Source organism: Streptomyces puniciscabiei (assembly GCF_006715785.1).
GTDB classification, from domain to species: domain Bacteria; phylum Actinomycetota; class Actinomycetes; order Streptomycetales; family Streptomycetaceae; genus Streptomyces; species Streptomyces puniciscabiei.
In genome coordinates, this window is sequence record NZ_VFNX01000001.1 from 4,865,195 (window position 1) to 4,977,395 (window position 112,201).

The 112,201-nt window shown below is 71.6% G+C and carries 109 protein-coding genes, 1 tRNA gene and 1 riboswitch (2 of these 111 cut by a window edge); of the genes, 52 read left to right on the forward strand and 58 right to left on the reverse strand.

The window, feature by feature from the left end:
• On the forward strand, nt 1-742 hold the 3' portion of the coding sequence (locus FB563_RS22485; protein ID WP_055704161.1) for an oxidoreductase. The gene continues 89 nt to the left of window position 1, outside the view; only the last 742 of its 831 coding nucleotides appear in the window; its start codon lies beyond the left edge, outside the window; the stop codon is at nt 740-742.
• Nucleotide 743: 1 nt separating this feature from the next.
• On the opposite strand, the gene FB563_RS22490 is transcribed toward FB563_RS22485, so the two are convergent.
• Nucleotides 744-1,301: a hypothetical protein gene (locus FB563_RS22490; protein ID WP_055704162.1), complete on the reverse strand. Its 558-nt coding sequence runs from the start codon at nt 1,299-1,301 to the stop codon at nt 744-746.
• Nucleotides 1,302-1,441: 140 nt separating this feature from the next.
• Between FB563_RS22490 and FB563_RS22495 the strand changes: the two genes are divergently transcribed.
• Nucleotides 1,442-2,215, forward strand: coding sequence for an IclR family transcriptional regulator (locus tag FB563_RS22495; RefSeq protein WP_055704163.1), 774 nt, complete (start codon nt 1,442-1,444; stop codon nt 2,213-2,215).
• On the forward strand, nt 2,212-3,060 hold the full coding sequence (locus FB563_RS22500; RefSeq protein ID WP_055704164.1) for an SMP-30/gluconolactonase/LRE family protein: 849 nt from the start codon (nt 2,212-2,214) through the stop codon (nt 3,058-3,060). The genes FB563_RS22495 and FB563_RS22500 overlap by 4 nt, the downstream gene beginning before the upstream one ends.
• Before the next feature lie 210 nt (nt 3,061-3,270).
• Here FB563_RS22500 and FB563_RS22505 read toward each other — a convergent pair whose 3' ends face one another.
• The 3 genes from FB563_RS22505 to FB563_RS22515 are packed head-to-tail and all read right to left on the reverse strand — an operon-like array spanning nt 3,271 to nt 6,537.
• Nucleotides 3,271-4,674, reverse strand: a complete 1,404-nt coding sequence (locus tag FB563_RS22505; RefSeq protein WP_107100509.1) for an FAD-dependent oxidoreductase — start codon at nt 4,672-4,674, stop codon at nt 3,271-3,273.
• Nucleotides 4,667-5,866, reverse strand: a complete 1,200-nt coding sequence (locus FB563_RS22510; RefSeq protein WP_055704177.1) for an MAB_1171c family putative transporter — start codon at nt 5,864-5,866, stop codon at nt 4,667-4,669. The genes FB563_RS22505 and FB563_RS22510 overlap by 8 nt, the downstream gene beginning before the upstream one ends.
• A 23-nt stretch (nt 5,867-5,889) precedes the next feature.
• On the reverse strand, nt 5,890-6,537 hold the full coding sequence (locus FB563_RS22515) for a hypothetical protein (RefSeq protein WP_055704165.1): 648 nt from the start codon (nt 6,535-6,537) through the stop codon (nt 5,890-5,892).
• Between the two features lie 309 nt (nt 6,538-6,846).
• Between FB563_RS22515 and arfA the strand changes: the two genes are divergently transcribed.
• Nucleotides 6,847-8,367, forward strand: a complete 1,521-nt coding sequence (gene arfA, locus FB563_RS22520; protein WP_055704166.1) for an arabinosylfuranosidase ArfA — start codon at nt 6,847-6,849, stop codon at nt 8,365-8,367.
• On the opposite strand, the gene FB563_RS22525 is transcribed toward arfA, so the two are convergent.
• Nucleotides 8,368-11,325 (reverse strand): glycoside hydrolase family 35 protein, encoded by a 2,958-nt coding sequence (locus tag FB563_RS22525; RefSeq protein ID WP_055704167.1) that lies wholly within the window; start codon nt 11,323-11,325, stop codon nt 8,368-8,370.
• 76 nt (nt 11,326-11,401) lie between these two features.
• Between FB563_RS22525 and FB563_RS22530 the strand changes: the two genes are divergently transcribed.
• From FB563_RS22530 to FB563_RS22550, 5 genes are all read left to right on the forward strand, one after another.
• On the forward strand, nt 11,402-11,860 hold the full coding sequence (locus tag FB563_RS22530; RefSeq protein ID WP_055704168.1) for an RrF2 family transcriptional regulator: 459 nt from the start codon (nt 11,402-11,404) through the stop codon (nt 11,858-11,860).
• Nucleotides 11,861-11,992: 132 nt separating this feature from the next.
• On the forward strand, nt 11,993-12,643 hold the full coding sequence (locus FB563_RS22535) for a DUF4360 domain-containing protein (RefSeq protein ID WP_055704169.1): 651 nt from the start codon (nt 11,993-11,995) through the stop codon (nt 12,641-12,643).
• 288 nt (nt 12,644-12,931) lie between these two features.
• Nucleotides 12,932-14,365: a family 2B encapsulin nanocompartment shell protein gene (locus FB563_RS22540; protein WP_055704170.1), complete on the forward strand. Its 1,434-nt coding sequence runs from the start codon at nt 12,932-12,934 to the stop codon at nt 14,363-14,365.
• A 376-nt stretch (nt 14,366-14,741) separates the two neighbouring features.
• Nucleotides 14,742-15,617 (forward strand): geranyl diphosphate 2-C-methyltransferase, encoded by an 876-nt coding sequence (locus FB563_RS22545; RefSeq protein ID WP_234357579.1) that lies wholly within the window; start codon nt 14,742-14,744, stop codon nt 15,615-15,617.
• An 11-nt stretch (nt 15,618-15,628) separates the two neighbouring features.
• Complete coding sequence (locus tag FB563_RS22550; RefSeq protein WP_107100510.1) at nt 15,629-17,032, forward strand: FAD-dependent oxidoreductase; 1,404 nt, start codon at nt 15,629-15,631, stop codon at nt 17,030-17,032.
• 114 nt (nt 17,033-17,146) lie between these two features.
• Here FB563_RS22550 and FB563_RS22555 read toward each other — a convergent pair whose 3' ends face one another.
• From FB563_RS22555 to FB563_RS22595, 9 genes are all read right to left on the reverse strand, one after another.
• The gene (locus FB563_RS22555; RefSeq protein WP_142218859.1) at nt 17,147-17,902 is read right to left on the reverse strand and encodes an intradiol ring-cleavage dioxygenase; all 756 of its coding nucleotides are present in this window, start codon (nt 17,900-17,902) and stop codon (nt 17,147-17,149) included.
• Nucleotides 17,903-18,101: 199 nt separating this feature from the next.
• Nucleotides 18,102-19,838, reverse strand: a complete 1,737-nt coding sequence (locus FB563_RS22560; protein WP_142218860.1) for a pyridoxal phosphate-dependent aminotransferase — start codon at nt 19,836-19,838, stop codon at nt 18,102-18,104.
• A 102-nt stretch (nt 19,839-19,940) separates the two neighbouring features.
• Nucleotides 19,941-21,113, reverse strand: coding sequence for an aldose epimerase family protein (locus FB563_RS22565; protein ID WP_055708547.1), 1,173 nt, complete (start codon nt 21,111-21,113; stop codon nt 19,941-19,943).
• Nucleotides 21,114-21,257: 144 nt separating this feature from the next.
• Nucleotides 21,258-22,499, reverse strand: a complete 1,242-nt coding sequence (mmsB, locus tag FB563_RS22570) for a multiple monosaccharide ABC transporter permease (RefSeq protein ID WP_055708546.1) — start codon at nt 22,497-22,499, stop codon at nt 21,258-21,260.
• The gene (gene mmsA, locus FB563_RS22575) at nt 22,496-24,058 is read right to left on the reverse strand and encodes a multiple monosaccharide ABC transporter ATP-binding protein (protein ID WP_142218861.1); all 1,563 of its coding nucleotides are present in this window, start codon (nt 24,056-24,058) and stop codon (nt 22,496-22,498) included. Before mmsA ends, mmsB begins: the two co-directional genes overlap by 4 nt.
• A 44-nt stretch (nt 24,059-24,102) precedes the next feature.
• A complete protein-coding gene (gene chvE, locus FB563_RS22580; protein WP_055709676.1) occupies nt 24,103-25,212 on the reverse strand; it encodes a multiple monosaccharide ABC transporter substrate-binding protein in 1,110 nt (369 codons plus the stop codon).
• A gap of 37 nt (nt 25,213-25,249) precedes the next feature.
• Nucleotides 25,250-26,221 (reverse strand): hypothetical protein, encoded by a 972-nt coding sequence (locus FB563_RS22585; RefSeq protein WP_055709675.1) that lies wholly within the window; start codon nt 26,219-26,221, stop codon nt 25,250-25,252.
• A gap of 150 nt (nt 26,222-26,371) precedes the next feature.
• Nucleotides 26,372-27,376, reverse strand: coding sequence for a zinc-dependent alcohol dehydrogenase (locus tag FB563_RS22590; RefSeq protein WP_055709674.1), 1,005 nt, complete (start codon nt 27,374-27,376; stop codon nt 26,372-26,374).
• Nucleotides 27,373-28,530, reverse strand: a complete 1,158-nt coding sequence (locus FB563_RS22595; protein WP_055709673.1) for a mandelate racemase/muconate lactonizing enzyme family protein — start codon at nt 28,528-28,530, stop codon at nt 27,373-27,375. The genes FB563_RS22590 and FB563_RS22595 overlap by 4 nt, the downstream gene beginning before the upstream one ends.
• 200 nt (nt 28,531-28,730) lie before the next feature.
• Here FB563_RS22595 and FB563_RS43525 point away from each other — a divergent pair, with 200 nt between their 5' ends.
• Complete coding sequence (locus FB563_RS43525) at nt 28,731-29,726, forward strand: SCO2400 family protein (protein ID WP_142218862.1); 996 nt, start codon at nt 28,731-28,733, stop codon at nt 29,724-29,726.
• Between the two features lie 244 nt (nt 29,727-29,970).
• On the forward strand, nt 29,971-31,125 hold the full coding sequence (locus FB563_RS22605) for a serine hydrolase domain-containing protein (RefSeq protein ID WP_055704085.1): 1,155 nt from the start codon (nt 29,971-29,973) through the stop codon (nt 31,123-31,125).
• A gap of 67 nt (nt 31,126-31,192) precedes the next feature.
• On the opposite strand, the gene FB563_RS22610 is transcribed toward FB563_RS22605, so the two are convergent.
• Nucleotides 31,193-31,612, reverse strand: a complete 420-nt coding sequence (locus tag FB563_RS22610; protein ID WP_055704084.1) for an organic hydroperoxide resistance protein — start codon at nt 31,610-31,612, stop codon at nt 31,193-31,195.
• A 109-nt stretch (nt 31,613-31,721) separates the two neighbouring features.
• Entirely contained in the window at nt 31,722-32,756 is a 1,035-nt protein-coding gene (locus tag FB563_RS22615) for an NADP-dependent oxidoreductase (protein ID WP_055704083.1), read from the reverse strand.
• Between the two features lie 89 nt (nt 32,757-32,845).
• Between FB563_RS22615 and FB563_RS22620 the strand changes: the two genes are divergently transcribed.
• Together FB563_RS22620 and FB563_RS22625 are read left to right on the forward strand one after the other, a co-directional pair.
• The gene (locus FB563_RS22620) at nt 32,846-33,283 is read left to right on the forward strand and encodes a MarR family winged helix-turn-helix transcriptional regulator (RefSeq protein WP_055704082.1); all 438 of its coding nucleotides are present in this window, start codon (nt 32,846-32,848) and stop codon (nt 33,281-33,283) included.
• A gap of 43 nt (nt 33,284-33,326) precedes the next feature.
• The gene (locus tag FB563_RS22625) at nt 33,327-34,136 is read left to right on the forward strand and encodes an EI24 domain-containing protein (protein ID WP_055704081.1); all 810 of its coding nucleotides are present in this window, start codon (nt 33,327-33,329) and stop codon (nt 34,134-34,136) included.
• Here FB563_RS22625 and FB563_RS22630 read toward each other — a convergent pair.
• Nucleotides 34,104-34,742: a LysR family transcriptional regulator gene (locus FB563_RS22630; protein ID WP_055704080.1), complete on the reverse strand. Its 639-nt coding sequence runs from the start codon at nt 34,740-34,742 to the stop codon at nt 34,104-34,106. The two genes, FB563_RS22625 and FB563_RS22630, sit on opposite strands and share 33 nt — an antisense overlap.
• Before the next feature lie 41 nt (nt 34,743-34,783).
• On the opposite strand from FB563_RS22630, the gene FB563_RS22635 reads away from it, so the two are divergent.
• Nucleotides 34,784-35,170, forward strand: coding sequence for a RidA family protein (locus tag FB563_RS22635; protein ID WP_055704079.1), 387 nt, complete (start codon nt 34,784-34,786; stop codon nt 35,168-35,170).
• A gap of 12 nt (nt 35,171-35,182) precedes the next feature.
• On the opposite strand, the gene FB563_RS22640 is transcribed toward FB563_RS22635, so the two are convergent.
• Nucleotides 35,183-35,764 carry a TetR/AcrR family transcriptional regulator gene (locus tag FB563_RS22640; RefSeq protein ID WP_055704078.1) on the reverse strand — a complete coding sequence of 194 codons (582 nt, stop codon included), beginning with the start codon at nt 35,762-35,764 and terminating at the stop codon, nt 35,183-35,185.
• A gap of 107 nt (nt 35,765-35,871) precedes the next feature.
• Here FB563_RS22640 and FB563_RS22645 point away from each other — a divergent pair, with 107 nt between their 5' ends.
• Both FB563_RS22645 and FB563_RS22650 read left to right on the forward strand, forming a co-directional pair.
• Nucleotides 35,872-38,310, forward strand: coding sequence for a glycoside hydrolase family 3 protein (locus FB563_RS22645; RefSeq protein ID WP_055704077.1), 2,439 nt, complete (start codon nt 35,872-35,874; stop codon nt 38,308-38,310).
• A 133-nt stretch (nt 38,311-38,443) separates the two neighbouring features.
• Nucleotides 38,444-39,385 (forward strand): hypothetical protein, encoded by a 942-nt coding sequence (locus FB563_RS22650; RefSeq protein ID WP_107100504.1) that lies wholly within the window; start codon nt 38,444-38,446, stop codon nt 39,383-39,385.
• Here the strand turns inward: FB563_RS22650 and FB563_RS22655 are convergent.
• Entirely contained in the window at nt 39,382-40,353 is a 972-nt protein-coding gene (locus FB563_RS22655) for an aldose epimerase family protein (RefSeq protein ID WP_055704075.1), read from the reverse strand. The genes FB563_RS22650 and FB563_RS22655 overlap by 4 nt on opposite strands.
• A gap of 25 nt (nt 40,354-40,378) precedes the next feature.
• Nucleotides 40,379-41,272, reverse strand: a complete 894-nt coding sequence (locus tag FB563_RS22660; RefSeq protein WP_055704074.1) for an SGNH/GDSL hydrolase family protein — start codon at nt 41,270-41,272, stop codon at nt 40,379-40,381.
• Nucleotides 41,273-41,548: 276 nt separating this feature from the next.
• Here FB563_RS22660 and FB563_RS22665 point away from each other — a divergent pair, with 276 nt between their 5' ends.
• Nucleotides 41,549-42,043, forward strand: a complete 495-nt coding sequence (locus FB563_RS22665; protein ID WP_055704073.1) for a DUF3145 domain-containing protein — start codon at nt 41,549-41,551, stop codon at nt 42,041-42,043.
• Between the two features lie 78 nt (nt 42,044-42,121).
• On the opposite strand, the gene fabF is transcribed toward FB563_RS22665, so the two are convergent.
• The 5 genes from fabF to fasR all read right to left on the reverse strand — a co-directional run bounded on the left by fabF (nt 42,122) and on the right by fasR (nt 47,092).
• A complete protein-coding gene (gene fabF / locus FB563_RS22670) occupies nt 42,122-43,393 on the reverse strand; it encodes a beta-ketoacyl-ACP synthase II (protein ID WP_055704072.1) in 1,272 nt (423 codons plus the stop codon).
• Nucleotides 43,394-43,480: 87 nt separating this feature from the next.
• Nucleotides 43,481-43,729: an acyl carrier protein gene (locus FB563_RS22675; protein WP_018545314.1), complete on the reverse strand. Its 249-nt coding sequence runs from the start codon at nt 43,727-43,729 to the stop codon at nt 43,481-43,483.
• Between the two features lie 82 nt (nt 43,730-43,811).
• Nucleotides 43,812-44,843, reverse strand: a complete 1,032-nt coding sequence (locus FB563_RS22680) for a ketoacyl-ACP synthase III (RefSeq protein WP_055704071.1) — start codon at nt 44,841-44,843, stop codon at nt 43,812-43,814.
• A 10-nt stretch (nt 44,844-44,853) separates the two neighbouring features.
• Complete coding sequence (locus tag FB563_RS22685) at nt 44,854-45,786, reverse strand: ACP S-malonyltransferase (protein WP_055704070.1); 933 nt, start codon at nt 45,784-45,786, stop codon at nt 44,854-44,856.
• An 88-nt stretch (nt 45,787-45,874) separates the two neighbouring features.
• A complete protein-coding gene (fasR, locus tag FB563_RS22690) occupies nt 45,875-47,092 on the reverse strand; it encodes a fatty acid biosynthesis transcriptional regulator FasR (protein WP_055704069.1) in 1,218 nt (405 codons plus the stop codon).
• Between the two features lie 73 nt (nt 47,093-47,165).
• Between fasR and FB563_RS22695 the strand changes: the two genes are divergently transcribed.
• Nucleotides 47,166-47,819 carry a pirin family protein gene (locus tag FB563_RS22695; RefSeq protein ID WP_055704091.1) on the forward strand — a complete coding sequence of 218 codons (654 nt, stop codon included), beginning with the start codon at nt 47,166-47,168 and terminating at the stop codon, nt 47,817-47,819.
• A 78-nt stretch (nt 47,820-47,897) separates the two neighbouring features.
• Here the strand turns inward: FB563_RS22695 and FB563_RS22700 are convergent, their stop codons facing one another.
• Together FB563_RS22700 and FB563_RS22705 are read right to left on the reverse strand one after the other, a co-directional pair.
• On the reverse strand, nt 47,898-48,728 hold the full coding sequence (locus tag FB563_RS22700) for a serine hydrolase domain-containing protein (RefSeq protein ID WP_055704068.1): 831 nt from the start codon (nt 48,726-48,728) through the stop codon (nt 47,898-47,900).
• 19 nt (nt 48,729-48,747) lie between these two features.
• Nucleotides 48,748-49,224 carry a GNAT family N-acetyltransferase gene (locus FB563_RS22705; protein WP_055704067.1) on the reverse strand — a complete coding sequence of 159 codons (477 nt, stop codon included), beginning with the start codon at nt 49,222-49,224 and terminating at the stop codon, nt 48,748-48,750.
• Nucleotides 49,225-49,320: 96 nt separating this feature from the next.
• Between FB563_RS22705 and FB563_RS22710 the strand changes: the two genes are divergently transcribed.
• Both FB563_RS22710 and FB563_RS22715 read left to right on the forward strand, forming a co-directional pair.
• A complete protein-coding gene (locus tag FB563_RS22710; RefSeq protein WP_055704066.1) occupies nt 49,321-49,785 on the forward strand; it encodes a MerR family transcriptional regulator in 465 nt (154 codons plus the stop codon).
• Nucleotides 49,782-50,798 (forward strand): aldo/keto reductase, encoded by a 1,017-nt coding sequence (locus FB563_RS22715; protein ID WP_055704065.1) that lies wholly within the window; start codon nt 49,782-49,784, stop codon nt 50,796-50,798. Before FB563_RS22710 ends, FB563_RS22715 begins: the two co-directional genes overlap by 4 nt.
• Before the next feature lies 1 nt (nt 50,799).
• On the opposite strand, the gene FB563_RS22720 is transcribed toward FB563_RS22715, so the two are convergent.
• The 3 genes from FB563_RS22720 to FB563_RS22730 all read right to left on the reverse strand — a co-directional run bounded on the left by FB563_RS22720 (nt 50,800) and on the right by FB563_RS22730 (nt 53,648).
• Complete coding sequence (locus tag FB563_RS22720; RefSeq protein ID WP_055704064.1) at nt 50,800-51,645, reverse strand: DUF4429 domain-containing protein; 846 nt, start codon at nt 51,643-51,645, stop codon at nt 50,800-50,802.
• Nucleotides 51,646-51,711: 66 nt separating this feature from the next.
• On the reverse strand, nt 51,712-52,929 hold the full coding sequence (locus FB563_RS22725; protein WP_055704063.1) for an alpha/beta hydrolase: 1,218 nt from the start codon (nt 52,927-52,929) through the stop codon (nt 51,712-51,714).
• Nucleotides 52,930-53,012: 83 nt separating this feature from the next.
• Complete coding sequence (locus FB563_RS22730; RefSeq protein WP_055704062.1) at nt 53,013-53,648, reverse strand: TetR family transcriptional regulator; 636 nt, start codon at nt 53,646-53,648, stop codon at nt 53,013-53,015.
• A gap of 66 nt (nt 53,649-53,714) precedes the next feature.
• Between FB563_RS22730 and FB563_RS22735 the strand changes: the two genes are divergently transcribed.
• Entirely contained in the window at nt 53,715-55,334 is a 1,620-nt protein-coding gene (locus FB563_RS22735; protein ID WP_055704061.1) for an MFS transporter, read from the forward strand.
• Nucleotides 55,335-55,574: 240 nt separating this feature from the next.
• A complete protein-coding gene (locus FB563_RS22740; protein ID WP_055704090.1) occupies nt 55,575-55,880 on the forward strand; it encodes a hypothetical protein in 306 nt (101 codons plus the stop codon).
• Between the two features lie 114 nt (nt 55,881-55,994).
• On the opposite strand, the gene FB563_RS22745 is transcribed toward FB563_RS22740, so the two are convergent.
• Together FB563_RS22745 and aceE are read right to left on the reverse strand one after the other, a co-directional pair.
• Entirely contained in the window at nt 55,995-56,738 is a 744-nt protein-coding gene (locus tag FB563_RS22745) for a potassium channel family protein (protein ID WP_055704089.1), read from the reverse strand.
• A gap of 88 nt (nt 56,739-56,826) precedes the next feature.
• The gene (gene aceE, locus FB563_RS22750) at nt 56,827-59,574 is read right to left on the reverse strand and encodes a pyruvate dehydrogenase (acetyl-transferring), homodimeric type (RefSeq protein WP_055704060.1); all 2,748 of its coding nucleotides are present in this window, start codon (nt 59,572-59,574) and stop codon (nt 56,827-56,829) included.
• Between the two features lie 416 nt (nt 59,575-59,990).
• Here aceE and FB563_RS22755 point away from each other — a divergent pair, with 416 nt between their 5' ends.
• From FB563_RS22755 to FB563_RS22780, 6 genes are all read left to right on the forward strand, one after another.
• Nucleotides 59,991-60,428 (forward strand): DUF3052 domain-containing protein, encoded by a 438-nt coding sequence (locus tag FB563_RS22755; protein ID WP_055704059.1) that lies wholly within the window; start codon nt 59,991-59,993, stop codon nt 60,426-60,428.
• 133 nt (nt 60,429-60,561) lie between these two features.
• Nucleotides 60,562-61,020, forward strand: a complete 459-nt coding sequence (locus tag FB563_RS22760) for a peroxiredoxin (RefSeq protein WP_055704058.1) — start codon at nt 60,562-60,564, stop codon at nt 61,018-61,020.
• A gap of 148 nt (nt 61,021-61,168) precedes the next feature.
• Nucleotides 61,169-61,744 (forward strand): TerD family protein, encoded by a 576-nt coding sequence (locus FB563_RS22765; protein WP_055704057.1) that lies wholly within the window; start codon nt 61,169-61,171, stop codon nt 61,742-61,744.
• A gap of 107 nt (nt 61,745-61,851) precedes the next feature.
• Nucleotides 61,852-62,430 (forward strand): TerD family protein, encoded by a 579-nt coding sequence (locus FB563_RS22770; RefSeq protein WP_055704056.1) that lies wholly within the window; start codon nt 61,852-61,854, stop codon nt 62,428-62,430.
• A gap of 154 nt (nt 62,431-62,584) precedes the next feature.
• Nucleotides 62,585-63,724 carry a DUF475 domain-containing protein gene (locus FB563_RS22775; RefSeq protein ID WP_055704055.1) on the forward strand — a complete coding sequence of 380 codons (1,140 nt, stop codon included), beginning with the start codon at nt 62,585-62,587 and terminating at the stop codon, nt 63,722-63,724.
• Between the two features lie 152 nt (nt 63,725-63,876).
• Nucleotides 63,877-64,611, forward strand: a complete 735-nt coding sequence (locus FB563_RS22780; protein ID WP_055704054.1) for a TerD family protein — start codon at nt 63,877-63,879, stop codon at nt 64,609-64,611.
• A 117-nt stretch (nt 64,612-64,728) separates the two neighbouring features.
• On the opposite strand, the gene FB563_RS22785 is transcribed toward FB563_RS22780, so the two are convergent.
• Nucleotides 64,729-65,457 carry a TerD family protein gene (locus FB563_RS22785; protein WP_055704053.1) on the reverse strand — a complete coding sequence of 243 codons (729 nt, stop codon included), beginning with the start codon at nt 65,455-65,457 and terminating at the stop codon, nt 64,729-64,731.
• 188 nt (nt 65,458-65,645) lie between these two features.
• Here FB563_RS22785 and FB563_RS22790 point away from each other — a divergent pair, with 188 nt between their 5' ends.
• The 3 genes from FB563_RS22790 to FB563_RS22800 are packed head-to-tail and all read left to right on the forward strand — an operon-like array spanning nt 65,646 to nt 70,127.
• Complete coding sequence (locus FB563_RS22790; RefSeq protein ID WP_055704052.1) at nt 65,646-66,812, forward strand: HpcH/HpaI aldolase/citrate lyase family protein; 1,167 nt, start codon at nt 65,646-65,648, stop codon at nt 66,810-66,812.
• A gap of 34 nt (nt 66,813-66,846) precedes the next feature.
• A complete protein-coding gene (locus FB563_RS22795; RefSeq protein WP_055704051.1) occupies nt 66,847-69,294 on the forward strand; it encodes a phosphoribosyltransferase in 2,448 nt (815 codons plus the stop codon).
• Nucleotides 69,294-70,127 (forward strand): HAD family hydrolase, encoded by an 834-nt coding sequence (locus tag FB563_RS22800; protein WP_055704050.1) that lies wholly within the window; start codon nt 69,294-69,296, stop codon nt 70,125-70,127. Before FB563_RS22795 ends, FB563_RS22800 begins: the two co-directional genes overlap by 1 nt.
• Before the next feature lie 83 nt (nt 70,128-70,210).
• Here the strand turns inward: FB563_RS22800 and FB563_RS22805 are convergent, their stop codons facing one another.
• The 4 genes from FB563_RS22805 to FB563_RS22820 all read right to left on the reverse strand — a co-directional run bounded on the left by FB563_RS22805 (nt 70,211) and on the right by FB563_RS22820 (nt 73,366).
• On the reverse strand, nt 70,211-70,429 hold the full coding sequence (locus tag FB563_RS22805) for an FmdB family zinc ribbon protein (protein WP_079048528.1): 219 nt from the start codon (nt 70,427-70,429) through the stop codon (nt 70,211-70,213).
• 9 nt (nt 70,430-70,438) lie between these two features.
• On the reverse strand, nt 70,439-70,969 hold the full coding sequence (locus FB563_RS22810) for a DUF4383 domain-containing protein (protein WP_055704049.1): 531 nt from the start codon (nt 70,967-70,969) through the stop codon (nt 70,439-70,441).
• 100 nt (nt 70,970-71,069) lie between these two features.
• Nucleotides 71,070-72,521 carry a nucleoporin Nup88 family protein gene (locus FB563_RS22815; RefSeq protein WP_055704048.1) on the reverse strand — a complete coding sequence of 484 codons (1,452 nt, stop codon included), beginning with the start codon at nt 72,519-72,521 and terminating at the stop codon, nt 71,070-71,072.
• A 74-nt stretch (nt 72,522-72,595) separates the two neighbouring features.
• Nucleotides 72,596-73,366 (reverse strand): DUF4097 family beta strand repeat-containing protein, encoded by a 771-nt coding sequence (locus tag FB563_RS22820; RefSeq protein ID WP_055704088.1) that lies wholly within the window; start codon nt 73,364-73,366, stop codon nt 72,596-72,598.
• Between the two features lie 234 nt (nt 73,367-73,600).
• On the opposite strand from FB563_RS22820, the gene FB563_RS22825 reads away from it, so the two are divergent.
• Nucleotides 73,601-73,672: transfer RNA gene (locus FB563_RS22825), tRNA-Val, on the forward strand.
• A gap of 35 nt (nt 73,673-73,707) precedes the next feature.
• Here FB563_RS22825 and FB563_RS22830 read toward each other — a convergent pair.
• Nucleotides 73,708-74,049 (reverse strand): hypothetical protein, encoded by a 342-nt coding sequence (locus FB563_RS22830; protein ID WP_055704047.1) that lies wholly within the window; start codon nt 74,047-74,049, stop codon nt 73,708-73,710.
• Between the two features lie 131 nt (nt 74,050-74,180).
• On the reverse strand, nt 74,181-75,095 hold the full coding sequence (locus tag FB563_RS22835; protein ID WP_199832710.1) for a ketopantoate reductase family protein: 915 nt from the start codon (nt 75,093-75,095) through the stop codon (nt 74,181-74,183).
• Nucleotides 75,096-75,188: 93 nt separating this feature from the next.
• Between FB563_RS22835 and FB563_RS22840 the strand changes: the two genes are divergently transcribed.
• Together FB563_RS22840 and FB563_RS22845 are read left to right on the forward strand one after the other, a co-directional pair.
• Nucleotides 75,189-75,419, forward strand: coding sequence for a DUF2277 domain-containing protein (locus FB563_RS22840; RefSeq protein ID WP_199832709.1), 231 nt, complete (start codon nt 75,189-75,191; stop codon nt 75,417-75,419).
• Between the two features lie 298 nt (nt 75,420-75,717).
• Nucleotides 75,718-76,173, forward strand: coding sequence for a DoxX family protein (locus FB563_RS22845; RefSeq protein ID WP_055704045.1), 456 nt, complete (start codon nt 75,718-75,720; stop codon nt 76,171-76,173).
• A 69-nt stretch (nt 76,174-76,242) separates the two neighbouring features.
• Here FB563_RS22845 and FB563_RS22850 read toward each other — a convergent pair whose 3' ends face one another.
• On the reverse strand, nt 76,243-76,776 hold the full coding sequence (locus FB563_RS22850) for a superoxide dismutase family protein (RefSeq protein ID WP_055704044.1): 534 nt from the start codon (nt 76,774-76,776) through the stop codon (nt 76,243-76,245).
• Between the two features lie 246 nt (nt 76,777-77,022).
• Here FB563_RS22850 and FB563_RS22855 point away from each other — a divergent pair, with 246 nt between their 5' ends.
• Nucleotides 77,023-77,634 (forward strand): DedA family protein, encoded by a 612-nt coding sequence (locus tag FB563_RS22855; RefSeq protein WP_055704086.1) that lies wholly within the window; start codon nt 77,023-77,025, stop codon nt 77,632-77,634.
• A 76-nt stretch (nt 77,635-77,710) separates the two neighbouring features.
• On the opposite strand, the gene FB563_RS22860 is transcribed toward FB563_RS22855, so the two are convergent.
• Complete coding sequence (locus tag FB563_RS22860; RefSeq protein WP_055704043.1) at nt 77,711-78,355, reverse strand: HNH endonuclease family protein; 645 nt, start codon at nt 78,353-78,355, stop codon at nt 77,711-77,713.
• Nucleotides 78,356-78,750: 395 nt separating this feature from the next.
• On the opposite strand from FB563_RS22860, the gene FB563_RS22865 reads away from it, so the two are divergent.
• Nucleotides 78,751-79,332 carry a TMEM165/GDT1 family protein gene (locus tag FB563_RS22865; protein ID WP_055704042.1) on the forward strand — a complete coding sequence of 194 codons (582 nt, stop codon included), beginning with the start codon at nt 78,751-78,753 and terminating at the stop codon, nt 79,330-79,332.
• A 204-nt stretch (nt 79,333-79,536) separates the two neighbouring features.
• On the forward strand, nt 79,537-80,205 hold the full coding sequence (locus FB563_RS22870) for an HAD family hydrolase (protein ID WP_055704041.1): 669 nt from the start codon (nt 79,537-79,539) through the stop codon (nt 80,203-80,205).
• A 21-nt stretch (nt 80,206-80,226) separates the two neighbouring features.
• Here FB563_RS22870 and FB563_RS22875 read toward each other — a convergent pair whose 3' ends face one another.
• The gene (locus FB563_RS22875; protein WP_244329031.1) at nt 80,227-81,189 is read right to left on the reverse strand and encodes a peptidoglycan-binding domain-containing protein; all 963 of its coding nucleotides are present in this window, start codon (nt 81,187-81,189) and stop codon (nt 80,227-80,229) included.
• Between the two features lie 140 nt (nt 81,190-81,329).
• Between FB563_RS22875 and FB563_RS22880 the strand changes: the two genes are divergently transcribed.
• Nucleotides 81,330-83,369 (forward strand): MDR family MFS transporter, encoded by a 2,040-nt coding sequence (locus FB563_RS22880; RefSeq protein WP_055709789.1) that lies wholly within the window; start codon nt 81,330-81,332, stop codon nt 83,367-83,369.
• On the opposite strand, the gene FB563_RS22885 is transcribed toward FB563_RS22880, so the two are convergent.
• On the reverse strand, nt 83,362-83,868 hold the full coding sequence (locus tag FB563_RS22885; protein WP_055709788.1) for a GNAT family N-acetyltransferase: 507 nt from the start codon (nt 83,866-83,868) through the stop codon (nt 83,362-83,364). The genes FB563_RS22880 and FB563_RS22885 overlap by 8 nt on opposite strands.
• Nucleotides 83,869-83,920: 52 nt before the next feature.
• Here FB563_RS22885 and FB563_RS22890 point away from each other — a divergent pair, with 52 nt between their 5' ends.
• The 4 genes from FB563_RS22890 (at nt 83,921) to FB563_RS44150 (ending at nt 86,599) form a co-directional block, all read left to right on the forward strand.
• Nucleotides 83,921-84,643: a helix-turn-helix transcriptional regulator gene (locus FB563_RS22890; RefSeq protein ID WP_055709792.1), complete on the forward strand. Its 723-nt coding sequence runs from the start codon at nt 83,921-83,923 to the stop codon at nt 84,641-84,643.
• A gap of 59 nt (nt 84,644-84,702) precedes the next feature.
• On the forward strand, nt 84,703-85,113 hold the full coding sequence (locus tag FB563_RS22895) for a nuclear transport factor 2 family protein (protein WP_055709787.1): 411 nt from the start codon (nt 84,703-84,705) through the stop codon (nt 85,111-85,113).
• A 77-nt stretch (nt 85,114-85,190) separates the two neighbouring features.
• Nucleotides 85,191-85,841, forward strand: coding sequence for a hypothetical protein (locus FB563_RS22900; RefSeq protein WP_055709786.1), 651 nt, complete (start codon nt 85,191-85,193; stop codon nt 85,839-85,841).
• Between the two features lie 5 nt (nt 85,842-85,846).
• Nucleotides 85,847-86,599: a hypothetical protein gene (locus FB563_RS44150; protein ID WP_234358045.1), complete on the forward strand. Its 753-nt coding sequence runs from the start codon at nt 85,847-85,849 to the stop codon at nt 86,597-86,599.
• On the opposite strand, the gene FB563_RS22910 is transcribed toward FB563_RS44150, so the two are convergent.
• Entirely contained in the window at nt 86,588-87,016 is a 429-nt protein-coding gene (locus FB563_RS22910) for a DnaJ family domain-containing protein (RefSeq protein WP_079049080.1), read from the reverse strand. The two genes, FB563_RS44150 and FB563_RS22910, sit on opposite strands and share 12 nt — an antisense overlap.
• A gap of 115 nt (nt 87,017-87,131) precedes the next feature.
• On the opposite strand from FB563_RS22910, the gene FB563_RS22915 reads away from it, so the two are divergent.
• A complete protein-coding gene (locus tag FB563_RS22915; protein ID WP_055709785.1) occupies nt 87,132-87,524 on the forward strand; it encodes an FHA domain-containing protein in 393 nt (130 codons plus the stop codon).
• Nucleotides 87,525-87,551: 27 nt separating this feature from the next.
• On the opposite strand, the gene FB563_RS22920 is transcribed toward FB563_RS22915, so the two are convergent.
• The 3 genes from FB563_RS22920 to proP form a co-directional block, all read right to left on the reverse strand.
• Nucleotides 87,552-88,223 (reverse strand): O-methyltransferase, encoded by a 672-nt coding sequence (locus FB563_RS22920; RefSeq protein WP_055709784.1) that lies wholly within the window; start codon nt 88,221-88,223, stop codon nt 87,552-87,554.
• Between the two features lie 47 nt (nt 88,224-88,270).
• Nucleotides 88,271-89,398, reverse strand: coding sequence for a DUF2330 domain-containing protein (locus tag FB563_RS22925; RefSeq protein ID WP_055709783.1), 1,128 nt, complete (start codon nt 89,396-89,398; stop codon nt 88,271-88,273).
• 155 nt (nt 89,399-89,553) lie between these two features.
• The gene (gene proP / locus FB563_RS22930; RefSeq protein WP_055709782.1) at nt 89,554-90,927 is read right to left on the reverse strand and encodes a glycine betaine/L-proline transporter ProP; all 1,374 of its coding nucleotides are present in this window, start codon (nt 90,925-90,927) and stop codon (nt 89,554-89,556) included.
• A gap of 390 nt (nt 90,928-91,317) precedes the next feature.
• Between proP and FB563_RS22935 the strand changes: the two genes are divergently transcribed.
• Nucleotides 91,318-93,351: a bifunctional glycosyltransferase 87/phosphatase PAP2 family protein gene (locus tag FB563_RS22935; protein WP_142218864.1), complete on the forward strand. Its 2,034-nt coding sequence runs from the start codon at nt 91,318-91,320 to the stop codon at nt 93,349-93,351.
• A gap of 81 nt (nt 93,352-93,432) precedes the next feature.
• Here the strand turns inward: FB563_RS22935 and FB563_RS22940 are convergent, their stop codons facing one another.
• Nucleotides 93,433-94,602, reverse strand: coding sequence for a steroid 3-ketoacyl-CoA thiolase (locus tag FB563_RS22940; protein WP_142218865.1), 1,170 nt, complete (start codon nt 94,600-94,602; stop codon nt 93,433-93,435).
• Nucleotides 94,603-94,839: 237 nt separating this feature from the next.
• On the opposite strand from FB563_RS22940, the gene FB563_RS22945 reads away from it, so the two are divergent.
• Nucleotides 94,840-96,075: a cytochrome P450 gene (locus tag FB563_RS22945; protein ID WP_055710217.1), complete on the forward strand. Its 1,236-nt coding sequence runs from the start codon at nt 94,840-94,842 to the stop codon at nt 96,073-96,075.
• Nucleotides 96,076-96,255: 180 nt separating this feature from the next.
• Here FB563_RS22945 and FB563_RS22950 read toward each other — a convergent pair whose 3' ends face one another.
• The 6 genes from FB563_RS22950 to FB563_RS22975 all read right to left on the reverse strand — a co-directional run bounded on the left by FB563_RS22950 (nt 96,256) and on the right by FB563_RS22975 (nt 102,611).
• Nucleotides 96,256-96,669 carry an aggregation-promoting factor C-terminal-like domain-containing protein gene (locus FB563_RS22950; protein WP_142218866.1) on the reverse strand — a complete coding sequence of 138 codons (414 nt, stop codon included), beginning with the start codon at nt 96,667-96,669 and terminating at the stop codon, nt 96,256-96,258.
• Nucleotides 96,670-97,033: 364 nt separating this feature from the next.
• Nucleotides 97,034-97,873, reverse strand: coding sequence for an ECF transporter S component (locus FB563_RS22955; protein ID WP_055709813.1), 840 nt, complete (start codon nt 97,871-97,873; stop codon nt 97,034-97,036).
• A 23-nt stretch (nt 97,874-97,896) separates the two neighbouring features.
• Nucleotides 97,897-99,657: an ABC transporter ATP-binding protein gene (locus FB563_RS22960; protein ID WP_142218867.1), complete on the reverse strand. Its 1,761-nt coding sequence runs from the start codon at nt 99,655-99,657 to the stop codon at nt 97,897-97,899.
• Complete coding sequence (locus FB563_RS22965; protein ID WP_107100767.1) at nt 99,654-100,769, reverse strand: CbiQ family ECF transporter T component; 1,116 nt, start codon at nt 100,767-100,769, stop codon at nt 99,654-99,656. Before FB563_RS22965 ends, FB563_RS22960 begins: the two co-directional genes overlap by 4 nt.
• Nucleotides 100,759-101,403 (reverse strand): SCO2322 family protein, encoded by a 645-nt coding sequence (locus FB563_RS22970; protein WP_055709400.1) that lies wholly within the window; start codon nt 101,401-101,403, stop codon nt 100,759-100,761. Before FB563_RS22970 ends, FB563_RS22965 begins: the two co-directional genes overlap by 11 nt.
• A complete protein-coding gene (locus FB563_RS22975) occupies nt 101,400-102,611 on the reverse strand; it encodes an SCO2321 family membrane protein (protein ID WP_055709401.1) in 1,212 nt (403 codons plus the stop codon). The genes FB563_RS22970 and FB563_RS22975 overlap by 4 nt, the downstream gene beginning before the upstream one ends.
• Nucleotides 102,612-102,742: 131 nt before the next feature.
• A riboswitch (cobalamin riboswitch) is annotated at nt 102,743-102,813 on the reverse strand.
• Nucleotides 102,814-102,912: 99 nt separating this feature from the next.
• Here FB563_RS22975 and FB563_RS22980 point away from each other — a divergent pair.
• Nucleotides 102,913-103,593: a phosphotransferase family protein gene (locus FB563_RS22980; RefSeq protein ID WP_055709402.1), complete on the forward strand. Its 681-nt coding sequence runs from the start codon at nt 102,913-102,915 to the stop codon at nt 103,591-103,593.
• Here FB563_RS22980 and FB563_RS22985 read toward each other — a convergent pair.
• Nucleotides 103,590-104,042: a nuclear transport factor 2 family protein gene (locus tag FB563_RS22985; RefSeq protein WP_055709403.1), complete on the reverse strand. Its 453-nt coding sequence runs from the start codon at nt 104,040-104,042 to the stop codon at nt 103,590-103,592. The two genes, FB563_RS22980 and FB563_RS22985, sit on opposite strands and share 4 nt — an antisense overlap.
• Nucleotides 104,043-104,092: 50 nt before the next feature.
• Nucleotides 104,093-105,124 (reverse strand): Strvi_7410 family MBL fold metallo-hydrolase, encoded by a 1,032-nt coding sequence (locus FB563_RS22990; RefSeq protein ID WP_055709404.1) that lies wholly within the window; start codon nt 105,122-105,124, stop codon nt 104,093-104,095.
• Between the two features lie 112 nt (nt 105,125-105,236).
• Between FB563_RS22990 and FB563_RS22995 the strand changes: the two genes are divergently transcribed.
• The 3 genes from FB563_RS22995 (at nt 105,237) to FB563_RS23005 (ending at nt 107,847) form a co-directional block, all read left to right on the forward strand.
• Nucleotides 105,237-106,688 (forward strand): aldehyde dehydrogenase, encoded by a 1,452-nt coding sequence (locus tag FB563_RS22995; RefSeq protein ID WP_055709405.1) that lies wholly within the window; start codon nt 105,237-105,239, stop codon nt 106,686-106,688.
• A gap of 3 nt (nt 106,689-106,691) precedes the next feature.
• On the forward strand, nt 106,692-106,925 hold the full coding sequence (locus FB563_RS23000; RefSeq protein WP_055709406.1) for a ferredoxin: 234 nt from the start codon (nt 106,692-106,694) through the stop codon (nt 106,923-106,925).
• 61 nt (nt 106,926-106,986) lie between these two features.
• Nucleotides 106,987-107,847, forward strand: coding sequence for a tetratricopeptide repeat protein (locus FB563_RS23005; protein WP_055709407.1), 861 nt, complete (start codon nt 106,987-106,989; stop codon nt 107,845-107,847).
• Here the strand turns inward: FB563_RS23005 and FB563_RS23010 are convergent.
• Nucleotides 107,844-108,473, reverse strand: a complete 630-nt coding sequence (locus FB563_RS23010; RefSeq protein WP_055709415.1) for a TetR family transcriptional regulator — start codon at nt 108,471-108,473, stop codon at nt 107,844-107,846. The two genes, FB563_RS23005 and FB563_RS23010, sit on opposite strands and share 4 nt — an antisense overlap.
• Nucleotides 108,474-108,704: 231 nt before the next feature.
• On the opposite strand from FB563_RS23010, the gene FB563_RS23015 reads away from it, so the two are divergent.
• From FB563_RS23015 to FB563_RS23025, 3 genes are read left to right on the forward strand one after another with little or no spacing between them, the layout of a single operon-like run.
• On the forward strand, nt 108,705-110,198 hold the full coding sequence (locus tag FB563_RS23015) for a glycosyltransferase family 4 protein (protein WP_055709408.1): 1,494 nt from the start codon (nt 108,705-108,707) through the stop codon (nt 110,196-110,198).
• Complete coding sequence (locus tag FB563_RS23020) at nt 110,192-110,938, forward strand: class I SAM-dependent methyltransferase (protein ID WP_055709409.1); 747 nt, start codon at nt 110,192-110,194, stop codon at nt 110,936-110,938. The genes FB563_RS23015 and FB563_RS23020 overlap by 7 nt, the downstream gene beginning before the upstream one ends.
• Nucleotides 110,935-112,005 carry a prenyltransferase/squalene oxidase repeat-containing protein gene (locus tag FB563_RS23025; protein WP_055709410.1) on the forward strand — a complete coding sequence of 357 codons (1,071 nt, stop codon included), beginning with the start codon at nt 110,935-110,937 and terminating at the stop codon, nt 112,003-112,005. Before FB563_RS23020 ends, FB563_RS23025 begins: the two co-directional genes overlap by 4 nt.
• A 9-nt stretch (nt 112,006-112,014) precedes the next feature.
• On the opposite strand, the gene FB563_RS23030 is transcribed toward FB563_RS23025, so the two are convergent.
• A protein-coding gene (locus FB563_RS23030; RefSeq protein ID WP_055709411.1) for a hypothetical protein crosses the window boundary here: on the reverse strand, nt 112,015-112,201 show its 3' portion. The gene runs 107 nt beyond the window's last position; only the last 187 of its 294 coding nucleotides appear in the window; the start codon falls outside the window, past its right edge; it ends in the stop codon at nt 112,015-112,017.

The following is a 112,201-nucleotide window of genomic DNA, read 5'->3' on the forward strand; positions in this document are numbered from 1 at the left end:
CGGCGCGGCCCGGCGCCCCGAGGCCCTGGACGACCTGGTGGCCGCCCATCCCGACCAGGTGGAGGCGTTGCGGCTGGACGTCACCGACGTGGCGGCGATCGAGGCGGCGGTCGGGGATGTCGTGGCCCGGCACGGGCGGATCGACGTGCTGGTCAACAACGCGGGCCGTACCCATGTCGGCGCCGTCGAGGAGACGACGGACGCCGAGCTGCGCGACCTGTTCGACCTGCACTTCTTCGGCCCGGCGGCGCTCGTCCGGGCGGTGCTGCCGCACCTGCGGGAACGGCGCTCGGGCGCGATCGTGCAGATGAGCAGCATGGGCGGCCAGATGTCCTTCGCGGGCTTCGGGGCGTACAGCGCGACGAAGTTCGCCCTGGAGGGCCTGTCCGAGGCGCTCGCGGACGAGGTGCGGGAGTACGGCGTCAAGGTGCTGATCGTCGAGCCGGGCGCGTTCCGGACCTCGCTCTTCGAGGCCGACCGGGCCGGGATCAGCTCCGACACCGGGGTGTACGCCAGGGTCGGCGAGACCCGGGGTGCCGTCGCCCGCGGACACGGCAGCCAGCCCGGCGACCCGGCCAAGGCGGCCGCCCTGATCCTGGCCGCGCTGGAGGCCGAGGACACCCCGCTGCGGCTGCCGCTCGGCGACGACGGGGTGAGCGCGGTCCTGGCCCACGCCGACCAGGTCCGCGAGGAGGTCATGGCCTGGGAGAAGCGGACCCGGGCGACAACCTTCGACGTCTGACCTAGGTGATGACGGCCGTCCGCTGGAGCAGCCCCCAGGTGAACTCGGCGACCACCTCGTGCCGTACGCCGTCCGGGCCGGGGGCGGTGAAGGCGAGGCCCCACCGGGTCGGTGCCGTGCCCTCCAGGGGGCGGGCGGGGGCGAAGGCGCGGGCGGCCTCGTCGACCGTGCAGGACCAGGGGACCAGGTCCTCCAGGGTCTGCAGTCTGGGTGCCGGGGCGCCGGGTGCGCGCACCAGCCACTCGTTCCACACCGCGCCGTCCGGCCCGACCAGCACCTCGAAGCGCAGGTCGGGCCAGAGCGGCAGGGTCCAGCGCCGGGCCTCGCAGTCGACGTCGCCGAGGCGGCGGGGCAGGACGGACTCCGGCTCGCCCAGGACCGAGCGATAGCGGGCGGCGGCCGACCTGGACCTCGGCGAGCGGACCATGGCCTGCCAGCGCTTGTTCGTCTCCCGCATGTCCGCGATCGAGACGCCCAGCCGCCGGCGGGCGTCCTCGACCAGATCCGGGTTGTGGTCCGCCATGCGGCGCAGCAGGACCAGCTGGAAGTCGAGATGCATGGCCCCATGGTGCCCGGACCACCGCCGCCGTCCTTCCGACCCATTGCCCGGGCAACCCTCCATGACTAGCCTGTGTTCGTCATGCCGATCGTCTGTTGAAATCTCGAACACAGGCGCTTACCCAAGGGAGGGGGCCGGACGTGGGACGCCTCGTACCTGCCGTGACCCGGGCTCTCGACATTCTTGAGCTGTTCCTCGACGGGGACGGGACGCTCTCCGCCCCCGACATCGTGCGCAAGCTCCAGCTGCCGCGCACCACCGTGCACGAGCTGGTCACCACGCTCGCCGCACGGTCGTACGTCGTGCCCGTGCCGGGGCAGCCCGGACGCTACCGGCTCGGCGTACGCCCGTACCAGCTCGGCAGCCGGTACGCCGAGCAGCTCGACCTCGCCGCCGAGGGCCAGCAGGTGGCGCGCTCGGTCGCCGAGACCTGCGACGAGACGGTGCACGTGGCGATCCTCGAGGGCACCGACGTCATCTACATCGCCAAGGTCGACTCCACGCACGCCGTCCGCATGGTCTCGGCCGCCGGCCGCCGGCTCCCCGCCCACTGCACCTCGGTCGGCAAGATGCTGCTGGCCTCGCTGCCGGAGCCGGAGCTCGCGGCCCGCATCCCGGACGACGCCGAGCTGGCCGCGATGACCCCCAACAGCATCACCGAGCCGGCCGCCCTGCGCGAGGCCCTCGCGGAGATCCGGCAGCGGGGCATCGCGGTGGAGAGCCGCGAGTCCAACCCGGACGTGAGCTGTGTGGCCGCTCCCGTGCGCGACCGTACCGGCCAGGTGGTCGCGGCCCTGTCCATCTCCGTCCCCATGATCCGCTGGAGCGACGAACGCCGGGGCGAGCTGGAGCAGCTGGCCGCGAAGGGCGCGGCCGAGCTGTCGGAGCGGCTGGGCCACCGGGGCGCCGCGTGAGCGCCGGGTACGAGGTCGCCGTACGGGCGGAGGCGGAGCTGGGTGAGGGGCCGACCTGGGACGTGGCGACGGGCCGGCTGATATGGCTCGACATCCTGGACATGCGCGTCCACACCTACGACCCGGCGACGGGCCGGCGCACGGTGCGCACGACCGAGCAGCACGTGGGCGCGGTCAAGCCCCGCGCGGGCGGCGGCCTGGTCCTCAACCTCCGGGACGGCGTGGGCCTGCTGGACCCCGACGACACGTTCCGCTGGCTGCACCACGAGCCGGTCGCGGGCCGCCGCGCGAACGACGCCGCCGTCGCCCCCGACGGCTCGCTGTGGGCGGGCACCATGCGCTACGACGAGGCGCCGGGCGGCGGCACGCTGACCCGGCTGAACGGCGACGGCACGGCTCGGACGGTCCTGCCCGACGTCACGATCAGCAACGGCACCGGCTGGAGCCCCGACGGGCGCCTCATGTACTACGTCGACACTCCCACCCGCCGCGTGGACGTCTTCGACTACGACGGCGAGCGCGTCCACGGCCGCCGGCCGCTCGTGGAGATCGAGGAGGGCGCGGGCTTCCCGGACGGCCTGACGGTCGACGCGGACGGCTGTGTGTGGGTGGCGTTGTGGGACGGGGGAGCGGTACGGCGTTACACCCCGGGCGGTGTCCTGGACCGGGTGATCGGCCTGCCCGCGCCCCGTACGACGGCCTGCGCGTTCGGCGGCGCCGGCCTGACCGACCTGTACGTCACGACAGCCCGCACCGGCCTGCCGGCCCCGCATCCGCTGTCGGGTTCCCTGCTGGTGATTCCGGGGGCGGGACAGGGACTGCCCCAACCGGCATTCGCGGGCTGAGCGGGGCAGGGAATCGCTTGCCCGCGCGTGCGGGGTGCCGCTGCGCCCACCCGTGCCGCCTGGGGGTCCCCCCAGGCCCTTAAGGCACTGGGGGAGGCACGACTGCCCGCAGCGGCGGCGGCGCTTGGAAGGTGCCGGGGACTGCAGCGCCCCTCAGGGGCGCGGGGAACTGCGCGACCAGCCACCGCGGACCCGCAGCCGGACGACGGCCTATACCAGCCCCGCCGCTTTCCTCTCCTCCGCGGTCAACGGCGGCCCCGCCAAAGGGGGTTGCAGCGGCCCCACCGCCGCCGCGAGCAGCACACTGGGCGTCAGCAGCACGTGCGCCCCGCGCTCCAGTGACGTCACGTCGGTGACCCGGCGGGCGATGCGGCCGTTGCCCGTCGCGGTGTACATCAGCCGCCCGACGTAGGCCGAGACGAGCCTGTCCCGCACGGTCGGGCCGGAGGCCGTCGCGCCGGGGTGGAACACGTCCTGGCCGAGGGCCAGGTCCCACGCCGCGCGGACCGGACGGGCCACCGCCCGCTGCACGCGGCGCGCCAGCCCCGGCGTGCCCCAGCCGTGCCGCCGTATCACCGCGCGGAGCCGCACCGCGCTCTGTGCGGCGACGGCCAGCCCGTGGCCGTAGACCGGGTTGAACACGGCGAGCGCGTCGCCGAGGACGGCGAAGTTCTCGGGCCAGGCCGGCATGCGCTCGTAGAAGTGCCGGCGGTTGCGCGTGGAGCGGGTGACCGACACGTCGGACAGCGGCTCGGCGCGCTCCAGCAGTTCGCCCAGCAGCGGATGGCGCAGCCTGTCCCGGGCGAAGGGGATGAAGTCCTCGTTCGCGGCGCCGGGTTCGCCGCCCCGGGTGCCCTGCAGGGTGACGATCCAGCGGCCGTCCTCGATGGGGAGGAGGAAGCCGGAGCGGCCGGGACCGTCGCCGTGCGGATCGAGCTGCAGGTTGACCACCGGGAAGCCCTCCCGGGCCGCCTCGGGGGCGAGGAAGAGCCGGCTCGCGTAGACCAGGCCCGGGTCGACCTCACGGATCCGCGGCGCGGGCAGCCCCAGGTCCGCGAGCCAGTGCGGGGCCCGGGAGCCGCGCCCGGTGGCGTCGACCACGAGGCCGGCCGCAAGGGTGCGCTCGGCGCCGTCCCGCGTCCGGATCCGTACGCCGGTGACGGCCGCGTCGCTGCCGGTGAGGCCGAGCGCCTCGGTGCCGTCGAGAAGGTCGATCCGTTCGTCGGCGAGGACCTGCGCGCGGATGGTGGCGTCCAGCAGGTCCCGGCCGGCCAGGATCACATGGTGGGACTCGGGCCAGCGCCGGAACCAGCCCTGCGCGGAGAGGGCGACCACGCCGGTCGTGAAGGGATGCCGGCGGCCCCCGGCGGCCGTGAGCGCGTCGGTGATGCCCGGCAGCAGCTCCTCCACGGCCCGTACCCCGCCCGACCACAGCATGTGGGCGTGCCGGGCCTGCGGCAGACCCTTGCGGGGCTCGGGGCCCTCGGGCAGGGTGTCGCGTTCGACGACGACGACCCGGTCGGCGGACTCGGCGAGGGCGCGCGCCGCGAGCATGCCGGTGTGGGATCCCCCCAGCACGACGGCGGTTCTGGCGGGGGAGGGGGGTTCACTCATGCGCGCGCACGCTCTCTGCGGGGGCGGCCGCGCGGGCGCGTACCGCCGTGATCTCGTCGGGGTGGCGGAGGGCCTGGGACACGGCCTGGATCTCCTGGAGGAGGTACGTGGTGTCCGGGCCGGAGGGAGAGCCGGCGGCCTCGGCCTGCGGCGGCCGCTCGCCGCCGGCCGCGTCCAGCAGGGCGACGGCGGCGGCGACGGCCCTGGCCCGGCCCGGCTCGAAGCCGAGGGCGAGGGCGGCCTGGTGGGACCGTTCGCGCAGGTCCTCGTCCAGGTGCCGGGAGAGTTGCAGCAGGGCGTCGCGGATGAAGGTCTCGCGGCGGATCAGGCGCAGTTCGGCGGGGGCGTGCGGGGCGAAGGGCTCGCGTTCGCCGGTGACGGTCCGCATCAGCCGGTAGAGCGGGCCGAGCGCGCGGTGGCGCAGCCGGACGTGCCAGCGCTCGTGCAGATACTGGCCGACGTGCGGGACGATGAAGCCCACCGCGACCAGGGTGGCGGAGACGCACGCGCCGGCCGGCGCCACATTGGTGCTCAGCCAGTCCAGGTCGTGGCCGGTCCAGCGGGCCACGACGGCGGTGAGCTTGGCCGCGTCGAAGAACAGGTTCGTGGCGTAGCCGACGCCCAGCAGCCTGAGCCCCCAGCGCAGCCAGGCGTCGAGGCCGTCGGTGCGGATCCAGTTCCAGATCAGCCGGGCCGTGATCGAGCAGGCCACGGTGTGCGCGACGAGGTAGAGCAGGATCTCCTCGCGCATGAAGGGAGTGGTGGCGTAGTACGTGTCCAGGTCCCGCAGCCGCTCCACGGGCACGTCCGCGAGGGCGAAGAGCACCCACAGGGCGACGACCACGCCCGCGTAGACGGCCACCACCCAGCGGGTCACCCGGCGGGTCTGGGCCGAGTCGGAGCGGCCGTTGCGCCAGGCGATGATCAGCAGCAGCCAGGACGCGCAGAGCGCGGTCAGCAGGGAGTACACCAAGGGCGCGGAGATGTTCGGCACCCCGGTGACCCGGTTGGTCCAGGCGATGGTCCGCGGGGCCGCGAAGACGAACACCGCACAGGCGAACAGCAGCAGACCGCCGACGGCACGCAGCATCGGGTCCCGCCACATCTTGATGATGCTGGGCAGCTTGATCGCCAGCGCGGCGGTCAGGACGGCCGTGGGGATCCAGAAGGAGATGGAGACCTCGTCGAGCATCCCCGAGAGGCCGAGCGCCGAGTTCACCGAGCCCTTCCCTCTTTTCTTGACGCCCGGTTCCCTTCGTCGCGTCCGCGATAACCGAGGGTCCGCTGCACCGGGCTGAGTGACCGGTGCACCGGGCCGGGGGAGGTGCCGGAGCCGGTGAGGTGGGGGCGGAACAGGGCGGCCAGGCGGTGCCCGAAGTCGTCCGCCTCGGCCTCGTCGGCCTCCCGGGAGCCGTTGCGGGCGGCCACCGTGAGGGGAAGGTCCCGCCAGCCGGGTGCGTCGGCGAGCGCGCGGGCCGCCGCGTCGCCGGCCAGGTGGGGATGGCGGTGCCCGGTGTGCAGATGCCACAACTCATGGCCCAGGATCACCAGTTGCTGCACGGCCTCGGCTCGCTCCTCCACGATCACCAGGTCGAAGTCGGCGAACTCCAGCCACAGCCCGGTGACCTCGATCTCGTCCGGGATGCGCTCGAAGCGCACCTCGATGGGCCGTCCGCCGCGCAGTCCGCTCATCTCCTCGCACAGTGCCCGGCACAACGCCCGTACGTCGTCGGGTGTTTCGGGCCGGGCGCGGACGGCGGCGGCGAGGCCGCCGGCCAGCGTCCGCTTCGCGGCGCCCGGGCGGGAGCGGCGAAGCCGTGCGGCCAGGCGTGCCGCCCGCTCACGCGCGCCCGCGATGCCCATCGACTCCCCCTTCCGCTGGACAGAGCCTACGCGGCTGGGCGTGTCCCCGTCATGGGATGCGGCGACCGTGGTCCAAGAGAAAACCATCTATGAGCTCGTGTCCCACCCATTGACGCGGAAGCGCTTCGAATCTACGGTCCCGTTCGAAGTTGCGAGCATTATCCGGTATACCGAACAAGTGAGTTGAGCGACAGGAGAGGATCCGCGTGGGCACTACGACGCGAACGGCGACGGCACCCCGGAGCTGGGCCTGAACGAGCTGGGCCGGCGTGCCGACTGGCCGGTTGTGAAGTGATTCGAAAGGACCCCATGAGCAAGAGCACCGCGCGTTTCACCCTCGACCCGGCTTTCACCGTCGGCCAGGTCAACGCCCGTATCTTCGGCTCCTTCGTGGAACACCTCGGCCGCTGCGTCTACACGGGCATCTACGAACCCGGGCACCCCTCGGCGGACGAAGCCGGACTGCGGACCGACGTTCTGGAGTTGGTCCGCGAACTCGGTGTCACCGCGATCCGCTACCCCGGCGGCAACTTCGTCTCCGGCTACAAGTGGGAGGACTCGGTGGGCCCCGTCGAGGACCGCCCCCGCCGCCTGGACCTCGCCTGGCACTCCACCGAGACGAACCGCTTCGGTCTGTCGGAGTTCATCGCGTTCCTCAAGAAGCTCGGCCCCGAAACCGAGCCGATGATGGCGGTGAACCTCGGCACCCGCGGCGTCGCCGAGGCCCTCGAACTCCAGGAGTACGCCAACCACCCCTCCGGCACCGCCCTCTCCGACCTCCGCGTGGCCCACGGCGACAAGGAGCCCTTCGGGATCAGGCTGTGGTGCCTGGGCAACGAGATGGACGGGCCCTGGCAGACCGGGCACAAGACGGCGCAGGAGTACGGCCGGCTGGCCGCCGAGACCGCCCGGGCCATGCGCCAGGCCGACCCCGCCGTCGAACTGGTCGCCTGCGGTTCCTCCAGCCAGGCCATGCCCACCTTCGCCGAGTGGGAGGCGACCGTCCTGCAGGAGACGTACGACCTGGTCGACCACATCTCCCTGCACGCCTACTACGAGCCCACGGACGGCGACGTCGACTCCTTCCTCGCCTCGGCCGTCGACATGGAGTCCTTCATCGAGAACGTGGTCGCCACCGCCGACCACATCGGCGCGAAGCTCAAGTCCAGCAAGCGGATCAACCTCTCCTTCGACGAGTGGAACGTCTGGTACCTCTCGAAGTGGGAGGAGCACGCGAAGACCTTCGAGCAGACGGACTGGCCCGAGGCGCCCCGCCTCCTGGAGGACAACTACAGCGTCACGGACGCCGTCGTCCTCGGCTCGCTCCTCATCGCCCTGCTCCGGCACGCCGACCGGGTCACCGTCGCCTGCCTCGCCCAGCTGGTCAACGTGATCGCCCCGATCATGACCGAGCCGGGCGGCCCGGCCTGGCGGCAGACCACGTTCTTCCCGTTCGCGCAGGCGTCGAAGTACGGCCGGGGCGAGGTGCTCGACGTGCGCGTGGACTCGCCGACGTACGAGACGAAGAAGTACGGCGAGACGGACCTGCTGCACGCCACGGCCGTCCGCGCGGCCGACGGCACGGTCACGGTGTTCGCCGTCAACCGCAGCCGCACGGACGCCCTGCCGCTCGAAGTCGCCCTCGGCCGGCTGGGGGTGACGACCGTCACCGAGCACAGCGCGCTCGCGGACGCCGACCCCGACGCCCGCAACACCCGCGCCGAGCCCGAGCGGGTCGTCCCGCACCCGGTCGAGGGCACCGCCCTTCAGGACGGCACGCTCACCGCCGTACTGGAGCCGCTGTCCTGGAACGTGATCAGGCTCGCGTGATCAGACCGGCGTGACCGGCAGCCCGCCGCTCGCCCTGCCGAGCAGCGTCAGGCTCACCCGGCCCGGCCCCGACAGCGTGGTGAACTCCGAGAGGACCGCCAGCGCGAGGGTGTTGGTGCCCCGGGTGCGCAGGACGCCGTTCGGCAGGACGAAGGTGTGCTGCGGGCCCACGTTGTTGATGTACTGGCCCATGTTCCAGCCGTTGAGGAAGATCTGCGCGCGGTAGGCCCGGTACGGATCGTCCTCCAGGGTCAGGCCGACCGAGGCGTCGACGTCGGCCGGGACCGAGAGGCGGAAGCTGGTCCGGTACCAGGTCACGCCCTGGTACCGGGCGGTGCGCGGGAAGCTCACCGGCTCCCAGTCCTGGTCCCGGAACCCGGGCAGATGCCAGCCCTGCCGCTCGCCGTACAGGCCGCCGTTGTTCATCGGGCCGCGCACGGGGTCGGGGGCCGCCGCGCCCTGGATCCGCCACCTGACCTCCGGCGAGGCGCCCTTGAAGGCGGCAGCCGTCAGCCCACGGGCCACCTTGTGGGTGTCGAGCCCCTTGCCGTCCTCGTCGCGTTGCATGCGCCGGACGAGGACCGACAGCACATGCCGGCCGGGGGAGCGCAGGGAGTCACGGATCGGGAAGACGGCCGTGTCCGCCCAACTGCCCTTCCGGACGGTCGTGTCCTTGTCCGGCACCGGCATCCGGTGGGTGCCCAGCGGCTCGCCGTCCAGCCAGGCCATCAGCAGGCCCTGCGTGCCGGTGCTGTAGGCGAGGGAGATCTCCTCCAGGCCGGTCGAGCCGGTGAAGGAGCCGCGGTACCAGACGTCCCCGTAGTGGAAGCCGTAGTCGTCGGCGAAGAGGACCGGCTGACCCTCGGGGACCGGCGTGGTGCTGAACGTCGTCCTCTTGTCCGCGACCGTCCAGTCCGAGTCGTCGAAACCGGGCCCGGCCTCCGGGTTCTCCCTGCGCATCCGCCAGCCGCCCAGCTCGGGCAGCCGCACCTCGGGGGCGGCCGGCAGCAGGCCGGTGGTCATCAGGCTGCCGGACAGGGTGACCCGGGTGGGCAGGGTACGGCCGTTCCACACCAGGGTGTCGATCCCGCGCGGCCCCCACACCTCGATGGTCGTCGTCTCGGTGACGTCACCGGTCAGGTGGACCTCGGATCCGCGCAGCTCGGCCTGGCGCAGCAGCGCCGGGCCGTACACCAGCACGGTTCCGGACGGGGTGTCGTACGGGAACATGCGGACGGCGGTGGCGTCGTCGGCGAAGAGCAGCACCAGCGGGGTCTCGGTCTCGCCCTTCTCCACCAGCACCCGGGTCAGCCCGCCCTCGCCGAGCGGGACGTTCACATGCAGGTCGTCGTCGTTGTCGAAGACCCAGGCGGCCTCGGGGTCCAGCCGCATGACGTTCGGCTCCACCGGGCACTTCAGCACCAGCTCGGCCATGTCACCCAGGCGTCCCGAGAACAGGGCGACGTCCTGCCGGCCGGCCGTCAGGCACAGCATGGGTTCGGCGGTGGAGTACTTCAGCGTCCGCCTGCCCAGCTTCAGCCCGGTCGTGAGCAGCCGGGCGTCCTTGCCGGGCACCGTGATGCGCACCCGGCCCGCGTCGGTCGGCAGCTCGGTGGTGACCGCGTCCGTGCCGTCGTTGCGGGCGACGTAGACATGGGCGCCGGTGTCCGGGTTGGTCAGGTGGTAGACCTTCAGGCCCTCGGCGTGCACGTCCGCCGCCCGGTCCAGCTTGGCGAAGTCGGGCACGCGCTGGAGCAGATGGCCGAGCTGGTGCATCGGCGCGATCTTGTCCGTGACGTTCCGCGCCTCGTCGATGGCGGCGCCGTAGTCGTACGACGTGTACACGACCGGCGCGGGCAGCCAGCCCCAGGAGGTGCCGCCGAAGGTCATGTAGACGTTGTGCAGGGTGAGCCCGTTGGCCAGGTTGGTCAGGTAGAACCGGCGCTCATAGGCGGCGTCCCGGGTCCGCCGGGACTCGGCGTACCCCTTGCCGTCGAAGAAGGCACCGCCCCACGGGTCGAACCAGCCGCCGCCGAACTCCGGCACGAACCCGGGCGTGGACGGCGAGGCGCCGGCCCCGCCCGTCGGGCCGCCGGGACCGTAGTGCCCCCAGTCGGGCGGCGTGTGCGCGGGCGACGGATAGCCGTCGAAGCCGTACAGCCAGCCGCCCTTCTCCCCGCCGGTGTCGAAGGACCCGGGCACCCAGTACCCGTTCCTGCCCTTGTCGTTGTGGAACAGCGGGACGTCGATGCCGTCCGCCCGCACCTTCTTGTACAGGTGGGACATGTAGGCCCGGCCGGTGGCGTCGCCGGCGTGGGCGTCGTACTCGTTCTCGATCTGGTACAGCAGGACCGTGCCGCTGCCCTGGGTGAACAGGTGCCGGCGGGCGATCCGGTTCACCTGGGTCAGCCACTCGTCGACATGCCCCAGGTACGTCGGGTCGTCGGTGCGGGCCGTGCCCTTCGTCGCCGTCAGCCAGCCGGGGAAGCCGCCGCCGTCCACCTCGGCGTTGATGTACGGGCCGGGCCGCAGGATGACGTACAGGCCGGTCTCGGCGGCCGTGCGCAGGAACAGGTCCAGGTCCCGGACGCCGGTGAAGTCGTAGGAGCCCGGAGCGGGGGAGTGGTAGTTCCAGGCCACGTAGATGCTCACGGCGTTGTACCCGTGGGCCCGCATCTTCTGCAGCACGTCCCGCCACAGGGAGGGGCTCGGCAGCCGGAAGGGGTGCATCTCGCCGGACCACAGCACCAGCCGCCGGCCGTCCACCAGCAGCGAGTACTGGTCGTAGCCGATGGTGTGCCGGCAGCCGTCGGCGCTCGGCGGGGCGGGTGCCGGGCCGGTCGGCACACTGCGCGCCGCGTACGCCGAGGGCGCCCCGGGCCCGCCGCTGCCGCCCAGGGCGAGCCCGAGCGCGGTCGAGCCCGCCAGGGCACTGAAGGTACGTCTGCTGAGCGCCAAGGTGGATCCTCCCGGGCGATCTTACGGGGCGCGGGTGCAGGCCATTCTCCACGCGGCGACGCCCCACAATGGACCCATGAGGATCTCGGCTCGGGCGGACTACGCGGTACGGGCGGTACTGGAGCTGGCCGTACGGCAGAGTAACGGCCCGGTGAAGGCGGAGGAAATCGCCACCGCGCAGGGCATCCCGCACAAGTTCCTGGAAGGGATCCTGGGCGACCTGAGGCGGGGCGGGATCGTCGACAGCAGGCGTGGCGGAGGCGGCGGCTACCGGCTGGCGCGGGACGCGGCCGAGGTCACGGTCGCCGATGTGATCCGCGCGGTGGACGGCCCGATCGTCTCGGTCCGCGGGGAACGCCCGACGGGCCTCGCCTACAGCGGCAGCGCCGAGCCCCTGCTGCCGCTGTGGATCGCGCTGCGCGCGAACGTCCGCCGGATCCTGGAGGGTGTCACGCTCGCCGACCTCGCGGCGGACGCGCTGCCGGAGCCCGTGCGGGCGCTGGCGGCGGAACCGGCGGCCTGGGAGAACCCGTAGGGCGTGGGGTGTGAACGGTCGGTTGTGAATGGCCGGAGTTGAACCTCCCGGTGGTGACCGGCGCTTCCTACGATGCGGAGCGCTTCACAGGTTCCACACAGACCCCCCACACACTCGACCACGGGAGAAACCATGGCTGGTGGACTCCTCCTGAGCGGTGCCGTAGCCGCTCTCCTCACCACCGCGCTACCCGCTCAGTCCTCGTCACCGGTGTTCGACAACCCGCCCCCGGACAAGATCGTCATCGACGTCGCCACGGTGAACGGCTCCGGCTGTCCGGCAGGTACGGCCGCCGTCGCCGTCTCCCCGGACAACACGGCCTTCACGGTGACCTACAGCAGCTATCTCGCCCAGGCCGGCGGTGCCTCCGACCCGACCGACTTCCGCAAGAACTGCCAGCTCAACCTGGTGGTTCACGTCCCCCAGGGCTTCACCTACGCGGTAGCCAGCGCCGACTACCGCGGTTTCCTGTCGCTCCAGCCCGGCGCGAGCGCCACCCAGAAGGCCTCGTACTACTTCCAGGGCTCCTCGCAGACCGTGCCCAGATCCCACCCCTTCAACGGCCCCTACAACGACGACTGGCAGGCCACCGACAGCACGGACTGGGCGCAACTGGTCTGGGCGCCGTGCGGGGTGCTGCGCAACTTCAACATCAACACCGAGCTGCGGGTGAACGCGGGGACCCAGACCCCGGGCAAGGTCAGCTTCATGACCATGGACTCCACCGACGGCGACATCAGCACGGTGTACCACCTGGCGTGGAAGCAGTGCCCGAGCGCATAGGCGCGCCGACGCCACGCCGGTCACTCTGAGTACCTAGTGGCCGCGGGCAGTCCTCGCCGGTGAGCGGTCATCCATGGGTTGACCCGCAGAATCGTTCGACAGGGGGTGATGCGCACAGGGGGCGCGCGAGGGGCGCAGTCCGCGCCGGTCCATTGCCCTCGCGCGCCGCCTGAAGCGATCACTCAACGTGAGCGTGGCTCTGCTACTTCTGTGCACGCAGCGTGACGGCAGGACGCCGGGTCGTCCCGCTCCCACGTGCCATGCCAACGAGGAAGACGAGGTAGAGCCATGCCCCTCGACACAGTGACCGCACAGGCGGCGGGCCCGGAGTCCGAGCAGCAGCAGCGCGAGCAGCAGAGCCTCAGCACCGCGGCGGCGCGTAATCTCGCCACCACCACCAAGTCCGAACCCCAGATGCAGGGCATCAGCTCCCGCTGGGCCACCCGCATCCTGCCCTGGGTGAACGTGCCCGGCGCGACCTACCGGGTCAACCGCCGCCTCTCCTACACGCTCGGCGACGGTCGCGTGACCTTCGTGAAGAACGGCTCCAAGGTCCAGGTGGTCCCCGCCGAACTGGGCGAACTGCCGCTGCTGCGCGGTTTCACCGACAAGGACGCGCTCGGCGCGCTGGCCGACAAGTTCGTGCAGAAGGAGTTCGCCCCCGGCCAGGTCATCGTGCAGGAGGGCCGCAAGGCCGACCACGTGTACCTGATCGCGCACGGCAAGGTCGAGAAGATCAGCGAGGGCCCGTACGACGCCGAGGCCACGATCGGTCTGATGGCCGACGGGGACGCCTTCGGCGGCCAGGTGCTCGCCGGCGGTACCCGGAAGTGGGACTTCACGGCCCGTGCCATGACCGCCACGACCGTACTCGCGCTGCCGCTGACGGCGTACAAGGCGGTCGCCGACCGGCACGAGAAGCTGCGCCGGCACGTGCAGTCCATCAGCACCGACGGCGACCGCCGGCTGAACCGGTCCGGCGAGGCCGACATCCTGCTGAAGGCGGGTCACCACGGCGAGGAGACGCTGCACCAGACCTTCGTCGACTACGAACTCGAGCCGCGCGAGTACGAGTTGAGCGTGGCGCAGACCGTGCTCCGGGTGCACAGCCGGGTCGCCGACCTCTACAACGAGCCGATGAACCAGACGCAGCAGCAGCTGCGGCTGACCATCGAGGCCCTGCGTGAGCGGCAGGAGCACGAGCTGATCAACAACGCGGAGTTCGGCCTGCTCAACAACGCCGACTTCGACCAGCGGATCTCCACCTACTCGGGGCCGCCGACCCCGGACGACATGGACGAGCTGCTCAGCATGCGGCGCAAGACGCGCTGTTTCCTCGCCCACCCGAAGGCCATCGCCGCGTTCGGCCGCCAGTGCAACAAGCGGGGCCTCTACTTCGGCAGCGTCGACCTCAACGGCAACCAGATCCCCGCCTGGCGCGGCGTGCCCCTCCTGCCGTGCGGCAAGATCCCGATCAGCGACCAGGGCACGACCTCGATCATCGCCATGCGCACCGGCGAGGACGACCAGGGCGTCATCGGCCTTCACCAGACCGGCATCCCGGACGAGGTCGAGCCCGGCCTGAACGTCCGCTTCATGGGCATCAACGAGCAGGCGGTCATCTCCTACCTCGTCAGCACCTACTACTCGGCGGCCGTCCTGGTGCCCGACGCCCTCGGCATCCTGGAGAACGTCGAGATCGCCCGCACCAACGGGAGCTGACGGCGGTGTCGTCGATCTCCCGGGTCACGGCACCGACCGCGGCCCACACCATCGCGGGCCCGGTACAGGCTCTGCGGTCGGCCGGGGCGTCACCGCCGACGGGACCGCCACCGCCGGCCCGCACACCGTCCGCCGGGCCGGGAGCCGGCCCGGGGCGCCTGACTTCGGGCCGCCCGACGGGGCTCGGCTCATCGGCCGCCCACCCGGCCTTCGAAGCGGCGGCCACCGCAGGGGACCCGGCGCCGGTCGCCGGCACTTCGCCGACGTCCGAGTCCGAGACCGAGGCCGCGTCCGCGAACGCCGCCTGACACTGCGAACGCCGCCTGACCCCACGCGTTCCGCGCACCCCTGACCCCCGTCCCCCGTGAGGAACCCCATGTCCAAGATCTCCACCCAGATGGAAAGCATCGCCATGGGCGACGTCCTGCGCACCGACTACCAGAAGTCGGTCGCGGAGTACTGGAACAAGGAGAAGGACCCCGTCAACATCAAGCTCGGCGAGGTCGACGGCCTCTACCACCACCACTACGGCCTCGGCGAGTGGGACCCCTCGGTCCTCGCCGGTCCGCCGGAGAACCGTGACCAGCGCATCATCGAGGAACTGCACCGCCTGGAGACTGCCCAGGCCGACATCCTCCTCGACCACCTCGGCGACATCACCCCCGACGACCACCTCCTGGACGCCGGCTCCGGCCGAGGCGGCACCAGCTTCATGGCCAACGCGCGCTTCGGCTGCCACGTCGACGGCGTCAGCATCTCCGAGCAGCAGGTCGACTTCGCCAACGACCAGGCGAAGCAGCGCGGGGTGATGGGCAAGGTCCGCTTCCACTTCCGCAACATGCTCGACACCCGTCTGCCGACCGGATCACGGCGCGCGATCTGGACCAACGAGACGACGATGTACGTCGACCTGTTCGAGCTCTTCGCCGAGTTCTCGCGCCTGCTGGAGTACGGCGGACGCTACGTCTGCATCACCGGCTGCTCCAACGACGTCACCGGCATGCGATCCAAGGCGGTCAGCAGGATCGACGAGCACTACACCTGCAACATCCACCCGCGCAGCGAGTACTTCAGGGCACTGGCGGCGAACAACCTGGTGCCGATGCAGGTGGTGGACCTGACCCCCGACACGATCCCCTACTGGGAACTGCGCGCCAAGTCGTCCGTGGCCACCGGCATCGAGGACTCCTTCCTCACCGCCTACAAGGAGGGCAGCTTCCACTACCTCCTCATCACAGCCGACCGCATCTGAAACCAGGGCGCATGGGTGGTGCCGTACGCGCGGGACCTGCGACACCGCGCCCGGCCCGGGAGAAGACATTGAGAGCACATTGCCTTTGGGGCAAGGCCGTTGTCATCGGCGGCAGCTATGCGGGACTCGTGACCGCACGCGTACTGGCCGACTTCTTCCGCGAGGTCGTCCTGGTGGAACGGGACGCCGTCGACGAGGACACCGGCGCTCATCCGGGTGCTCCGCACGGCTACCAGGGGCACGCGATGCTGGCCAGGGGCGGGCAGATCCTGGAGCGGCTGTTCCCGGGACTGCGGGAGGAACTGAGAGAAGCGGGAGCGCCGGTATTCGACTACGGAGAGGGCATCGACTTCCTGCTGCCCGTCGGACTCGCGCCACGGCAGCGTACGGGCATCCCGGTGCAGAGCTTCACCCGCGACGAACTGGAACGCCGCCTGCGCCGCAAGGTGCTCGCACTTCCCCAGGTCACGCTGCTGCCGTCCACCCAGTGCACGGGCCTGACCAGGGACTTCGCGGGCCGGGTGAACGGCGTGACCTGCCAGTCGCAGAGCGCGAAGCCCTTCCGGCTGGCCGCCGACCTGGTCATCGACGCCTCCGGACGGTCCAGTTCCCTGGTGGACTGGCTGAACGAGCTGGGGATCGGCGTGCCGCCCAGGCGGACCGTGAAGGCGAAGGTCACCTACACGTCGATGAACTTCGACCGGCCGGCGGAGAGCCACCCCGACCACCCCGACTACTACGTCGCCCATCAGATGCTGTTCGCTCCCAGTGTGCGCCGGGCCGGGATCCTGCTCGCCGTGGAGCGCAGCCGGTGGACGTGCATGCTGTTCGGGTTCCACGACCAGCCGCCGACCGACGACGAGGGCTACCTGGCGTTCGCGAAGAGCCTGAACATGCCGCACCTGGCCGAACACATCGCCCGGCGCTCCGTCCAGGAGCCCACCCGTCGCTACACCAATGCCGACAACCAGTGGTGGCCCTTCCACGCCGTCCGGGACTGGCCGGACCGCCTCCTCGCCGTGGGCGATTCCGTGTGCGTCTTCAACCCCGTCTACGGCCAGGGCATGACGGTCGCGGCGATGGAAGCGGAGCTGCTGCAGCGCATGCTGAAGCGACACGGTACGACCGGGCGACTGGACGGCCTCGCCCGCGCCTTCCAGAAGAAGGTGGGCCGTCTGCTCCTGCTGCCGTGGACGGTGTCGACCAACTCCGACCTGATGTGGACCCCGGACGGCCAGTCCCTCGCCGCGCGCATCGCCCACTGGTACAACATGCGTCTCTTCCATGTGGCGGTGAAGGACGCGGCCGTGTGGACGCGGTTCGTCCGGGTGGTGAACATGGTGGCCTCTCCGGCCCTGCTGTTCCACCCGTTGGTGGCGCTGAAGGTCCTGACGTTCACCTCCCGGCGCGAGTGACGAAGGCCGGCCAGGCGGTGGGGGAGAGGGCGGGCCGCGGCCCGTGACGGAGCCCGCGCCGCTCGCCGAGGCGGGGCGCGGGCTCGTGCCGGCGGACTCCTCGGCCTTGCCGGCTCAGTCGGAGACTCCGAGGGTGAGGGTGCCGGTGTAGCCGGCGGAGGTCGTGCTGCCCAGGGCCGTGAGGGTGAGGAGGCCGGACGCGGCACCCCCGCCGTCGTAGACCGAGTCCTGGCCGAGCGTCGTACGCGTGACCGTGTTGGTCGAGTACGGCGACAGCCTGCCCACCGCCGCCGTGATCGTCTCCTTGAAGAACAGCTGGCCGGTGTGGAGCGTCGAGCCGCCGGTGAAGGAGCCGTCCGACGTCAGGGTGACACCGGTGTGGACCTTCACGTGGACGTGGACGCAGCGGCCCCGGTACCAGCCCGGGTAGATCGTCGTGAGGTGGGCGACCCCGCCGGCGTCGGTGAGCACGCCGCCGCGCAGGAAGGTGCCGTCGTCGGACTCGTTGTGGCCGTTGTTGCCGACGTAGCCGGAGTACTCGCCGACAGCGTCGGCGTGCCAGATCTCCACGAGGGCGTTGCTGAGCGGGGTGCAGGCCGAGTCGACGACGGTCAGCGCCAGTTTCAGCGGGATGCCCGCCTTGCCCTCCGTGACGTCGGAGCGGACGAGCGCTCCGTCGAGGTAGTAGGGGCCTTCGGTCATCTCCTTGGTGAGGGTGCAGACGGCGGCGGACGCGGCGGTCCGCGTCCGGGTGGCGGCGGGGGCCGGCTGTGCGGCCGCCGCTCCCAGGGCCAGCGCCGCGGCCGTCGTGCCACCGGCGATCAGTACGGTGCGTCGCCCGATCTCGCGGGCATCCGAAGTGTCTGTCATGGACACGGCATCGTAGGAAGGGTTCCTGTCCGCGAGCTGTCGGCCCAGCAAAGTGACGAATTGTCAAGTAACAAGTGAGACGGGCGAGTTGTAGTGAGAACCGTTGACTCGCAAATGACGAACAGCGGCGGCACCCCGAAGCTCGGCGTCGACTTGCTGCACTGGAGCACGGGGTGGCCGGTCGCCCGCTGAACCCGGCTCAGCCCGCCGCCTGGTCCATCCCCGCCGCATTCGGCCAGCTCTGCGCATTGGGCCATCCCGTGGCCGGGGCCGGGGCCAGACCCGTCGCGGGAACGGGCGTGGCCGGCGCCGTCATGCCGCGCACCTGGGCCGCCGTGAGGCCGCCTCGGGCCGGTACCCCGGGCGGAGTGGGCGCCGCCATGGCCGCGGGTGCCGGCACGGGAGCCGGGGCCGGCGCAGGAGTGGGAGCGGGTACGGGCGTCGGAGCGGGCAGCGGGGGCGGCAGCGGAGCGGGTGCCGGGGCCGGGGCGGGTGCCGGGGCCATCGGCTGCTGGGCCGGCGGCATGGGCTGCTGCTGTGGCGGTGTCACCTGGGCCGCCGCCGGCATCGGTGCCGGCTGCTGGGCCGGCGGCATCGGCTGAGGCGCCGCAGGCACCGGCATCCCGGCGCCGGGCGGGACGGCGGCGGGGAGCGGCATGCCGGTGCCGACGGCCGGGGCCGCAGGGGCGCCCAGCTCCTGCGCCTGGGCGGCAAGGCCCCGGACACCTCCCCCGTTGGTCTCGCTCACCAGCCGGTCCACCGCCGCCGTACCCGAGCTGTAGCTGGTCCCGGTGCCCAGCTCGGGTACGGCGGCTCCCCTCCTGGACCCGTAGAGCACCTGCTCCAGGCCGGACACCAGGCGACGCACGTCGACCTGGGGGCGCACCACGAGTCTCAGGAAGCGGCTGGACGAGCCGATCTTGTTGCCGCACTCGCGGACCAGGATCCGGTGCTCGGTGAGCATCCGGTCCCGGACCACCGTGCCCTCGGCGCCGACGGGAAGGCGGACGAAGAGGAAGTTCCCCTGGGAGGGGTACACCGTCAGGCCGGGCAGCGCCGACAGGTGGCTGGCCATCTCCAGGCGGTCGCGGCGGATCTGCTGCAGGCTCCGGGCGTACTCGGGGCCGTGCTCCTTCAGCATGAACACCACGTGTTCGGCGAAGGAGTTGAGGTTCCACTTCGGGAGCATCCCGCGCACCTTCCCCGCGAGCGCCGGGTTGGCGACCAGGTAGCCGAAGCGGACGCCGTGCAGACCGAAGTTCTTGCCCAGGCTGCGCAGCACCACGACGTTGGGGCGGAGCATGGCCTCCTGGACGACGCTGGGCTCGGCCTCCGCGTCGGCGAACTCCAGAAACGACTCGTCGACGATCACCAGGTCCAGGTCCGCCATCGCGTCCATGAACTGGACGACCTGCTGCCTGCGCAGATAGCCGCCGTCGGGGTTGTTGGGGTTGCAGATCACCGCCACCCGGGTGCCGCGCCGCCGGATGAACTCGGCGTACTGGGCCAGGTCCAGCGCGAAGCCGCTCGCCTCCTGCAGCGGGAACATGTCGACCCGCTTGCCGGTCTCCATCGGCTGGTCGGTCCAGCGGCCGAAGGTCGGCACCGGGACCGCGAGGGACTCGCGGACCAGGAGGTGGTCGATCCAGGTGATCAGCTCGGTGGAGCCGTTGCCCATCGCCACGCACTGCGGCGGCAGCTGCAGGAGGCCGCACAGCTCGGCGGTGACGGTGTCGGCACTGCTCGGGTAGTACGTGATGATCTCGCGCAGCCGGGCCGCCAGGTCGTCGTACATGGCCGGCGTGGGGAAGTAGGGGTTGCACGGGATGCAGAAGTCCACCGGGCCGGTTCCGTCGCCGCCCTCCCGGGTCAGCGCCGCCATCGAAGGGCTGTGGGCGGCGCCGCCGCGGAACAGCGAGGTGACGTTGCCGGCCAAAGGAACCTCCGTCTCGGGGTGGCCCGTGCGGGGGAGCACGGGCCACCCATGGATACGGAGGGGACGGCAGTGGCGTTCAACTCACCCGACGGGTGAGCCGGTTCACGCCGAGAACCGGTGGATCGTCGTCGTCCGGTACGTCTGCCCCGGCCGCAGCACCGTCGACGGGAACCTCGGCTCGTTCGGCGAGTCCGGGAAGTGCTGGGTCTCCAGGGCCAGGCCGTCGCCCTGCCGGTAGGTGTGGCCGGACTGGCCGACGAGGGTGCCGTCGAGGAAGTTGCCCGAGTAGAACTGCACACCGGGCTGGTCCGTGAGGATCTTCAGGGTGCGGCCGGAGGAGGGGTCGCGCAGGGTCACCACGTGCTCGGGCCGCGCGGTCACGCCCTTGTCGAGCACGAAGTTGTGGTCGTAGCCCTTGGCGGTGACCAGCTGCGGATGGCCGATGCGGATGTCCCGGCCGATCGGCTTGGGGTGGGTGAAGTCGAAGGGGGTGCCCTTGACCGACGCCCGCTCACCCGTGGGTATCAGGCCCGAGTCGGTGGGGGTGAACCGGCTCGCGGCCAGCCAGAGTTCGTGGTCGTAGATGCTGCCGCTGCCCTCCCCGGCGAGGTTGTAGTAGGTGTGGTTGGTGAGGTTGACGATGGTCGGCTTGTCGGTGGTGGCCACGTAGTCGATCCGCCAGTCGCCGTGCCGGGTGAGGGTGAAGGTGACCTTCGTCCTCAGCGTGCCGGGGTAGCCCATCTCGCCGTCGACGCTCGTGTAGTACAGGTGCAGGCCGACGTCGGAGCCCGCGGTGAAGGGCTCGATGTCCCACACCTTGGTGTTGAAGCCCTGCTTGCCGCCGTGCAGGCTGTTCACCCCGTCGTTGACGGACAGCTGGTACTTCTTGCCGTCCAGGGTGAACTGGCCCTTGGCGATGCGGTTGCCGTAGCGGCCGATGGTCGCGCCGAAGTAGGTCGTGCCCTTGACGTACGCGTCGAGGTTGTCGTAGCCGAGGGAGACGTTGGCGTACCGGCCGTGCCGGTCGGGGATCTCCAGGGACTGGACGATGCCGCCGTAGGAGAGGACCTTCAGGCGGGTGCCGCCGTTCTCCAGCGACCAGCGGTGGACCTTGGTGCCGTCGGCGAGTGTGCCGAAGTACTCTTTCACCGGCTTACGGCCTCCCGACGAACCCGATGAACCGGCGGCGGCCTGGGCAGTGCCCGAGCCGAGGGTGGTGGCGGCGACACCCGCGGCCGCCGCGCCTGCAATGACCGTGCGTCTGTTCAGTTCCATGACTGCGGCTCCCCTTTTTTTGGGCGCTCGTTCGCCTCCGGGGCGCTGGATGCCGGTGTCGAGAGCCCGATCGTGCTCAGCGCTTCGCGCCTCCGCGCGTTCGGTCTCTCGACACCGGCGCGCCCCTTCGGCTCACTCGCTTGCTTACGAACCGGACTTGCGCTTGTTCCACACGTCGAAGCCGACCGCCGCCAACAGGGCGAGGCCCTTGATGACCTGCTGCCAGTCGGTGCCGACGCTGAGGAGGTTCATGCCGTTGTTCAGCACGCCGAGGACGAGACCGCCGATGATGGCGCCGAGAACGGTGCCGACACCGCCGCTCATGGAGGCGCCGCCGATGAACGAGGAGGCGATCGCTTCCAGTTCGAAGCCGTCGCCCGCCTTCGGCGAGGCCGCGTTCAGACGGGCGGCGACCACCAGACCCGCCAGGGCCGCGAGCACGCCCATGTTCAGGAACACCTGGAAGGTGATGCGCTTGTCCTTCACGCCGGACAGCTTGGCCGCCGGCAGGTTGCCGCCGATGGCGTAGATGTGCCGGCCGAAGACCGAGTTGCGCATGACGTAGCCGTAGCCGCCCACCAGGACGCCGAGGACGATCAGGATGATCGGCGCGCCGTCGTAGCTGGCGAGCAGCATCGTGAGGGCGACGATCGCGGCGACCAGGGCGACGAGCTTGAGCAGGAAGAGGTTCCTCGGCACCACGTCGAGGGAGAACTCCTGCTGGCGGCGCCGGTCGCGCACCTCCTGCCACACCACGGCGGCGACCAGGACGATGCCGAGGAGCAGCGTGAGGTTGTGGTAGTTGGTGTTCGGGCCGACCTCGGGCAGGAAGCCGTTGCCGATCTTCTGCAGGCCGTTCGGGAACGGGCCGAGGGTCTGGCCCTTGAGCAGGATCTCCGTCAGACCGCGGAAGAGCAGCATCCCGGCGAGGGTGACGATGAACGACGGTATGCCGAAGTAGGCGATCAGAAAGCCCTGTACGGAGCCCGCCACCGCGCCCACCAGCAGGCACAGCACCAGGGCGACGGGCCACGCCACATGGTGCTGCACCGTCAGCACGGCCGCGAAGGCGCCCACGAACGCCGTGATCGAGCCGACCGACAGGTCGATGTGCCCGGCGATGATCACCAGCATCATGCCGATCGCGAGGATCAGGATGTAGCTGTTCTGCAGCACCAGGTTGGAGACGTTGCGCGGCAGCAGCAGGTCGCCGCCGGTCCAGATCTGGAAGAGGACGACGATCAGGCCGAGCGCGATCAGCATGCCGTACTGGCGCATGTTGCGGCGCAGGCCGCCGAGCACCAGGTGCAGCAGGCCCTCGCCGCCCGATCCGTCCTTGCCCGGCGGTGCCGCGGCCGGGCTCTTGGCGGTCACATCCGTGCTCATCGCGATACCTCTTCGTCCTTCGCCTTGTCTTTCGTCATATGGCGCATCAGCACTTCCTGGGTGGCCTCGGCCCGCGGCACCTCACCGGTCAGCCGTCCTGCGGCCATCGTGTAGATGCGGTCGCACATGCCGAGCAGTTCGGGCAGCTCGGAGGAGATGAAGACGACCGCCTTGCCCTGGGCCGCGAGCTGGTCGATGACCGTGTAGATCTCGTACTTGGCGCCCACGTCGATGCCGCGGGTCGGCTCGTCGAGGATGAGCACATCGGGCCCGGCGAAGATCCACTTGCTGAGGACGACCTTCTGCTGGTTGCCGCCGGACAGCTTGCCGACCGGCTCGAAGACCGTCGGCGCCTTGATGTTCATCGACGTGCGGAAGCCCTCGGAGACCTGCCGCTCGGCCTGCTCGTCCACCACACCCCGCTTGGCGACCTTCCTCAGCGCGGTCAGCGAGATGTTCCGGTTGATGGTGTCGATGAGGTTCAGGCCGTAGTGCTTGCGGTCCTCGGTGACGTACGCGATGCCGTGCTCCACCGCCTCCGCGACGGTCTTGGTACGGATCTCCGTGCCGTCCTTGAGGACCGTGCCGCCCGCGTACCGGCCGTAGGTGCGGCCGAAGACGCTCATCGCGAGTTCGGTGCGGCCGGCGCCCATCAGGCCCGCGATGCCGACGATCTCGCCCCGCCGGACGCTGATCGACACGTCGTCCACGACCTTGCGCTGCTGGTCGATCGGGTGGAGCACGGTCCAGTTGCGGACCTCCAGCGCGGGCGCCGCGCCCTCCTCCGGCTCGTGCGGGGTGCGTTCGGGGAAGCGGTGGTCGAGGTCGCGGCCCACCATGCCGCTGATGATCCGGTCCTCGGTCGTCTCGGGCGCCTTCACGTCGAGCGTCTCGATGGACCGCCCGTCGCGGATGATCGTCACCGAGTCGGCGACCCGGCGGATCTCGTTGAGCTTGTGGGAGATGATGATCGAGGTGATGCCCTGGTTCTTCAGCTCCAGGATCAGGTCGAGGAGTTTGCCGCTGTCCTCGTCGTTCAGGGCCGCCGTCGGCTCGTCGAGGATGAGCAGCTTCACCTCCTTCGACAGCGCCTTGGCGATCTCCACGAGCTGCTGCTTGCCCACGCCGATGTCGGCGACGCGGGTCTCCGGGTGCTCGTCCAGGCCGACCCGGCGCAGCAGTTCGGTGCCGTGCCGGAGCGTCTCGTTCCAGTTGATGAACCCGCGCGTGGCGTGTTCGTTGCCGAGGAAGATGTTCTCCGCGATGGAGAGGTACGGCACCAGCGCCAGCTCCTGGTGGATGATGACGATGCCGCGCTGCTCGCTCGCCCGGATGTCCTTGAACCGGCAGACCTCTCCCTCGAAGAGGATCTCGCCCTCGTAGGTGCCGTGCGGATGGACGCCGGAGAGCACCTTCATCAGGGTGGACTTGCCGGCGCCGTTCTCCCCGCAGATGGCGTGGACCTCGCCCTGCCGGACGGTCAGGGTGACGTCCGACAGCGCCTTGACACCGGGAAAGGTCTTGACGATCGAGCGCATTTCCAGGACGGGTCCCGCCATGGTCGTGCCTTCCAATCAGTGTGGGGTCGGGCTAAGGGGCGGGATCACTTGAGCTGGGACTCGGTGTAGTAGCCGCCCTTGACCAGGACGTCCTCGTAGTTGGTCTTGTCCACGCTCACCGGCTGGAGCAGGTAGGCGGGCACGACCTTGGCGCCGTTCGTGTAGGTCTTGGTGTCGTTGACCTGCGGCTTCTTGCCGTGCAGGACATCGTCGACCATGCCCACCGCGACCGCGGTCTCCTTGCGGCTGTCCTTGAAGACGGTCTGGGACTGCTGGCCGGCGATGATCGACTTCACCGAGGCGAGCTCGGCGTCCTGGCCGGTGATGACCGGCAGCGGCTGGCTGCTGGTGCCGTAACCGTCGGACTTCAGCGCGGAGATGATGCCGATGGAGATGCCGTCGTAGGGCGAGAGCACCGCGTCGACCTTGCCGCTCTTGTAGGAGGAGGTGAGGATGTCCTCCATGCGCTTCTGCGCGGTGGTGCCGTCCCAGCGCAGGGTGGTGACCTGGTTGAGCTTGGTCTGACTGGACTTGACGACCAGTTCCTTCTTGTCGATGTACGGCTGGAGCACCTTCATCGCGCCGTTGAAGAAGTACTGGGTGTTGTTGTCGTCGTTGGAGCCGGCGAACAGCTCGATGTTGAACGGGCCCTTCTTGCCGCTGTCCAGGCCGAGCTTGTGCACGATGTAGGTGCCCTGCAGGACGCCGACCTTCTCGTTGTCGAACGAGGCGTAGTAGTCGACGTTCTTGGTGCCGAGGATGAGCCGGTCGTAGGCGATGACCGGGATGTTGGCCTGGGCGGCCTCCTGGAGCACGTTGTTCAGGGACTTGTTGTCGATGGCGGCGATGATCAGGCCCTTGACGCCCTGCGTGATCATGTTCTCGATCTGCGAGACCTGGGTGCTCGGGTCGTCCTCGCCGTAGACCAGCTTGGTCTTGTAGCCCTTGGCCTGGAGGTTCTTGACCATGTCGTTGCCGTCGTTGATCCACCGCTCGGAGGATTTCGTCGGCATCGCGATGCCGATCGTGGCGCCCTTGACGTCGCCCGTCTTCTCCTTGCTGCCGCCCGAGCCGCTCTGACCGCACGCGGTCAGAGTGAGGGCGAGCGAGGCGGCTGCGGATATCGCGGCGAGTGCGGCTCTGCGGTTGCGCATGCTGATCAGTCCTTGTTCTTCTCGGCGTTGAGAGGGTTCACGCGTTGCTGGGGAAGCGGTGGAGCGGTCCGGGCAGCCGCGAGCCGAGCGGCGCCATGTCGCCGTCCGCGCCGTGCCGGGCGAGCAGGTCCAGGGCGAGCCGGCCGCGCCGCACCCGCTCCCGGGCGGTGTCCAGGGTCACGTCCCTGAGGTGGGTGCCCCACGGGTAGATGCCGGGTGCCCTGGACAGACCGAACTTCAGGTACAGCGGGGCGCCGCGCCGGATGAGCTCGGCGACCTCGTACATCCGGACATAGCCGCCGAGGTCGTCGGGGGCCTCGATGTACATGTCCATCGGGGCGGCGGACACCCGGCGGATCTCGGTGAGGTGATCCAGCGTCAGATCGCTGGGCACGTTGACGGAGTCGGCGCCGAGCCGCTCGTAGACGGCGTACGAGGCCGGGTTGACGGGACCGATGAGCGCCGAGACCTTCAGCGTGGTGTCGGCCGGGATGATGCCGTGCTCCCGGGCCCGGTGCAGGGTCCACAGCACGCCCTCGTCGGCGACCAGCAGGCACTTGACGCCCAGCTCGGTGGCCCGTACGGCGTCTTCGACACACCCGGCGACTGCGTCGTGGCCCCGTGCGCGCAGTCCGGCCCCCCGCGAGTCGGAGCGCACCGAGCCGCCGATGTCCCAGGTGCCGCGCGGGCCGGTGAACAGGCAGAGTTCGATGTCGCGTGCGGCGGTGGCCTCGACCATCTCGGTGATCTCGGCGTCGGTGAGCATCCACACGCCGCTGCCCTGGCTGATCCGGTGGATCGGCACGTCCAGGCGCGAGGCCTCCTTCAGGACGACGGCCAGCGCTTCGGGACCCTCGCACGAGGGGATCTCGGTGCGCCAGCGGCCGCCGCCCGGGAAGCTGTGCGCGGAGGCGTCGGCGGGGTCGAGTGCGGGCGCGCCCAGGCCGAGGGCGGTGAGTGCCTGCTCACCGGGTCGGCGGGCCGCCGTGGCGGAAGCGTCGGTCGTCACTAGCTGTCCTTCGTGTTCGAGGCGTTCGAAATATCGGACGAGGTTCGCGGCTCGAGGCGGAACACGGCCCGGGTCGTGCTGCGAAAAGAGCGGCCGTGGTGGTACGCCGGTCAGGGCGCCGTCAGGTCACGCCCTGACCGGCGTACGTCTTCAGGGGCGGAGCAGCACCTTGCCCACCTTCGGATCACCCGCCCCGACCAGCTCGATGGCCTGCGGGAACTCGGTCAGCGGCAGCTCGTGCGTGACCAGCGGCAGCGGGTCGAGCAGCCCGGCGCCGAAGACCCGCACGGTGTGCGCCCAGGCGTCCGGGGGCGCCCCGAAGACGGTGTGCACCTCCAGCTGCCGTACGACGAGATCGGTCGGGTCGAGCCCGTCCGCGCCCGGCGCCGGGATCCCGGTCAGCACCAGCCGTCCGCCGCGCCTGAGCAGCGAGGCCGCGGTGCGCGCGGCGGACGCGGACCCGGCGGTCTCGATCACCACGTCGATGTCGTCCGGGAGCTCCCGGTCCCTGGGCCGGAAGTCGGTCGCCCCGAACTGCCGCGCGAGCGCCTCCCGGTCGTTCCCGGTCCCCACCACGAGCAGCTCCGCCGGCGAGACCGCCTTCAGGAACTGCACGGCGAACATCCCGAGCGTGCCCGTGCCGACCACCGCCACCCGCTCGCCCGGCAGGGCGCGGGCCTTCAGCGCGGCGGCCGCGACGCAGGCGGCCGGCTCCAGCAGGGCGGCGGCGGTGAGGTCGGCGTCGTCCGGCAGGACGTGCAGCAGCCGGGCCGGGAGGGTCAGGGTGCCGGCCATGGCGCCCGGCTGGGTGAACCCGGTCTCCTCGTAGCCGTCGGTGCACAGGGTGGTCTCGCCCGCGTGACAGCGGTCGCAGACCTGGCAGTTGCGGAAGCCCTCGCCGACGACCTTGCGCCCGACGAGCCCCGCCGGCACCCCGGCGCCCACCTCGGAGACCGTCCCCGACCACTCGTGCCCGGGGGTGAGCGGGTAACGGACGTACCCTTCGGGCCGGTTGCCCTGGTACACCTCGCGGTCGCTGCCGCAGATCCCGACCGTGTGCACGGCCACCAGCGCCTCGCCGGGACCCGGCTCGCGCGGCGTGTGCTCCACGAGCCGGTGCCGGCCCGGGGCCTCGACGACGACGGCGGTGCTCACTTGGTCCCCTTGGGCCTGCGCTGCTCCCAGCCCTCGGCCCACAGGTCGAACCGGGCCTGCTGCTGCGGGAACTCGGCGGCCGCGTCGACGTCCAGCTCGACCCCGAGACCGGGCGCGTCGGACAGCTGGAAGTACCCGTCGACGACCTGCGGAGCCCCCTTGACCACCTTCTTGATCTCCGCGTCGGCGAAGTCGTTGAAGTGCTCCAGGATCTTGAAGTTCGGAGAGGTGAAGCCGACTTGGAGGGAGGCGGCGGTCAGCACGGGCCCGCCCACGTTGTGCGGCGCGACGAGCATGTAGTGCGTCTCGGCGGTCGCGGCCAGCTTCCGGGTCTCCCAGATGCCGCCGATGTGGCCGACGTCGGGCTGGATGATGTCCACGGCCTGGCTGTCGAACAGCTCGCGGAACTCGATGCGGTCGTGGATGCGCTCACCGGTGGCGACCGGGATGTCCACCTTGGCCGCGACCTTCTCCAGCGCCTTCAGGTTCTCCGGCGGGACCGGCTCCTCCAGCCAGGCCGGCCGGTAGGGGGCCATCTCCTTGGCCAGACGGACGGCGGTGGCCGGGGAGAAGCGGCCGTGCATCTCCAGCATCAGCTCGGCGTCCGGGCCGATGGCGTCCCGTACGGCCTCGATGAGCGAGACGGCGTACAGCGTCTGCTCGTGGTCCAGCTCGAAGTGCCCGGTGCCGAACGGGTCGATCTTCAGCGCCCTGTAACCGCGCTCCATCACCCCCTGGGCGGCCTTGTGGTAGGCCTCCGGCGTTCGCTCGGTCGTGTACCACCCGTTGGCGTACGCCTTGACCCTGTCCGTCACCTTGCCGCCGAGCAGCTGCCACACCGGCACGCCCAGCGCCTTGCCCTTGATGTCCCAGCAGGCCATCTCGACGACCGCGATGCCGGACATGACGATCTCACCCGCACGGCCGTAGTCGCCGTACTTCATCCGGCGGACGAGGTCCTCGACCGCGAACGGATCCGAGCCGAGAATGTGGTTGGCCTCGGCCTCCCGCAGATAGCCGATCAGCGCGTCGGTGTGACCGAGCATCCGGGTCTCGCCGACTCCCGTGATCCCCTCGTCGGTGTGCACCTGGACGTAGGTCAGGTTGCGCCACGGCGTGCCGACCACGTGCGTGCTGATTCCGGTGATGCGCACGGCAGTTGCCCCTCGGTTGTTCGAGATTTCGTCACACGTTCGAAATGCTGGCGTGACAGTAAGGACGGGGCGGTGGGGGTGTCAATGGGTCGAACAGGTAACGGTTTCGGCAAGCCTTTCGAGAATTCTTTCGTGTTCTACCAAACCTTCACAGGGGCGCCTAGGAACGTGACCGACGGGGAATCTAGTCTTCCGGCGTCATGGACTACTGCCACCCGTGCCAACGGCACCTCAATGGCGCCCTGGCCTGCCCCGGGTGTGGAACTCCGGCGCGCGCCGCCGCGGAAGCGCCGCCCGCGTACGCGCGCGCGGGTGCGGGCGAGACGTTGGGGTACGGGGTCCCCCAGCAGTACGAGGCCCAGCAGTACGAGGCCCAGCCGTACGGGACGCAGCAGTACGAGGGTCAGCCGTACGGGGCTCAGCCGTACGGCTCCCCGGAGTACCGCGTGCCGCAGCAGTACGAGCCGGCCGGTCCCCAGGACGCGGCCTGGACGGGGGAGCAGGAGCCGCAGGAGGAGTGGGATCCCGGAGCCGAGCCCGGCACGGAGGCCCCGTCCGTCGATGACCCCGACCCCGAAAACGATCCCGACGCCGAAACCGACCCCGACGATGAGCCGGGTGGCCGGGCCGCGCGGCGCCGGGCGCGTGGCGCGGCCGCCGTGGGCCCCGGCGACGCCGACGCCAGCCGCCGCGACCGCAAGGCCGCCGCGCACCGGCGCCGGCGCCGCCGAACCGTGCTGATCACCGCGGGGTTCGTGCTCGCCGCGGGCAGCCTCGGTCTCGCCGAGCTCGGCACGGACGCGCCCTTCTCGCCCTTCTCCAGCGGACAGCCGGATCCGGCCGGGGACACCGCGGCCGACGGCGGCACGTCCTCCCCGTCCCCCGGTGCCACGGCCGACCCGGTCTCCGACACCTCCGGCGCCACCCCGGGCGCGGCCGGCTCCGCCTCCCCGGACGCCTCCGCCTCCGCCTCCAAGTCCCCCAAGGACAAGCACTCCAAGTCGCCCGACGCCAAGGACACCGGCAAGGCCCAGCAGACCGGCGCACCGGGCTCCGGCACCACCCCCAAGGCCCCGGCGCCCACCGCCACCTCCCAGCCCGCCTCCACCCCCACCAGCGCCCCCACGACGTCGGCCCCGTCCCCGACCCCGGCGCCCACCAAGACCTGCAACCGTTTCCTGTGGTGGTGCACCTGAGCCGGTGGTGCACCTGAGCCGGCGATGCACCTGAGCCGGTGGTGCGCCTGAGTTCCGCCGCGCAGCCGCGCGCCACCCCCGCGCCATCCGCCATCCGGGGCGGCTATGACACCGGTGTGTCACCCACCGGCGCCCACGCCGGTTGAGTCGAACGAGTGCATCGCGCCGTACCGGTCTGGGGAACGTCCACAGCGGGAGCGGGCGTTGTGCCGAGGGGGAGCAGCGGCTCAGTTGAGGAGAGCGGATGACGCAGCAGATCACCGTCCACGGCGCGGTCGCCGAGGGCTTCGAGGCGGTGCGCGAGGAGTTCGCCGCTTTCGTCGCCGGGGAACGCGACGACTACGAGGGCCAGTTGTGCGCCTATGTGCACGGGCGGCGGGTCGTCGACCTGTGGGCGGGCGCGGAGGCGGACTCGCTGTACGGCGTGTTCTCGTCCACCAAGGGCGCCGCCCACCTGGTGGTCGCCCTCCTGGTGCAGGACGGCACGCTGGAGCTGGACCGCAAAGTGACCTACTACTGGCCCGAGTTCGGCGCCGAGGGCAAGGCCGCGGTGACCCTGAGAGACCTGCTGGCGCACCGCGCGGGCCTGGTCGGCATCGACGCCGGGTTCTCCGCCGAGGAGCTGGCCGACGACCGCGCGATGGCCGAACGGCTCGCCGACCAGAAGCCGTTCTGGCGGCCGGGCACGGCGTTCGGCTACCACGCGCTGGTGATCGGCGCGCTCACCGGCGAGGTGGTCCGCCGGGCCACGGGCCGCACGCTGCAGGAGGTGTACGAGGAACGGGTGCGCGCGCCGTACGGCACGGACTTCTTCCTGGGCCTGCCCGAGTCCGAGGAGCCCCGCTTCCGCTCGGTCCAGCCGATGCTCCCGACCGCCGAGCAGCAGGCCCTGCTGGACGAGCGGCCCACCGGCCCGCACAGCCTGACGTCGATCGCCTTCAACGCGCACGTCCCGGAGGCGGGCACGCTGGCCGACTACGCCAACTCCCGTCTCGTACGGGCCAAGGGCCCGGCGTCGGCGGGCGGCGTGGCCTCCGCGCGCGGTCTCGCCACGACGTACGCGGCGGCGATCAGTGAGCTGGACGACCGGCCGCCGCTGCTGAAGCCGGACACCGTCGCCGAGGTGGGCCAGATCCACTCCGTGGGCTACGACCTGGTGGCCCGCGCCCACAAGTCGTACGGCCTCGGCTTCCAGGCCACCGCCGACATGTGGCACCCGGTCCTGGGCGCCGGCGCCTTCGGCCACAGCGGCGCAGGCGGCAGCCAGGCCTTCGCCGACCCGCGCAGCGGCCTCGCCTACGGCTACACGCGGCGCCGGATGGCTTTTCCGGGAGGGGCGGCACCGGAGAACGAACGGTTCGTGCGCCTGGTGCACCGGGCGGCGCTGAGGAGCGGCTGACGCCGGAAAGAGAGGGACCGCACCCCACGTCCAAGGGTGCGGTCCCCGCAGTACGCAACGACTGCTGTCAGGCAAGCGTCACGGTGATGTTGCCCCGAGTCGCCTTCGAGTACGGGCACACCTGGTGCGCCTTCTCGATCAGCTCCCGGGCCTTGCCGGCGTCGACGTTCGGAATGCTGGCGGAGAGCTCCACGATGATCCCGAAACCCTCGTCGTTCTTGCCGATACCGACCTTCGCGGTGACGGTCGACCCGGAGACATCGGCACCCTCGGCCCGGGCGACGACGCCCAGCGCCCCCTGGAAGCAGGCGGAGTACCCGGCGGCGAACAGCTGCTCCGGGTTGGTCCCGGCGCCGCTGCCGCCCATCTCCTTGGGCGGGTTGACGACGACGTCGAGCCGGCCGTCGTCCGTGGCGACACGGCCGTCCCGCCCGTTCTCGGCGGTGGCGACGGCGGTGTACAGGACGTCGGACTGCGTGATGGGCATGCGGTTGTCCTCCTCCTCGGTCCGCCGCGACTCGCGCCCACGATCGACGACGGATTTCGGAAAGAAGTTACCGCATGCCGGAAAGATCAGGCCAGAGCCCCGCCGGGTCTCAGAGCTTGACGATCATCTTGCCGATGTTGTCGCCGCGCAGCACCCCGAGGAACGCCTCCAGCGTGTTCTCGATGCCCTCGACGACCGTCTCGCGGTACTTCAGCTCGCCCGAGGCGACCCAGGGCCCGACCTTCCGGACGAACTCGGGCTGCAGGTCGTAGTGGTCGCCGACCAGGAAGCCCTCGATGCGGCCGCGGGTCTGGATGAGCCGGGCGAGGTTCCGCGGTCCCGGCGCGGGCTCGGTGTTGTTGTAGACCGAGATCATGCCGCAGACGGCGATCCGGCCCCCCTCGCGGAGCGAGCCGATCGCGGCCTCCAGGTGGTCCCCGCCGACGTTGTCGAAGTACACGTCGATGCCGTCGGGCGCGGCCTCGCGCAGCTGCTCGGCGACCGGCCCGTTCTTGTAGTTGAACGCGGCGTCGAAGCCGTACTCCTCGACCAGCAGCTTGACCTTGTCGTCGGAGCCGGCCGAGCCGATGACCCGCGAGGCGCCCAGAAGCCTGGCGAGCTGGCCGGCCTGGCTGCCGACGGCGCCCGCCGCGCCGGACACGAAGACGATGTCGCCCTCCTTGAAGGAGGCGGTGCGCAGCAGGCCGGCGTAGGCGGTCAGGCCGGTCATGCCGAGGACGCCGAGGTAGGCCGACAGCGGTACGTCGTGGGTCTTGTCGTCGACCTTGACGGCCGGGATGACCGCCGGTCCGACCTTGACGGCGTTCTTCGCGTCCACGGCCGCGTACTCGCGCCAGCCGAAGAAGTGCAGGATGTGGTCGCCGACCTCGATGCCCTCGGCGTGGGACTCGATCACCTCGCCGACCGCGCCGCCCTGCATGACCTTGCCCAGCTCGAACGGGGCGGCGTACGACTTCGCGGCACTCATTCGGCCGCGCATGTACGGGTCCACGGAGAGGTACTTGTTCCGCACCAGCACCTGGCCCTCGCCGGGCGTCGGGACGGGGGTCTCCACGAGGGCGAAGTCCTCGGGCTTCGGCCAGCCGACGGGACGGCTCAGCAGGTGCCACTCACGGTTGGTCATGACGGGGCCTTTCTCAAATATTTCAGAACCTGAAACAACCATGCTCCTGAATATTTCATGATGTCAAGTAACCGGGTATCCTGGAGAGCATGTCCACCCCATCGCAGACCCGCCGCCCCGACGCCCTGACCATGGAGGTCGTCGAACTCATCGGTGACGTCGTCGCCCGCTTCTACGCGGACTACGAGAAGGCGGCGGGCGAGCACACGCTGACCGGACCGCAGGCCCGGCTGCTCAGCCTGCTCTCGCTGGAGCCGCTGCCCATGCGCAAGCTGGCGCAGAAGCTGAAGTGCGAGCCGTCCAACGTCACCGGGATCGTGGACCGCCTGGAGTCCCGGGGGCTGGTCGAGCGCCGCCCGGACCCGGCCGACCGCCGGGTGAAGCTGGCCGCCGCAACGGACGAGGGCGTACGCATGGCCACGGATCTGCGCGAGGGCCTCCGCTTCGCCCGCGAGCCCCTCGCCGGCCTGTCGGAGGAGGAGCGCCGCTCCCTGCGCGATCTGCTGCGCCGGATGCTGGACGCGTGAGACGGCGCGTGCCGGGCGGCGGAGAATCGGTAAAGTCCCCGCCATGCGCGATCTCGGGGTGGGGTTCGGTCATCTGCTGAAGGGCCAGCGCTGGATGGCCCGGCACGGCCGGAGCTACGGCTTCGGGCTGCTGCCCGGGCTGATCACCCTGGTGCTCTACGCGGCGGCGCTGGTCGCGCTCGCAGTGTGGGGCGAGGACGCGGTCACCTGGGCGACGCCTTTCGCGGACCACTGGTCCGGCCCCTGGCAGGGCCTGTTCCGCGGCTTCCTGACCGCCGTGCTCTTCGCCCTCGGCCTGCTGCTCGCCGTGCTGACCTTCACGGCCGTCGCCCTCCTCGTCGGCCAGCCCTTCTACGAGAACCTGTCGGAGCAGGTCGACGCCGAGGTCTCGCCCGACGGCACCGCCCCGCGCTCCCGGCTGCCGCTCTGGCGCGAACTGTGGATCTCCGCCCGGGACAGCCTGCGCGTCCTGGTGCGGGCCGCGCTGTGGGGCGTGCTGCTCTTCGCCCTCGGCTTCCTGCCCGTCGTCGGCCAGACCGTCGTCCCCGTGCTCGGCTTCTTCGTCACCGGCTTCTTCCTCACCGAGGAACTCACCGCCGTCGCCCTCCAGCGCCGGGGCGTGGAACTGCGCGCCCGGCTCGCCCTGCTCCGCTCCCGCAAGACCCTGGTCTGGGGTTTCGGCGCGCCCCTCGGCCTGGTCTTCCTGGTCCCGTCCGTCGCGGTGTTCCTGATGCCGGGCGCGGTCGCGGGCGCGACACTGCTCGCCCGGGAGCTGCTCGGGGAGGAGAGCGCGGGGGACTCCAGCCCACGCCGCACCGGCTCAGCCCGGGATCCGCTCCGCCGCCTCCCGTAGGGCCGTGACGAAGGCCCGCGCCGCCGTCGCGAGCGTGCGTCCCCGGACCGTCGCCGCGTACACCGCGCGCGGCGGCGCGTCCTCGGCGTGCACCGGCAGCAGAACGACGTCCGGGCGCACGGACGCGGCGGCCAGTGCCGGGACCAGGGTCACCCCGAGGCCGGCGGCGACGTACCCCTGCTTGGCGGTCCACTCGGCGACGACGTGCGCCACGCGCGGCCGGAAACCCAGCCGTGCCGCCGCGTCGAGAAGGGTGCCCTCGGGCCGGGAACTGCCGGCGATCCAGTCGGCGTCGGCGAGCCGCGCCAGCCGCACCGGGCCGTGGGCCGCGGCCTCGGCGTGCGGCACCAGGGCGCGGCCGGCCTCGGTGAGTCGCACGCCCCGCGGCAGCCGGTCGAAGAGCGGACCGCCGCCGAGGGCCGACTCGAGGGAGGAGATCTGCCGGGACACCGCGGACTGGGTCCAGCCCAGCGTCCGCGCGGCCACGGTGAACGAGCCGTGCCGGGCCACCTCCAGGAACACCCGCAGCCAGACGGTGGACAGGTCGGGAGGCTCGGGCGGCCCGGGGTCACCATGCGAAGTCGGGATGGCAGCGATGCTAGACATTCGCTTGTCGCATCCGGCGGGCCGCTCCTACCGTCGGCGGCATGCAGAAGACCCTGGACAACCCCGCCTGCGCACCGCAGCCCCTCAGCCCCTACTACTCCCAGGTGGCCCGCGTCGAACACGCCGACGGCAGCGCCCTGTTGTTCCTCTCCGGCCAGATCGCCGAGGGTGCCACCCTGGCCGAGCAGACCCGGGGCGTCTTCGAGACGATCGCCGCGCTGCTGAAGGCGCACGGCGCGACTCTCGCCGACGTCATCAACATCCGTACGTACCTGACCGACATCGGCAAGCTCGACGAATACGGCGCCGTGCGGCGGGAGTTCCTGACGGGGACCCCGCCGACGAGCATGACCTTCGAGGTGCCCCGGCTGTTCCGCCCTCAGGCCCAGGTGGAGGTGGAGGTCGTGGCGGCGGTACAGCCCTCGTGACGCCAACCGGCCTCAGTCCGCCCGTTCCCCCAGCAGCCGCAGGAAGTCCCGGAACGCGCCCGGCATGTCCACCGACTCCGGGTCCAGCAGCCACTGGTACTGCAGGCCGTCCATCACCGCGACGAGCAGCGTGGCGGTGCGCTCGGGGGTGAGGCCGTTCGGCAGCCGGTCGCCGTACTCGGTGCGCAGGACCGAGGTCATGGACGCGCGGACGCGGGCGTACCGCTCGGTGAAGTACGCACGCGCCGGATGCCCCTCCGTCACGCTCTCGCCGAGCAGCGCGGAGAACGTCTGGATGATCGCCGGCCGCATCGCGTTGTACTCCACCAGCGAGGCCAGCAGGTCCATCCGCCACTGGCTGTCCGGCACGGCGTCCCACCGGTCCCGCTCCTGGAGCACCGCCACCAGCAGGGCCTCCTTCGTGGGGAAATAGTGCAGCAGACCCTGCTGGGTGAGACCGACGCGCTCGGCCACGGAGGCGAGGCTCGCCCCCCGGTAACCGCGCTCGGCGATCACCTCCAGGGCCGCCCCGACGATCTCCGCGCGCCGCTCCTCGCTCCTGACCCTCGCGTTCATGACGTCACCGTACGGCATCCCCACCCGCCAAAAATAACGGCAGAGTAACGAAACCTACCGCTCTACAGGTAACGCATGCACGATGGGGGCACGCTGCACGGACGTACACACGAGGAGGCACCGCGATGGCGGGACCCCAGCCCACCCCGGCCGACACGGCCCGCGAGGCGGTCGTCGAGGCCGCTCTCGGCAAGCTCGACCTGGACGCCAAGGCGCGACTGCTGGCCGGCCAGGACATGTGGACCCTGCCCGCCCTGCCGGAGATCGGTCTCGCGTCCCTGGTCATGTCCGACGGCCCGATCGGCGTCCGGGGCGTGCGCTGGACCGCCGACGACCCCTCCGTCGCCCTGCCCTCGCCGACCGCGCTCGCCGCCACCTGGGACCCCGAACTCGCCCGCCGCGCGGGTGTCCTGCTCGCCCAGGAGGCCCGGCGCAAGGGCGTCCACGTCCTGCTCGCGCCCACCGTCAACCTGCACCGCTCCCCGCTCGGCGGACGCCATTTCGAGTGCTACAGCGAGGACCCGTACCTCACGGGCGTGATCGGCAGCGGGTATGTCACCGGCGTCCAGTCCGGCGGAGTCGGCACCACCGTCAAGCACTTCGTCGCCAACGACGCCGAGACCGACCGCTTCACCGTCAACAACCTGGTCTCCGCACGCGCCCTGCGCGAGCTGTACCTGGCGCCGTTCGAGGCCATCGTCGAGAACGCCCGTCCCTGGGGCGTCATGACCGCCTACAACACGGTCAACGGCACGACGATGACCGAGCACCACCACCTGGTCAACGAGGTCCTGCGCGGCGAGTGGGGCTTCGACGGCTTCAACGTCTCCGACTGGATGGCCGCCCGGGACACGGTGGGGGCCATCAACGGCGGCCTGGACGTGGCCATGCCCGGGCCGCGCACCGTCTACGGCGACGCCCTCGCGCAGGCCGTCCGGGACGGCGAGGTCGCCGAGGCCACCGTCGACGCGGCCGTGCGGCGCGTCCTGCGCCTCGCCGCCCGCGTCGGCGTCCTCCAGGGCGCCGAACCCGTGGTCACCGGGCTGCCGGAGACCGTCGACGGCACCGAACTGGCCCGCGAGATCGCCCGCCGCTCCTTCGTCCTGGTCCGCAACGAGCGGGACGCACTCCCGCTGAAGGGCGGCACCGTCGCCCTGATCGGCGCCGCCGCCCGCGACGCCCGCGTCCTCGGCGGCGGCTCCGCCATCGTCTTCCCGGCCCGGACCGTCTCCCCGCTGGACGGCCTCACCGCCGCACTCCCCGAGGGCGCCCTCACCTACGCCGTCGGCGCCGACCCGGCCACCGAACTCGGCGTCGCCGACCGGGGGTTCACCCTCCGAGCCGTCTGCCGCGACGCCGACGGACACGTCATCGGCACCCGCACCGCCCCGAACGGCCTGATCCAGTGGATGGGTTCGGACCTCCCCGAGGGCGTCCGCCACGACACCCTCCACACCGTCGAGCTGACCGGCACCTTCACCCCGCGCGAGACCGGCCCGCACACCTTCGGCATCAAGGGCATGGGCGCCTTCACGCTCACCATCGACGGGACGACGTACTTCGACGACGTCCAGCGCCCCGACAAGGACGACCCCTTCGAGGCCTTCTTCGGTGCCCCCGTGCCCCGCGCCCAGGCCGAACTCACGGCCGGCGAACCGGTCGACGTCTCCCTCACCCACGTCGTCCAGCTCCCCGAGGACATCCCCATGCGGGTCGTCACCTTCGCGCTCGCCCACTCCGAGCCGCAGCGCGACCCGGACGAACTGATCGCCGAGGCCGTCGAGGCCGCGCGGAACGCCGACACGGCCGTCGTCGTGGTCGCCACCACCGACCGCGTCGAGTCCGAGGGCTTCGACCGTACGGACCTGAGGCTCCCCGGCCGCCAGGACGACCTGGTCCGCGCGGTCGCCGCCGCCAACCCCCGCACGGTCGTGGTCGTCAACGCCGGCTCCCCGGTGGAACTGCCCTGGCGGCAGGAGGTCGCCGCCGTCCTGCTCACCTGGTTCCCCGGCCAGGAGGGCGGCGCCGCCCTCGCCGACGTCCTCACCGGTGCCCACGAGCCCGGCGGTCGGCTCCCCACCACCTGGGGCTCCCTCGCCGACGCCCCGGTCACCCAGGTCGTCCCCACCGAAGGCGAACTGCCGTACACCGAGGACCTGTTCATCGGCTACCGCGCCTGGGAGAAGGCCGGCCGCACCCCCGCCTACCCCTTCGGCCACGGCCTCGGCTACACCGACTGGACCTACGAGTCCCTGGTCGTCGACGGCACCACCGCCCGCGTCCGCCTGCGCAACACCGGCGAGCGGCCCGGCCGCGAGGTCGTCCAGGTCTACGTCTCCCCGGCCGAGCCCGGCCCCGGACGCCCGGCCCGCCGCCTCGCCGGCTTCGCCTCCGCCGAGGCCGGTCCCGGGGAGAGCGTCGAGGTGACCGTCGCGCTGCCGCGCCGCGCCTTCGAGAGCTGGGACGAGACGGCGAACGCGTGGTCATGTGTGAAGGGTTCGTACGAGATCGCCGCCGGAGGCTCGATCGCGGACCGCAGGCTCACCGCGCCGATTAACGTCTGATCCGGGACAAGTCCCCCACGAGCAGCCCCGGTCCGGGACCTGACCCCTGGACCGGGGCTCGCCCTCTCCGGACACGTGGATAGACTCCCGGCCCGCGAACACCGGAAGACACCGGGCACGGGGGAGAGACATCGTGTATCCAGGCCAGCAGCAGGGGCCGTACGGCCCGCAGCAGCCGACAGGGCCGTACGGGCAGCCGCCGCAGTATCAGCAGCCGTACCCGCCGCAGCAGCCGTACCCGCCGCAGGGTCACCCGCAGCAGCCATATCCGCCGCAGCAGCCGTACGCGCCACGGCCGCAGCAGCACCAACCGGCGTACCCGCCCCCACAGCCCTACCCGCCGCAGCAGCCCGCGCAGCCGCCCGCCCAGCACGTCGGCGAGGGCCGGATGCGGCTGGACCCGAACCTCACCCCCGCCCAGCGTGACCTGGCACTGCGGATCCAGGCGAAGTCCAAGCCCATGGCCTACGGCATGGTGCTCGGCATCCCGCTCACCTTCGGCGGGGTCCACTACGGCATCACCCAAAAGCCCCTCGGATTCGTCGCGGCGCTCGCCGGACTGTCCCTGCTGGCCTTCGGCGTCTTCTCGCTGATGCAGATGCAGGCCCTCAAGCGGCAGCTGCGGCTCATCACGGCGGACGCCTGGCGTTCCCCGGCCGCGCATCTGCCCGGCGCGCGGAAGGCCGCCACGCAGGCCGCGTATCTCAACGGCCTGCTGGTCCTGCTGTCCCTCGCCGCGACCGGCTATCTGCTCTACAAGGGCGCCGGCTGGGGCGCGTACGGCAACTCGCTGGGCTTCGGCGCGCTGATGCTGGGCGCGGCCCTGCCGTTCGGGATGGCGGTGGCCGCCGTGACCACCATTCCGCAGCTGCTCCAGGTGATTCCGGCCGGGGCCAAGGTGGGGCGGAGCCTTTACTCGATCATCTTCGTGCTGGCCACGACGGTGACGGGGGAGGGCATCAAGGGCCAGGACGTCGGCGCGGTCGTGGCCGGCGGCGCGACCCTGCTGATCTGCGGCGGCGCGATGTCCCTGCTGGGCAAGGCGGCCAAGCGGATGCGGGGCGAGACGCCCTAGCGGACCCCGAACCCGTACACCGTCTGCGACCTGAACACCTCACCCGGCCTGAGCACCGTGCTCGGGAACTCCGGGCGGTTCGGGGAGTCCGGGAAGTGCTGGGTCTCCAGGGCGACGCCGTCTCCCGGGGCGAAGGGTTCGGCCAGGTGGTCGGCGGTGTACAGCTGGAGGCCCGGCTCGGTCGTCGCCACGGTCAGGGTGCGGCCGGAGGCCGGGTCGTGGAGCTCGGCCACCTCCCGCGGGGTGTCGGTCACGCCCTTGTCCAGGACGAAGTTGTGGTCGTAGCCCGAGCCGACCTTGCGGGAGGCGCGGAAGTCGAACCGGGAGCCGGTGACGTCCTCCAGGGCGCCGGTCGGGATCAGGTCCGCGTCGACCGGGGTGAAACGGGAGGCGGCCAGCCGCAGTTCATGCCCGCCCGCATGGCCCGAGCCGGCCAGGTTGAAGTAGCTGTGGTTGGTGAGGTTGATCACGGTCGGGGCGTCGGTCACCGCCTCGTAGGCGATCCGCAGCGCGCCGGACGCGTCCAGGGTGTAGGTCGCCGACACCTCCAGGCGGCCCGGGAAGCCCTCCTCGCCGTGCCGGCTCACCCGGCTCAGCCGTACGCCGTGCTCGACCGGCCGCGCCTCCCACACCCGCTTGTCGAAGCCGAGCGCGCCGCCGTGCAGGGAGTTCGGGGCGTTGTTCGGCTCCAGGGCGTAGACCGCGCCGTCCAGCGGGAAGCGGGCGTGCGCGATCCGGTTGGCGTACCGGCCGACCAGGGCGCCGAGGTACGGCTCCGGGTGGGTGAGGTAACCGTCCAGGTCGGCGAAGCCGAGCACCACGTTCGCCGTCCGGCCCTCCCGGTCCGGCACCTGGACCGACCGCACGATCCCGCCGTACGTCAGGACCTCCACGCGTGTCCCGGCGCGCTCCAGCGTCCAGCGCCGGACCTCGGTGCCGTCGGAAAGTGTGCCGAAAAGTTCGCTCATGTGAAAACAGTAGGCGATGAGTGTCCTAGGCAACCGGATTGGCCGCGGTGATCGTCCGGTACGCGATCGCCGCGAGCCGCGCCTGACCGTCCCTGCTGGGGTGGAACCAGTCCCAGTGGCTGAGCTGGTCGGTGCCGAAGCGGTAGTCGTAGACCGCGTTGTTGTCGAAGCGGCAGCGGCTGTCCTTGGCGCAGACCTCCTTCAGCACCTTGTTGTACTCCACCACCCGCTGCTGCACCCGGTCCCGGCGGAGCATGGCCGCGCTGGTCAGATCGTCCGCGGCGGACAGCATCGAGGGGCAGATGCCGAGCTTCCACACCTCCTTGCCCAGCGGACTGGCCCGCCCCTCGGACCACAGCCGCTTCAGGTTCGGCACGCTCGCCACGTAGACCTGGGTCTTCGGCGACGCCTCGCGCAGGGTGCGCAGCGCCTCCTGGAAGTCCGCGCGGAAGGCGGCCACCGAGGTCATCGCCCGGGCCGAGGACCGGCAGGCGTCGTTCGCGCCCACCATCACCGTCACCAACTCCGGCTCGCGCGCCGCCGCCCGCTCCATCTGCCCGGGCAGGTCCGCCACCCGGGCGCCGGTCACCGCGTAGTTCCAGCTGTGCTCCGCCGCGCCCGCGGCCCCGAGCAGCCGCACCGCCAGGCTGTCCACCTGCGCGTCGCTGCCGGTCGCCCAGGACACCTCGGGGCAGTCCGAGAGCACCGTGCACGCGTCGAAGCCGCGGGTGATGGAGTCGCCGACCGCGGCGATCGAGCCGGGGCTGCGGTTCCACACCGGCGCCGGTCCGGCCGCGCGCGCCTTGGTGCCCTCCGGCGCGGGCGCGCTCCTGCCCCCGGCGTCGCACCCGGCGACGCCCAGCACGACGGCCGCCATGAGGCTGAGGGCGGCTCGCGCACGGCGGCTCGGCTTCCGCATCCCTGCTGATCCCCTCGTCGTCGAACCCGGTGCCACCGGGTGTGCGTATGTGCTCCCTCCCATAAGAACGTACGAGGGTTCCCGACCGGGCACCCTGGAACGGAGCACCCCCGTACAAGCGTCCCCCTGGGTGAATGGCGGGGGTTTCCTGGCACCGGGACCGACGGTACGTCACACTCCTTGCACCGTCGCAGGGTAGCCTCGCCATCAACGCGGCCGTCGTGCCACTGCCGCCAGCCAGGTCCGCAAGATGTCCCGCTCTGCCCGGAGGTTCCGGTGACGACACGTGGAGTTCTGTACGTGCACTCCGCGCCGCGCGCGCTGTGCCCGCACGTCGAGTGGGCCGTCGCCGGGGTGCTCGGCACGCGCGTCAACCTCGACTGGATCCGGCAGCCCGCGGCCCCCGGCACCTGGCGCTCGGAGTTCTCCTGGCAGGGCGAGGCGGGCACGGCCTCCAAGCTGGCCTCGGCCCTGCGCGGCTGGCACCTGCTCCGCTTCGAGGTCACCGCCGAGCCCTGCGCCACCGCCGAGGGCGAGCGTTACAGCTGCACCCCCGACCTCGGTATCTTCCACGCCGTCACCGGCATCCACGGCGACATCCTCATCCCTGAGGACCGCCTGCGGGCGGCGCTGACCCGGTCCCAGCGGGGGGAGACCGAGCTGGAGGCCGAGATCGCCAAGCTCCTCGGCAAGCCCTGGGACGACGAGTTGGAGCCCTTCAGGTACGCGGGCGAGGGCGCCCCGGTCCGCTGGCTGCACCAGGTGGTGTGAGTTCCCGCCCCCCGCGTCCTACGCATCCGGGCACGAGGAAGGGCCCCTGCCGACCGGCAGGGGCCCTTCCTCACGTTCTCAGACGGTGCGGAACGCCAGCACCACGTTGTGGCCGCCGAAGCCGAACGAGTCGTTCAGCGCGGCGATCCGGCCCTCGGCCGGAAGCTTGCGGGCCTCCCCGCGGACGACGTCCGCGTTGGCCTCCGCCTCGGGGTCGATGTTCTCGACGTTGATCGTCGGCGGCGCCACCCGGTTGTACAGCGCGAGCACGGTCGCGACGGACTCCACGCCGCCCGCGCCACCGAGCAGGTGCCCGGTCATCGACTTGGTCGCGGACACCGCCATGTGGTCGGCGTCGTCGCCGAACACCTTGCGCAGCGCCTTCAGCTCGGCGATGTCACCGGCCGGCGTCGACGTGGCGTGCGCGTTGACGTGCACGATCTCGGCCGGGTTCAGGTCGGTGTTGTCCAGCAGGTTCTGCAGCGCGTGCGAGATGCCGCGGCCCTCGGGCTCCGGCTGCACGATGTCGTGGCTGTCGGCGGAGATGCCCTGTCCGACTGCCTCGGCGTAGACGCGCGCTCCGCGCTTCGCCGCGTGCTCGGCGGACTCCAGGACGAGCACGCCGGCGCCCTCGCCGAGGACGAAGCCGTCGCGGTCGACGTCGTAGGGACGCGAGGCACCCTGCGGGTTCTCGTTGTTCTTGGACATCGCCATCATGTTGCCGAACGCGGCGATCGGCAGCGGGTGGATGGCGGCCTCCGTACCGCCGGCGACGACGACGTCGGCGCGGCCGGTGCGGATCATCTCGATGGCGTAGCCGATGGCCTCGGCGCCCGAGGCGCACGCGGAGACCGGCGTGTGCACGCCCGCGCGGGCGCCCACGAGCAGGCCCACGTTGGCCGAGGGACTGTTGGGCATCAGCATCGGGACGGTGTGCGGGGAGACGCGGCGGACGCCCTTCTCCTTGAGCACGTCGTACTGGTCGAGCAGCGTGGTCACGCCGCCGATGCCGGAGGCGATGACGGCGCCCAGCCGGTCCGGGTCGACGCTGCCGTCTTCCCCGGCCTTGCCGGTGAAGCCCGCGTCCTTCCAGGCCTCCTGAGTGGCGATCAGCGCGAACTGCGCCGAACGGTCCAGCCTGCGGGCCTGCGGCCGCGGGATGACCTCGGTGGGCTCCACGGCGACCGGGGCCGCGATCTTGACGGCCTGCTCGGCCGCCCAGTCCTGCTCCAGGGGCTTGACGCCGGACCGGCCGGCGATCAGACCCTCCCACGTCGAGGCTGCGTCGCCACCCAGCGGTGTGGTTGCGCCGATACCGGTGACGACCACGGTGCGATTGGTCGGGCTCACGGGAATTCTTTCTCCAACGGATACGGGATTCTACGGCGCCACCGCCGGGTGGCGGGGCCTTGCAGCCTTGAGGCCTAAGGGGTGCCTTTAGGCCTGGTGCTTGAGGATGTAGTCGGTCGCGTCACCGACGGTCTTGAGGTTCTTGACGTCCTCGTCCGGGATCTTCACGTCGAAGCGCTCCTCGGCGGCGACGACGACCTCGACCATGGACAGCGAGTCGACGTCCAGGTCGTCGGTGAAGGACTTGTCCAGCTGGACGTCCTCGGTGGGGATCCCGGCGATCTCGTTCACGATCTCGGCGAGACCGGCGACGATCTCTTCCTGAGTGGCGGCCATGTCAGGCGCTCCTTCTTCGATGTTCCAGACGGTTTGTGGCAATTGCTGCCGTGCCCGATCCGCAAGATCCGGCACGGAGTGCCTAGGGGAGGGTAACGACCGTGGCGGCGTAGACGAGACCCGCCCCGAATCCGATGACGAGCGCGGTGTCGCCGCTCTTCGCCTCCCCGGTCGCCAGGAGCCGCTCCATCGCGAGCGGGATCGAGGCGGCCGAGGTGTTGCCGGTGGTGCGGATGTCACGGGCGACCGTGACGTGCTCCGGCAGTTTGAGGGTCTTCACCATCGAGTCGATGATCCGCACGTTGGCCTGGTGCGGGATGAAGACGTCCAGCTCTTCCGGGCTGATACCGGCCGCGTCCAGCGCCTGCTGGGCGACCTTCGCCATCTCGAACACGGCCCAGCGGAACACCGCCTGGCCTTCCTGTGTGATGGCGGGGAACTTGACGTTGCCGTCGCTGTCGAGCGGCAGCTCGGACAGGTCACCGAGCCGGAAGCGGTCCCAGGGAACGGTCTGCTTGATGGTCTCGGCCTTGTCGCCCTCGGAGCCCCACACGGTCGGGCCGATGGCCGGCTCCTGCGAGGGACCGACGATGACCGCGCCGGCGCCGTCGCCGAACAGGAAGGCCGTGGCCCGGTCCTCCAGGTCGGTCAGGTCGCTGAGCCGCTCCACGCCGATGACGAGGACGTACTCGGCGGAACCTTCCGCCACCATGCCCTTGGCCAGGGTGAGGCCGTAGCCGAAGCCCGCGCAGCCGGCCGAGATGTCGAAGGCGGCCGCCTTGTTCGTGCCCAGCTTGTCGGCGATCTCGGTGGCGACGGCCGGCGTCTGGCTGAAGTGCGAGACCGTCGAGACGACCACGGCACCGATCTGCTCGGCGTCGATGCCGGCGTCCGCGATCGCCTTGCCGGAGGCCTCGATCGCCATCGCGGCCACGGTCTCCTCGGGACCGGCCCAGTGCCGGGTCTCGATGCCGGAGCGAGAGCGGATCCACTCGTCGGAGGAGTCGATCTTCTCGAGGATCACCTCGTTGGGCACCACCCGCGTCGGCCGGTAGCCGCCGACACCGAGGATGCGCGCATACGGGGCGCCCTTGCTGGGCTTGATCTTCGCCATGTACGGCTCCTTAGGCGCCGGCGCCGGCGTGCTCGGCAATGAGCTCGCGGGCCGTCTCGAGGTCGTCGGGGGTCTTCAGGGCCAGCGTCTTGACGCCGGGCAGGGCGCGCTTGGCCAGGCCGGTCAGGGTGCCGCCCGGGCACACCTCGATGAGCGCGGTGGCGCCCAGCTCCTTGAAGGTCTCCATGCACAGGTCCCAGCGCACGGGGTTGGCGACCTGGCCGACCAGCCGCTCCAGCACCTCGGCGCCGGTCGCGACGGCGCGGCCGTCCTTGTTGGAGACGTAACGGACCTTCGGGTCGGCCGGGGTCAGCTCCGCGGCGGCCTTGGCCAGCGTCTCGACGGCGGGAGCCATGTGATGGGTGTGGAAGGCGCCGGCGACCTTCAGCGGGACGACCTTGCGGACGCCCTCGGGCTTGTCCTCGCTCAGCGCCGCCAGCTGCTCCAGCGTGCCGGCGGCGACGATCTGGCCCGCGCCGTTGATGTTCGCCGGGGTCAGGCCCAGCTTCTCCAGGTGCGCCACGGAGGTCTCGGGGTCGCCGCCGAGCAGCGCCGACATGCCGGTCTCGGTGACCGCGGCGGCGTCGGCCATCGCCAGACCCCGCTTGCGGACCAGGCCCAGCGCGGCGGTGTCGTCCAGCACACCCGCGAAGGCGGCGGCGGTGATCTCACCGACGCTGTGACCGGCGACCGCGCCCGGCGCGATCCCGGACATGTCACCGAGTGCCGCGGCGGACAGGATCCCGGCGGCGACCAGCAGCGGCTGGGCCACCGCGGTGTCACGGATGGCGTCGGCGTCGGCCTGGGTGCCGTAATGGGCCAGGTCCAGTCCGATGGCGTCCGACCAGGCGGCGACACGGTCGGCGGCGCCGGGCAGTTCGAGCCAGGGAGTCAGGAAGCCGGGCGTCTGGGCGCCCTGGCCGGGAGCGACGAGTACGAGCACTCTCACACTCTCTCTTGGGGACGGCCGGAGCCGCCCGTGAGGACAGGGACGAAGAACACGGAGGGCTTTTGTGGGCCTCCGACAAAACCTATGCCGGGATCTCGCCGTCGGCCAGACGCCCCAGGATGAGCGCGATCCGCAGCGTGAACGCGGATCGTACATCCGAGGGCGACCAACCGGTGACGTCAGTCACACGTCGGAGCCGGTAGCGCACGGTGTTCGGGTGAACGAAGAGCATCCGGGCCGCGCCTTCGAGGCTGCTCGCCTGCTCCAGATAGACACTCAGGGTTTCCAGCAGCGCCGAACCGGCCTCTTCGAGAGGTCTGTAGATCTCCTCCACCAACTGCTCGCGGGCGCTCGGATCGCCCGCGATCGCGCGCTCCGGCAGCAGATCGTCCGCGAGCACCGGCCGCGGGGCGTCCTGCCAGGCCGAGCAGGCCTTCAGGCCCGCGGCGGCGGCCTGCGCGGACCGCGTGGCGGCCAGCAGATCGGGTACGACCGGCCCCGCGACGACCGGCCCGGCGGCGAAGGGCCCGATGAGCGACTTGGCGACGGCGAGCGGATGGGGACTGCCCCCCGCGATGACGACGAGCCGGTCCCCGAGCACCCCGGTGAGCACCTGGAGCTTGGCATGCCGGGCGGCCCGCCGGATGGCCTCGACGGTCAGCTCGCTGTCCCCGTCCGGAGCGGTCCCGAGCACGACGCACACATGCTCCGGAGAGTTCCACCCGAGCGCGGCCGCCCGGCTCACGGCCCCTTCGTCCGCCTCCCCGCTCAGCACGGCGTTGACGACCAGCGACTCCAGCCGGGCGTCCCAGGCACCGCGTGCCTCGGCGGCCTGGGCGTAGACCTGCGCGGTGGCGAAGGCGATCTCCCGGGCGTACACGAGCAGCGCCTCCCGCAGCACGCTCTCGTCACCCGGGGCCGCGACCTCGTCGATCGCGCTCTCCATGACCTCGATGGTGGTCCGCACCATCTCCACGGTCTGCCGCAGCGTGATGGCCCGGGTCAGCTCGCGCGGCGCGGTGCCGAACACGTCCGTCGAGATCGCCTGGGGGGCGTCCGGGTGCCGGAACCACTCGGTGAAGGCCGCGATCCCCGCCTGGGCCACGAGCCCGATCCAGGAACGGTTCTCCGGGGGCATGGCCCGGTACCACGGCAGGGACTCGTCCATCCGTGCGATGGCCTGCGCGGCGAGAGAACCGGAGGACTTCTCCAGCCGCCTGAGGGTCGCGGCGTGCGGATGGACGGCCGGCACGTGGTGGTCGGCGTGGGGCTCGCTGCTGCGGGTTTCGGGTTCGGGCACGGGACAAGACTGCCTTATCGGGCCGGGACCATGTGCCGCCGGGTCGCAGGTGAGGTCTACGGTGGTGCCCGTGATGGACGTACGGCGCGCCGATGAGCGCTACCCGGGGGGCGAGCCGGAGGCGGGGATCGACTCGCGTCACGCCTTCTCCTTCGGCCCCCACTACGACCCCGACAACCTCCGCTTCGGCGCGATCATCGCCTGCAACGAGGAGCGGCTCGCGCCCGGCGCCGGCTTCGACGAACACCCGCACAGCCACACCGAGATCGTCACCTGGGTCGTCGAGGGCGAGCTGACCCACCGCGACTCCACCGGCCACGAGACCAAGGTCCGCCCGGGCGACGTACAGCACCTCAGCGCGGCGGCGGGCGTCCGGCACGTGGAACGCAACGACGGGCCGTCGCCGCTCACCTTCATCCAGATGTGGCTGGCGCCGCGGGAGCCGGGCGGAGAGCCGTCGTACGAGATCATCCCGGGCATCGCCGACTCCACGCCGTACGCGGTGCCGGGGGCGGGGGCGATGCTGCACATACGCCGGCTGAAGGCGGGGGAGCGGACGGCGGTGCCGGACGCGGCGCATGTGTACGTGCACGTGGTGCGGGGTGCGATCCGGCTGGGGGAGGAGCGACTGGGCGCGGGGGACTCGGCGCGGATCACCGCAGCGGTGGCTCTGGAGGCGGTGGCGGTCACGTCGGCCGAAGTGCTGCTGTGGGAGATGGGGGCGTAGCGGGTCGTCGTGCGCCTGCCGGGTGCGGCGGCACCCCGTCGGCGCCGGTGAGCGACCCGACCCCCGCCCCGGTCGGCCTCAGCCCCGCAGCTCCGCCAGCACGGCGTCGGTGAACACCGGCCACGCCTCGATCGCCCACGGCCCGAACGCCCGGTCCGTCAGGGCGACCCCGGCCACTCCCGCGTCCGGGTCGATCCACAGAAACGTACCCGACTGACCGAAATGTCCAAAGGTGCGCGGTGACGAGGAACTCCCCGTCCAGTGGGGCGACTTGGAGTTGCGGATCTCGAAGCCCAGACCCCAGTCGTTCGGGTTCTGGTGGCCGTACCCGGGCAGCACCCCCTTCGTCCCGGGGTACTGCACGCTCATCGCCTCCGCGACCGTCCGCGGATCCAGCAACCGCGGCGCCTGCACCTCCGCCGCGAACCGCAGCAGGTCGGCCACCGTGGACACGCCGTCCTTCGCGGGGGAGCCCGCCAGCGTCGTCGACGTCATGCCCAGCGGCTCCAGCACCGCCTGCCGCAGATACTCGGCGAACGGGATGTCCGCGGCCTTCGCGATGTGGTCCCCGAGCTGCTCGAACCCGGCATTGGAGTAGAGCCGGCGCTCACCGGGGGGCGCCGTCACCCGGTGCTCGTCGAAGGCCAGACCGGAGGTGTGCGCGAGGAGGTGGCGGACGGTCGAGCCGGGCGGCCCGGCCGGCTCGTCCAGCTCGACGGCGCCCTCCTCGTAGGCGACCAGCGCCGCGTACGCGGCCAGCGGTTTGGTGACCGAGGCGAGCGGAAAACGGTGCCCGACGGGGCCGTGGGTTCCGAGGACGGTCCCGTCGGCTCGGACGACTCCCGCCGCGGCGGTGGGTACGGGCCACTTCTCGATCGACGCCAGGCTCGTCAGGCTGTTCAACGACATGCCGACGAGCCTATGCGGCTCACAGCAGCAGCCGCATCGACGGGTCCCGGTCACGGGTGAAGCCGAGCGAGGCGTACAGCGGCTCGGCCTGCGAGGAGGCGTTCAGCAGGACCTGACCCGCGCCACGCTCCCGGAACCAGGCCAGCAGCTCCTCCATGCACGCACGCGCGTACCCGCGCCGCCGGGCGTCCGGGTCGGTCGCGACGCTGAAGACGTGCCCGACCCGCCCGTGCGGATTGCCGGCCTTCCCGATGCGGTACTCCAGCGTTCCGGCCACCAGCGCGGCCAGCGCCCCCGGCCGGTCCGGATGGTCCACGACGAAGGCGGCGAAGTCCCCGTCCGGCTCGGCCAGCCGCCCGCGCAGCGTCGGCAGCGACTCGGCATGCCAGTCCGTCGGCCCGCCGCCTCCCCCGCTGCCCAGAGAGTCGATCATCACCTGGCGCAGACGCAGCACTTCCATGGCATCCTCGGGCGCGGCCCGGCGTACGAGACTCATGTGCGGCACGCTAACCGTGCGCCCCGGCCCGCGTCCGGGGATTTCTTGCCGAATCCGCTTGCTTGGAGTGCACTCCAACCTCATAGCGTGGAGGCCATGACGGTGATGCAGACCACGCCAGCGGACACCGCACGAACCACCCCGGCAGACATCTGCTCCGCCCCGCCCAGACGCCATCCACGCCCCGACGGCGAGGACCGCTACACGATCAGCGAGGTCGTCGCGTTCACCGGCCTGACCGCGCACACCCTGCGCTGGTACGAGCGGATCGGCCTGATGCCGCACGTCGACCGCTCGCACACCGGCCAGCGGCGCTACCGCAACCGCGACCTGGACTGGCTGGACTTCGTGACCAAGCTGCGGCTGACCGGCATGCCGGTGGCGGACATGGTCCGGTACGCGGAACTGGTCCGGGAGGGCGAGAGCACCTACGGGGAACGCCGGGAACTGCTGGAGTCGACCCGCAGGGACGTCCTGAACAGGATCGCCGAACTGCGGGACACGCTCGCCGTGCTCGACCGCAAGATCAGCTTCTACGCGATGGAGGGGACCACGCGATGACCGACGCCAGGATTCCGACGGTACGGCTCGGCGAGGACGGACCGGAGGTCGGCGTACAGGGCCTCGGCTGCATGGGCATGAGCTTCGCCTACGGCCCCACCGACGCCGGCCAGGCACGCGCCGCGCTGGAGCGGGCGCTGGAGCTGGGCGTGACGCTGTACGACACGGCGGACGCCTACGGCGCCGGCGAGAACGAGCGCTTCCTCTCCCCCTTCTTCACGGCGCACCGCGACGAGGTGGTCATCGCCACCAAGTTCGCCCTGTCGATCCCCGAGGACGACCCGACCAAGCGGATCATCCGCAACGACGCGCCGTACATCCGCCAGGCGGTGGAGGCGAGCCTGAGGCGTCTGGACGTCGACGTGATCGACCTCTACTACATGCACCGCCGCGATCCGGAGGTCCCCATCGAGGAGACCGTCGGCACGATGGCGGAGCTGGTCCGCGAGGGCAAGGTCAAGCACCTCGGGCTGAGCGAGGTCACGGCCGACGAACTGCGCGCCGCGCACGCCGTGCACCCGATCGCCGCCGTGCAGTCGGAGTGGTCGCTGTTCAGCCGGGACATCGAGGCGAAGGTCGTACCGGCCGCGCGGGACCTGGGCGTGGCCCTGGTGCCGTACTCGCCGCTCGGCCGCGGCTTCCTCACCGGCTCCTTCACCAACGCCGAACAGGAGCTCACGGCCGACGACTTCCGCCGCCACCAGCCCCGCTTCACCGGCGCCAACGCGGCCGCCAACGCGGCCCTCCTGGAGCCCATCCGCGCGATCGCCGAGGCCCACGACGCCACCCTCGGCCAGATCGCCCTGGCCTGGGTCCAGCAGCGCGCCACGCTCGACGCCCTCCCGGTCGTCCCGATCCCGGGCACCCGCAAGCCGGGCCGGGTGGCGGAGAACGTGGCGGCCACGGCCATCGTCCTCACCGACGAGGAACTGTCCCGACTGGAGCCGATCGCGGCCAAGGTGGCGGGCGAGCGCTACGCGGACATGACGTTCACCTCCGCGGGCCGGGAGTAGGTCAGAGCTCGGCCAGCAACTCCGCCTTCTTGGAGGAGAACTCCTCATCGGTGACCAGCCCGGCCTGATGCAACTCCCCGAGATGACGGATCCGTTCGGCGATGTCGGCGGGGTCGCGCCGTGACGGGGCCGGTACCGCGGGTACCGGCCCCCGAGTGCGTACGGCCGCCAGGACGGCCGCGGCGAACGGCAGCGACTCGTGCACCGGGCCGTACCCGAGCCCGAAAACCACCGCCGCCGGATCCTGATCGGGCTGCACGGCGGCCGACTCGGCCGAGCGCCTGACCAGCCGCAGATGCCCCTCGAACACCTCCGGCGACCGCCACTCCACCCCGCTCAGCTCCGTGACCGGAAAGCTCTGGTCGCCGGCCTTCCACTTCGCCGAGGACGCGCCGGTCCACGACCAGCGGAACTGCACGGCCGTGCCGTCGAAGCTCGCCTTCCCGTCGTACGCCTTGAAGGACAGCGGTGCCTCGGGCGGCGCCACCAGATGGCGGTCGGTGGACCCGGACTCGGTCAACAGACCCTTCAGTTCGTCGGCGTAGTACTCGGCGAGTGTCTCCCGCTCGGCCGGGAGCACCAGGCGGTACGGATCGGAGCCCTCCTTCAGCTGTCCGGCCGCCGCCTCCATCAGCGGATCGGCGCCGACGCGCGGCAGCAGCCGCAGCACGACGGTGCCGCGCCTGCCCGGGGAGAGCGTCAGGCCCTCGACCGCGGACAGCGGGATGCGCCGCGCACCGAGTGCCTGGAACAACTTCGGTGTCCGAATCCCCCGTTCGTAACGGATGAGCACGGAGTCGGACTCGAACTCCCAGACGGCATGAAAACCCGCCAGTACGTCACCCATGCGGCTCATCGTATGCGGCACGTGCTCCTCCGTCGCCACCTGCGCAGACCGCACTTCCTGCTGTTTCTACGCGCGTCCGGCCGTGGTAGTGCCGGGCACACCGGCATGGCACAGGTCGTTCTCGCGTGCGCACGTCACCTCGTCGTACGCCCCGACCGCCACGTCGGCGAGGTTGCGCAGGCTGTCCGTGCCCGGCTGGAAGTAACCGGCGTGGCCCTGCGCGTCCCGGGCCGACAGCACGCGCGCACCGAACCCCGAGGACACCGGATCGGCACCGTGCCCGAGCCCGCCGAGCTCCAGGTACGGCACGTCCTGGATCCAGTCGGTGGCGTCCCGCATGGCCCACACCCGTGCCGAGGTCCCCAGGTGGGAGGCGCTGGAGACCCGCATGCCGGGGCTCGCGGCCACGGCTATGTCGGTCACCCGGCGCGGCATGGCGTGCGCGGCCACCCCGCAGACCACGGAGCCGTAGCTGTGGCAGACCATCGCCACCGGGGCGCGGCCGGGCAGGCCGCCCAGCAGCGCGTTCAGCCGTACGGCACCCTCCTCGGCGCGCAGTCCGGTGGCCGCGTCCATGCCGAGTCCGTCGGGGGCGGTGTAGTCGGCCCAGGCGATCACGGCCGTACGGGTCGCGGGGCTCTGCGCGCGCTCCGCCGCGTACAGCGCCTTGCCCATGCCGACCGGGGCGGTGTACTGGCGGTCGGTCCGCTGGAAGGTGAGCAGATCGGTGTCGACGCCGGGGACGACGACCGAGATCCGCTGCGCGTTGTCCAGGTTGCCGAACACCTCGGCGATACGGCCCGAACCCTCCGGATCGAAGGCCAGGATCTGGCGGCCCGGGGTCAGCAGGGACTCGTAGCGGTGCATACGACGGCCCGCGTCCTGCTGCCCGGCCGCGCTGAGCCGGCTGTCGTGCATGCGCTTCTTCTCGAGCTTGCGCTGCTGCTCCAGCGCGACGTGGTTGGCGCGGTAGCGCAGGGTGACCGGGGCGCCGTTCATGTTGCCGACCGCGAGTGCGTAGCGGCGGGCGAGACGGTCCTGGTCCTCGGGGGAGAGGGAGGCGAAGAAACGGCTGAGCCGGGCCGGAGCGGCCTGGGGGTCCGGCAGGTGGAGGCCGTGGATGCTGCCGTGCTCCCACTTGGCGAGCGAGGCCTGCAGGGCGGTCGACTCCCGGTGGCTGTGCAGGGCGGTCCAACCGGTGGTCGCGAGCATCACGAACACCACGGCCAGCGCCAGCAGGGCGCGCCAGACGTTCAGTTGCGGGGAGGTGTCGAAGGAAGTCACTGGGAGGACACACTAGGAGAACGGGAGGGTCTCGGGGTAACCGAGTGACAGGTATCACGTTTCGTCAGACGTCGAACGGGTTGTCAACGATCTTGGCTCGCGCGCCAGTTCCCGGTGAGTGCCGAACCCACCTGATCGAGGTAGGACGCGGTGAGTTGACGGATCGCCTCGAGGCTGAAGTCGTCGCCCGTGCACCACTGCCGTTCGGTGACCCTTATCACTCCGCCGAACACGGCCACGGCCAGCCGGGGTCGCGGGTCGGCGTCCACGTCCACGCCCTCGCGCTCGGCCAGCAGCCGCGCGATCGTCTCCTCCGTGGCGGCCGAGCGGCGCAGATGGGCGGCGAGCAGCGCGGGCGTCGACTCGATCGTCCGGTACATGCGCAGATACAGCTCGACCGGGACGGCCGACTCGACGGTCTCCCGGATCCCGTCCCAGCCCTCCAGGACCGCCTGCCGCAGCGCCTCCAGCGGCGCCTCGTGCGGCGGACGCGCGCGAACGGCCTCCACGAAGCGCGCCTCCGTCATCGCCTGGACCGCGAAGGCCACGTCCTCCTTGCCGGCGAAGTAACGGAAGAAGGTGCGCTGCGAGACGTCGACGGCCTCGGTGATCTCGTCGACGGTCGTGTGCTCGTAGCCCTGGCTCGTGAACAGCTCCAGAGCGGCCCGCAGCAGCGCCTCCCGGGTGCGCTGTTTCTTGCGTTCGCGCAGTGTTTCCATGGGTGTCAGTTACTGACGGATGAAATGGTTTGTCAATTGTCAGAGGCTGTCACTAGCCTCGAACACATGACTAGTCAGACCACCATCGACGCGACGGGGCCGGGGGACGCGGCACCCCAAGCCCCACTCGAGTCACCTCCGCCCGCGGGGCTGCGCGGCCATCCCTGGCTCACTCTGATCACCGTCGCCGTGGGCGTCATGATGGTGGCCCTCGACGGCACCATCGTGGCGATCGCCAACCCGGCGATCCAGAAGGACCTGGGGGCCACCTTCGCCCAGGTCCAGTGGATCACCAACGGCTACTTCCTCGCCCTCGCGGTCGCCCTGATCACCGCGGGCAAGCTCGGTGACCGCTTCGGGCACCGGCAGACCTTCCTCATCGGCGTGACCGGCTTCGCCGCCGCCTCCGGCGCCATCGGCCTGTCGCACAGCATCGCCGCGGTCGTCACCTTCCGCGTCTTCCAGGGCCTGTTCGGCGCGCTGCTGATGCCGGCCGCGCTCGGCCTGCTGCGGGCCACCTTCCCGGCCGAGAAGCTCAACATGGCCATCGGTATCTGGGGCATGGTGATCGGCGCGTCCACCGCGGGCGGCCCGATCCTCGGCGGCGTCCTCGTCGAGCACGTCGACTGGCAGTCGGTGTTCTTCATCAACGTGCCCGTCGGCGCGCTGGCCCTGGTCCTGGGCGTGCTGATCCTCCTCGACCACCGTGCGCAGAACGCCCCGCGCTCCTTCGACGTCCTCGGCATCGTGCTGCTCTCCGGGGCGATGTTCTGCCTGGTCTGGGCCCTGATCAAGGCTCCGACCTGGGGCTGGGGCGACGGCCGCACCTGGATCTTCATCGCCGCGTCCGTGGTGCTCTTCGCCCTGTTCGCCGTGTGGGAGACCAGGGTCAAGGAGCCGCTGATCCCGCTGGGGCTGTTCCGTTCCGTCCCGCTCTCGGCGGGCGTGGTGCTGATGGTTCTGATGGCCATAGCGTTCATGGGCGGGCTGTTCTTCGTGACGTTCTACCTGCAGAACGTCCACGGCATGAGCCCGATCGACGCCGGCCTGCACCTGCTGCCGCTCACCGGCATGATGATCGTCGGCTCGCCGCTCGCCGGTGCCGCGATCACCAAGCTCGGCCCGCGCATCCCGCTGGCCGGCGGCATGGCCGCGACCGCGATCGCCATGTACGGCATGTCGACCCTCAAGGCCGACACCGGCAGCGGCGTGATGTCGGTGTGGTTCGCGCTGCTCGGCCTCGGCCTCGCCCCGGTCATGGTCGGTGCCACGGAGGTCATCGTCGGCAACGCCCCCATGGAGCTGTCCGGGGTCGCCGGCGGCCTCCAGCAGGCGGCCATGCAGATCGGCGGCAGCCTCGGTACGGCCGTGCTGGGCGCCGTGATGGCCTCGAAGGTCGACAGCGACCTGCCGGGCAACTGGACCGGCGCCGGGCTGCCGCAGCTGACCCCGGGTCAGCTCGACAAGGCGGCGGAGGCGGTCCAGGTGGGCGTCGCCCCGGTGCCGAAGGGCGTGCCGGAGCAGATCGCCGCGAAGATCACCGAGGTGGCCCACCACACCTTCATCTCCGGTATGAGCCTCGCCTCCCTGGTCGCGGCGGGCGTGGCGGCGGTCGCCGTCCTCGTCGCGCTGCTCACCAAGCGCGGCGCGAACGCCGAGGCGGGTGCGGGCGTGGGCCACATCTGAGGCCCTCCTTCCGGGCGTCCACCGGCGGAGTTTCCCCTATCAGGGTGACTCCGCTAAAGATCGCTCGCACCGGGCGCGCGCCGCAGGTCACAGTGGGTCAAGTCCTCCGCAGGGCAATGGGGGGACCGCGGGCCGCGGCGCGCGCTGCCGGAGGGGGGTGGCGCGCGCAGGTCTGCCCGGACGGAACCGGGGTACCCGCACACCGAAGCCGGACTGTCCATGGACCTCAGGGAGTTGATGATGGCGGGCTTCGGGCACGGCACGCGCGGGTACCCCCGGTCACGTCGCCGGACGTGGCAACGGACCGGGCCGGACCGTGCGACGCTCGGGATCATCGGCACGATCTGTGCCGTTGCGGGCTTCTTCGCACTGGGCATCGCCCTCGGCCCGCTCGCGATGTTCTGCGGCTGGCAGGCCATGGGCCGCAAGTGGTCCAACGACCGCGACATCCCCGCCCTGGTGGCGCTGGTCCTGGGTGCGATCGACACGTTGCTGGCCGTCATCGCCCTGGCGGGCGCGGCGACGTGGGGCCACGGGCCGTTCTAGCCGACAGCAACTGGCCATGGACGGGGCCGCCTGCCGGTGCCGCCGTGTCGTGGCCCACAGCGGGCCCACACGGCGGAGCCGCCCGTCCGGCCCCGCGGCCCTTCAGGGCACTCGTCAACTCCGCTGCCGCTCCCGCTCGTCCACCAACCGAGCCACTTCCGACCGCAGCAGGCGAACCTCCTCGGCCAGATCGGCGATGGCCTGCGTCTGCCGCCGCTCCTCCACATCATCCTTCTCGAACTGCGAGATGAACCATGCGGCGATGTTCGCGGTGACGACACCCAGCAGCGCGATCCCCGACAGCATCAGACCGACGGCGATCATCCGCCCCAGCCCGGTCGTCGGCGCGTGGTCCCCGTACCCCACGGTCGTCATCGTCGTGAACGACCACCACACCGCGTCACCCAGCGTCCGGATGTTCCCCTTCGGCGAGTCCCGCTCCACGGACAGCACCGCCAGCGACCCGAACATCAGCAGCCCGATCACCGCCCCGCCGACATACGTGGTGAGCCGGATCTGCGAGGCCATCCGGGCCCGGCGTCCCACCAGAAGCAGCGTCGACACCATCCGCAGCAGCCGCAGCGGCTGCAGCAGGGGCAGCACCACGGCGCACAGGTCTATCCAGTGCGTCCGGACGAACTCCCGGCGCCGCGGGGCGAGCGCCAGTCGCATCAGGTAGTCCACCGCGAACGCGGCCCACACCACCCACTCCGTGCCGGTGCAGACGAACGTCAGGGACCGGCTCGCGGGATTGTCCACGATCGGTACGGCATAGGCGACGGCGAACGCCACGGCCAGCGCCAGCAGCGGCCGTTGGGTGTGCCGTTCCCAACGCACCTGTGCCGACTGATGGTTCATGTCGGCCATGGTAAAGAAAAAGCAACGAGGGCGGCGCCACGCGTACTCCGGGCGCCGCCCTCGTTCAGCCGGTCAAGCCGGGCGACACCTACGCCTCACCACCGGCCGCCCCCGGGTGCGCCGCCGACACGTCCAGCAGCTGGTACCGGTCGATGGCCTGCTTGAGTACCGACCGGTCCACCTTGCCCTCCCGGGCCAGCTCGGTCAGCACCGCGACCACGATCGACTGGGCGTCGATGTGGAAGAACCGCCGCGCCGCACCCCGGGTGTCGGCGAAGCCGAAACCGTCCGCGCCCAGCGACTGGTACGTGCCCGGCACCCACCGCGCGATCTGGTCCGGAACCGATCGCATCCAGTCGGACACGGCTACGAACGGGCCCTCCGCGCCGCTGAGCTTGCGCGTCACATACGGCACCCGCTGCTCCTCCTCCGGGTGCAGCAGGTTGTGCTCCTCGCACTCCACCGCCTCGCGGCGCAGCTCGTTCCAGGAGGTGGCCGACCAGACGTCGGCGCGCACGTTCCAGTCCGCCGCGAGGATCCGCTGCGCCTCGAGCGCCCACGGGACCGCCACGCCGGACGCCAGGACCTGCGCCGGAACGGAGCCGGAGGTGCCCTCGCTCAGCTTGTGGATGCCCTTGAGGATGCCCTCGACGTCCACGTTCGCCGGCTCGGCCGGGTGCTGGATGGGCTCGTTGTAGACGGTCAGGTAGTAGAAGACGTCCTCGCCGTGCGGGTGCTCGGCGTCGCCGCCGTACATCCGGCGCAGGCCGTCCTGGACGATGTGCGCGATCTCGTAGCCGTACGCCGGGTCGTAGGCCACGCACGCCGGGTTGGTCGAGGCGAGCAGCTGGGAGTGGCCGTCCGCGTGCTGCAGGCCCTCGCCGGTCAGGGTCGTACGGCCGGCGGTCGCGCCCAGTACGAATCCGCGCGCCAGCTGGTCGGCCATCTGCCAGAACTGGTCGCCGGTGCGCTGGAAACCGAACATCGAGTAGAAGACGTAGACCGGGATCAGCGGCTCGCCGTGCGTGGCGTAGGCCGAGCCCGCCGCGATCAGGGAGGCCGTACAGCCCGCCTCGGAGATGCCGTCGTGCAGCATCTGGCCGGTCGGCGACTCCTTGTAGGCGAGCAGCAGCTCCCGGTCCACCGACTCGTACTGCTGGCCCAGCGGGTTGTAGATCTTCGCGCTCGGGAAGAAGGAGTCCATGCCGAACGTGCGGTACTCGTCCGGCGCGATCAGCACGAACCGCTTGCCGATCTCCTTGTCCCGCATGAGGTCCTTGAGGAGCCGGACGAAGGCCATCGTCGTGGCGATGGACTGCTGGCCCGTGCCCTTCTTCACCGTCGCGTAGGTCTTGTCGTCCGGCAGCGCCAGCGGCTTGGAGCGCACGACGCGCGTCGGGACGTACCCGCCGCACTGCTTGCGCATGTCGTGCATGTACTGGATCTCGTCCGTGTCCCGGCCCGGGTGGTAGTACGGCGGCACGCCGGACTCCAGCTCCTTGTCGGAGATCGGCAGGTGCAGCCGGTCCCGGAAGCGCTTGAGGTCGTCGACCGTCAGCTTCTTCATCTGGTGCGTGGCGTTGCGGCCCTCGAAGTTGGGGCCCAGCGTCCAGCCCTTGATCGTCTTGGCCAGGATGACGGTCGGCTGGCCCTTGTGTTCCGTGGCCGCCTTGAACGCCGCGTAGATCTTGCGGTGGTCGTGACCGCCGCGGCCCAGGTGCAGGATCTGGTCGTCGGTCATGTTCTCGACCATGGCGCGCAGCCGGTGGTCGTCGCCGAAGAAGTGCTCGCGGATGTAGGCGCCGGACTCCGTGGCGTACGTCTGGAACTGGCCGTCCGGGGTCGTGTTCATCTTGTTGACGAGGATGCCGTCCCGGTCCTGCGCGAGCAGCGGGTCCCAGGTGCGGTCCCAGATCAGCTTGATCACGTTCCAGCCGGCGCCCCGGAAGATCGACTCCAGCTCCTGGATGATCTTGCCGTTGCCGCGCACCGGGCCGTCCAGCCGCTGCAGGTTGCAGTTGACCACGAAGGTCAGGTTGTCCAGGCCCTCCCGGGCCGCGATGGACAGCTGGCCCAGCGACTCCGGCTCGTCCATCTCGCCGTCGCCGAGGAACGCCCACACGTGCGACCTGGAGGTGTCGGCGATGCCGCGCGCCTGCATGTAGCGGTTCATCCGCGCCTGGTAGATCGCGCCGAGCGGGCCGAGGCCCATGGAGACGGTCGGGAACTCCCAGAAGTCGGGCATCGAGCGCGGGTGCGGGTAGCTGGACAGGCCGTTGGGGTACTTCGACTTCTCCTGGCGGAAGCCGTCCAGCTGGTCCTCGGTGAGCCGGTCGAGCAGGTAGGCGCGCGCGTAGATGCCCGGGGAGGCGTGGCCCTGGAAGAAGACCTGGTCGCCGCCGTCGCCCTCGTCCTTGCCACGGAAGAAGTGGTTGAAGCCGACGTCGTACAGCGAGGCGGAGGAGGCGAAGGTGGCGATGTGGCCGCCGACACCGATGCCGGGGCGCTGGGCGCGCGAGACCATCACGGCCGCGTTCCAGCGGGTCGCGTTGAGGATCCTGCGCTCGATCTCCTCGTTGCCCGGGAAGAACGGCTCGCTCTTGGTCGGGATCGTGTTGACGTAGTCCGTGCTGCGCATCTCGGGCACGGCCACGCGCCGCTCGCGGGCCCGCTCGATCAGCCGGAGCATGAGGTAGCGGGCCCTCTCCCGGCCGCGCTCGTCCACGGCGGCGTCCAGGGAGTCGAGCCACTCCTGGGTTTCCTCGGGGTCGAAGTCAGGAACCTGACTCGGAAGGCCGCCAATGATGATCGGATTGCGATCGGATCCGGAAGCCACGCTGTTCCTTACCTGTCAGAGGGCCGATTTCTTACTCGTGCCTACACCGTTCCCCATCGTGTACCTCGGGGCGGCGTACGTCATCTCCTCGGTGTCACCCGTCGGTCTCCCTCGGTCAAAACGCAACGATACGCCCGGGGTGTGACAGGCTTGGCAAAGGTGTTCGAGGCGCGTATCGCCGGATGATTCTGAGATGATTTCGAACGGTGCAAACCGGGCACATCGGTGTGATGTGGCTCACTCGGAATCGAGATACGGTGCCAGGAGTTGCGGCGACACGGCCCGGATCGTCACCGTTTCGGCGGTCCAAACGGCCGGGTACTTGCGCGATCCGCCCCGCCCGTGTGGACTACGGCCAATGCTTCGCGCACGCGCGTGGCTGAGATACTCATCAAGACATGATCAGGAGGCAACCCGTGAGCGCGACCGCGGACCACGCGGAGGAGCGGACGAACCCTGCCGCCAGGCTGGGGTTCCAGCCCGGGCAGGTGGTCCAGGAGATCGGCTACGACGACGACGTCGACCAGGAGCTCCGCGAGGCCATCGAGGAAGCCATCGAGGGCGACCTCATGGACGAGGACTACGACGACGTGGCCGACGCCGTTGTGCTGTGGTTCCGTGACGACGACGGCGACCTGACGGATGCGCTGGTGGATGCCACCACGTACATCGAAGAGGGCGGCGCGATCCTGCTTCTCACGCCGAAGACCGGCCGTGCGGGGTACGTGGAGCCGAGCGACATCCAGGACGCCGCCACGACGGCCGGCCTGACGGCGTCGAAGAGCGTCAGTGTGGGCAAGGACTGGAGCGGAAGCCGGCTGGCCACGCCGAAGGCAGCCAAGTCCAAGAAGTGATCTCCTCTCCCCCACCGGACGGGCCGGCTTTCGCCCCGGCCCGTCCGGAAGGCCCCGGTGATCGCTGCGTAGGGTGGACCCGAGCGTGTGCTGTGCGCTCAACCCGAACGGCCCACCGAAGGGATGCACGACGATGGCGATCCAGGTCGGCGACAAGGCGCCCGACTTCGAGCTCAAGGACAACCACGGCAGGACCGTGAAGCTCTCGGACTTCCGCGGCGAGAAGAACGTGGTCCTGCTCTTCTACCCCTTCGCCTTCACCGGCGTCTGCACCGGCGAGCTGTGCGAGCTGCGCGACAACCTGCCGAAGTTCGAAGGCCGCGACACCCAGCTGCTCGCCGTCTCCAACGACTCCATCCACACCCTGCGCGTCTTCGCCGAGCAGGAGGGCCTGGAGTACCCGCTGCTCAGCGACTTCTGGCCGCACGGCAACGTCTCGCGCGCGTACGGCGTCTTCGACGAGGACAAGGGATGCGCCGTCCGGGGCACCTTCATCATCGACAGGGAGGGCGTCGTGCGGTGGACCGTGGTCAACGGCCTGCCGGACGCGCGCGACCTGAACGACTACGTGAAGGCGCTCGACACCCTTTAGGCCCCTGTAGGCCGACCGTGGCCGACACCTGTGATTCTCCGGGTCCAGGGTCTGCGGGGGGCGGGAACCCGTCACTAGGATCGGCTCGTTGATCCCATATCCGAAGCACGACGGGGCTCCCCGCCCCTGGACACCACATGGAGGACCCGTGGGAGTCAGCCTCAGCAAGGGCGGCAACGTATCGCTGACGAAGGAGGCCCCGGGCCTGACCGCCGTCATCGTCGGTCTGGGGTGGGACGTGCGCACCACGACCGGCACCGACTTCGACCTCGACGCCAGCGCGCTGCTGCTGAACAACTCCGGCAAGGTCGCCAGCGACCAGCACTTCGTCTTCTTCAACAACCTCAAGAGCCCCGACGGCTCGGTCGAGCACACCGGTGACAACCTCACCGGTGAGGGCGAGGGTGACGACGAGCAGATCAAGGTCAACCTGAGCGGCGTCCCGGCCGACATCGAGAAGATCGTCTTCCCCGTGTCGATCTACGACGCCGAGAACCGCCAGCAGTCCTTCGGCCAGGTCCGCAACGCGTTCATCCGCGTCGTGAACCAGGCCAACCAGCAGGAGATCGCCCGCTACGACCTCAGTGAGGACGCCTCCACCGAGACGGCCATGGTCTTCGGCGAGCTGTACCGGCACGGGGCGGAGTGGAAGTTCCGGGCCATCGGCCAGGGCTACGCCTCCGGCCTGCGCGGCATCGCGCAGGACTTCGGCGTCAACGTCTGATCCCGGCAGGGTTACGACACCTGCACCGTCCGGCGCCGCACCGTTTACGGTCGGCGCCGGACGCGCAGGACAACCAGGGAAAGCACCACTAGGGGAGGACCAGCATCATGGGCGTCACGCTCGCCAAGGGGGGCAATGTCTCCCTCTCGAAGGCCGCACCGAACCTCACGAACGTCACGATCGGGCTCGGCTGGGACGCGCGTTCCACCACCGGCGCCCCCTTCGACCTGGACGCCAGCGCGCTGCTGTGCGGCGCCGGCAACCGCGTCCTGGGCGACGAGTGGTTCGTCTTCTACAACCAGCTCAAGAGCCCCGACGGCTCGGTCGAGCACACCGGTGACAACCTCACCGGTGAGGGCGAGGGCGACGACGAAACGATCCTCGTGGACCTCACCAAGGTCCCGGCCCACTGCGAGAAGATCGTCTTCCCCGTCTCCATCCACATGGCGGACGAGCGCGGCCAGACTTTCGGCCAGGTCTCCAACGCCTTCATCCGGGTCGTGAACCAGGCCGACGGCCAGGAACTGGCCCGCTACGACCTCAGCGAGGACGCCTCCACCGAGACCGCCATGATCTTCGGCGAGCTGTACCGCTACCAGGGCGAATGGAAGTTCCGCGCGGTCGGTCAGGGGTACGCGTCGGGCCTGCGCGGCATCGCCCTCGACTTCGGGGTGAACGTCTCGTAGCCGAACTCCCTCCTCGTGGCCCGGGCTGTGGCTTTTCGGTGAGGACCGCCCTCGGCGCTACCAGCGACCGGGTGTCCCTCTACACTCGTGGTCAACGTTTAGCAAAGCCGAGTACGGCGCGGGGGAGCCCCGTACTGACACGATTGGGTAGCCAGTGCTTCTGAAAACCTTCGGCTGGTCGTTCGCGGTCACCGCGCTCGGCCTGGTCGCCGCGGTCTTCTACGGGGGGTGGGAGGCCTTCGGCGTCGTGGCGATCCTGGCCGTGCTCGAGATCTCGCTGTCGTTCGACAACGCGGTGGTCAACGCCGGCATCCTGAAGAAGATGAACGCCTTCTGGCAGAAGATCTTCCTCACCGTCGGCGTTCTCATCGCGGTGTTCGGCATGCGGCTGGTCTTCCCGGTCGTGATCGTCGCCCTCACGGCCAAGCTCAACCCGTACGACGCGGTCCACCTGGCCCTCACCGACAAGGACCGCTACCAGCAGCTGGTCACCGACGCCCACCCGGCGATCGCCGCGTTCGGCGGGATGTTCCTGTTGATGATCTTCCTGGACTTCATCTTCGAGGACCGGGACATCCAGTGGCTGCAGTGGCTGGAGCGGCCGCTGGCCAAGCTCGGCAAGATCGACATGCTGTCGGTCTGCGTCTCGCTGATCGTCCTGCTGATCACCTCCTTCACCTTCGCCACCCAGGCCCACCAGCACGGAGGCGCCCATGTCGACAAGGCGCAGACGGTCCTGATCGCCGGTATCGCCGGCCTGATCACCTACATGATCGTCGGCGGCCTGTCCGGGTACTTCGAGGACCGGCTGGAGGAAGAGGAGGAGCGCGAGCACGAGGAGGAGGAAGAGGCCGCCCGCACCGGCAAGAAGCGCTCGCCGGTCGTCCTGGCCGGCCAGGCGGCGTTCTTCATGTTCCTCTACCTCGAGGTCCTGGACGCGTCCTTCTCCTTCGACGGAGTGATCGGCGCCTTCGCCATCACCAACGACATCGTGATGATGGCCCTCGGCCTCGGCATCGGCGCGATGTACGTCCGGTCCCTCACGGTCTACCTGGTCCGCCAGGGCACCCTCGACGACTACGTCTACCTGGAGCACGGCGCCCACTACGCCATCGGCGCCCTGGCCGTGATCCTCATGGTCACCATCCAGTACGAGATCAACGAGGTCGTCACCGGTCTCGTCGGCGTCGTCCTGATCGCCTGGTCCTTCTGGTCCTCCGTCCGCCGCAACCGCGCCCTCGCGGCCGAGGGCGAGGGCACCGACGAGAAGACCGAGGTCTCCTCAGGGGTGTGATCCCGGCCCCTACGGGACGGGTACGTGACAGATCCGGGCTGTGACAGGGTGTGACACCCCGCCCGGCGAGGAACGCTCTGAATCGGGGCGGCCGACGCGCTCGGCCGCCCCGACGGCGTGGTGAACGAGTACGTGAACACCTGGGGGCGGGAATGGGTTTCTTCGACGGGCTGCGGGGCGCCAGCGCCGCCGAATTCGACGCGGGCAACTCGACGAACACGATCGAACTGACCAGGCGGCACCAGACGGTGTCCCTCACCAAGCAGGACGCGGCCACCGGCCACCTGCGCGTCAACCTCACCTGGCGGATGCGCACCTCCGACTTCGACAGCAACCAGCGCACCAGCCTCCTGCGACACCCCTTCAAGGCCCTCAGGCCACCGGAGGTCCTCGGCCACGGCCAGAGCATGGTCAACGTCGACCTCGACCTCGGCTGTCTCTACGAACTGACCGACGGCACCAAGGGCGTCGTCCAGCCGCTCGGCAACTACCTCGGCGACGTCAACGCACCGCCCTACATCAAGCTCAGCGGCGACGACCGCTTCGGCTCGGCGTCCGGCGAGACGATGTACGTCAACCTCGACCACCGCGACGCGATCAAGCGCCTGCTGGTCTTCGTCTACATCTACGACCAGACCCCGGCCTTCGACCGCACCCACGCCATCGTCACCCTGTACCCCAGCAACGGCCCCCGCATCGAGATAGGCCTCGACGAACGCCATCCCCAGGCCCGCTCCTGCGCGGTGGTGATGATCGAGAACATCAAGGGCGAACTGGTCGTCCGCCGCGAGGTGAAGTTCGTGTACGGCTTCCAGGGCGAGCTGGACCGCCTGTACGGATGGGGGCTGCAGTGGGGGAGGGGCTACAAGACGAAGGTGGACAGGTGAGGCGCCCCGTAAGGGGCGCGGGGCCGTATCGATATGCGGCTCCGCCGCGCGGGCGCGAGAAACCACATCGCGCCCGCAGTCGCAGAACCACATGAGGTCCCGACCCATTGGGCGCACTCACCGCCCGATGAACTGTGGCCCCTGCGGAGGCAACCGGAAGTTCGGATCCACCGGCCCCACAGCCACCGGCACCGGCGCAGCCACAGGCTGGGGGTACCCGTACGCCGGCGGAGCCGACGTCGGCTGCGGATACCCGTAGGCCGGCGGCTGCTGCGGAACCGCCGGAGGCTCAGGCTCTTCCTCCGACTCGTCCACCGAGATACCGAAGTCCGTCGCGAGCCCCTTCAGCCCGTTCGAATACCCCTCGCCCAGCGCGCGGAACTTCCAGCCCTCCCCGCGCCGGTACAGCTCGCCGCAGATCAGCGCGGTCTCCGCACCCGTCTCCGGCTTGATCTCGAAGCGGGCCAGTGGCTCGGCGTCGGCGACCGCGGCGTCGTACAGCAGGATGCACAGCGCCGGCACCCGGTCGAAGGTGATCCCGTCCGCGGACGCGACCAGCAGGATCCGGCCGACGTCCGGCTCCACGCCGGGCAGATCCGTCTGGATCGTGTCGGTCAGCCCCTCGGCGACGCGCTTCTTGCCCAGCCGCCACACCTTTCCGGAGGGGTGCCGGGGCTGGTTGTAGAAGACGAAGTCCTCGTCGGAGCGCACACGGCCGTCGGGGCCCAGCAGCAGCGCCGAGGCGTCCACGTCCGGAACCCCCTGCCCGGGCGTCCAGCGCAGCACGGCGCGGACCGTGTCGGCTTCCAGCGGGACGTTCGACCCCTTCAGCATCGCGTGCGTCATGCGGTCATCCTGCCTTCTCGGTCCTGGTCACGACAATGCGGGGGGTGGTGTCCCAGAGCGGTGCGGACACGGGCGAGTTACCGGAAATTCATGCCCGCGGGGAACCTCCGACATGGATCCCTACGTACTATTACCGGCCACCCTTTACCCAACACTGAGACTCGGGCTCGCGACCCTGAGGGAGTCCTATGCGTCATTTCGGGCACATCGCCCCCGAGGTGCGGCAGCGCCTCTTCCACCGGGAGCCGTGCGCGTTCACCGCCGACGCTCCGGCCCGGCTGCTCGCCGCTGCCCTCGGCGCCACCCTGTACAGCCCGGCCACCCGGCCGCGGCTCGCCGACGACATCGTCAAGCAGGCCGGGAACGGCGTGGTCTCGATGGTGCTGTGCCTGGAGGACTCGATCGACGACGCGGACGTCGTGGCCGGCGAGGAGAACCTCGTCCGCCAGTTCGCCGACCTGGCCGCCCGGCCCGGCGTCGAGCCGCCGCTGCTCTTCATCCGGGTGCGCACGCCCGAGCAGATCCCCGACCTCGTACAGCGCCTCGGTGTGTCCGTCCGGCTGCTGTCCGGATTCGTGCTGCCCAAGTTCACCGAGGAACGCGGCATCCCCTTCCTCGAGGCCCTGACGGCCGCCGAGGCGGTCAGCGGGCACCGGCTGTTCGCCATGCCCGTCCTGGAGTCCCCGGAACTGCTCTACCGCGAGTCCCGCGTGGACACCCTGGAGGGCATCGCCCGCGCGGTCGACAAGTACCGCGACCGGGTCCTCGCGCTGCGCCTCGGCGTGACCGACTTCTGCTCCAGCTACGGCCTGCGCCGCGCCCCCGACATGACCGCCTACGACGTCCAGATCGTCGCCTCCGTGATCGCCGACGTCGTGAACATGCTCGGCCGGGCCGACGGCACCGGATTCACCGTGACCGGGCCCGTGTGGGAGTACTTCCGGGTCTCCGAGCGCATGTTCAAGCCGCAGCTGAGGCAGAGCCCCTTCCTGGAGGTGCAGGCCGTCGAGCTGCGCGAGAGGCTGATCGAGCACGCCATGGACGGGCTGCTGCGGGAGATCTCCCTGGACCAGGCCAACGGCCTGCTCGGCAAGACCTGCATACACCCCTCCCACGTGCTGCCCGTCCACGCGCTGTCCGTGGTCAGCCACGAGGAGTACAGCGACGCCCAGGACATCCTGCGGCCGGAACGCGGCGGCGGGGGTGTACTCCGGTCGGCCTACACGAACAAGATGAACGAGGTGAAGCCGCACCGCGCCTGGGCCGAGCGGACCCTGCTGCGCGCCGAGGTCTTCGGCGTGGCCCACCAGGACGTCGGCTTCGTGGAGCTGCTCGCCGCCGGGATACCCGGCTGAGCCGGGCCGATCTTTCAACGACGTCAAGGAACGCATGAAGAACGCAGTGAACGACGGGGTCTGGTCCGGCAGCTGGGTCGCCGAGCGGCTCGGGGTCGAACTCGTGGGGGACGACGGCCTGCGGGCCCTGCTCGGGCTCGCCCTGCGGCGCAACCCCAAGCGGGCCCATCTGCTGGTCTCGAACGTCCTCGGCAAGCATGTGCCGCAGTCGCCGACGGTGGTGTACGGCCATGGGTTCCGGCTCGGTCGTCAGGTCGCCGAGCTGCTCTCCGAGGCCGAGGCGCGCGATGCGGTGGTCCTGGGATACGCGGAGACCGCGACCGGGCTGGGCCACGCGGTCGCCGACGGGCTCGCCACGGTGCCGTATCTGCACTCCACGCGCCGGCCGGTGGCCGGGGTCGCCCCTGCGGGCGGCTTCGAGGAGTCCCACTCGCATGCCACGTCGCACCTTCTGCTGCCCGAGGATCCCGGGCTGCTGGCCGGTGACGGCCCGCTGGTGCTCGTCGACGACGAGTTCTCCACCGGTAACACCGTGCTGAACACCATCCGTGACCTGCAGGAACGGTATCCGCGGGGGCGGTACGTGGTGGTGGCGCTGGTCGATATGCGGTCGGCTGAGGACATCGAGCGGATGGAGCGGTTCGCCGACGAGATCGGGGCGCGGGTGGATCTGGTCGCCGCCGCGTCCGGGATCGTACGGCTGCCCTCGGATGTGCTGGAGAAGGGGCGGCAGCTGGTGGCGCACCATGACGTCGCCGGGTGCGGGTCCGATGAGGTGGCTCGCGCCCATGCGGCGGTTCGTGTGGACCTGCGCTGGCCCCACCGTCTCCCCGACGGCGGGCGCCACGGCTTCACCCCCGCCCACCGGGACCGTCTGGAGGCCGCGCTCCCCGAGATGGCGGCTCGAATAAGCGACGCCCTGCCCCCCGGCGCGCGCCGCGTGCTCGTCCTCGGGTTCGAGGAGCTGATGTACGCCCCGCTGCGGCTCGCCCGTGAGCTGGAGCAGGTCCTGGCAGGGGCAGAGGTGCGGTTCTCCACCACCACCCGTTCGCCGGTCCTCGCGCTGGACGACCCCGGGTATGCGATCCGTACCCGGCTGGTCTTCCCCGCTCACGACGACCCGGCCGACGGCCCCGGCGAACGCTACGCCTACAACGTCGCGGGCGGCGGCTTCGACGCCGTCGTCGCCGTGGTCGACTCCGTCGCCGACACCCCCGCCCTGCACGCGCCCGGCGGTCTGCTGGCCCGCCTCGCCGCCCACACCCCGCACGTCCTGCTCGCGGTCGTCCCGTCGTACGTACCGCACGCTCCCGAAAGGCCGGCCATGCTGCCCGAGCCCCTCCGCGGCCCCGCATTCTCCAGCTACGCGCCCGAGGAGGTCGGCTGGCTGCTCCAGGACCTCTCCGAGGTCACGCTGGAGGCGCCGACCGAGGAGCGGGAGGAGGCCATCCAGAGCGGCGGCGCGCACTACGCCGAGTCGCTCCCGGTGGAGTACCAGCCCAGCGAGCAGTACCAGGAGCTGTTCCAAGCGGCCCTGGACACCTCCGCGGCCCGGATCGCCCAGGCGGTCGGCGTGGTGACCGAGGCCGTCATCGCCGAGCGGTCGCCGCGCCCGGTGCTGGTCTCGCTCGCCCGCGCGGGCACGCCGGTCGGCATCCTGATGCGCCGCTGGGCCCGGTACCGGCACGGCCTGGACCTGCCGCACTACGCGGTGTCGATTGTGCGCGGCCGGGGCATCGACGCGACCGCGCTGCGCTGGCTCGCCGCCCACCACGACCCGCGGGACGTCGTGTTCGTCGACGGCTGGACCGGCAAGGGCGCCATCACCCGCGAACTCGCCCAGGCCGTCCAGGGGTTCGAGGCGAAGGAGGGCATCACCGGCTTCGACCCGGAGATCGCCGTGCTCGCCGACCCGGGCTCCTGCGTGCGCACCTACGGCACCCGGGAGGACTTCCTCATACCCTCCGCCTGCCTCAACTCGACGGTCTCCGGCCTCATTTCCCGTACGGTGCTGCGTGCGGACCTGGTCGGTCCGGACGACTTCCACGGTGCGAAGTTCTACCGCGAACTCGCCGGCGCCGACGTCTCCGTGGCCTTCCTCGACGCCGTCTCCGCCCGCTTCCCGGAGGTCGCCGACACCGTCGGCACCGCGGTCAAGGAGCTGATGGCCGAGGACCGCGCCCCGACCTGGGCCGGCTGGCGGGCCGTCGAGCGGATCAGTGAGGAGTACGGCATCCACGACGTGAACCTGGTCAAGCCCGGAGTCGGCGAGACCACCCGGGTACTGCTGCGCCGGGTGCCCTGGAAGATCCTCGCGCGCGAGGGGGCCGGCGCCGACCTCGACCACGTCCGCCTGCTCGCCGAGCAGAGGGGCGTCCCCGTCGAGGAGGTCGGAGAACTGCCGTACACCTGCGTCGGGCTGATCCACCCCAAGTACACGCGCGGTGCCACGGGCGCCGACGGCAAGGCGGTGAACGTCTGATGCCGGTGCTGGTGGCGAGCGACCTCGACCGTACTCTGATCTACTCCTCGGCGGCCCTCGCGCTGACCATGCCGGACGCGCGGGCGCCCAGGCTGCTGTGCGTGGAGGTGCACGAGGCCAAGCCGCTCTCCTACATGACGGAGACGGCGGCCCAGCTGCTCACCGACCTCGGCGACACGGCCGTCTTCGTGCCGACGACGACCCGGACGCGCAAGCAGTACCAGCGGATCAACCTGCCCGGGCCGCCCCCGAAGTACGCGATCTGCGCCAACGGCGGCCATCTGCTGGTCGACGGCGTGACGGACGCCGACTGGCATGCGAGGGTGCTCGCCCGCCTCGCCGACGAGTGCGCGCCGCTGGCGGAGGTCCACGAGCATCTGATGCGCGCGGCGGACCCGGCCTGGGTGCGCAAGCAGCGCATCGCCGAGGACCTGTTCGCCTACCTCGTCGTCGAGCGCGAGCTGCTGCCCGAGGAGTGGGTGAAGGAGCTGGCGGTGTGGGCGGAGAACCGGGGCTGGACCGTCTCGCTCCAGGGCCGCAAGATCTACGCCGTCCCGAAGCCGCTCACCAAGAGCGCGGCCGTCCAGGAGATCGTCCGCCGCACCGGAGCGGAGCTGACACTGGCGGCCGGCGACTCCCTCCTGGACGCCGACCTCCTCCTCGCAGCCGACCGCGGCTGGCGCCCGGGGCACGGGGAACTGGCCGACTCGGGTTGGGCAGCACCGGAGGTCGCGGCACTTCCGGAGCGGGGGGTGCTGGCGGGGGAGAGAATCGTACGGGAGTTTCTGAGGGCGGTACGGCAGCCAACCCAAGGGGCGCGAGGCTGTGTCTGATATGCGGCTCCGCCGCGTGGGCGCGACCAGCCACGATGGTGCCGCACTCGCACGACGGCACTGCGCGGCACCCCCGTAGGCGACTACCCGCAACAGCCCCCACCACAGCAACCGCCGCCCCCGCCCTGCGCCGCAGGCGAGCCCGCACTCTGTGCGACACCGCCCACCGCCACGGTCGACAGCAGCTTGACCGTGTCGCCATGCCCCGCGGGGCACGTCGCGGGGGCGGCGGACTCGGCCATGGGGCGGCTCAGTTCGAAGGTGTCACCGCAGGTACGGCAGCGGTACTCGTAGCGAGGCATGGGCACAGATTAACCGGCGTCCCGGGGAAGCTCCCGCTCGGTCGCCTCGGGATGGCGGGCCCGCCAGTACGGATTGTCGTGCGGCAGGGTCGAGCCGACCCGGCCGTACATGCCGAAGGTCATCAGCAGCAGGCCCACGATGAAGCTGAAGAACACGTTCTGGATCTTGAACGCCAGGAAGTTGTAGTCGGTGTCCAGCAGGGCGAGGTTCAGGAAGCCGTTCAGCAGGAACAGCACTCCGAACACCATGTTCAGCGTGGACGCCACATTGCCGCCGATCGCCATGCCCGCGAGCAGGATGGCCCCGACGACGATGGACAGCACGCTCAGCGTTCCGTTGGTGTTCAGCCCGGCGACCGAGTTGCCACCGGTGTCGAAGAAGCCGATGTGGTTGATCAGACCCAGGATGCCGAAGACGACGAGGAACGCGCCGATCAGGCCCGCACCGATCCGGTAGACCGTGTTCAGCCGGTGGTCGACGGGCAGGTGCTCGTCGAACCGGATCCGCCGTCGCGGCGTCGTGTGCACGTGTGTGGCCATGTCCGCCTCCCTCGGGCGCTAGCGGAGGCCATCCGTCCATCCAATATCCGCCTGCCCCAGGGCGCTCTGCAACCGCCGGGACTACAGCGCGTGCACCCGCTCAGTGCCCTCCGCGTTCTTCCCGGATCTGCCCCACCACCCGGGCGGCCGTCTGCCGGACGGCCTCGGTCTCGGTGAGGAAGTGCCAGTAGTCGGGATGCCGCCCCTCCTGGAGCGAACCGATCGCCCGCTCCAGCCGCCCCACCGCGTCGTCCAGCGGCCGGGCGTGCCGGGGATCCGGCGTCGTACGGCCGGTCATGGCCAGCCGCTGGGCGTCCCGGATGGCGAACCGGGTCCGCTCGATCTCCGCCTGCGGATCCTTCTGCACCTCGTTCAGCCGCCGCAGCCGCTCACCCGCGGCCGACACGGCCTCGTCGGTGACGTTCAGCAGGGCCCGCACCGTCGACAGCAGGGAGGTGGCTTCCGGCCAGCGCTGGGCGTCCCGCGCCGCCTGGGCCTCGCGGAGCTTGAGCTCGGCCTGCCGTACGTTCTCCGCGGCCTGCTCGGGCACGTGCTGCAGGTCCTGCCAGCAGGCGGCCGCGAACCGGCGCCGCAGCTCGCTCAGCACCGGGTCCACCTGCCCGGCCCTGGTGGTCAGCGCCTGGGCCCGGGTGCGCAGGCTGACCAGCCGGTGGTCGATGTCGGCGGCCTTCTCCGGCAGCCGTTCGGCCTCCGCCCGGATCGCCCCGGCCTCCCGCTGCACCCGCTCGGCCCGCTCCAGGGTCTGCGCCAGGCCGTGCTGCCCGGCGCCCTGGTTCAGCTTGGTCAGCTCGGGGGAGAGGGCCGCGAGCCGGCCGGCCAGGTCATGGGCCCTGAGGCCCTGCTCCCGTACGGCGTCCAGGGCGTTGCTCGCGCCCAGCAGGGCCTGCCGGGCCCGCTCCACGGCGGGCGCCAGCCGGGCCAGCTGGGTCTCGGCCTTGCCGAGCAGCGGCCCGAGCGAGCTGCCGAAACGGTCCAGCTCCTGCTTGACCCGGACCAGTTCGTCCTTGGCGGACGTCAGCTCCGCACGCGCCCGGGAGGCCGCGGCGGCCTCCAGATCGTCGCGGTCCAGGTCATGGGCGTCCACGGCCTGGATGTAGCGCCGGCTGACCTCGTCGATGCGCTGCCCGAGCGCCGCGAAGTCGGTGGCGGCACGCCGGGCGGCGGGGGAGTCGTCCACGGCCGTGATGGTCTCGATGGAGATCCTCAAGTCGCGCTGGGCGGTGTCGAGTTCGTAGAACGCGGCCGCCGCGGCGTCCTTCGCGGCCTGTGCCTCGGCCCGCTGGCTCTCCGCCCGGCCGCCGAACCAGCGCCGGGTGCCGCCGCCGGCGAACGCGGCGGGCAGGGCGAGCGCGGCCAGCAGCGGCAGGCCGAGCAGGGTGAGGGTGTCACGCAGGGCAGCGGCCCCGGACCGGGCCGGGACGGTCGGCGGGAGGGGCGACGGCGGCGTGGAGGAGAGGGGCGACGGCGCGGTCGGTCGCGGGACCGACGGCGGGTGCGACCGCGTCGCTGGCGTGCCCGGTGTCGCCGTCACATCCCTCTCCCGTGCTGTGGTTCGCCGTGGGTGGTGTCATTCTCCCACCCGTAGGAGACGAAACACACGGCCGGTCAGTTCGCCGTACGGACCGTGACCTTTCCGTTCGCGGAGTCCGCGGACACGGTGTGCGGGCTCCTGTCGTCCCGGGGCACGGACACCGACACCCCTCCGTTGTCCGAGTCCGCCGTCACGTGGTAGGCGGCGTGGGGCAGCGCGACCGTCACCGCGCCGTTGTCGGAGGTGACGTCCACGTGGTCCGGCACGCGGTGGAGGGTGAGGTCCACTTCGCCGTTGCTCGTCTCGGCCCGCACCCGGGGCGCGGAGACGTCCCCGCTGACCGCGCCGTTGTCCGAGTGCAGGTCCAGCGTTCCGGTGGAGTCGGTGACGTGCACGGGACCGTTGCCGGTGCGGACACTGAGGGGCTCGGCGAAGCCGCGCGCCTGCACCCCGCCGTTCCCGTCGTCGACGGTGACCCGGATCCCGCGCGGCACCTCGATCCGGTACTTGGCCGAGCAGTCGGCGATGAACCCGTCGCAGTGCATGCGCAGCTTCAGCCGGTCGTCCTCGAAGGACCAGCTCACCCGGGGTGAGCCACCGACGACGACCCTCCCCTTGAACCACCGGGTGACCTGGACCGCCCCCGCCTTGTCGGCCGGCGCCGCGACGATCTCGAGATCCGCGTCGTCGGAGTCGACGGTGAGGGTGCCGCCGTGCAGCGCGAAGGACCGGTGGTCGGGATGTTTGTCGTCCCCGGCGGAGGCCCCGCAGGCGCTCACCCCGGCGGCGAGCACGCCGGTGACGACGGCCATGGCCGCGGTGCGGACAAGAACGGAACGGGCCATACGGGCCATACGACATCTCCCCCTGAGCCGGCCCGTCGGGTCACGACGGCCGGAGCAACTCGGTCTCCGCCGACCCTAAGTGATCATCGGTCCCGCCCCCGATCCGGCAGCCTCCCGGACCGGGGGTGGGGTTAACCCCCGTAAAACGGCCCGTGGCCCGGCCTTACGGGTTTGCGGTGCACCGGTCCGGGCAAGGTAGGCTGTCGACTCGTCCTGGGCGCAGCCCGGGTGTCCGGGTGCGTAGCTCAGGGGTAGAGCGCCTGCCTTACAAGCAGGATGTCGGCGGTTCGAAACCGTCCGCGCCCACAGTCGAGCCCCCGGCCCTGCGGCCGGGGGCTCCGTCATTCCTCCTCGCCGTCCTGCTCGTGCACGTGCTTCAGCTTGGTGCGGGCGTCCATGCGGTCCGCTGCCGGAACCTCGGCCCAGAACCGGTGCGTGCTGACGAACACCGCGAGCTCGTGCTCGCGCCGGCGCAGCTTCTCCACCTCGGCCTGCTCGTCCGCCGTCCAGCCCGGGGACGCGGGCCGCTCCACCTTCCGCCAGCCGGTGTCGTCGCTGAAGCCGTCCATCGGCTCGACCGACCAGGGAAGGCGCTTGAGCAGGGCCGACAGCTCGGCCCGGACCTGATGCAGCTCCTCCTGACCGGCGCGGAGGTCACTGGGGAATTCATAGGTCGTAGCCACACGCCAATGCTACGCCTGTTCGATTTTGAGTGGCGAGTTCGTTCCTGGGGTTCGGGGGAGGTTCAGCCGAACGGGTGGCGCGGGCCTCGGCCGGCCCAGTGGCCGCCCGGCCACCGGGCCGACGGTCGCCCTCAGTGGCCGGCGGCGCGCAGTTCGGCGACCAGGCGGGCCGTCACCGGCACCGGGACACCGTGCCGGTCGGCCGCGCGGAGCAGCGCGCCGCCGATGGCGTCGAGTTCGAGCGGACGGCCCGCCTCGGCGTCGCGCTGCATGGACGACTTGGCGCCGGGCGGGAAGGCGTCGTACCGGGCCAGAGCCTGGACCGGGTCGGCGGGGGCGCCGCACGCACGGCTGACCGCGGCGGTCTCGGCGACCAGGGCCGCCAGCTCCTCACGGTGCCGGGTGCGCACCTCGCCGAGGGGAAGGCCGTAGCGGGTGGTGAGCAGGGCGAACGGGGCGAGGAACGCCATCTTGGCCCACAGGGCCGCCGTCTCGTCCTCGGCCACACGGGCCGTCGCGCCGGCGGAGGCGAGGGTGGCCGCGAGGCCGTCGAGCCGGGCGCGGGGTACGGCGTCGCCGGCCAGGTCGAGCTCCGTGAACGGGCTGCCGTGTTCGATCAACCCCGGAGCGACACGGGTGGACTCCACGCGGATCACCGCCGGGGCGACCCGGTCGGCGCGATAGCGGGCGCGGAGCCGGTCGGGGTGCTCGATGCCGTTCAGGAGCGGTACGACCAGGGCGTCGCCCAGAGCCTCGGGCGGCACCCGGGTGAGGGCGGAGTCCAGCGCGGTGTGCTTGACGGCGATCAGGCAGGCGTCCACCGGTTCACGCAGCTCGGTGTCCGCCTCGACGGGGGTGGTGAACTCGCCGAACTGCGGGCTGCGCACGGTGATTCCGGTACGGCGCAGGGTGTCGGCCGTGCGGTCCTGCGCCAGGCAGATCACGCGGTGGCCGGAGCGGGAGAGCAGAGCGGCGAGAAGTCCGCCGGTGCCGCCGGGGCCGAGAACGGCCACGGTGTTCCTGGTCGCCATGGGGGCGTTCGCCATGAGGCTGTTCCTTTCGACGGTCGGCCCCGGGAGTCGGTGGCCGCCTTCGGCGCGATCATCCCACCGGAACGCGGCGTGCGTGAGACTGGGTTCATGTGCCGGAGTATCAAGACGCTGCGTCCGCCCGTGCTGCCCGGTGAGGCCACGGAGGAGGACATCCACGCCGCCGCGCTGCAGTACGTGCGGAAGGTCTCGGGGTTCCGGGCCCCTGCCGCGCACAACCGCGAGGCCTTCGACCGCGCCGTGGCCGCGGTGGCCGAGGCCACGGCGGAACTGCTCGGGGGCTTGGAGGTGCGGGGCCGGTCGGTGCGCAGCGCCCCGTAGAACCGGGGGATGCGTCTTGGTCTGATCGCCCGTCAGAAGGGCATGGGGCCAAGGCGGTTCGGGATCCGAATGCTCGCGGAAGGCGTGCGCGGGCGTCCGGCGTGCGGCGTCCGGCGTGCGGCGTTTTCCCGGGCGGAGCCGCGAGCGGAACCGGAGTCATGGCCAAAAGTTGAACTTGCAAGCAGTGGTTAGGTGCCCCTAACCTGTGGTCCTCGTTCGGTACCGCCGCTCCCCCCATGACCGGCCACGTGGACGTCCCCGGCCGGTCCGACCGACACCGAAGAGGAGAACCCCCCTCATGACCGCACGTCTCAACTCCGCTCAGCCCTATGTCCTCGGCCTCTTCCGCATCGTCGTGGGCCTGCTCTTCGCCGTGCACGGCGCCGCGTCCCTCTTCGGCGTGCTCGGCGGCGCCGCCGGCACCCAGGGCGGCACCATCCCGGCCGGCACCTGGCCCGGCTGGTACGCGGCCGTGATCCAGCTGGTCGCCGGCGGCCTGGTGCTCGTCGGCCTCGGCACCCGCGCGGCCGCGCTGATCGCCTCGGGCTCGATGGCGTACGCCTACTTCGACGTGCACCAGCAGGCCGCCCTGTGGCCCATCCAGAACGGCGGCGAGCTGTCGGTCCTGTTCTGCTGGGCCTTCTTCCTGCTGGTCTTCTCCGGATCCGGCGCCTTCGGGCTGGACCGGCTCGTCGCCCGCCGCACCGCCGCGGACGGCCGGGCCGCCACCGAGCAGGCCCCGATAGCCGCCTGACCCGGCACGGCGCCCTTCCCCGCCACGAGGGGGGAAGGGCGCCGTCCTGTCCGCCGGGGCCGGCGCTGCTTACGCCGTTCCGCGGAACGGCACGGTGAAGCAGGCCACCCGGGCCCCCTTGGTGCCGGGCTCGCTGTGGATCACCACCGAGCCTGCCTCGCCCTTCCGGACGGCCCAGCTGTGCTTGGCGACGGCGGTGCCCTTGCCGCGGGCGTTGGACTTGAAGTCCAGCCAGATCTCGTTGTCCTTGGTGGTGTGGGCGGCGTCCATGCCGGGCTGGTTCTGGTAGTGCATGCCGGCGGCGGCGGGGTCGGCGCCACAGGCCTTCTGATGGACGTGGACGCCGAAGAGGTGGTTGGGCTTGACGCCGGACACCGACAGCTCGACGGTCGTGACACCGTTCGGCTTGGTGAGCTGGCGGATCTGGATCCGCGAGCCCGCCGGGACGAGACCCTGGTCGTACGCCACCGCCTTCGACGTGTGGGAGGCGTTCGGCGGGGAGAACACGCCGAACGTATTCAGCCAGGAGTCGTTGGCGGTGCTTCCGGTCCCGGTCGCGAACAGGGCTGCGGCGAGGGTGCCCGCGTATATGGCTGCCACCATGATGTGCACCTTTTTCTGCGCTTCTGCGCCGTTTCGTTCGAGTGTGTGCCTGAAGTTCAGGACAGGCCTGTCTCCATTGCGACGGACGCGGAAGGGGTGCGCCGCACAGCGTGCGCTGTTCGGGTGAGAGAGGGGGCGTGGGAGGCCTCTTGGACCGCTTGAGCCCCTCTTCGCCCCCACGGCCCCTTCTGTCACACCCCCGGCGTACGCTGTGTGGCTGTCGACGGGGGAGCAACGGGAGTCGTGGTGTTCGAGGATGTGGGGTCACTGGCCGCCGGACCGTGGATCTATGCCGCGGTGGCCGTGTCCGTTCTGCTTGACGTGTTCGTGCCAGTGCTGCCGAGCGGCGTGCTGGTCATCACGGCGGGTACGGCAGCGGCGGCGGGCTCGGGCGCGGCGGCCGGCCGGGTCCCGCACGACGTGCCGGACCTGCTGGCCCTGATCCTCTCCGCGGCGACCGCCTCGGTCCTCGGCGATCTGGTGGCGTACCGCCTGGCCTGGCGGGGCGGTGCACGGCTGGACCGGGCCATCGCCCGCTCCCGGCGGCTGACCACCGCGCAGGAACGTCTCGGCGATGCCCTGGCGCGGGGCGGCGGCGCGCTGGTCGTGCTCGCCCGGTTCGCCCCGGCGGGGCGTTCGGTCGTCTCCTTCGGCGCCGGTGCCGCCCACCGCCGGGCCCGCGACTTCGTTCCCTGGTCCGCCCTGGCCGGCCTCTCCTGGGCCGCGTACAGCGTCGCCCTCGGCTACTACGGCGCCCAGTGGCTGGGTGCGACATGGGTGGCCACGGGCGTCTCGTTCGCGGCGCTGTTCGCCGTGGGCGCGGCGGCGGGGTACCTCATGCGGCGCCGGGCGGTGTAGGCCCGGAGGTCCACGGGGCGGAGCCCCCTGGTACAGGCACGGAAGTCGGGCCGGCCGGCCCGGACGGTGCCGGGGTTCAGCAGCTCGCCAGATAGTTCGTCAGCGCGGTCTTCTCGGCGGAGTCGACCGCGAGGTCGTAGTAGTACTTCACCTGCACCCAGGCGCGGACGTAGGTGCAGACGTAGGCGGACCGGGACGGGACCCAGGTCGCCGGGTCCTGGTCGCCCTTGGCCTGGTTGACGTTGTCGGTGACGGCGAGGAGCTGGGGGCGCGTGACGTCGTTGGCGAAGGCCTGCCGCTGTGCGGTGGTCCACTTGCCCGCGCCGGAGTCCCAGGCCTCGGCGAGCGGGACGAGGTGGTCGATGTCGACGTCGGAGGCGGCGGTCCAGGTGGCCCCGTCGTAGGGGGAGTACCAGCTGCCGCTGGTGGCGGTGCAGGCGGAGTCGGTGACGACGTTCGTGCCGTCCCGCTTGAGGATCCACTCCCGGGTGTTGCAGGTGCCGGAGATGGTGATCCAGGTCGGGAACTTGTCGCGGCTGTAGCCGGTCCGGTTCTCCGTGGCCACGGTGAGCTGGGAGAGATAGCCGCGGGCGGTGGCGGTGCTGACCGGCGTGGGCAGGGCGGCGGAGGCGCTCGGGGAGTCGAACAGGGCGGCGGAGGCTATGAGTCCGGTAAGGGCGGCGAGTATGCTCAGCCGTCGACGCGCGTAGAGCCTGGGCATGGTGAACTCCCTTGCGGGGGTGGGGTTTTGGGTGCGAGCGGGGGAATGCTCGCCAGGCCGTGTTGCCGTGGGGTGAGCGCTCGGTAAGAAAATAGTGACGTGTCCATGTCACGAGCAAGGCGGCGGCCGGCTTCGGGGCAGAACCTTCACATCCCTTACGATGGGGAGCGCAGAAGGGGAGTAGCCCTTCGCCGGACCGTCGACATACTGCTCAGCCAGCCTGAGCCGGCGCCCGGAGGCGGATCTTCGAGTCTTTCGAGGGCCGCCGGCGAGACCTTCGGCAAGCAGTGCACGTCCGTGTCCCCGCGACACGGACGCCCAGTGTGCTGCCCTGCCGAGGTGTCATCGCGTGACGCAGCACTCTCGTCGGGGCGGCCCCGACCGATTGAGGAACCTTGATCAGCATCACCGTGACGGCGCTCGTCTTCGGCGTCATCTTCCTCGCCGAACTGCCGGACAAGACCGCGCTCGCCGGCCTCGTCCTCGGCACCCGCTACCGCGCGAGCCACGTCTTCGCGGGTGTCGCCGCCGCCTTCCTGCTGCACGTCGTGCTCGCCGTCGCGGCCGGCAGCGTGCTGACCCTGCTGCCCCGGCAGATCGTGCACGCCCTCACCGGCGTCCTGTTCCTCGGCGGCGCCGCGGTGCTCCTGCTGAAGAAGGGCGAGGACGAGGAGGAGATCAGGAAGCCCGCCGACCAGTCCTTCTGGAGGGTCGCGGGTACGGGCTTCATGCTGATCCTCGTCGCGGAGTTCGGCGATCTCACCCAGATCATGACCGCCAACCTCGCCGCCCGCTACGACGATCCGGTCTCCGTCGGCCTCGGCGCCGTCCTCGGCCTGTGGGCCGTCGCCGGACTCGGCATCGTCGGCGGAAAGGCCCTGATGAAGAGGGTGCCGCTGCGGCTGATCACGCAGATCGCGGCGCTGCTGATGCTCGCGCTCGGCGCGTGGAGCCTGTACGAGGCGGTGGCGGGCTGAGCCCCGCCCCGAAGATGGCCGAGCTGAACGGCGGGTGAACCCTTCCGCGAGGCGGTGGCGGGATCCGCCCCTGGTTTTGTACCGTAGAGAAACAAAGTGGCTCCCGCCCGTTTTCCCTGACCGGCGGGCGGGGCCGCCTTGCCCCTGCCCCCGGGGACCTTTCCGCCGGGGTCTTTTCCTCCCTGGAGCTTCCTGGAGCTGCCGATGACGGCCACCGTCACGCCCACCGTCCTCACCGCCCGCGCCCTCCTGCTCGACATGGACGGCACCCTCGTCAACTCGGACGCCGTCGTCGAGCGCATCTGGCGCCGCTGGGCCGAGCGGCACGGGCTGGACGGCGACGAGGTGATGAAGGTCGTCCACGGCCGGCAGGGGCACGCCTCCATGGCCGTACTCCTGCCCGGCCGGCCCGTGGAGCAGAACCTCGCCGACAACGCCCGCATGCTCGTTGAGGAGACCGCCGACACCGACGGCGTGGTCGAGATCCCGGGCGCGGGCGCCTTCCTCGCCTCCCTGCGCGGCCTTCCGCACGCCCTGGTGACCTCCGCCGACGTGCCGCTGTCCACCGCGCGCATGAACGCCGCCGGGCTGCCGCTGCCGGAGATCCGCGTCACCGCCGAGTCGGTCGGCGCGAGCAAGCCCGATCCCGAGGGGTTCGTGAAGGGCGCCGCCGAACTCGGGGTGGATCCGGCGGACTGTGTCGTCTTCGAGGACTCCGGTGCGGGCATCACCGCGGGGCGGGCCGCGGGTATGACGGTGGTGGGGGTCGGGCCGCGTGCCGGCCAGCACGGGCCCGACGTGGTCGTGCCGGACCTCACCCGGGTACGGGTCGAGGCCACGGGGGACGGGACGATCCGGCTCCACATCGGCTGACGGGCCGTCCTCCGCCCGCTCTCACGGCTCGGAGGTCTCCGCCTCCAGGCTCTGTCGCGTCGCGTGCCCGTACACCCCCAGGGTGTCGCCCTGGATGCCCCGGGCCAGCTGGTAGTTGCGCACGGCGTCCTCGACCGGGCGGGTGAAGACGCCGTCGATCCGGTCGCCGTAGAGGTTCAACTGCCGCAGCCGCTCCTGGAGTTCGGTCACCTGCGGGCCCTGGTCGCCGCGTTGCAGCACCGGAGCGACGACCGGGGTGGTCCGCGGGGCGGCGAAGGTCGTCGTGGCGGCGGTCGGGGAGGCCGGGCGGGACGTGGTGGCGGACACGGCCGGGGTCGGCGACGTGGACGGCGTGACCGACGGGCTCGGGCGGCTCGCCGGAGCGGAGGGCGCGGGCAGGGGCGTGTGGGGCGGGGCGGGGGAGGACGCCGGTGCCGGTGCCGTCGGGTTCGGTGCGGTCACCATCGGGACCCTCTCCCTGACCTCCTGGGCCGCCCGCTCCCGGGACGGCGTGTGATACGAGAACAGGCCGCTCGCGAACCCGGCGGCGAGGGCCGTGCCGGCGAGTGCGAGTGCCGTGCCGGCGGCTGCGGCCGACGAGAGGGCGGTGCGGGGGCTCCGCCGGTTCGGCCGGTTGTCCATCGGGTGCGGTGGGTCGTCGTTCGGGTGTGGTGGGTTGTCGTTCGGCTGCCGCGCCGTCGTGGCTGGTCGCGCCCCCGCGGTGGAGCCGCATGTCGAAGCACTGCCCCGCGCCCCTTCGGGGCGCTCCGGTGCCGCTCTCAACGGCAGCGTGGTCTCGGTGGGAGCCACCTTCACGTACGGCCGTATCCGCAGCGGATCGAAGTCCTCCGCCGCTGCCGCCTCGGCCGTGCGGGTCTCGCGGAGGGCCTCCGCCGCGCGCTCGGTGCAGTCGCAGGACGGGCTCAGGTCCCGGCCCCTCGGCGCGCCGCACTCCGGGCAGCTGTGGCCCTCGGATTCACTCACGTGTTCGCCCTCTCCTCGGCACCTGCAGACACTATGCGCATCTTCTTCGCATCCGCCCGGGGAAACGCGGGACTCAACAGGCCATAAACGGTGACACCGACCACGATGGAAGAGGTGCATCCCAGCCCCGGGAGGTCTCCATGGCCCTGGACACGCACGGCACGGAGAAGGAGATCAAGGCCGCCGAGCACGTCACCGGCAATGTGTTCGTCTCGATCGGCGCCCTGCTCCTCGGACTGCTGCTCGCCGCGCTCGACCAGACGATCGTGTCGACCGCGCTGCCCACCATCGTCAGCGATCTCGGCGGTCTGGAGCACCTGTCCTGGGTGGTCACCGCCTATCTGCTGGCCTCGACCGCCGCGACCCCGCTGTGGGGCAAGCTCGGCGACCAGTACGGCCGCAAGAGGCTGTTCCAGACCGCCATCGTCATCTTCCTCGTCGGCTCCGCGCTGTGCGGCATGGCGCAGGACATGCCCCAGCTGATCGGCTTCCGCGCACTGCAGGGGCTGGGCGGTGGCGGCCTGATGGTGCTGTCCATGGCGATCGTCGGCGACATCGTGCCGCCGCGTGAACGCGGGCGCTACCAGGGGCTGTTCGGGGCGGTGTTCGGGGCGACCAGTGTGCTCGGCCCGCTGCTCGGCGGGCTGTTCACCGAGCATCTGAGCTGGCGCTGGGTGTTCTACGTCAACCTGCCCGTCGGTGCCGTCGCGCTCGCCGTGATCGCCACCGCCCTGCGCATCCCGCGCCGCACCGCCCACCACGTCATCGACTACCTGGGTACCTTCCTGATCGCCGCCGTCGCCACCTGCCTGGTCCTGGTCGCCTCCCTCGGCGGTACGACCTGGTCCTGGGGCTCGACGCAGATCGTCGGGCTCATCGGACTGGGCCTGCTGCTGGCCGTGGCGTTCGTGGCCGTCGAGCGGACGGCCGCCGAACCCGTGCTGCCGCTGAAGCTGTTCGGCATCCGCACCTTCACCCTCGCCGCTGTCATCAGCTTCATCGTCGGTTTCGCCATGTTCGGCGCGATGACCTATCTGCCGACGTTCCTGCAGGTGGTGCACGGCATCTCGCCGACCCTGTCCGGCGTGCACATGCTGCCCATGGTGGTCGGCCTGCTGCTGTCGTCCACGATCTCCGGACAGATCGTCAGCCGCACCGGCCGCTGGAAGGTCTTCCCGCTCACCGGCACCGCCGTCACCGCCCTCGGCCTGCTCCTCCTCCACCGGCTCGACGAGCACAGCCCGACCGCCGAGATGAGCGTCTACTTCTTCGTGTTCGGCCTCGGCCTCGGCCTGGTCATGCAGGTCCTCGTCCTCATCGTGCAGAACGCGGTGTCGTACGAGGACCTGGGCGTCGCCACCTCCGGCGCGACCTTCTTCCGCTCCATCGGCGCCTCCTTCGGCGTGGCGATCTTCGGCACGGTGTTCGCGAGCCGCCTCGGCGACAAACTCGCCGCCGCCTTCCGGGGCGCCCATCTGCCGCCCGGCGTGAACGCGAACGCCCTGAAGTCCGACCCGCGCGGCATCGCCGCCCTGCCGCCCGCCCTGCGCCCGGCGGCCCTGCACGCGTACGCGTCCGCCATCACCGACGTCTTCCTCTACGCCGCCCCCGTCGCCGTCCTCGGCTTCCTGCTGGCCTGGTTCCTGAAGGAGGACCCGCTGCGCGGCTCGGTCACCGCGCCGGACGCCTCCGAGACCATCCCGCCCAACCCGGTGGAGCGGTCCTCCTACGACGAGTGCTGCCGCGCCCTGTCGCTGCTCGGCACCCGCGAGGGACGCCGCGAGATCTACCGGAAGATCACCGAACGGGCCGGGTACGACCTGCTGCCCGCCGCCAGCTGGATGCTGCTGCGCATCCGCAAGTACGGCTCCGTCGAGCCGGGCGTGCTCGCTGAGCGCAGTCCCGTCCCGCTGGAGGCCGTCCTCGCCGCCGCCCGCCAGGTCGAGGAACGGCAGCTCGCCGAACGCCAGGGCCTGGACCTGTACTTGACTCCCTCCGGCCGCGTGGTCGCCGAACACCTCGCCAAGGCCCGCGAGGAGTCCCTCGCCGAACTCCTCGGCGACTGGTGGGAGCCCGGCCGATCCACCGACCTGACCCAGCTCGTGCGGGAACTCACCGGCGAACTGTGCGGCACGGACCGCGAACGACCGCACGACGCGACCGGCGCCAAGGTCAGCTGACCGCCAGCTCCTTGCGGAACCAGTGCTCGGCGTGGACGTCGTCGTTGTGCGGGCCGGTCTCCGTGTAGCCGAGTCGGGCGTACAGGGCGCGGGCCTCCACCAGGTCGCCGCGGGTGTCCAGGATCAGCCGCCGGGCGCCGAGGGAGCGGGCGGCCTCCTCGGCGGCGGCCACCAGTCGCGGGGCCCCGCCCCTGCCGCGCAGACGCTCGTACACGAACACCCGGGTCAGTTCCGCCGTGTCGGGCTCCAGCAGCCGTACCCCCGCCGAACCGGCGGGCTCGCCCCCGTACCGGCCGACGAGCAACTGCCCGGTGGGAGGGGCGAGTTCGGATCCGGTCGTGGCCGCGATCTCCCGCTCCAGCTCGCCGGGGTCGGTGCGGCGGCCCTCGTGCAGCAGATACCAGCGGTCGCTGACCTCCGTGTAGTACGCCCGCCACAGGGCGGCGGCGACCGGGGAGTCGTACGGTTCCGGGGCGATCGTCCACGTCATGCCGGCCATTGTGGGCGCTCTTCGCCGTGCCGCCGAGCGCGTTTTCCGCAGACTGGGTGCCGTGAACCGCACCGACCGTCTCTACGCCCTCGTCGAGGAGTTGCGCGCCGCCGCTCCCCGGCCCCGCAGTGCCCGGGTGCTCGCCCGGCGCTTCGAGGTCAGCGTCCGCACCATCGAGCGGGACCTGGCCGCGTTGCAGCAGTCCGGCGTGCCCGTCCACGCCGAGCCGGGCCGCAGCGGCGGGTACGTGCTCGACCGGGAGCGGACGCTGCCGCCGCTGACCATCACCCCGGCCGAGGCGACCGCCCTCGCCGTGGCCCTGCACGCCCTGGCCGGGACGCCGTTCGCGGCGGACGGGCGCAGCGCGCTGCACAAGGTGCTGGCCGTGATGCCGGAACGGGAGCGCAGGGCGGCGGCCGAGCTGACCGAGCGGGTACGGCTGCTGGTCCCGGCCGCCCGCCCGGAGCGGCCCGCCGGCCCTGTGGTGCCCGGCGCGCTGCGGGAAGCGCTGACCGCGGGCCGCGTGCTGCGGCTGGAGTATGCCGACGCCGCCGGCCGGATCACCGCCCGGGACGTGGAGCCGCTCGGCTTCCTCGGCGGCGAGGAGCACTGGTACCTGGCGGCGTGGTGCCGGCTGCGGGACGCGCCGCGCGGCTTCCGGCTGGACCGGGTCCGCGCGGCGACGGCCCTGGACGAGCGGGCCCCGCACCGCGCCGTCGACCTCGCCGCCCTCGACACGCTCGGCTCCGACGTCGTACCGCTCGACGCGGCGACGGTCCTCTGACGGATGTGACGGCAATCACCGACAGGGGGGTGTCGCGGGCCGGGCGGAGGCTGATGCCCATGACAACGACGCAACGGACCCCCGCACTCACCCCTGCCACCGGCATCGCCCTCTTCGACCGCTGGACCGCCCTGTGGAACGGCGACTTCAGCGACCCGGAGGCCTTCCTCGCGCCCGGCTTCCGCATCCGCTTCGGCAACGACCCCGAGCGCGGGGCCGCCACCGACGAGGTGTACGGCCCCGCCGGGATCGTCGGCCTGGTCTCCGCCTTCCGCGACGAGCGGCCCGGGCTGCGGTACACCGTCGACGGCACGCCGACGGTGGACGGCGCTCTCGGCCGGGTCGCCTGCTGCTGGTACGTGACCCAGGCGGACGGCACCCAGAAGAGCGGGATCGATCTGCTGGAGGTGGTGGACGGGCGGATCGCCACGGTCTGGTCGGTGACCGGGCTGCGTCGCTTCGCGCACTGACCACCGTTTGTGGCTCCCCTTCCGGGTCACCCGGAGGGGGAGCCGGTCAGCGGGGCCGGCGGGATCGGAAGGGAAGCATGTCCACTGGCATGATCGTGTTGACCGTGATCGTGGCGGTCGTGGTCGTCGCCGCGGCCACCGCCCCGTTCGTGCGCGGCCGCGGACGGTACGGCGGGCCCGGCCTGAAGCGGCGCTTCGGACCCGAGTACGAGCGCGCCGTCGCCCTGCACGACGGGGACACCAAGGCCGCCGAACAGGAGCTCGCCGAGCGCGTCGAACGCCACGGCGACCTGCGGGAACGGCCACTGGACTCGGCCGGGCACGAGCACTACGCGGCCCGCTGGGCGGCCGTGCAGGAACACTTCGTCGCCTCGCCGCGGCAGGCGGTGGCCGAGGCCGACCAGCTGCTCGCGGAGCTCGCGGCCGCGCGCGGCTACCCGGACGGCGGGCGCTACGACGAGCAGGTCGCCGCGCTGTCCGTGCACCACGCCGACCACGTCGACGGCTACCGGCAGGTGCACCGGGTGGCCCGTGCCGGGGCGCGCGACGGGCTGACCGAGGCCGGCTCCGGGACCGAGGAGATGCGTACCGCGCTCGTCGGCGCCCGCGCCCTCTTCGACGACCTGACCCACCCCTCCGGGGAGACCGGCCGTCACCGGGCGACCCACGCCCGCGGCCGCTCCCACACCCCCAGGGCCTTCAACAGGAGCCACCTGAAGGAGAGTTGAGCATCATGTCGGACAGCACGAGCGGCCCCGCCGACGAGCGTCCGACCGGCCGTTTCCGCCGGCCGCCGGACGAGGACTGGACCCCGGAGGACATGCCGCTGGGCCACCACACGCCGAGAGACCCCCTGCCGGAGGAACGGCTCCCCGGCGAACCGCCGCCGGGCGCCACCTCCCGCCTCCCCGGCTCGATCGGCCCCGGCAGGAACGGCCTGACAGCCGACGACCTCACCCCGGAGGACACACCCCCACACCCACCGGGCCCCGGGTACGAGAGCCCGATGCCGGATGACGGGCTGGGGGTGCCGTCCTCTGGGGAGGTGACCGGGCGGGAGGCGCACACCACCGAGTCCAGGGCGCCGGACGCGTGGCCGACGGCACCGGGCGGTACCGGCGCACCCGGCACCCCGGCGGCGGCCGCAGGCGCACCGGCCCCCGGCGTCGGCGAGCCGGCCCCGGCTCCCTCCGGTACCGGCGCCCCCCTGCTGCCCCACGACGAGACGGCCCGCTGGGAGCAGCGGATGCGGCAGCTGGCCGTCGGGTTCGTGGACGAGCCCCGGGGCGCGGTCGAGCAGGCCGATCATGTGCTGGAGGAGATCGCGGAGCGGTTCGAGGAGGCCGTGGAGCGGCGGCGGCGCACGCTGCGGCGGTCCTGGGAGGCCTCCGAGGACCGTGGACCCGGCACGGACACCGACACCGAGCAGCTCCGGCTGGCGCTGCGCGACTACCAGGAGCTGGCCGGGCGCCTGCTACACATCTGAACGATCACGTCCGGCGGCAGCCCTGCGCTGCCGCCACTCGCGTACGACCTCCTCGACGTCGTACGGCTTCCTGCCCAGCGGGGGACCGGGCGGCGGCTTGAACATCATGTCCTTGATCTTGACGTTGACGTCCTCGATGATCTTCCGGGCGATCCGCTCGGAGGGTGCCGCGCAGGCCGCCGCGAGCGCGTCCTCGGCCTCCTTGCGCAGGGCGAGCGCGGGCGGCAGCACGGACAGACCCTCGCGCGCCATCTTCCGCTTGACCCACCACAGTTCGTCATAGGCGGAGTCGAGACCGGCGGGCAGCGGCTCACCCGTGCCCGGCAGCCGCTCGAACTCACCCCGCCCCTGCGCGTCACGGATCTGCTTGTCCACCCAGGACTCGAACGGCACACCCGGTGGCTTTCGCTCGGTCATGAGCCCATTGTGCCGGACGCGGCCCCGCCGGGCGTTTTATCATGCGGCGGCGGCACGGCAATCCGGCCGCACTGCAACGATGGTCGTGCAGAGGGTCGTACAGGGGGAAACGCACGTGCTCGAACTCACCATGGCCACCGTCTCCGGGGCCGACGCGGGCGCCACGGCCGGGATGACGATGGCCGAGGCGCCGAGCGAGCCGGGCGCCGTGCTCCGGGTCGGCCGGGACGCCTCCGTGTGCCGGCTGGTCACCCCCGAGGACTGGCTGTTCGTCTCCCGGGTCCACCTGGAGTTCCTCTGCGGCCCCGACGGCGGCTGGCACCTCACCTGGCTGCGCGGCTCACAGGCCGAGCCGTCGTCCGAAGTGCGGCTGATGGCCGGGGAGTACGCGCAGCCCCTCGGCTACGGCGCGACCGTGCCGCTGCCGCGCGGTGGGTCCGGCGAGATCGTCGTGCAGGACCGCACCGCGCCGCGCAGCGTCAACGTCGGCTTCTACCACGAGGCCTGAGCCCGGGCCCGGCGGCGACGAGAGGGCTCAGTCCAGCACCCGGGCCAGCGCGAAGCCGTCGTAGCCCTTGCTGCCGACCGTCTGGATCGCGGTGCCGCTCAGCCTCGGGTGGGTGCCGATCAGCTCGATCGCGGCGCGCGTGCCCACGACGTCGGGCTCGGGGCTGCTCGCGTCGACGACCCGGCCGCCGCGCACCACGTTGTCCACGATGATCAGGCTGCCGGTGCGGGTGAGGCGCAGCGCCCACTCCACGTAGTGGGCGTTGTTGGCCTTGTCGGCGTCGATGAACACCAGGTCGAACGGGGCCGGGTTCTCGTCGGCGAGCTTGGGCAGCGACTCCAGGGCCGGACCCACCCGCACCTCCGCGATCCGGTCCAGGCCGGCCCGGGCGAGGTTCCGGGTGGCCACCTCCGCGTGCTTGGCGTTGTACTCCAGCGACACCAGCCGGCCGTCCTCGGGCAGGGCCCGGGCCAGCCAGATCGTGCTGTAGCCGCCGAGTGTGCCGATCTCCAGGATGTGCCGCGCGCCCTGCGCCTGGGCGAGCAGCTGGAGGAACTTGCCCTGCGCCGCCGTGACGGAGATGTGCGGCAGACCGGCTGCGTCGTTCTCCCGCAGGGCCGCCTGCAGCGCCTCGTCATCGGGGGCGAGCCGGCTGGTGAAGTAGTCGTCGACGTCGTCCCAGAGCTGGGAGTCGCTCATGCTCCTGCTGCCTTTCCCGAGTGTCTGCCGTTCCCGCACACATCGTCTCAGCCGACGGGCGCCGACGGGGGGAAAGGCGGCGGAGCCTGTACGGGCGGCGGCGCAATCACCGGCCGCCGGGAGCGCCGTACGACGATCACGGCGCCGGCGGCGGCGACCAGCAGGAGTGCTCCGCCCATGGTGAGCAGCCAGGCCGGGATCCCGGCGACCGCTCGCATCCGGTAGTCGTAGATCACCTGCTGGACCGGGGCGTCGGTGGCGGCGCGGCGCAGCTCGTGGTCGCCGGAGATGCGGGCGGGCTCGGGAAACCGCTGAGTGAGCGCGGTCAGGTACGGCGTGCCGGCGGCCAGCCCGCCGAGGGCGCCGGCCTGCGTGTGGAGGCGGCCCGCGAAGACCACGCCGGGCCACGGGCCGCCGATCGTGGTGCGGGTCTCCATGCGGTGGGCGGCGAGGACGTACAGGCCGAGCGACTGCGGGGTACGGGCCAGCCGGGACAGCCGCATCGGGTAGACCGGACGGTCGGCGGCGAACGTGAGGTGGAGGGGGTCCAGCGCGCCGTGCAGCGCGGTGCCCCGGGCGTCCGGGGCGAGCCGGACGGCCACGTACTCCCAGCGCCGGTCGACGTACGGCTGCAGGGCCGTCCGCAGCCGGGCGGGCAGGGGGAAGCCGTGGGCGTGCAGCCAGTCGCCGAGGGCCGCCGGGTCGGTGGCGGTCAGCCGGGCCACGTCGAACGGGCCGAGCCGCTGGCGACCGACCACACCCACGCCGCCGGCGGCCTCGGGCGGTGCGGCGGCGTCTCCCGCGTCATGGCTGTCGAAGGGCCAGTCGCCGTTCTTCGGCCAGAAGTAGTACCGGGTGCGGTGGACGGGCTGGATGGCCCTGGACAGCTGGTCGAAGAGCGCGGGATCGCCGAGGCGGACGGTCGCCCGGTGCGGGACCGGCATGATCCAGGCGGCGTGCCGGGCGTCGCCGTTCACCGTCAGCCGCATCACGATCTGCTCCTGACGGCCGTCCCAGCGCAGCACGGACTGCTCCTGGGCGACGGATATCTCCGCCGCCGGATCCGGCACCATCGCCCCGCACCCACAGGCGTAGGCCGGGGCGATGAGCCAGGACAGCTGCACGCCGAGGAGGGCGAGGACCAGGGTGACTATGCGAGCGCGGGCTTGTTTCACGGGGCAACAGACGGCGCCGCGCCCGCAAACGGTTCCGGCATGGGGAAGCGCCCCGAAGGGGCGCGGGGCTGTGTTCAATGTGCGGCTCCGCCGCGTGGGCGCGACCAGCCACAGTCCACCCGCACCCGGGACACGGCAGGAAACCCCTACGGCGCTTACCGCTGCTCCACTGCCGGGGCGGAACCCGGCAACGGCCGCCCCGCACACTCGGCCATCCGCCACACCGCGAACCCGCCCACGACAGCCGCGGCCATCATGTAATACGCGGGCATCATCATGTTCCCCGTCGCCCCGATCAGCGCGGTCACGACCAGCGGAGTCGTCCCGCCGAACAGCGACACCGACACGTTGAACCCGATGGACAGGGACCCGTACCGCACCCGCGTCGGGAAGAGAGCGGGCAGCGCGGCCGGCATGGCCGCCGTGAAGCAGACCAGCAGCAGACCCAGCGCGCCCATGCCCAGCGCGACGGCGAGCAGGCTGCCCTGGCGGATCAGCAGCAGGGCCGGGACGGAGAGGAACAGGAAGCCCGCGCAGCCGGCCGCGATCACCGGGCGACGGCCGACCCGGTCGGTCAGCGCACCCGCGAACGGCTGGACGATCATCATCAGGGCCATCACGCCCAGCACGACCAGCAGCCCGTGCGTCTCGTCGTACTTCAGCTCACTGGTGAGGTAGCTCGGCATGTACGACAGCAGCATGTAGTCGGTGACGTTGAAGACCAGCACCAGGCCCATGCACAGCAGCAGCGCCTTCCACTGGCCCGCGACCATCTCGCGCAGCGGCACCTTCGGCCGGGCGGCCTCCGCCTTCTCGACCTCCGCCGCGAACGCCGGGGTCTCCTCCAGCCGCATCCGCAGATACAGGCCGATGAGGCCCATCGGGCCCGCGATCAGGAACGGGATGCGCCAGCCCCACGACACCAGGTCGTGCGAGGACAGCAGCGCGGTCATCAGGGTGACCAGGCCCGCGCCGCCGATGTAGCCCGCCAGCGTGCCGAACTCCAGCCAGCTGCCGAAGAATCCGCGCTTCTTGTCCGGGGCGTACTCGGCGATGAAGGTCGACGCGCCTGCGTACTCACCGCCGGTGGAGAAGCCCTGCACCAGCCGGGCGGCCAGCAGAAGCAGCGGGGCGCCGACGCCGATCGAGGCGTACGACGGGATCAGGCCGATCGCGAACGTGCCCGCCGCCATCATGATCATCGTGACGGCGAGGACCTTCTGGCGGCCCACCCGGTCGCCCAGCGGACCGAAGACCATGCCACCGAGCGGCCGGACCAGGAAGGCCGCCGCGAAGGCGCCGAAGGTCGACAGCAGCTGCGCGGTCGGGTTGCCGGACGGGAAGAAGACCTTGCCCAGGGTGACCGCGATGTAGCTGTAGACACCGAAGTCGAACCACTCCATCGCGTTGCCGAGCGCGGCCGCCTTCACGGCGCGCTTGACCAGCGCGGGGTCGGTGACGGTGACGTCACGGGCCTTGGTGGCCCGCCGGGTCTTCAGGGACGGGGAGACGGCTGTGGCGGTCGCCAAAACGGGGCTCGCCTACCTTTCGACGGGGACAGGGGCACGGTCCGTACGGCGACGCTGCCGGGAAACGGGCCGAAAACCGACCATAGGGGGACTTCGGCCCCTTACGTGCTGTATGCACTTAACTGCGTGCAGCAGCCAAAGGGTGCATACGCAGGTACGTCTGCCCACTCATGACGAGCCATTCCGGCCCCGCCCTGTGATCCTTCTCGCGCCCCGGCCCCGCAACCGGCCATGCACCCCACTATCGTCATCCGGACAAAAGGAGAACGGACGTCAGGTGAAGCGGGGGTGTACCGCGTCCTTCTCCGGGGGCTGGGAGCCTCATAGGGTTCCCAGAAGAACCCGGTGCCACCGGTGCCGGGTCCGAACGGGGCGGGAGGCCGGCGAGGCGTGGCGAACGTGGAGCACAGGGGGCGAGCGGCGGACACTTTCGGCAGGGCCCCGGCCGAGGCAAGGCTGCTTGCGGCCCGGCTCGCCCTGTGGGGGGTGGTCGCGCTCCTCGCGATACGGCAGCTGACCGTCGTCCTCACCACGCCGAGCGGCCAGCGGCTGACCGACCTGGAGACCTGGGTCGGCCCCCACGGCGTCCTGCATGTGAAGGGCTCGCTCTACGACTCGACCCGGTTCACCGGCACCCCCTTCGGCGGCCTGGTCCTCAAACCGCTCACCAAGTCCGCGCAGGCCGCCCTCGGCTGGGGCTGGACCTTCGGCACCCTGCTGCTGGTGGTCGCCCTCGGCCTGGTCGCCGCCCGTGCGCTGCCCCAGCCGGTCGGCCGCCGCACCTCGCTGCTGGCCGCGCCGGTCGCGATCAGCCTGCTCATGCTGTCGCTGCCGGTCCGCAACGCCCTGTGGCTCGGCCAGACCAGCATCATCCCGGTCCTGCTCGTCCTGCTCGGCTGCTTCACCGTGCGCGGGGAACGGGGGAGCGGCCTGTGCCTGGGCCTGGCCGCCGCGCTGCAGCCGACCATGCTGATCTTCGCCCCGCTGCTGTGGTTCACCGACCGGCGCCGGGCCACCGCCGCCACGGCCGGCACCTTCGCCGCCTGCACCGCGCTCGCCTGGGCGGCACTGCCGCACGACTCGTACACGTACTGGGTGCACCACATGGCCGGGGTGGGCCTCGGCGGCAAGGCCGACGCGCTCGGCAACCAGTCCCTGCACGGCGCCCTGCTCCGCATGGGCCTGACCGGCCCGCTGGAGATCGGCCTCTTCCTGGTGCTCGGCGCCGCCGTCGCCGCGCTCGCCCTGCGCCGCGCCGTGCGCTACGCACACGACGGCCAGCTGCTGCTCGCCGTGGCCATCACCGGCTGCGCCGTCGTCGCCGTCTCACCCACCGCCTGGCAGTACCAGCTGCTGTGGGTGCTGCTCGCGGTGGTCGGCCGGGTCGGCGGACGGTCCTCCGACCGGTACGTCTGGCCGGTCGCGGTGATCCTGGTCACCACCCTGCCGGCGAAGATGATGCTGCCGAACATGCCGGTGATGTACCCGCTGCGCGACAACCTCGTCCTGCTCGCCGCGCTGGCCGCCGCCACGGCCGTACCGTTCCTGTCCCGGACGTCCCCCCACTACCAGCGGCCGATCCCCGCGGAGTACGCGCCACCGGTCACCGCCCGTTTCCGCCGCGTCCCCCTCCTGCCCGCCCTCCGCCGCGTCCTCACCCGCCCGAACCTGCTCCTGGAGCTGCTGCTCATCCGGGTCGTGTACGCCGCCTACCAGCAGGTCCGGCTGGCCGCGACCGGCGGTACCGTCTCCGGTGGCCGGGCCCGGGCCGAGCACCACGGGCACATCGTGCTCGGCATCGAGCGGTTCCTGCACATCGACATCGAGCACTGGGCCAACCACGCGGTCGTGGGGATCGGCTGGCTGCGGGACTTCTTCGACTTCTACTACGAGTCCTTCCACTTCGTGGTGCCGCTGACGGTCCTCGCCGTCCTCTACTGGCGCCGCCCCGTCGACTACCGCTGGGCCCGAGCCTCCCTCGGCTTCGCCACCTTCCTCGCCCTGATCGGCTTCTGGCTCTTCCCGCTGGCCCCGCCCCGCCTGATGCCGGGGCTCGGCATGATCGACACCGTCCACGGCGTCCAGGACTTCTCCAAGCCGGACTACGGCACCCTGACCGCGCTCACCAACCAGTACGCGGCGATGCCGTCGCTGCACTTCGGCTGGGCGCTGTGGTGCGGGGTGGTCATCGCGATCATCGCCCCGAGGTGGTGGATGAAGGCCCTCGGCCTGCTGCACCCCCTCTTCACCGTCTCCGCCATCGTCGCCACCGGCAACCACTGGGTGCTGGACGCGGTGGGTGGCGGGGTGGTGGTGACGGCCGGCTTCGCCCTGTCCTATGCCTTCCAGGGCCCGAGGGCGAGGCCGGCTCGGCGGGGGGCGGGGGCACAGGAGGCGGAGAGGCTGAGCGTGGGCAGTGCGTGAGGGGCGCGGCGAGGGTCCGTTCGGCGGTCGGGGGGTTGGCCCGAGCCTGCCCATCCCCCCGCCACCCCTCCTGGGCCCCGGCTACAGCCGTTGAATGATCGTCCCGGTGGCCAGTCCGCCGCCCGCGCACATCGTGATCAGGGCGAACTCCTTGTCCGTGCGCTCCAGTTCGTGCAGGGCGGTGGTGATGAGGCGGGCGCCGGTCGCTCCTACCGGGTGGCCCAGTGCGATCGCGCCGCCGTTGACGTTGACCTTGTCCAGGTCCTGTTCGAAGACCTGGGCCCAGCTCAACACGACGGACGCGAAGGCCTCGTTGATCTCGATCAGGTCGATGTCCTTCAAGGACATCCCCGCCTTGCCCAGCACCGCGCTCGTCGCGTCGATCGGGCCGTCCAGGTGGAAGTGCGGGTCTGCGCCCACCAGGGCCTGGGCGACGATCCTTGCCCTCGCCTTCAACTTCAGCGCCCGCGCCATCCGCTTGGACGCCCACATGATCGCCGCCGCGCCGTCCGAGATCTGCGAGGAGTTGCCCGCCGTGTGGACGGCCGTCGGCATCACCGGCTTCAGGCCGGCCAGCGCCTCCATGGACGTGTCCCGCAGGCCCTCGTCCTTGTCGACCAGCCGCCACATGCCCTGACCGGCGTACTGCTCCTCCTCGGTGGTCGGGACCTGGACCGCGAACGTCTCGCGCTTGAAGCGTTCCTCCGCCCAGGCCAGCGCCGCCCGCTCCTGGGACAGCAAGCCCAGCGCGTCGACGTTCTCCCGGGTCAGGCCCCGGTGCCGGGCGATCCGCTCCGCGGCCTCGAACTGATTCGGCAGGTCGACGTTCCACTCGTCCGGGAACGGCTTGCCGGGACCGTGCTTGGAGCCGGAGCCCAGCGGGACCCGGCTCATCGCCTCGACCCCGCAGCTGATGCCGACGTCGATCACGCCCCCGGCGACCATGTTGGCCACCATGTGCGAGGCCTGCTGGGAGGAGCCGCACTGGCAGTCGACCGTCGTGGCCGCCGTCTCGTACGGCAGCCCCATGGTCAGCCAGGCCGTGCGCGCGGGGTTCATGGACTGTTCGCCGGCGTGGGTGACCGTGCCGCCGACGATCTGCTCGACCGCGTCGGCGGGAATACCGGTGCGGCCGAGGAGTTCACGGTAGGTCTCGCCCAGGAGATAGGCGGGGTGCAGGTTGGCGAGCGCTCCGCCGCGCTTGCCGATGGGGGTGCGTACGGCTTCGACGATCACGGGTTCGGCGGCCATGGGTGCGGGTCCTCTCCGAGAGGGCTCTCCTCCAGAACTAGTACGCGTTCTAGTTCTGTCCAGCAGTCTGCTGACGTGATGTCCATCACCGCAAGGGTCTTGCAGCTGACGAAGGCGCGATCTGCACGAATTCCGCACGGATTGGCGGTGCCGTACCTCTTGCGACTTGTAGAACCCGTTACTACGTTCACGGCACTCGCTGATGGGCCGTCAGGACTTCACGACGGGAGCCGACCGATGCACTGTCCCGCGCTGCCCGACGGGTTCGACTTCACCGACCCCGACCTGCTGCACCACCGTGTGCCCCTCCCGGAGTTCGCCGAGCTGCGCCGCACCGAGCCGGTCCGCTGGATCCCGCAACCGCGCGGCATAGCGGGCTTCGCCGACACCGGCTACTGGGCCGTGACCCGGCACGCGGACGTCAGGTACGTCTCCACGCACCCCGAACTCTTCTCCTCCACCGTCAACACCGCGATCATCCGCTTCAACGAGCACATCGAGCGCGACGCGATCGACGCCCAGCGGCTGATCCTGCTCAACATGGATCCTCCGGAACATACGCGGGTGCGGCAGATCGTGCAGCGCGGCTTCACGCCACGTTCCATACGTGCTCTGGAGCAGCGGCTGCGGGAGCGCGCCGAGGCGATCGTCGCCGCTGCCCGCGCCCGCTCCGGGCCCTTCGACTTCGTCACCGAGGTCGCCTGCGAACTGCCCCTGCAGGCCATCGCCGAGCTGATCGGCGTACCCCAGGAGGACCGGTCCAAGATCTTCGACTGGTCCAACAAGATGATCGCGTACGACGATCCCGAGTACGCCATCACCGAGGAGGTCGGCGCCCAGTCGGCCGCCGAGATCATCGCCTACGCGATGAACATGGCCGCCGAGCGGAAGAAGTGCCCCGCCCACGACATCGTCACGACCCTCGTCGCGGCGGAGGACGAGGGCAACCTGAACTCCGACGAGTTCGGGTTCTTCGTGCTCATGCTGGCGGTGGCCGGGAACGAGACCACGCGGAACGCCATCACGCACGGGATGCACGCGTTCCTGACCCATCCCGGGCAGTGGGAGTTGTTCAAGCGGGAGCGGCCCGGGACGACGGCCGAGGAGATCGTGCGCTGGGCGACCCCGGTCAACGCCTTCCAGCGGACGGCCACACAGGACACGGAACTGGGCGGGGTCCGGATCCGCGAGGGCGATCGCGTCGGGCTGTTCTACGCCTCCGCCAACCACGACCCGGAGGTCTTCGCCGACCCCGACGCCTTCGACATCACCCGCGACCCCAACCCCCACCTCGGGTTCGGCGGTGGCGGGCCCCACTACTGCCTCGGCAAGTCCCTGGCGGTCCTGGAGATCGACCTGATCTTCAACGCGATCGCCGACGCCATGCCCGGCCTGCGGGCGGCCGACCCGCCCCGGCGGCTGCGCTCGGCCTGGATCAACGGCGTCAAGGAACTCCAGGTCACCACCGGCTGACCCCCGGGTCGGCCCACCCCGAGGGAGGCAGGAGCACCCCTACCCCAACGCCCCGTTCCTGCCTCCCCCGAGGTCTGCAGGCCCGTACGGCTCACTCGTGACCGGAAGACGGTGCCCGGACATGCGAGCGCACCCTCGCCCGGCGGGGGCGAGGGTGCGGACGCTTGGCGCCGGGACGGCTCAGTACCAGCCGTTGGCCTGCCAGAAGTTCCAGGCCTTCACCGGGCTGCCGTAGCGGGACTTCATGTAGTCCAGGCCCCACTTGATCTGCGTGGCCGGGTTGGTCTTCCAGTCGGAACCGGCGGAGGCCATCTTCGAGGCCGGCAGGGCCTGGACCAGACCGTAGGCGCCCGTGGAGCTGTTGGTGGCGGAGGGGTTCCAGCCGCTCTCGTGGGAGACGATCTTGTTGAACGCGTTGAACTGCGCGGCGTCCGGGATCATCTTGTGCGCGATCGCCTGGGCGGAGGAGGCCGACGCGGGGGCGGCCTGGGCGGGCGCCGCGGTCAGGGCCATGCCGGCGGTGGCGGCGGCCACGGCGGCGACGGTGAGGGCCTTCTTCGGGGAAGCGATGCGGCGGATGAAGGAGACGGACACGGAGTACCTCTTGCGTCGGGGACAGGGGATCGCCCGCATGGGACGGACCACGCGCTGTGGCCGCATGCGTCGGCGCCTCGGCCCTGTGGGCTCGTGGCGCCTGGCGACGTCGTCCAGAGAAGCAGCCCGGAAAGCCGTCCGCAATGACCCCTTTTACTAGTTGTGGCCGGATGGAGGGGAAACGTCGCCTCTGTGGCGTGGGTCTCAAAGTGCAGGTCAGGCGGGGTGCACTAAGGGAGGTATCGGACATTTGGCACTACGGCCATGGGTCGTAGGTGACCTGCGTCATGTGGGGTGCTTCACCGTCTCGCTCACGGCGCGCATACGGCCCCTCGCGGAGCGAGACCGTTCGCTGTGCCGCCCGTCACGCCCCGGGGCCGTCGAATGTGACCGCCGTCTCGAAGGCGGCCCGCCGTGTGGCCCGGCGCAGCGCGCGCAGCACGGCCGGGCCGAGGACGAGGGTCAGCACGACCGTGCACAGGGCCCGGCCCAGGTCCCAGCCGAGCGAGGTGGCCAGGCAGTAGGCCACGAAACGGGCCAGGTTGGCGGCGACGGAGGCATGGGCGTCGAAGGAGATGTCCGAGGCGGCACCGCCCATGAACGGCCAGCCGGCCAGATTCATGACCGTGCCGTAGGCGAAGGCGGCGAGGAAGCCGTAGGCCGCGAGGAGCAGTGATTCGGCCCGGCCGCGCAGCCGGACCGGGCCCGGGAGCAGCCCGGCACCCATCGTGAACCAGCCCATCGACAGCATCTGGAACGGCAGCCACGGGCCGACCCCGCCCGTCAGCAGGGCGGACGCGAACATCGTCACCGAGCCCAGAGAGAAGCCGAAGCCGGGCCCCAGCACCCGCCCGCTGAGCACCATCAGGAAGAACATCGGCTCGATGCCCGCCGTACCCGCGCCGATCGGACGCAGCGCCGCCCCCGTCGCGGCCAGCACGCCCAGCATGGCCACGGCCTTCGGCCCGAGATCCGACTCCGAGATCGTCGCCGCCACGACCGCGACCAGCAGCAACAGCAGACCGGCGAAGAGCCAGGGCGCGTCCTGGGCGTGCGCGCTCAGCTGCGAGGCGGGCGGAGCGAGGAAGGGCCAGCCGAAGGCCGCCACCCCGACCGCGCCGGCCAGGGCCAGCGCGGCGAGCGAGCGGGGGCCGAGACGGACGGCGTGCAGCCGGGCGGGGCGTGGGTGTTTCACAGGGCTCATGGGATTGAGGGGACTCGTCGGGCTCATGCCAGGGCCTCGCGCACGTGGGCCACGGTGAGCCACTGCTGCGGGGCGAGGATCTTCGTCACCTGCGGCGCGAACGAGGGCGAGGAGACGACGATGTGCGCCGTCGGCCCGTCGGCTATGACCTCTCCCTCCGCCAGCAGCACCACCCGGTGCGCGATCTCGGCCGCCAGCTCCACGTCATGCGTGGCCAGCACGATCGCGTGCCCCTCGGCGGCGAGGCCGCGCAGTACGGTCACCAGGCGGGCCTTGGCCCCGTAGTCCAGGCCGCGGGTCGGCTCGTCGAGCAGCAGCAGGGGCGGCCGGGCGGTCAGCACGACGGCCAGGGCGAGCGTCAGACACTGCCCCTCGGACAGGTCACGGGGGTGGGTGCCGTCCGTGATCCCCGGCAACAGCTCGGACACCAGCGCCCGGCAGGTCCCCGGCTCGGCTCCCGCGTCCCGATCGGCCGCCGCGCACTCCTCGGCGACCGTGTCGGCGTAGAGGAGGTCCCGCGGTTCCTGCGGGACGAGGCCGACGCGGCGCACAAGGGCGGGGGGCGCGGTGCGGTGCGGTTCGGCCCCGCCGACCCGGACGCTGCCCGCGCTGGGCGCCACCAGGCCGACGAGCGCATGGAGGAGGGTGGACTTTCCGGCGCCGTTGCGGCCCATGAGGGCGATGGTCTCGCCGGGGGCGACGGTGAGGTTCACGTGCCGCAGGGCGTCGATGCGGGAGCGGCGTACGGAGAGGGAGCGGGCCTCGGCGATGTGCGGTTGCGGGGTGTGCGGGGTGGGGGCGGGAGGGCGACGGAACCGGAAGCGGCGCCCGGCGGCACGACTGCCCGCAGCTACCGCGGCAGCGCCCTGAAGGGGCACGGGCCGTGTCGATACGCGGCTCCGCCGCGGGGGCGCGACCAGCCCTGACGCGCCCTCAGCCGCGGTGCCACGAGTGCCCGCGGCGGCGGATGCGGCCAGGCGTTCGCGTAGGGGACTGGCTTGGCGGCGGGCGTCTCTCACCGTCAGGGGGAGCGGCGACCAGCCTGCCAGGCGGCCCAGGTCCACCACCGGGGGGAAGACGGGGGAGACGGCCATCACCTCCGGCGGGGTGCCGACGAGCGGCGGCTCTCCCGGAGCCGGGAGGAGCACAACCCGGTCGGCGTAGTGCAGGACCCGCTCAAGACGGTGTTCGGCCATCAGGATCGTCGTACCGAGGTCGTGCACCAGGCGCTGGAGCACCGCCAGGACCTCCTCCGCCGCGGCCGGGTCCAGGGCCGAGGTCGGCTCGTCGAGGACCAGTACCCGCGGGTGCGGGGTGAGGACGGAGCCGATCGCGACGCGCTGGCGCTGGCCACCGGAGAGCGTGGCGATCGGGCGGTCGCGCAGTCCGGCCAGGCCCAGCAGGTCCAGGGTCTCCTCGACGCGGCGCCGCATGACCTCCGGTGCGAGGCCCAACGACTCCATGCCGTAGGCGAGTTCGTCCTCCACGGTGTCGGTGACGAAGTGGGCGAGCGGATCCTGGCCCACCGTGCCCACCACGTCGGCGAGTTCGCGCGGCTTGTGGGTGCGGGTGTCCCGGCCCGCCACCGTGACCCGGCCGCGCAGGGTACCGCCGGTGAAGTGCGGCACCAGCCCGCTCACCGCGCCGAGCACGGTCGACTTGCCGACCCCGGACGGGCCGACGAGCAGCACGAGTTCGCCCTCCGGCACCTCGAAGCCGACGCCCCGGACGGTGGGTTCGGCCGCACCGTCGTAGGTCACGCTGACATCCTCGAAGCGGATCACGACGGCTCCTTGGGGTCCGGTGGGTCCTTGCGTACGGCGAAGGCGGGCAGCAGGGCGAGGAGGATCGCAGCGGCCGGCCACAGGGGGAGGGTGGGCGCGACGAGGGGCACGACGCCCGGGTGCAGTGCCTCCGGGTCGCGGGCGGAGGCCAGGCCGAGCAGCGCGGCGACCGCGGCGCCGGAGCCGGTGACCAGCCAGGCCCGTACGTCCCAGGGGTCCGGTCGGTACCGGGTGCGCAGCGAACGCCGGCCGCCCAGGCGCAGGCCCGCGAGGGCGGCGACGGCACCGGCGAGCAACAGCGGGACGCCGTAGGTGCCGCCCTCCGCGGTGAGCAGCCCGTACGTCCCCGCGCACACGCCGAGCAGGCCGCCCAGGGTGAGCGCGGCCGTCGTACGGCGGATGCGGGCGGGGACCACGGCGGTACGGCCGTAACCCCGGGCCTCCATCGCGGCGGCGAGCGCGACCGAGCGCTCCAACGCGCCCTCCAGCACCGGCAGTCCGACCTGGAGCAGGCCGCGCAGGCCCCGGTCCGGCCGGCCGCGCAGGCGCCGGGCGGCGCGCAGCCGCTGGACGTCGGCGATCAGGTGCGGGGCGAAGGTGAGCGCGACGACCACGGCGACGCCGGTCTCGTACAGGGCGCCGGGGAGGGACTTCAGCAGGCGGGCGGGACTGGCGAGCGCGTTCGCGGCGCCGACGCAGACCAGGAGGGTGGCCAGCTTGAGGCCGTCGTAGGCGGCGAAGACGAGCGCCTCCGCCGTCACCTGTCCGCCCAGGCGTATGCCCTGTGCCCAGTGGGGGAGGGGGACCTCGGGAAGCGTGAGGAGGGTGTGCGTGCCGGGGACCGGTGAGCCCAGCGCCACCGCGAAGAGGAGGCGGACGAGCAGCACGGCGAGGGCCAGCTTGGCGAAGGCCGGATAGGCGCGGGCGGCGGGGGTGTCGGTGCCGTGCGTCGCCACGACGTAGGCGGAGGCCGAGACGAGGAGGGCGAGCAGGAGGGGGTTGGTGGTGCGGGTGGCGGCGGTGCCGAGACTCAACGCCCACAGCCACCAGGCACCGGGGTGAACGGTCTGCCCACGGGTGCGCACGGACCGATCCCCGCTGTCACCCGGCATGGCGTCGCCGCCGTGCCTGCCACACCGCCGCCCCCGCCAGCAGGGCGACCACCCCCGCACCGATCGGCAGTCCCAGGGAAGGTCCGCTGCCCGAACCGCCGCTCCTCTGCGGCGACTTCTTCCCGGCGGAGGCCGAAACCTGTTCCCCGCACCCCCTCTTCGGATACCCGGCGATCGCGCACAGCAGGGCGTTGGTGTCGTAGCGCAGGGGCGGGGCGACGGCCGCCAGGGCGTCGGCGGTCGTCGCGTCGGCCGGGATCCTCGCGCAGGCCGTGCGGCGGGCCGGCGGTGTCTCGCCGGACGGCGCGTCCGCGGGGGTGCCGAAGTCGAGGACGACCGCCACCCGCTTGGTACCGTCCTTGGCGGGCGTCCCCGCACAGATCGCGCCGAAGTCCGCCGCCCCGCGCGGCCGGCTCGCGTCCGCCGAGTCCGCGCTCACCGCGAAGCGGAACCCCTCCACGGCGCCGTCGCCGGGACGGGCGGTCGACGGGCCCTGCGTGGCGTACGTCCAGCGCCCGCCCGACCGCTCCCAGAAGGACCAGTAGCGGTAACCGGTGGCCTGCGCCTGACCCGCCCCGGCCAGCACGACGAGCGCGGCGCACAGCAGGCTCGCGGCGCGGCGGACGGCCCTCACGGCTGCCGCTTCTTCCGGCCGCTGAGCAGGAAGCCGATGCCGATGCCCGCGACGAGGCAGACACCGACGAACCACCAGACGCCGAAGCCGGAGCCGCCGTCGGACTTGGTCTCCTGCTGGTGCCCGGTCGCCGCCATCTGCGGGAGGGGGCCGAGCGCGTTGAGGGACCGGACCAGGCTGGTGCCGCCGAAGTCACCGGGCTGCGCGCCGACCGCGTGCGCGGCGAGGATCAGCTGGGCGTAGGCCGCCGGGCCGCTCTGCGCCGCCCAGGGCCCGGCGTTCTTCTCCAGCCAGCCGTACGCCTTCTTCGCCTGCCCGATCCGCCCGTCCGCGGCGAGCGCCACGACCGTGTCCGCGGTGTTGCCGAAGTCCGGCTGGTCCTTGGCGCCGGGCAGGGCGGACTGCAGGTGCCCCGTCCTGGCCACGGCCGCGGCCAGATAGGCGCCGGCGTTGTCGGCGATCTGCGCGGGACGGCCGCCCTTGGTGCACGCGTCCTCGGCGGGCGCCCTGCCGGCCTGGGCCACGAACCCCTTGCCGAGCGCGCCGAGCACCCCGGCGGCCGTGGCGTCCGCGTTGGCGGCCGGCTTGCCCTTCTTGTCCGGCTGGAAGGCGAGGGCACCGCCGCCGTCCTGGTCGCAGGGCAGGGACATGGCGGCCAGCAGGTCGTACGGGGACCTGCCCGACGTGCGGACGTCCGCCGGATCCGTACCCACCGCCGTCAGTGCGCCGATGACGACGGAGGTGGAGTTGGTGTCACTGGCCCCGCCCGGCGAGTAGCCCCAGCCGCCGTCCTTGTTCTGCACGGACTTCAGCCACGTCACGGCCCTGCCGACGGCGTCGTCGTGCCCGCCGGCCGCCTTCAGGGCCTGCACGGCGGCGGCCGTGCTGTTGGTGTCCACCATGACCTTGCCGTCGCAGGCCCTGGCGGGGGCGGCGCGGAACGCGGCGAAGGCGCCGTTCGCGCACTGCTGGCCGGTGAGCCAGTCCACGGCCTGCGCCGCGGGCCGGTAGCCGAGGGTCCGCTGGGCGACGAGCGTCAGCGACTGGCGCCACACGCCGTCGTAGGTCGGGTCGGACTTTCCGTACAGCCCGGAGGGGATCGCGACCTTGGGAGAGGGGGAAGGGGACTGGCCGGCGGCCGTGGCGGGCGCGGCGGCGGCCAGCACGCCTATGGCGGCGAGAGCCGCGGCACTGCGGCGGACGTTCATGGTCGGCGACTGCCTCTCCTGCGGGGAACCGGCAGCGCACGGGAGACCCCCGGGCGGCTCGGCTCCGTAAACCTCGACGGTGCCGTGCGCGGCGGACCGCCGACGCACGCGAGCCGGTCAACGTCCGTCCGGGGCATTCCGGCTCGCTACCTCAGGGCGGCTCACGGCTGCGGGTCAGCGCCGGAATTGCACCGGCTTTCCCCCGTACGGGTGTGATGACGACGCCGCCACTTTACCGGCCGTCCCGCGCGGGCTGAGGAGTGGCTGTGCGCACGGGGGTGCGGTGACTAGGGTCACGGTCGTGACGGAGACGGGGAGGCTGCTGGGCGCGGGCCGCTCGGCCGACGTGTACGAGATCGACGACGCCTGGGTGCTGCGCCGGGACCGGGACGGCTGGGGGGACGCGGCGGCCCAGGGGGCCGTGATGGCGCACGTCCGGCAACACGGCTATCCGGTGCCCCGGGTACGGCCCACCGGCTCACGCACCGACCTGGTGCTGGAACGCCTGTCCGGCCCGACCCTGCTGACCGCCCTCAGCGAGGGGCGGGCCGACGCGGCGGAGGCGGGCGCCCTGCTCGCCTCCCTGCTACGGCGACTGCACGCCGTACCGGGCCGGAACCCGGCCGACCCGCGGGCCCGCGTGCTCCACCTCGACCTGCACCCCGACAACGTGATGCTCACCCCGGACGGCCCCCGCGTGATCGACTGGTCCAACACCGAGGACGGCGACCCCGGGCTGGACTGGGGCATGTCGGCGGTGATCCTCGCCCAGGTCGCCGTGGACGACACCCCGCCGGCCGGTCCGGCCCACGACCTGCTGGCGGCTCTGCTGGCCGACCCGTCGGACCTGACGGAGGAGGGGCTGGCGGAGGCGCGCAGGCGCAGAGCGGCCAATCCGACGATGACGGCCCGCGAGGTCGAACTCCTCGCGGACGCCGAGCGGTTGATACGCAGGGTGGCGCAAGGGCCCGCCGTCCGCTAGCCGGCCCTCGGGGTGTCGCCGCCGAAGGGCAGGTGCAGGGTGCGGGAGGCGATCAGCCACGTGCCGTCGACCCGGCGGAAGGTGTCCTCGTAGTGACCCACCTGGACGGGCGGCCCGGCGGGAACGGGGCCGCCTCCCTCGTATCCGTCGACGCGGTACGTCGTGAAGTACGAGGTGGCGCTCGCCGAGCCCGGGCCGGTGATCGTGACCAGCACATTGGACATCAGACGGCGGGAGAGCCGGTCGGCGGGGCGGGAGCCGAAGTACGCGCGGAGCGCCTCCCGGCCCTCGATCCTGCGCCCGTCCCCCGGCGGCGGCCACTCCCAGACGCCGTCCTCGGTGAACAGGTCGGCCACGTCGGCCGGTTCACCGAGGTCGAGGCGGCGGACGAAGTGCAGGATGACGTGTTCGCAGGCGTGCTGGGCGAGCAGTGCGTCGACGAGGTTCATGAGCCGATGTAACAGGGCCGTCGCGTACGAGGCCACTCATGTGGACCGCTTCACACCGCCACGTAGGCCACCGGCTCGCTCCCGGCCACCGGCTCCGCCCGGCCCTGCTTGACCAGCCGGCGCAGATGGGACTCGGCCTCCGAGACGGCGATGTTCCGGGAACCGTAGGGAATCTCGGCCCAGGGCCGGTTCCACTCCATGCGCTCGGCCAGCTGCCAGGGGGTGAGCGGCTCGGCGAGCAGGGCGAGCAGGCCGGCCAGACGCTCCTCGTGGTGTGCGAGCAACTCCCTTACCCGGCCCGGCGCGTCGGTGAAGGCGTGCTGGTGCGCGGGCAGGACCTCGGCGGGTGCCAGGCGGCCGATCCGCTCCAGGGAGTCGAGGTAGTCGCCGAGGGGGTCGGTGACGGTCGCGTCGTCCGGGTCCTCGTACAGGCCGATGTGCGGGGTGATCCGCGGCAGGAGGTGGTCCCCGCTGAACAGCCTCCCGTGCCCCGGAAGCCGGCGGTCCGGATGCTCCTCCTCCAGGTGCAGGCAGACGTGGCCCGGAGTGTGGCCCGGGGTCCAGATCGCGCGCAGCCTGCGGCCGGGCAGGTCGAGGAGCTCGCCGGGGACGATCTCCCGGTCCGGCAGGGCGGGGGAGAGGCCGGGCAGGGCGCGTGGGGTACGCGGGGCACGCAGTGGCGCCAGGTGTTCCTCCGGTGCGCCGGCGGCCGCGAGTTTCGCGCTCATGTAGCTGAACCACCGCTCCGGCCGGGCCTCCCGGGTGCGCCGGACGACCGCGGTGTCGGCGGCGTGCATCGCCACCCAGGCACCGGAGGCCTCGCGCACCCTGGCCGACAGACCGTGGTGGTCGGGGTGGTGGTGCGTGATGACGACGCCGTACACCTCCTCCGCCGCCGTACCGCAGGCGGCCAGTCCCGCCACGAGGGTGTCCCAGGACGCCGGATCGTCCCAGCCGGTGTCGACCAGCACCGGGCCGCGGTCGGTCGCCACGACGTAGACCAGCGTGTGCCCGAGGGGGTTGTCCGGAATGGGCACCGCCACGGACCGTACGCCCCCGCCGTGCTCGAACGTCGTCACCATCTGTCCTCCGCCCCACGGCACGCGGCACACGGCCATTGCCCACTATAACTAGAACTGATATCAGTTCTGAAACAGCGTCAGAAACGTGCGGTGCGGTGGGAGGCAGTCGGCCATGACCGAGCTCGTGGAACACGGACAGCTGTTCATCGGCGGGGAGTTGACCGAGCCCCTCGGCAAGGACGTGATCGAGGTGATCTCCCCGCACACCGAGGAGGTCATCGGCCGGGTGCCGCACGCCTCGCGGCAGGACGTGGACCGGGCCGTGGCCGTCGCTCGCCGGGCCTTCGACGAGGGGCCGTGGCCGCGGGCGAGCCTTGAGGAGCGGATCGAGGTCGTCACCCGCATCAAGGACGGCATCGCCGCCCGGCACGAGGAGATCGCCCGGGTGATCTCCTCGCAGAACGGTTCCCCCTACTCCTGGAGCGTCCTCGCCCAGGCGCTCGGCGCGATGATGGTGTGGGACGCCGCGATCAGGGTCGCGCGGGACTACACGTACGAAGAGCGCCGGGACGGCGTCCTCGGGCCGATCCTCGTGCGCCGCGAACCGGTCGGTGTGGTCGCGGCCGTGGTCCCCTGGAACGTCCCGCAGTTCGTCGCCGCCGCCAAGCTCGCGCCCGCGCTGCTGGCCGGCTGCACGGTCGTACTGAAGCCGTCCCCGGAGTCCCCGCTGGACGCGTACCTGTTGGGGGAGATCGCGCGGGAGGCGGGTCTGCCCGAGGGCGTGCTCTCCATCCTCCCCGCCGACCGCGAGGTCAGCGAGTACCTGGTGGGCCACCCCGGCGTCGACAAGATCTCCTTCACCGGCTCGGTCGCGGCCGGCAAGCGGGTCATGGAGGTCGCCGCGCGCAACCTCACCCGGGTCACGCTGGAGCTGGGCGGGAAGTCGGCGGCGGTCGTCCTGCCCGACGCGGACGTGCAGACGGCGGTGGCCGGCATCGTCCCGGCGGCCTGGATGAACAACGGGCAGGCGTGCGTGGCCCAGACCCGCATCCTCGTCCCGCGCGCCCGCTACGACGAGTTCGCCGACGCCTTCGCGGCAGCGGCCGGCGCGCTGAAGGTCGGCGACCCGCTGGACCCGGCGACCCAGGTCGGCCCGCTGGTCGCCCGCCGCCAGCAGCAGCGCAACCTCGACTACATCCGCATCGGCCAGGAGGAGGGCGCCAAGGTCCTCACCGGCGGCGGCCGCCCGGCGGGGCTCGACCGCGGCTGGTACGTCGAACCGACCCTCTTCGGAGACGTGGACAACTCCATGCGGATCGCCCGCGAGGAGATCTTCGGCCCGGTCATCTGCCTGCTCCCGTACGGCGACGAGCAGGAGGCCGTGAAGATCGCCAACGACTCGGACTACGGCCTGTCCGGCAGCGTGTGGACGGCCGACGTCGAGCACGGCGTCGACGTGGCGCGGCAGGTCCGCACCGGCACCTACTCGGTCAACACCTTCAGCCTGGACATGCTGGGCCCGTTCGGCGGCTACAAGAACTCAGGGCTCGGGCGGGAGTTCGGCCCGGAGGGGTACGGCGCCTACCTCGAGCACAAGATGATCCACCTGCCGGCGGGGGCGTAGGCCATGGGCGACCGCTGGCACGTCGAGGTCGACCGGTCGGTGTGCATCGGCTCGGCCCAGTGCCTCCACCACGCCCCGGACCACTTCCGTCTCGACTCCGCCCGCCAGTCCCACCCGGTGGACCCCGACACCGACGCGAGCGAGCCGGCCCTGACGGCGGCCGAGAGCTGCCCCGTGGAGGCGATCGTGATCACCCTGCTGGGGAGCGGGGAGGCGGTGTTCCCGCCCGAGGAGTAGAGGTGTCGGTGGCCCGCGCTACCCTCCTGCGGTCTCGATGGAACGAGCAGGGCGGGGAAACGTGGACAGGTCCGAGGCGGTCGAGCTGGTCGAGCGGGCGCGGGAGGCGTGGCAGGCCGAGGAGTGGCTGCGCGCGGCCGACCTCTACGAGCGGGTGCTCGCGCACTACCCGGACGAGAAGCCGAGCGCGGTGTGGTGGTACGACGCCGCGCTCGCCCACAAGTTCCTGCGGAACTGGGCGAAGGCGTACGAGCTCGGGCGCCAGGCCGCCGCCCGTTCCCCGCGCGGCGAGGGCGACCCCGCGTACTGGAACCTCGGCATCGCGGCGACGATCCAGCGCGACTGGGCGACCGCACGCGATGCCTGGACCGGCTTCGGCATCGAACTCCCGCCCGGCGAGGGCGTGATCGACGGCCGGTTCGGCGCGGCATGCGTGCGGCTGGACACGGGAGGTGAGCGCGAGGTCGTCTGGATCGACCGCCTGTGCCCGACCCGGGGCCGGGTCATGAACGTGCCGGTGACCGTGGGCCGCCGCTTCGGCGAGATCGTCGTGCACGACGGTGAACCGAAGGGCACCCGGATCGTCGACGGCCGGGAGTTCCCCGTCTTCGACGAACTCCTCCTCTTCGAGGCCTCCGCCCTGCCCACCCTCACGGTCACGGTGGACGCGGCCCGGCCGGCCGACGTCGAGGCGCTGGTGGAGCTGTTCCTGGCCGCGGACTACGGCGCCGAGCCGGCGAGCGGCTTCGAGCTGCTGTGCGCGTGCTGCAGCGAGGGCACGCTGGAGCACGCGCGGACCACCCACGGGGGTGCCCAGCAGGTGTCCCTTGCGGCCCCGGAGGAGGAGGCCCGCCGGTTGCTGGGCGAGTGGGTCGCCCAGACCCCCGCCGGCCGTGCCTGGACCGACCTGGCGCCGGCCTAGGACGCGCCCGGCTCCGTCAGGTCGATCAACCGGCACACCGTCTCGATGTCGATCTTCACCTGGGCGATGGAGGCGCGGCCGGAGAGCCAGGTGATCAGGGCCGAGTGCCAGGTGTGCTCGATGACGCGGACCGCCGAGAGCTGCTCGGGGGTGGGGTTCTCCAGGCCCATCGCGTCCAGGATGATCAGCGTCGTCTGGCGCGAGACCTGGTCGACCTCCGGCGAGACACTGCGGTCGGCGAAGGTCAGCGCGCGGACCATCGCGTCGGCCAGGTGCGGCTCGCGCTGCAGGGCGCGGAAGGCCCGCATCAGGGTCTCCGCCACGCGCTCGGCGGCCGTGTCACCCGCGGGGGGCTTCTTCCGCAGGGTGCCGTGCATGTGCTCCAGCTGGTCCTGCATGGTGGCGACCAGAAGGTGGATCTTCGAGGGGAAGTAGCGGTACAGCGTGCCGAGGGCCACCTGCGAGGACTCGGCGACCTCACGCATCTGCACGGCGTCGAAACCGCCCCGGCTGGCCAGCTGGGCGCTCGCGTGCAGGATCCGGCGGCGGCGGGCCTCCTGGCGCTCGGTGAGCGGCGACGAGGCGGGCCGGACCGTACCGGCTTCCACCTTGGATTCCGCAGGCATGTCCGCAGGCATGGGTCCCGTCCGTGACAGTCGGTGAAGGCGTCTGTGGGGCACGTGATCATCCAGCATGGCAGGGCGCCGCGCCGTGGCGCGAATCACCTGATCCACTGCTCACAGTGCCCCTACCTGCCGGTAGATTCAGAGCCTCTTGAACGATCAAGTCTGAAACTTGTTCTAGATTAGCGTCCCGGCGTAGTGTCGCGGGACAGTGCAGGCAGAAGGGGGCACGGAGTGACCGCTGAGGCCCGTGTGGCGGGCGTCGATCAGGACCCCGCTGCCGACGGCGAGCGACCGCTCGACATCGCGCTCCTCACCTATAAAGGGAACCCGTTCTGCGGCGGCCAAGGCGTCTACGTACGGCATCTCTCGCGTGAGCTGGCCCGGCTCGGCCACCGGGTGGAGGTCATCGGCTCGCAGCCGTACCCCGTCCTCGACGAGGGCTACCCCCGGCTCACCCTCACCGAGCTGCCCAGCCTCGACCTCTACCGCCAGCCCGACCCCTTCCGCACCCCGGGGCGGGACGAGTACCGGGACTGGATCGACGCCCTGGAAGTCGCGACGATGTGGACCGGCGGCTTTCCCGAGCCGCTGACCTTCTCGCTGCGCGCCCGCCGTCATCTGCGCGCCCGGCGCGGCGAGTTCGACGTCGTGCACGACAACCAGACCCTCGGCTACGGCCTGCTGGGTGACATCGGCGCGCCCCTGGTGACCACGATCCACCACCCCATCACCGTCGACCGGCAGCTGGAGCTCGACGCGGCCGAGGGCTGGCAGCGCCGGTACTCGGTCCGCCGCTGGTACGCCTTCACCCGCATGCAGAAGCGCGTCTCGCGCCGGCTGCCCTCGGTCCTCACCGTCTCCGGCAGCTCCAAGCAGGAGATCGTCGACCACCTCGGCGTCCGCGACGACCGCGTCCATGTCGTCCACATCGGCGCCGACACCGATCTGTTCGCGCCGAATCCGGCCGTGCCCGAGGTGCCGGGCCGGATCGTCACCACCTCCAGCGCCGATGTGCCGCTCAAGGGGCTGGTGTTCCTGGTGGAGGCGCTGGCCAAGGTGCGCACCGAGCACCCGGCCGCCCATCTCGTCGTCGTCGGCAAGCGCCCCGAGGAGGGGCCGGTCGCGGCGGCGATCGAGCGGTACGGCCTCGAAGGAGCCGTCGAGTTCGTCAAGGGCATCTCCGACGCCGAACTGGTCGACCTGATCCGCTCGGCCGAGGTCGCCTGCGTGCCCTCGCTGTACGAGGGCTTCTCGCTGCCCGCCGCCGAGGCCATGGCCACCGGTACCCCCCTTCTCGCCACGACCGGCGGCGCGATCCCCGAGGTCGCCGGCCGCGACGGCGAGACCTGCCTCGCGGTGCCGCCCGGCGACGCGGGCGCCCTGGCCGCCGGGCTGGGGCGGCTGCTCGGCGACCCGGAGCTTCGGGTGCGGCTCGGCCGCGCGGGCCGGGAGCGGGTGCTGCGGAACTTCACCTGGGCCCGCGCCGCGGAGGGCACGGTGGCCCACTACCGGGAGGCCATCGCCCGCGCCGGCCGCCTCACGGGCCCCGGCCGCGAGGCCCGTTCCGTGGACCCCGGCCGCCCCCACGCTCCCACAGGCTCGCGCGGCGGAACCCCCACCGCGGCCCAGACCCCCGGCCGCTGCGCGGCGGCCGTACCGAGTGTCGCCTCCGCGAGCTCGGCCAGTGTTGCAGGCGTCTCCTCCGAAAGCAGGGCCACGTGCTGACCGTCGACTTCTCCCGGTTCCCGCTCGCCCCGGGCGACCGAGTCCTGGACCTCGGCTGCGGGGCCGGCCGGCACGCCTTCGAGTGTTACCGGCGCGGGGCCCAGGTCGTGGCCCTGGACCAGAACGGCGAGGAGATCCGCGAGGTCGCCAAGTGGTTCGCGGCGATGAAGGAGGCCGGGGAGGCACCCCAGGGCGCCACCGCCACCGCCATGGAGGGCGACGCGCTCGCCCTGCCCTTCCCGGACGAGTCCTTCGACGTCGTCATCATCTCCGAGGTGATGGAGCACATCCCCGACGACAAGGGCGTGCTCGCCGAGATGGTCCGCGTGCTCAAGCCGGGCGGCCGTATCGCCGTCACCGTGCCGCGCTACGGGCCCGAGAAGGTCTGCTGGGCGCTGTCCGACGCCTACCACGAGGTCGAGGGCGGCCACATCCGCATCTACAAGGCCGACGAACTCGTGGCGAAGATCCGCGAGGCGGGCCTGAAGCCGTACGGCAGTCACCACGCGCACGCGCTGCACTCGCCGTACTGGTGGCTGAAGTGCGCGTTCGGCGTCGACAACGACAAGGCGCTGCCGGTGCGCGCTTACCACAAGCTGCTGGTCTGGGACATCATGAAGAAGCCGCTCGCCACCCGGGTCGCCGAGCAGGCGCTGAACCCGCTCATCGGCAAGAGCTTCGTGGTCTACGCGACCAAGCCGCACCTGCCGCGGCTTGACGACGAGGCGGCCGCCAAGTGACCACCCCCCGGACAGAACACCTCGTCCTGCCCGGGGTCCTCACCGCCGAGCAGGCTGCCGCCACCGTCCGCGGCATCCTCGCCGTACAGCGGGAGGACGGCGCGATCCCCTGGTTCCGCGGGCACCACCTGGACCCCTGGGACCACACCGAGGCCGCGATGGCCCTGGACGCGGCCGGCGAGCACGAGGCCGCCGAACGGGCGTACGACTGGCTGGCCCGGCACCAGAACGAGGACGGCTCCTGGTACGCCGCCTACGCCGACGGCGCCCACGACGACGTCACCGACCGCGCCCGCGAGTCGAACTTCGTCGCCTACATAGCCGTGGGCGTGTGGCACCACTATCTCTCCACCGGTGACGACACCTTCCTGGACCGCATGTGGCCGACCGTCTACGCGGCCATGGAGTGGGTGCTCGCCCTGCAGCAGCCCGGCGGCCAGATCGGCTGGCGGCGCGAGGACGACGGCACGCCCACCGCGGACGCCCTGCTCACCGGCAGCTCCTCCATCCACCACGCGCTGCGCTGCGCGCTCGCCATCGCCGAGCAGCGCGAGGAGCCGCAGCCCGACTGGGAGTTGGCGGTCGGAGGCCTCCGGCACGCGATCCGCCGGCACCCCGAGCGCTTCCTCGACAAGGACCGCTACTCGATGGACTGGTACTACCCGGTCCTCGGCGGCGCGCTGACCGGCGAGGAGGCCAAGGCCCGCATAGAGGGGTCCTGGGACCGTTTCGTCGTACCCGGCGCCGGCGTGCGCTGCGTGGTGCCCAACCCGTGGGTCACCGGCGGCGAGTCCAGCGAACTCGCCCTGGCCCTGTGGGCGGTGGGGGAGTCGGACCGCGCCCTGGCGATCCTGCAGTCCATCCAGCACCTGCGCGAGCCGGAGAGCGGCCTGTACTGGACGGGCTACGTCTTCGAGGACGACGCGATCTGGCCGCGCGAACTCACCACGTGGACGGCCGGCTCCCTGCTCCTCGCCGTCGCGGCGCTGGGCGGCCACGAGGCGACCTGCGCGGTCTTCGGCGGGGAGTACCTGCCGACGGGCCTGGACCCCGACTGCTGCGGCTAGCCCGCGGGCTCAGTGCCGGTGTATCCGGTTGGCGATGGCGTGGCCCACGAACAGGTAGACCACGGCGGCCAGGCCGTAACCGGCCACCACCCTCGCCCAGGCCTCGTTGAAGGTGAACAGGTCGTGAGACCAGCCCGCCAGCCAGGCGGCGGCGTGGTGGATGAACTGGACCAGGCTGTTCGCGCGGTTGGCGTCC

Bases quoted from the DNA above. Each gene is read 5' to 3' on its own strand.
- FB563_RS22490 (WP_055704162.1), bottom strand. From the start codon at position 1,301: ATGCATCTCGACTTCCAGCTGGTCCTGCTGCGCCGCATGGCGGACCAC.
- FB563_RS22505 (WP_107100509.1), bottom strand. From the start codon at position 4,674: ATGAGTGAACCCCCCTCCCCCGCCAGAACCGCCGTCGTGCTGGGGGGA.
- FB563_RS22510 (WP_055704177.1), bottom strand. From the start codon at position 5,866: ATGCTCGACGAGGTCTCCATCTCCTTCTGGATCCCCACGGCCGTCCTG.
- FB563_RS22515 (WP_055704165.1), bottom strand. From the start codon at position 6,537: ATGGGCATCGCGGGCGCGCGTGAGCGGGCGGCACGCCTGGCCGCACGG.
- arfA (WP_055704166.1), top strand. From the start codon at position 6,847: ATGAGCAAGAGCACCGCGCGTTTCACCCTCGACCCGGCTTTCACCGTC.
- FB563_RS22530 (WP_055704168.1), top strand. From the start codon at position 11,402: ATGAGGATCTCGGCTCGGGCGGACTACGCGGTACGGGCGGTACTGGAG.
- FB563_RS22535 (WP_055704169.1), top strand. From the start codon at position 11,993: ATGGCTGGTGGACTCCTCCTGAGCGGTGCCGTAGCCGCTCTCCTCACC.
- FB563_RS22540 (WP_055704170.1), top strand. From the start codon at position 12,932: ATGCCCCTCGACACAGTGACCGCACAGGCGGCGGGCCCGGAGTCCGAG.
- FB563_RS22545 (WP_234357579.1), top strand. From the start codon at position 14,742: ATGTCCAAGATCTCCACCCAGATGGAAAGCATCGCCATGGGCGACGTC.
- FB563_RS22550 (WP_107100510.1), top strand. From the start codon at position 15,629: ATGGGTGGTGCCGTACGCGCGGGACCTGCGACACCGCGCCCGGCCCGG.
- FB563_RS22555 (WP_142218859.1), bottom strand. From the start codon at position 17,902: ATGACAGACACTTCGGATGCCCGCGAGATCGGGCGACGCACCGTACTG.
- FB563_RS22565 (WP_055708547.1), bottom strand. From the start codon at position 21,113: ATGGAACTGAACAGACGCACGGTCATTGCAGGCGCGGCGGCCGCGGGT.
- mmsB (WP_055708546.1), bottom strand. From the start codon at position 22,499: ATGAGCACGGATGTGACCGCCAAGAGCCCGGCCGCGGCACCGCCGGGC.
- mmsA (WP_142218861.1), bottom strand. From the start codon at position 24,058: ATGGCGGGACCCGTCCTGGAAATGCGCTCGATCGTCAAGACCTTTCCC.
- chvE (WP_055709676.1), bottom strand. From the start codon at position 25,212: ATGCGCAACCGCAGAGCCGCACTCGCCGCGATATCCGCAGCCGCCTCG.
- FB563_RS43525 (WP_142218862.1), top strand. From the start codon at position 28,731: ATGGACTACTGCCACCCGTGCCAACGGCACCTCAATGGCGCCCTGGCC.
- FB563_RS22605 (WP_055704085.1), top strand. From the start codon at position 29,971: ATGACGCAGCAGATCACCGTCCACGGCGCGGTCGCCGAGGGCTTCGAG.
- FB563_RS22610 (WP_055704084.1), bottom strand. From the start codon at position 31,612: ATGCCCATCACGCAGTCCGACGTCCTGTACACCGCCGTCGCCACCGCC.
- FB563_RS22615 (WP_055704083.1), bottom strand. From the start codon at position 32,756: ATGACCAACCGTGAGTGGCACCTGCTGAGCCGTCCCGTCGGCTGGCCG.
- FB563_RS22620 (WP_055704082.1), top strand. From the start codon at position 32,846: ATGTCCACCCCATCGCAGACCCGCCGCCCCGACGCCCTGACCATGGAG.
- FB563_RS22625 (WP_055704081.1), top strand. From the start codon at position 33,327: ATGCGCGATCTCGGGGTGGGGTTCGGTCATCTGCTGAAGGGCCAGCGC.
- FB563_RS22630 (WP_055704080.1), bottom strand. From the start codon at position 34,742: ATGTCTAGCATCGCTGCCATCCCGACTTCGCATGGTGACCCCGGGCCG.
- FB563_RS22635 (WP_055704079.1), top strand. From the start codon at position 34,784: ATGCAGAAGACCCTGGACAACCCCGCCTGCGCACCGCAGCCCCTCAGC.
- FB563_RS22640 (WP_055704078.1), bottom strand. From the start codon at position 35,764: ATGCCGTACGGTGACGTCATGAACGCGAGGGTCAGGAGCGAGGAGCGG.
- FB563_RS22645 (WP_055704077.1), top strand. From the start codon at position 35,872: ATGGCGGGACCCCAGCCCACCCCGGCCGACACGGCCCGCGAGGCGGTC.
- FB563_RS22655 (WP_055704075.1), bottom strand. From the start codon at position 40,353: ATGAGCGAACTTTTCGGCACACTTTCCGACGGCACCGAGGTCCGGCGC.
- FB563_RS22660 (WP_055704074.1), bottom strand. From the start codon at position 41,272: ATGCGGAAGCCGAGCCGCCGTGCGCGAGCCGCCCTCAGCCTCATGGCG.
- FB563_RS22675 (WP_018545314.1), bottom strand. From the start codon at position 43,729: ATGGCCGCCACTCAGGAAGAGATCGTCGCCGGTCTCGCCGAGATCGTG.
- FB563_RS22680 (WP_055704071.1), bottom strand. From the start codon at position 44,843: ATGGCGAAGATCAAGCCCAGCAAGGGCGCCCCGTATGCGCGCATCCTC.
- FB563_RS22695 (WP_055704091.1), top strand. From the start codon at position 47,166: ATGGACGTACGGCGCGCCGATGAGCGCTACCCGGGGGGCGAGCCGGAG.
- FB563_RS22700 (WP_055704068.1), bottom strand. From the start codon at position 48,728: ATGTCGTTGAACAGCCTGACGAGCCTGGCGTCGATCGAGAAGTGGCCC.
- FB563_RS22705 (WP_055704067.1), bottom strand. From the start codon at position 49,224: ATGAGTCTCGTACGCCGGGCCGCGCCCGAGGATGCCATGGAAGTGCTG.
- FB563_RS22710 (WP_055704066.1), top strand. From the start codon at position 49,321: ATGACGGTGATGCAGACCACGCCAGCGGACACCGCACGAACCACCCCG.
- FB563_RS22715 (WP_055704065.1), top strand. From the start codon at position 49,782: ATGACCGACGCCAGGATTCCGACGGTACGGCTCGGCGAGGACGGACCG.
- FB563_RS22720 (WP_055704064.1), bottom strand. From the start codon at position 51,645: ATGGGTGACGTACTGGCGGGTTTTCATGCCGTCTGGGAGTTCGAGTCC.
- FB563_RS22730 (WP_055704062.1), bottom strand. From the start codon at position 53,648: ATGGAAACACTGCGCGAACGCAAGAAACAGCGCACCCGGGAGGCGCTG.
- FB563_RS22735 (WP_055704061.1), top strand. From the start codon at position 53,715: ATGACTAGTCAGACCACCATCGACGCGACGGGGCCGGGGGACGCGGCA.
- FB563_RS22740 (WP_055704090.1), top strand. From the start codon at position 55,575: ATGGCGGGCTTCGGGCACGGCACGCGCGGGTACCCCCGGTCACGTCGC.
- FB563_RS22745 (WP_055704089.1), bottom strand. From the start codon at position 56,738: ATGAACCATCAGTCGGCACAGGTGCGTTGGGAACGGCACACCCAACGG.
- FB563_RS22760 (WP_055704058.1), top strand. From the start codon at position 60,562: ATGGCGATCCAGGTCGGCGACAAGGCGCCCGACTTCGAGCTCAAGGAC.
- FB563_RS22770 (WP_055704056.1), top strand. From the start codon at position 61,852: ATGGGCGTCACGCTCGCCAAGGGGGGCAATGTCTCCCTCTCGAAGGCC.
- FB563_RS22780 (WP_055704054.1), top strand. From the start codon at position 63,877: ATGGGTTTCTTCGACGGGCTGCGGGGCGCCAGCGCCGCCGAATTCGAC.
- FB563_RS22785 (WP_055704053.1), bottom strand. From the start codon at position 65,457: ATGACGCACGCGATGCTGAAGGGGTCGAACGTCCCGCTGGAAGCCGAC.
- FB563_RS22790 (WP_055704052.1), top strand. From the start codon at position 65,646: ATGCGTCATTTCGGGCACATCGCCCCCGAGGTGCGGCAGCGCCTCTTC.
- FB563_RS22795 (WP_055704051.1), top strand. From the start codon at position 66,847: ATGAAGAACGCAGTGAACGACGGGGTCTGGTCCGGCAGCTGGGTCGCC.
- FB563_RS22800 (WP_055704050.1), top strand. From the start codon at position 69,294: ATGCCGGTGCTGGTGGCGAGCGACCTCGACCGTACTCTGATCTACTCC.
- FB563_RS22805 (WP_079048528.1), bottom strand. From the start codon at position 70,429: ATGCCTCGCTACGAGTACCGCTGCCGTACCTGCGGTGACACCTTCGAA.
- FB563_RS22810 (WP_055704049.1), bottom strand. From the start codon at position 70,969: ATGGCCACACACGTGCACACGACGCCGCGACGGCGGATCCGGTTCGAC.
- FB563_RS22820 (WP_055704088.1), bottom strand. From the start codon at position 73,366: ATGGCCCGTTCCGTTCTTGTCCGCACCGCGGCCATGGCCGTCGTCACC.
- FB563_RS22835 (WP_199832710.1), bottom strand. From the start codon at position 75,095: ATGGCGAACGCCCCCATGGCGACCAGGAACACCGTGGCCGTTCTCGGC.
- FB563_RS22840 (WP_199832709.1), top strand. From the start codon at position 75,189: ATGTGCCGGAGTATCAAGACGCTGCGTCCGCCCGTGCTGCCCGGTGAG.
- FB563_RS22845 (WP_055704045.1), top strand. From the start codon at position 75,718: ATGACCGCACGTCTCAACTCCGCTCAGCCCTATGTCCTCGGCCTCTTC.
- FB563_RS22850 (WP_055704044.1), bottom strand. From the start codon at position 76,776: ATGGTGGCAGCCATATACGCGGGCACCCTCGCCGCAGCCCTGTTCGCG.
- FB563_RS22860 (WP_055704043.1), bottom strand. From the start codon at position 78,355: ATGCCCAGGCTCTACGCGCGTCGACGGCTGAGCATACTCGCCGCCCTT.
- FB563_RS22870 (WP_055704041.1), top strand. From the start codon at position 79,537: ATGACGGCCACCGTCACGCCCACCGTCCTCACCGCCCGCGCCCTCCTG.
- FB563_RS22880 (WP_055709789.1), top strand. From the start codon at position 81,330: ATGGCCCTGGACACGCACGGCACGGAGAAGGAGATCAAGGCCGCCGAG.
- FB563_RS22885 (WP_055709788.1), bottom strand. From the start codon at position 83,868: ATGGCCGGCATGACGTGGACGATCGCCCCGGAACCGTACGACTCCCCG.
- FB563_RS22895 (WP_055709787.1), top strand. From the start codon at position 84,703: ATGACAACGACGCAACGGACCCCCGCACTCACCCCTGCCACCGGCATC.
- FB563_RS22900 (WP_055709786.1), top strand. From the start codon at position 85,191: ATGTCCACTGGCATGATCGTGTTGACCGTGATCGTGGCGGTCGTGGTC.
- FB563_RS44150 (WP_234358045.1), top strand. From the start codon at position 85,847: ATGTCGGACAGCACGAGCGGCCCCGCCGACGAGCGTCCGACCGGCCGT.
- FB563_RS22910 (WP_079049080.1), bottom strand. From the start codon at position 87,016: ATGACCGAGCGAAAGCCACCGGGTGTGCCGTTCGAGTCCTGGGTGGAC.
- FB563_RS22920 (WP_055709784.1), bottom strand. From the start codon at position 88,223: ATGAGCGACTCCCAGCTCTGGGACGACGTCGACGACTACTTCACCAGC.
- FB563_RS22940 (WP_142218865.1), bottom strand. From the start codon at position 94,602: ATGGCCGCCGAACCCGTGATCGTCGAAGCCGTACGCACCCCCATCGGC.
- FB563_RS22945 (WP_055710217.1), top strand. From the start codon at position 94,840: ATGCACTGTCCCGCGCTGCCCGACGGGTTCGACTTCACCGACCCCGAC.
- FB563_RS22955 (WP_055709813.1), bottom strand. From the start codon at position 97,873: ATGAGCCCTGTGAAACACCCACGCCCCGCCCGGCTGCACGCCGTCCGT.
- FB563_RS22965 (WP_107100767.1), bottom strand. From the start codon at position 100,769: ATGCCGGGTGACAGCGGGGATCGGTCCGTGCGCACCCGTGGGCAGACC.
- FB563_RS22975 (WP_055709401.1), bottom strand. From the start codon at position 102,611: ATGAACGTCCGCCGCAGTGCCGCGGCTCTCGCCGCCATAGGCGTGCTG.
- FB563_RS22985 (WP_055709403.1), bottom strand. From the start codon at position 104,042: ATGAACCTCGTCGACGCACTGCTCGCCCAGCACGCCTGCGAACACGTC.
- FB563_RS22990 (WP_055709404.1), bottom strand. From the start codon at position 105,124: ATGGTGACGACGTTCGAGCACGGCGGGGGCGTACGGTCCGTGGCGGTG.
- FB563_RS22995 (WP_055709405.1), top strand. From the start codon at position 105,237: ATGACCGAGCTCGTGGAACACGGACAGCTGTTCATCGGCGGGGAGTTG.
- FB563_RS23000 (WP_055709406.1), top strand. From the start codon at position 106,692: ATGGGCGACCGCTGGCACGTCGAGGTCGACCGGTCGGTGTGCATCGGC.
- FB563_RS23010 (WP_055709415.1), bottom strand. From the start codon at position 108,473: ATGCCTGCGGAATCCAAGGTGGAAGCCGGTACGGTCCGGCCCGCCTCG.